The sequence below is a fragment of the Lysobacter silvisoli genome (genome assembly GCF_003382365.1).
Lineage (GTDB): Bacteria > Pseudomonadota > Gammaproteobacteria > Xanthomonadales > Xanthomonadaceae > Lysobacter > Lysobacter silvisoli.
Window position 1 is genome coordinate 2,379,396 of the sequence record NZ_QTSU01000001.1, and the last position, 115,015, is coordinate 2,494,410.

Below are 115,015 nucleotides of genomic sequence, written 5' to 3' on the forward strand. Positions count from 1 at the left end.
CAGGCGCGGGTGGTGCTGGGCCAATTGGAATCGCCGCCGGCCTCGGTCGCGGCCGCGTTCGCGCATGCGCGCGGCGCCGGCGCGCTGACCCTGCTCAATCCCGCACCCGCCGACGCGGTGGCCACGCCCGAACTGTGGGCCGCGGCCGATGCGATCACGCCCAACGAAACCGAGTTCTGCGCCCAACTCAAGCGCCACACCGGCGCGGTGATCGATCCGGACAAGCTGGCCGCCCTGGCCGACGACGAATTGCACGCCGACTGCCGCCGCTTGCTGCCGCATGGCAGTGTGGTGGTGACCTTGGGTGCGGCGGGCTGCTTCATCTCCCACGCCGACGGCCAGTGGCGCGGCGACGAACGCGGCTACTACCGCGTGGCCGCCTCGGCGGTACGCGCGGTCGACACCACCGGTGCGGGCGATGCCTTCAACGGCGCGCTGGCGGCGTCGCTGGCGCGCGAGCCGGCGCAGGCGTTCGCCGCGCATGTGGCCTACGCCAGCCGCTATGCCGGACTGTCCACCGAACGCGCGGGTGCCGCCTCGTCGATGCCGCGCGACAGCGAAGTGCGCGCACGCTTCGGCGCGGGCTGAACGCCAAGCCGCCTCGCGGCGGCCATCATCTCGTCACCCCGATAGCTTCCTGTAGGAGCTGCGCAAGCTGCGACCGCGAATCCGCAGCTGCATCGAAAGCTGCGGTTTCCCCTGTAGGAGCTGCGCAAGCTGCAACCGCGAACCCACAGCTGCGTCGAAAGCTGCGGTTCCCCCTGTAGGAGCTGCGTGAGCTGCGACCGCGAACCTGCATCTACGACGAAGGCTTTGGTTCTGTGGGATCTGTGCCTTCTGTGGGAGCGGCGTGAGCCGCGATCCGCTCCGAACTCGCGAAGGTGTTTGGGTGTGCTGGTTGAAGCAACAGCAACAGCTTCCGTCCGCGAGCGGCCGGGTTACTTTCTTTTGATAAGCGTCAAAAGAAAGTAACCAAAGAAAAACGCTTCACCAGAGCTCCCCTGCGAGAGCGATGCGTGCGCAGGGATTTTCCGATCGGGCATCCTGCCCGAGCGGAAAACGGCGCACGTCCTGTGCGCCGCCCTTTGGGTCTGCTGTTGGGACTGCGAGTTCGATGCTTGCGTTGAGGGGCAACAGCAACAGCAAATCCCCCCTTGCCCCCCTTTTTCAAAGGGGGGAACTTGTGGAGGACGGGATTGGGGGGCCGGCCGCGTTGGCGCTGCCGCCTGGATGCGCACTGTCAAATGAGAATAACTCGCATTATCATGGCGTCCCCCGCAGTTCCCGGACCCGGTAATGCCCCCTCGCCACCTGCTCGCCAGCGCCCTGCTGGCCGTCCTCGCCGCGCCCGCCGTCGCCCAGGCCGATGAAGACGCCACCGACCTCGATCGCGTCACCGTCTCCGCCAGCACCAGCCGCCTGCCCGACTCGGAGGCCGCGCTGCCCAACACGATCACGGTGATCGACCAGGCCCAGCTGCGCCAGCAGTTGGCGGTCACGCAGGACATCTCGCAGGTACTGGCCAACCTGATCCCCTCGTTCTCGCCCTCGCGGCAGAAGCTCACCAACGGCGGCGAGACCCTGCGCGGGCGCAAGCCGCTGTACCTGGTGGACGGCGTGCCGCAGTCCACGCCGCTGCGCGAAGGCGGCCGCGACGGCCACACCCTGGACCCGGCGATGATCGAACGCATCGAGGTCATCCACGGCGCCAACGCCATGCAGGGCCTGGGCGCGTCCGGCGGCATCATCAACATCATCACCAAGCGCGCCCCGCGCGAGGACGGCGCCAGCTTCCAGGAAGTGACCCTGGGCGCGAGCACCGCCTTGCCCAGCCAGAGCGACGGCAGCGGTTACCGCGCCTCCTACCTGTTCGGCACGCGCCAGGGCGCTTTCGACTTCGTCGGCGGCGCGTCCTACGCCAGCGAAGGCCTGTACTACGACGGCAACGGCGACGCGATCGCGGTCAACGACATCCAGGGCGACCTGATGGACGCGCGCAGCCACAACCTGTTCGCCAAGCTCGGCTGGGCGCTCGACGAGGAGCGCCGCCTGCAGCTGACCCTCAACCGCTACGAGTTGCAGGGCAACAACGATTACATCACCGTCAACGGCAACCCCGCCACCGGCCAGCTCGCCACCTCGGCACGCGGCAGCCGCGAGGGCGAAGGCGCGCGCAACCGTTCGACCTCGGCGGTGCTGGACTACACCGACAAATCGCTGGCCGGCGGCTACTTCCAGGCGCAGCTGTACTGGGTGGATTTCAACGGCCTGTACGGCGCCAGCGACTGGGGCGATTTCTGGCGCGACGGCCGCGACCTGAACTGGTGGGACCAGTCGCAGAACGTGTCGGAAAAGCTGGGGGGCAAGTTCAGCTGGTCGCGCGACAACCTGTTCGACCAGCGCCTGCGCGTCACCCTGGGCCTGGACTGGGCGCGCGACAAGACCTACCAGGAGCTGGTGGTGGCGCGCATGAACTGGGTGCCGGAAACCCAGTACGAATCCTGGTCGCCGTTCGTGCAGGCACAGTGGTGGATCAGCGACAAGTTCATGCTCACCGGCGGCCTGCGCTACGAGCGCGGCAAGCTCAGCGTGGACGACTTCACCACCATTCCGGCCAACGCCGGCGGCAGCCGCTTCGTCCAGGGCGGTTCGCCCAAGACCAGCGAGACCCTGCCGAACTTCGGCGCGGTCTATGAGCTCAGCGATGCGCTGAAGTTCTACGCCTCGTATTCGGAAGGCTATACGGTGGCCGACATCGGCCGCGTGCTGCGCGGCATCACCGCGCCGAACCAGCGCGTGGACAACCTGGTCGACCTGTCGCCGGTGGTGTCGGACAACCGCGAGATCGGCGTGGATTACGACGACGGCCGCTGGCTGCTGCACCTGGCCGCGTACTGGTCGGATTCCGACCTGGGTTCGCGCCTGGCCTTCGACACCGCGACCCAGAGCTACAACGTGGTGCGCGAGCGCACCGAGATCCGCGGCATCGAGGGCAACGTGGCCTTCCAGTTCAGCGACGCCACGCGCGTGGGCCTGGGCTACGCCGGCGCCAAGGGCCGCTACGACAGCAACGGCGACGACCGCGTCGACAGCGACCTGCCCGGCATCAACATCAGCCCCGATCGCGTCACCGCGTTCTGGGACCAGACCTGGAGCGAGCGCATCTCCACCCGCCTGCAGGGCAGCCGCTCGCTGGACCGCGACTTCGATCTGCGCGGCGCGCAGGTGGCCAGCGCCGACGGTTACACCACGGTGGACCTGCAGGCGCGTTTCGCCCTGCCGGTGGGCACGCTGAACCTGGGCATCGAGAACCTGCTGGACGAGCAGTATGTGACCTACTACTCGCAGAGCACGCCGCGCGCCGACACCTACGTGGCCGGCCGCGGGCGGGTGTTCAGCGCGAACTGGACGCACCGGTTCTAAGCGGCGTCCTTTGGGGGGCGTCATCCCCGCGAAAGCGGGGATCCAGGGCTCCACCGAAGCATGACTCTGAAGTCCGCCTTCGCGGGGATGACGAGCCTGAGGTTGTTCAGATCTTCCGCACCATCCAAACCCGCCAACAATGCCCAGCATGACGTCGCGCCAGGCTCCCCACCCGATCAAGCGCCGCCTGCGTGCGGCGCTGAAGTGGCTGCATCTGTGGCTGGGCCTGAGCGTGGGCCTGGTCTTCGCGATCGTGGCGCTGAGCGGCACGGTGCTGGCGTTCCAGCGCGAGATCCTGGCGTGGTCGCAGCCGCAGCTGACGGCCGCGCCGCTGCCCGCGCCGGCGCAGCGCGAAGCGGCTCTGGCGCGCATCGTCGCCGACTGGCAGGCGCTCGGACTGAGTTCGCTGGACCTGCCCACCGCGCAGCTACCGGTGTGGCAGGGCTACTTCCCCGACGGCGAGCGCCGTTACTTCGGCGGCGCCAGCGGCGAGCTGCTGCTGGTGCGCAACAAAGGCAACGACTGGGTGCTGTGGCTGCGCGATCTGCACACCCACCTGCTGGCGGGCAAGGCCGGCGAGCAGGTGCTGGGCGTGGTCGGTCTGATCGCCTTGTTCCTGCTGCTCAGCGGCCTGTACCTGTGGTGGCCGCGGCTGAGCGCGCTGGGCGCGAGCCTGCGCTGGTACCGCGGGCCGCCGACGCGGCGCTGGTTCAGCTGGCACCGCAGCGCCGGCGCGCTGCTGCTGCCGCTGACCCTGCTGGCCGTGCTCACCGGCGTGGGCATGGTCTACGACGGCGCCGCGCGCAGCCTGCTGCGCACCGCCCTGGGCGACGGCCCCGACGCACGCAAGCCGCCCAAGCTGGCCGCGCGCGACGCCACGATCGACTGGGCGGCCGTGCTGCGCGCCGCCGACGGCCGCCTGCCCGGCGCCCAGCTGCGCCGCATCGGCCTGCCCAAGGGCGACAGCGGCCTGGTCACCGTGCGCCTGCGCGCGGCCGGCGAGTGGCACCCGGTGGGCCGCAGCATGGTCTGGCTGGACCCCTACCGCGCGCAGGTGCTGGGCGTGCACGACGCCACCGCCCAGGACGCCGGCGCGCGCGCCAGCGAGGCGCTGTATCCGCTGCACGGCGGCTTCGTCGGCGGGCGCCTATGGCAATGGGGGGTGGCCTTCACCGGGCTGGTCCCGGCCTTCCTGCTGGTCACCGGTTTCCTGTTCTGGCGCCGCCGCACCGCGCCGCGCCGGCCCCTGCCCGCCACCTCCGGATAGACGCGTCACACGGCCTTGGCTACTGTGCCCGGAAGGGGCGCCCGCCCCCTCCAGGAGGACCAGCGATGGCCGGCAAGTTCGTGATCAGCAAGCGCTCCAACGGCGAATTCCAGTTCGTGCTCAAGGCCGGCAACGGCGAGCCCATCCTCAGCAGCGAGGGCTACTCGGCCAAGGCGTCGTGCAGCAACGGCATCGAGTCGGTGCGCAAGAACAGCCAGGACCCCAAGCGCTACGAACTCAAGACCGCCAGCAACGGCAAGTTCTATTTCAACCTGACCGCGAGCAACGGCCAGGTCATCGGCACCAGCCAGATGTACGCCGACGCCGGCGGCCGCGAAGGCGGCATCGCCTCGGTCACGGTCAACGCGCCCACCGCGACGGTGGACGGCACCACGGATTGAAGATATCCGGCCCGGCCGGCCTGCGCCGGTCGGGCGGCGATGCGCGCCTGCGCGTTCGATGCACCCTCAAACGCGGCGCAAGTGCGCGCCTATCGTTCCGGCGACGAAGTAGGCGTCGATCTCCGGCAGCAGCGCCACGGCTTCATCGACCGCGACGGTCGCATCGGGCGCATCCCCACCCCAGAGCGGACGCTGCGGCGCGAACCAGGTGCGTAGCAAGGGGCGCCGGTACAGCGTGCAGTAGGCCGGCAGGTAGTGCACCCACATGTCTTCGGCGGCCACCGGTCCGGCGGCGTGGACGATGCCATCCAGCGGAAACGAGGCGAAGTTGAGGCGGAAGCCGACGCCGTCGCGCTTGTCGATCTGGATTTCGATCTGGTCGTAACCCTGCGGGGTGCGCCGACGATGGCGGCCGAACGGAAACGCGGCGCGGATGCCCGGATCGCGGCGATCCTGCGCATCCAACGGCGCGGCCTCGAAGCCGCGCCGTTGCAGTTCCGGCAGCAGACGCTGCTCCAGCGCGGCCAGCACGCCGGCCGCGGCGGATTTACTGGCAGCCACACCCACCGCCGGGCCCCGCGGCGTTGCCCGCGCCGCCGCCTGCGGCACCGCCCGCCGCCGCGCCGGCGCGGCCGACGAAGTCGTAGCCCCAGCGTTCGACGTGATAAAGGTCGCCCATGCCGTTGGCGGCCGCGCGCTGGGCCTTGGTGAGTCCCGAAGTACCGAACTTGGATTCCACGTAGTAGGTCGTCCCCCGGATCGAGCGCCAGGTGCTGTCCACCACGGTACGGTAACCGGGAATGCTGCGGGTCTGGGTTTCGACCAGGCGGCTGCCCTTGGCCCAGTTGTTGACCAGCGACAGGGTTTCGCCGATCTGGCCCTTGGTGCCGTTGGACAGGCCCTTGGTGAAGTTGACCAGGCCGCGTCCGGCCAGGCCGCCGCCGACCGCGCCCAGGGCCGCCGACAAACCGGCCTGGCCCCAGTTGATGCAGTCGAAGTTACCGCCGTTCTGGATCAGCTGCAGCGCCACGTCCACGCCGAAGCCGATGCCGGCGCCGATCAGGAAGTTGATGAACTTACCGGTGGGATCGTTGTACGAAATCGGATCGCCGGCGACGTAGGCATAGGTGTTGACGTCGCCGCCGCCGAAGCCCAGCGGGTCTTCGCTGAGGAAGCGGCCCATGCCCGGGTGGTAGTAACGCGCGCGGTAGTGGTACAGGCCGCTGTCGTCGAGTTCGCGCCCGGTGTAGCGGTAGGGATTGTTGTGGCTGCCCAGGCTGGCCTGGGTCTGGCCGTAGGGCGTGTAGTCGTAACGCTGCACCAGGTTGCCGCTGCCGTCGGTGAGGCCACGGGTGCTGCCGATAGCGTCGGTCAGGAAGTAGGTGCGGCCGTTGACGTCGGTGCGGGCGAAACGCTCGTCGATGTCGGCGCCGGTGAGGATGCCGGCGACGTTGCTGCCGCGGGTCTCCTGCACCGGATCGGCGCCGTCGTACAGGTAGCCGGTGCTCTGCCCGTTCTCGGCCTTGCTGGTGCGCCGGCCCATGGCGTCGTACTGGAACGCGGCAATGGTCTGCCCGCCCTGCACGATCGCCACCAGCTGGTCGCGCGCATCCCATTGGTAGCTGCGCGTGCCGTCGCCGGTGAGGTTGCCGTTGGCGTCGTAGCTGAGCGTGGCGCCGTTGTACTGGGTCTGGCGATTGTTGTCGTCGAAGGCATTGCCGGTGCTGGCCGCCGGCAACAGATTGCTGGCCAGGCTGCCGGTCTGGGCGATGCGTTGGCCGGCGCGGTCGTAGGCGTAGCCCAGGTCTCCCAGCGGACTGCCGTCGGGCTTGAGGTAGGCGATGCCGGTGACCTGGCTGGACGCATCGTAGGCGTAGCCGGCCTTGACCCCGTTGGGCAGGGTCAGCTGGCTGCGGCGGCCCAACGCGTCATACTGGAATTCGACGGTTTCGCTGCCCTGCAGGATGCGGGTGAGCTGGTCGGCGGCGTTGTACTGGTATTCGACCTTGGCCTGGCTGCCGGCGGTCATGCCCACGCGGCGGCCGATCGCGTCGTACTCGTAGGCCACCGAACCGCCGGGGCTGGCTTCCTGCAGGATGCGGTCGTAGACGTCGTACTGCCAGCTCAACAGGCCCGACACGCTGTCGTCCACCTGCAGCAGGCGGTCGGCGGCGTCGTAGCTGAAGCCTTGGGTGCTGCCGTCGGCATAGGTGGTCAGATTCGGGCGGCCGAGCGCGTCGTAGGCGAAGCTGGTGGTCTGCTGCTTGCGGTCGGTGTAAGCGGTGACCCGGCCGATGGCGTCGTAGGCCCAGCTTTCGGCCTGGCTCAAGGCATCGGTGCGCGCGGTCATGCGATCGCGGTTGTCGTAGGCGTAGGTGATGCCGGTGCCGTGCGGCAGCAGCGCCGCGGTCAGGTTGCCGTTGTGGTCGTAGGCCAGGTCGGTGGCGTTGCCTTCGGCGTCGACGATCTTCTTGACCCGCCCGGCAACGTCGTACTCGCGGCGCAGGATGCGGCCCTGATCGTCGCGCACCACCACCAGCCGGCCCAGGCTGTCGTAGGCGAAGCCGGTCGCGCGGCCCAGCGGATCGACCACCGCGGTCAGCTCATTGCCGTCGTAGTGGTACAGGGTGGTGTTGCCGGCCGCGTCGGTCGCGGTCAGCGGCTGGCCGTTGCCGTTGCAGGTGATCTGGGTGACGCGGTTGAGCGGGTCGACCATGCGCGACAGGCAGCGGTTGACGTACTCGAAGCGGGTCGTGCGGTTGAACGGGTCGGTGATGCTGGCCAGGTCGCCCTCGGCCGTGTAGCTCATGCTCACGGTCTTGGCATCGGCCGTGCCGGCCAGGTACTTCACCTGCGTGGTCAGGCCCAGGCCGTTGTACTGGAACTCGGTACGACGGCCCAGCGCGTCGATGCGCGCGCTGATCCGCTCGGAGCCCGAGGCGTGCTCGAACTGCACGGTCTGCGCCTGCGGCGTGCCGTAACCGACGGTGTCGCTGACCGGATAGCGCTGCGGGCCGAACACCAGGCGGCGCTTGCGGCCGTCGGCCTGGGTCACCAGCACGCCGTTGCCGTTGCCGTCGTCGTGCAGGTAATCGATATCGATCTCGCTGCCGTCGGCCAGGGTCTGCTTGGTGACCTTGCCCAGGATGTCGGGCTGGCCCGGCACCAGGTTGCGGTAGGTGTTCAGGAACTCGCGATGGCCGCGGCGGTTGGTCAGCGACTTGAAGTTGTGCGCGATCACCTGCCCGGAGGTGGGCGTGCCGATGGCGCCGAACATCAGCTCGTAGCTGTAGCTCTCGAAGCTGCCGTCCGGGAAGTTGACCCGGGTCAGCATGCCGTCGGTGTACTGGTAACTCCAGGTGCGGCCGGTGTGGTCCTGGGCGCTGGCGATGCGGTTGCCGGTGTCGTAGCTCAGGGTGATGCTGCGGCCGCCCGGCGAGGTGATCTTCTTCAGCAGGCCGGCTTCGAACGACAGGTCGACGCGGTTGCCGTTGCGGTCTTCGATGCCGCGCAGCGGCGAGCGGCCGGCGTTGTAGTAGCCGGAGCCGAAGAACATGCGGTTGCCGTTGCGCAGACGCATCCAGTAGCCATGGCCCCAGGTGCTGTCGTTGGCGTGGTTGAGCACCGCGCCGCTGAAGCTCGTCGACGAGCCGGACTGGCGCCACTCGCCGGTGCCGCCCGAGCCCGAGATGCGGCCGAAGCGCACGAACGAACCGTTCGGCAGCACCATCCACATTTCGTTGTAGCCGCTGGGCGCGTGCAGCGTGTACTCGTAATTGGACGCGATGCCGATGCCGAACGCGCGCTTGCGCACATCGTGCTGGCGATAGCTGCGCGACAGCCCGATCGACATCAGATCGGGGATGGCGATGTCCGTCGCGCTGTGCAGGAACGAGCCGGTCGCCAGATCGATCGGATCGCCGGCCACCGCGCCGCCGCCCGAACCCGATGAACCGCAGCCCTCGTTGCAGTTGGGCTGGTCCGGTTCCGGCGGCGGATCGTCGCCGGGCACCGTGTAGCTGCCGCCCATGGTCTGCTGCAGCGCCACGCCCTGCTCCGGCACGAACTGTCTGCCGTCCTCGCCCACCCGGCCCTGGCCGTACACCCGCCAGCCTTCTTGCGGGTCGTAAATCCAGAAGTTCGACAGCGTGCCCGGCGCATGGCCGTCGTAGTTCGGGTACGACACCCGCACGCCCTTGGCCGCCTCCGGCGTCAGGCCCTGGATCACCGCGCCGCCCGGCTCCACGGTGAAGTACATCGGGTAGTTGTCCGCCACCGGGAACGGCGCGCGGTTCACCGGCGTGGGCACCAGCGCCAGCTCCGTCACCAGACGGCCCTTGCGGTCGCGGATCACCGCGCCGGCCGGGATCGTCACTTCCAGCCCCGGCATGTCCGGGTGGCTCAGCACCACGTCGCGGGTCAGCGGCGAGGGAATCTTGACCTTGTCGCGCGCGCTGATGCGCGGCAGGTGCATCAGGTAGGGCAGTTCGGTCAGGCGGCCGCGCTGCACGTCCACGCCGACCACGAACTGGCCGTACTCCACGCCGTCGCGATTGGCGGTGCTGCCGTCCACATACAGCTCCTGGCGGCCGGCCGGCACGTCGAACAGCAGGAAGCTGCCGTCGGCGCGCGTGCGCGTGCTTTGCCCGCCCGCGCTGACTTCCACGTCCGCCACCGGCGTCTGGTCCACCCGCAGCACCTGGCCGCGCAGCGCGGTCACCCGGTACAGCGCGGCGATGCGCGCCATGTCGCGGTGGGTTTGCGCTTCCGCGCCGGGGCCGTAGATGCGCCAGCGGCTGTCGGTGTTGTTCTGGCCCGGCGTCCACACGCCCTCGCGCAGTTGGTCGCTGCGGCGGCAGGGCTGATCGCTGGTGCAAGCCGACTGGCCGCCGGGGCCGGTGGTCAGGTGCAGGGCGCCGTCGCCCTTATCGCCTGGGTCGTGGCCCGCATCCGCGGCCAGCGCCGCGGTGTGGAAATCCACCGCCACCAGCGGCAGCGGCTTGCCTTCGGCCGAATAGCCGCCTTCCAGCATCAGGGTGTAGTCGGCGTCCGGGAACAGCGGCTGCTTGGGGGTCACGAACAGCAGGCGGCCCTGCTCCACCGGCACCACCGCGATCGCGGCGCGGCCGCCGGGGCCGAACAGGGTCGCGCTGCTGGCGTTGAGCGCGTCCACCCGCATCGCCCGGTCGAAGCGCAGGCTGAGCCGTGCATGGGGGTCCACGTCGCGCGCGCCGGCGCGCGGCAGCGAACCGGTCAGGGCCGGGGCGGCTTTCGGATCGGGGGCAAGCGCCGGTTCGGCGGCGACGAAGCGCGCCTGCTCGGCGTCGTAACGCAGTTCGCCCGCGTAGCCACGGCCTTGTCCGTCCACGCCGCCGCTCAGGCGCACGCTGCCGTCGGCCTGCAGCGTGGCGCGATGGCCCAGCCGCGGCGGCGACAGGTCGCCGGCGGTGCGGCGCGTGCCGCGCGCGCGTTCGTCCCACAGTTCGGCCTGGGCCACGCCGCCGCCGGCCGAGGACCAGCCGCCGCTGACCAGCACCCGACCGTCGCTGAGCACCGTGGCGCTGTGCGCGGCACGCGGCAGCAGGTCGACATCGGCCGGGGTCAGCGACTGGCGCAGCGGATCGAACCACAGGCCCTTGCCGTGCAGGCGACCGGCGCTGTCCACCCCGCCCCACACCAGCACCCGGCCGCTGGGCAGCAGGGTCAGGCTGGCCAGGCGCCGCGGCGCGGGCAGGGTCCAGCGTTGCAGCACGCGTTCGCCGGCCGGCTCGATCCGGCTCAGGCGCAGGCGGCTGCCGTCGCGCTCCAGGCTCAGCCAGCGCCCGTCGGGCAGTTGGGTGCGCGCTTCGGCCGCGTTCACCGTCAGCCGTTGCGACAGCGCCACCGGCAGCGGCTCCAGCGCCGCGCCTGCGTCGCCGATGCCCAGCGATGCGCCGCCGATCATGCCCACCAGCGCCAATGCCAGCACGCCGTAGCGCCACTGGGTCTGCAGTCCTTGTCCGATGTGTGCCATCGCTAGTCCTCCTTGCCTGCTCGCGTGCCCGATCCGATCCGTGGATGCGTCAGGGCGTTTCGACCAACGTCACTTGCGCCGTAACGGTTTCGCCCTGGCCCGGATCGATCCAGACCAGGTATTCGCCGCCGGCCGGCAGATTGAGATTCATCGTCAGCGCGTCGCGCACCCAGTTCGATTGCAGCGCCGTGCCGTCGGGTTTGTAGACCGTGTAATAGACATCGCGATTGACCGGCGATGTGACCTGCCCGGCGATGCGCAGCGACACTGCGCGCCCGGCGGTGCCGGCGAAGCTCAGCCGACCGTTGCGGCCGTGGCGCGACAGGTCCAGCGCGTAGTCGGTGTTGGCGGTCAGGCCGGCGGACAGGTCGCTGCTCAGGCTGGCCTGGAACGCGAGCGTGGCCTGGCCCGGCGCGACGATCACGCGGTGGGAGCCGCCCATCAGGTTGCCCAGATTGATATCGCAGCCGCCGTTGCTGACGTAGCAGGTTTCCGACGTCAGCGTGCTGCCGTCGGGCCGGTACACATAGACGCTGGCATACGTGGCACCGCTCATGCTCAGGCCGCTCACGCCCAGGCCCAGGTTCTGGCCCGGCGTGGCGACAAAATCGAACACCACGTTCTGGCCGACCGTTTGCGTGGCATAGCCCAGGCTGGCGCCGTCGACGTCCAACTGCGCGGCCGTGCCTGGCGTCAGGCTGATCTCGGCGGTGACGGTTTCGCCGAGCATGGGATCGACCCAGACGAAGTAGTCGCCGTCGACCGGCAGGGTCAGATTGAGCGTGGCCGCGCCGCGCACGTTGGACGACTGCAGCACCGTGCCGTCGGGCTTGTACACCGCATAGCTCACGTCGCGGTTGGCCGGCACGGTGACCTGGCTGGCGATGCGCAGCGCCACCGCCTGGCCGGCGCTGCCGCTGAAGCCCAGGCGAGCGTTGCGGCCGTTGCGCGACAGATCCAGCGCATGGACCGCGTTCGGCGCCAGCGTCGCGACCAGGTCGTTGGACAGCGCGGCCTGGAACGAGACCATGCCCGCGTCCGGCACCACCAGCACGCGGTGGCGTCCACCGGAGAGGTTCCACAGATTCAGATCGCAACCGCCGTTGCTGACGTAGCAGGTGTCGTAGGCGAGCTGGCTGCCGTCGGGGCGGTAGACGTAGACCGTGGCGTTGCTGCCGCCGCTGACCGCGAACTGCGACAGCCCCAGGCCGACGTTCTGGCCAACGCTGGCGTCGAACTCGAAGCCCACGTTCTGCGCCGCGGTCTGGGTGACGTAGCTGGCGACCGTGCCGTCCACCTGCTGCACGCCGCCCACGCCGGTGGACAGGATCACGCCGGCATTGGCGGTTTCGCCGTAGTTGGGATCGACCCACACGTAATAGTCGCCGCTGGCGGGCAGGGTCAGGTTCATGGTCAGCGCAGTGCGCACCGTCACCGTCTGCAACACCGTGCCGTCGGGCTTGTACACACCAACGCTCACGTCGCGGTTGGCCGGCACGGTGGTCTGCCCGGAGAAGCGCAGGGCCACGGTCTGGCCGGCGCTGCCGGCGAAGGACAGACGCGCGTTGCGACCCGGCTGGGCCAGCGCCAGGGCGTAGGCAGTGTCGGCCTGCAGCGTGGTCGCCAAGTCCAGCGTGGCGGTGGCGCGGAAGCTCATCGTGCCGTCGTTGGGCACCACCACCACGCGGTAGGTACCGGCGGACAGGTTGCTCAGGTTGGCATCGCAACCGCCGTTGCTGGGATAGCAGTTCTCGTAGCCGTGCTGGCTGCCGTCGGGCCGGTAGATGTAGACCGTGGCCGAGCTGCCGCCGGTTATGACCAGCTGATCCAGGCCGATGCCGACATTCTGACCGTTGCCGGCGACGAAGGTGAACGCCGCCTGCTGGCCCGGCACCTGGGTGGCATAGGTCTGTGGCGTGCCGTCCAGCGCCTGCGTGCCGATGGCGCCGGCCACCAGGGTCAGCTGCGCGGTCGCGGTCGCTCCGTAGTACGGATCGACGAACACCGTGTAGCTGCCGCTGGCCGGCAGGTTGTGCAGGTGGTAGGTGCCGTTGGCGTTGACCGCCGAACCCTGCAGCAGGGTCCCGTCGGGCTTGTAGATCGAGTAGTACACGTCGCGGCTGGCCGGCACGGTGACCTGGCCGCCGACGCGCAGGGCCAGGCTCTGCCCGGCCTGCGCATCGAAGCTCAGGCGCGCGTTCTGGCCGCGACGCGACAGGTCCAGCGCATAGGCCGTGCCCGGCAACAGCGTGGCGGTGGCCTCGGCGCTCAGCGAGGCCTTGAAGCTCATGGTGCCGTTGCCGTTGCTAGGCGCCGACACCACCACGGTGTGCTGGCCCGCGCTGAGGTTGTTGAGGTCGAGTTCGCAGCCGCCGCTGCTCTGGTAGCAGGTCTCGTACACCAGCTGGCTGCCGTCGGGGCGATACACGGTGACCGTGCCGTAGCCGTTGGTGATGCCGCCGACGGCGTAGTCGCTAATGCCCAGGCCCAGGTTCTGGCCCTGGCTGGCGTTGAAGCGCAGCGTGGCGGTCTGCCCGGCCACGCTGGTGGCCAGCACGCTGGGCGCGCCGCCCACCACCGGCGTGTTGACCACGCCCGCGCTCAGCAGCACCTGCATGGCGGTCTTCTCGCCGTTGAGCGGATCCAGCCACAACAGATAGTCGCCGCTGCTGGGCAGATTGAGGTTCAAGCTCACCGCGTCGCGCACGTTGCCCGATTGCAGCGCGCTGCCGTCGGGCTTGTACACCGCGTAGGCCACATCGCGGCTCGCCGGCGTGGTCGTGGTGCCCGACAGGCGCAGGGTCACGCTCTGGCCAGCGCTGCCGGCGAAGGACAGGCGCGCGTTGCGGCCGTACTGCGCCAGGTTCAGCGCGTAGGCGTTGTCCACCGTCAGCGCCGCGCCCAGATCGGTGCTCACCGCCGCCTGCAGGCTCATCGTGCCGCTGTTGGGCACCACCTGCACGCGGTAACGGCCGCCTTGCAACTTGGACAGGTTGACGTCGCAGCCGCCGTTGCTCTGGTAGCAGGTTTCGTTGGTGAGCTGGCTACCGTCGGGGCGGTAGACGTACACCGTGGCGTAAGTGCCGCCGCTCATCGTCAGCTGGCCAATGCCCAGGCCCAGGTTCTGGCCGGTGCTGGCGGTGAAGTCGAAAGCGATGCGCTGGCCCGCGGTCTGCGTGGCGTAAGCGCTGGCGGCGCCGTCGATGGGCTGCAGCGGATCGCTCGGGCCCGGCACGCTCGGATCGCCGGCGCCGCCGGTCTGGGTGAGCTGCGCGCTCACGCTGGCGCCGTAGTAAGGATCGACGAAGACCGCGTACGTACCGCTGGCCGCCAGGTTGCTCAGGGTCATGGTGCCGCTGGCGCCGTAGGCACCGCCTTGCAGCGTGGTGCCGTCGGGCTTGCTCACCGTGTAGTACACGCTGCGCCCGCTGGGCAGAGTGGTCTGCGCGGCGATCTGCAGCGAGACCGTCTGCCCGGCCGTGGCGTTGAAGCTCAGGCGTGCGTTCTGGCCGCGGCGCGGCAGATCCAGCGCATAGGCGCTGCCCGCCGCGAGCGTGCCGACGGTGTCCGGCGTCAGTGTGGTCTTGAAGCTCATGGTGCCGTTGCCGGCCGTCGGCGCCATCACCAGCACCGTGTACTGGCCCGCGCCCAGGCGCGGCAGGTCCAGATCGCAACCGCCGTAGGTCTGGTAGCAGGTTTCGCTGGTGAGCTGGGTGCCGTCCGGGCGATAGACGTAGACGCTGCTGGTGCCGTTGGTGACGCCGTTGACCACGTAGTCGCTGATGCCCAGGCCCAGGCTCTGGCCTTCGCTGGCGCTGAAGCCGAAGTAGGCGTGCTGGCCGGCGACCGAGGTCGCATAGCTGTCGGTGCCGCCGCCCACGGTGGACGAACCGGTCACGCCCGAGGACAGGGTCACGCTGACCGCCGCGGTCGCGCCGTAGTACGGATCGACGAAGACGGTGTAGCTGCCGCTGGCCGGCAGCTGGTTGAAGTTGTAGGTGCCGTTGGCGTTGACCGCGGCCGTGTGCAGCTGGCTGCCGTCGGGCTTGAACACGGTGTAGGTGACGTCGCGGCCCGCGGGCGTGGTGGTCTGCCCCGCGAAGCGCAGCGCCACGGTCTGGCCGGCCACGGCATCGAAGCTCAGGCGCGCGTTCTGGCCACGGCGCGCCAGATCCAGCGCATAGGCGGTGTCGGGCTGCAGCGCCGCCACGACTTCAGCCGACACGGTGGCCTTGAAGCTCATCATGCCGTTGCCGCCGCTGGGCGCGTTCACGGTCACGCTGTACTGACCGGCGGCCAGATTGATCAGGTCCAGATCGCAGCCGCCGTAGCTCTGGTAGCAGGTTTCGCTGGTGAGCTGGCTGCCGTCCGGTCGATAGACGTAAACGCTGCTGGTGCCGTTGCTGATGCCGCCGACGATGTAGTCGCTGATGCCCAGGCCCAGGTTCTGCCCGGCCGTGGCGGTGAAGTTGAAGTAGGCGTGCTGCCCGCTGGCGGTGGTGGCGAACGTGGTCGGATCGCCGTCCACCGGCGTGGCGCCGGCGCTGCCGGACACCAGGCTCAGCTGCGCGGTCGCGGTCACGCCGTAGTAGGGATCGACGAACACCGTGTAGTTGCCGCTCACCGGCAACACGGCGAAGTTGAAGGTGCCGTTGGCGTTGACCGCCGCGCCCTGCAGCAGGCTGCCGTCGGGCTTGCTCATGGTGTAGTACACGTCGCGGCCGGAGACCGGCGCGGTGGCCTGGCCGGACACGCGCAGGGCCAGTGCCTGACCGGCGGTGCCGGCGAAGCTCAGGCGCGCGTTCTGGCCGCGGCGCGGCAGGTCCAGCGCATAGGCGGTGTCGGCCTGCAGCGTGGCGGCGACTTCAGGCGATAGCGTGGCCTTGAAGCTCATGGTGCCGGTGCCCGCACTGGGCGCGCTGACGGTGACGTTGTAGGTGCCGCCGACCAGGTTGATCAGATCCAGCTCGCAACCGCCGTAGCTCTGGTAACAAGTCTCGGTCACCAGTTGGCTGCCATCCGGGCGGTACACGTACACGGTGCTGTTGCCGTTGGTCACGCCGCCGACCGCGTAATCGCTGATGCCCAGGCCCAGGTTCTGGCCCGGCGTCGCGGTGAAGCTGAAATACGCCTGCTGGCCGGCCACCGAGGTGGCGAACGAGCCCGCATCGCCGCCCACCGGCGGCGCGCCGGTCACGCCCGAGGCCAGGGTCAACTGCGCGGCCGCGGTGGCGCCGTAGTAGGGATCGACGAAGACGGTGTAGGTGCCGTCCGCCGGCAGGCGGGCGAAGTTGAAGATGCCGTTGGCGTTGACCGCCGCGCCCTGCAGCAAGCTGCCGTCGGGCTTGTAGACCGAGTAGTAGACGTCGCGGCTGGCCGGCACCGTGACCTGGCTGGCGATGCGCAGCGCCAAAGTCTGCCCGGCCGTGGCGGCGAAGCTGTAACGGCCGTTCTGGCCGCGGCGCGACAGGCCCAGTTCGTAAGGCGTATCGGCCTGTAGCGCGGCGGTGGCTTCCGCCGACACGCTGGCCTTGAAGCTCATGGTGCCGCTGCCCTGGCTGGGCGCGGCCACGGTCACGCTGTACTGCCCCGCGCCCAGGTTGAGCAGGTCGAGCTCGCAGCCGCCGTTGCTCTGGTAGCAGGTCTCGGTCGCCAGCTGGCTGCCGTCGGGGCGGTACACGTGGACGGTGCTGTAACCGTTGGTGACGCCGCCGACCGCGTAATCGCTGATGCCCAGGCCCAGGTTCTGGCCGGCCGTCGCGGTGAAACTCAGGTAGGCGTGCTGACCCGTCGTGGTGGTCGCCAGCGCGGTCGGATCGCCGCCCACGGTGGGCGTGCCGGTCACACCGGAAGACAGGGTCAGCTGCGCATCGGCGCTGGCGCCGTAATAGGGATCGACGAAGACCGTGTAACGGCCCGACGCCGGCAGCTTGGCCAGGTTGTAGGTGCCGTTGGCGTTGACCGCCGAGCCCTGCAACAGGGTGCCGTCGGGCTTGCTCAGGGTGTAGTAGATATCGCGGCTGGCCGGCACCGTGACCTGGCCGGCGATGCGCAGCGCCAGGGTCTGCCCGGCGCTGGCGTCGAAGCTCAGGCGCGCGTTCTGGCCGCGGCGCGGCAACGACAGCGCATACGCGCTATCGGCCAGCAAAGTGCCGGTGCTGTCGGCCGACAGCGTGGCCTTGAAGCTCATGGTGCCGTTGCCGCTGCTGGGCGCGGTCAGGGTCACGCTGTAGGTGCCCGCGGACAGGTTGGGCAGGTCCAGGTCGCAGCCGCCGTTGCTCTGGTAGCAGGTTTCGCTGAGCAGCTGGCTGCCGTCGGCGCGATAGACGTAAACGCTGCTATAGCCGTTGGTGACGCCGTTGACCACCAGGTCGCTGATGCCCAGGCCCAGGTTCTGGCCCTGGCTGGCGCTGAAGCGCAGATAGACGTTCTGGCCCGCGCTCGCGGTGGCGTAGCTGCCGGTGTCGCCGCCGACTTCCGGCGTGCCGGTCACGCCGGTGTGCAGGGTGACCTGGGCGTTGGCGGTCGCGCCGTAATAAGGATCGGCGAACACCGCGTAGGTGCCGCCCACGGGCAGGTTGGCGAGATTGAAGGTACCTGCGCCGTTGATCGCCGCGCCCTGCAGCAGGCTGCCGTCGGGCTTGTACACGCTGTAGTAGACCTGCTGGCTGGCCGGCAGCGTAGTCTGCGCAGCCACGCGCAGCGCCAGGGTCTGGCCCTGCGTGGCGACGAACGACAAGCGCCCGTTCTGGCCGCGGCGCGGCAGCGCCAGCGCGTACGCGGTGTCGGGCGCCAGCGTGGTCGTGACTTCGTCCGACAGCGTGGCCTTGAACGCCATGGTGGCGTTGCCGCTGCTGGGCGAGTTGACGGTGAGGGTGTAGCTGCCCGGCGCCAGGTTGATCAGATCCAACTCGCAGCCGTTATTGCTCTGGTAGCAGGTTTCGTAAGCGAGCTGGCTGCCATCGGGGCGATGCACGTAGGCGTAGCTGTAGCCGCTGGTGGTGCCGCCGATGGTCAGTTCGCTCAGGCCGATGCCCAGGTTCTGTCCCGAGCCCGCCACGAACACCATGCGCTTGCTTTGGTAGGCCGACGTGGTCGGCACCGTCAACGCACCGTCCTCGATGCGCAGCAGCTTGTTCTTCTCCAGCGCCACGCTCCACGATGCCGGCACCGCGCTGGGCTTCATCAGCAGCAGATAGGTCGATGCGTTCAACCGCGGCAGGTGCACCGTCGGGCTGGTCGCGCTCACGCTGCCGTTGGCCACCACCGCGTTGGTCGGGCCGTACAGCGTGTACGTCACCGTCGTGGCCAGACCGGTGAACTGCAGGCTGCTCATCAGCCCCGCTTCGCCGTCGATCAGCAGGCCCAGCTGCTGGTTCGCCGCGCTCGCCGACAGGCTCTGCGCCGGGCCGTCCACCAGCAACCGCCCGGCATTGACGAGGTCGCCCGCGTTCACGCCGTTGGGCGGCACCACCACGATCTCGTCGCTGACCGCGCGGCCGTACGGCGTCAGCACCGTCACCCGGCCGCTGCCCGTGCCCGGCGGCACCGGGAACGTCAGCTGGGTGTTGCCGATCGCGCTGGGCAGCGCGTAACGCCCGTTCAACAGCACCCGGGTCTGGTCCGGCATCGGGTACAGCCGCTGGCCGTCCACCGTCACCGACGCGCCCGCCGCCGCCACCAGCGGCGCTACCGCGGTGATCGCCGGCGGCAGCGCGTTCTCGTCCACCACGAAGTCGGCCGGGCCGGTCGCGGTCTGCGTGCCCACCGTCACCGTCAGCGGGCCGGTGGTCGCGCCCAGCGGCACCAGCGCCACCAGCTCGGTCGCGCTGGCCGACGTCACCGTGGCCGCGGTGCCGTTGAAGGCCACCGTGTTCTGCGCCGGCGTCGCGCTGAAACCCTGGCCTTGGATCGTGATCGGCAGGCCCACGCCGCCGCGCGCCGGCGCGAAGGCGAACACCGCCGTTTCGCTCGCCGCCAGGCGCTCGATGCGCAGCAGGTTGCCGATCTTGTCGTAGACGTAGCGCGCGCTCTGGCCGGCGTCGTTGGTGGTCACCACCAGCCGGCCGCTGCCGTCGTAAACGTACTTGGCCGCCACCGCCCAGGAGCCGGCGAGCAACGCCAGCAGCGCGATCAGGACGATGCCCAGCGTGCGTCGCGATGGCCGCAGCAGCGCCGCGGCGCCGCGTGCGACGAGATTACGGGTATGCAGGCGTAGCCCGATCCGACGACCCAGCTGGTCCATCACGCTCTCTCCCTAGAGCTCGGCGATTCCGCCGCTCCGTGTGCTGTCGCACTCGCCGCGCCATCCACGGCGCGTCCATGCCGTCATTTAGATCGATGATCCATTACAACGTCAAGCGTGCCAGACTGATTTGGTGAACCGTCTCAGCACATCGCAACTTGCGATTGCCGCCTGCCTGGCGTTGGCGACGATCGCCTGCGCGCCATCGGACACGCCGAAGTCCGTCGACAGCGCGACGCAGAACGCGCGAATCGCACTGGGAAAACGCCTGTTCTTCGACGCGCGGCTCAGCGCCACCGGCGAAGTGAGTTGCGCCAGCTGCCACAACCCTCGATTGGCATTCTCAGACGCGCGTGCGGCGTCGCAAGGCGTGCATGGCAAAGCAGGCACCCGCAACGCGCCATCGCTGCTGCAAACTGCGACGGAGCGCAATTTTTTCTGGGACGGACGCGAGCAACGACTCGAAGCGGCGGTGCTGCAGCCCTTCACCAATCCGGTCGAAATGGGCTTGGCCGACGGCGCGCTGATGCAGCGGGTGCGCGCGCAACCCGACTATCGCGCGGACCTGCAAGCCGCCTATCCCGAACGCGGCGACGCGATCGGCGAAGCCGAACTCGGCGCGGCGCTGGCCGCGTACCTGCGCTCGCTGCCGCGCGATCGCAGCGACTACGACCGCCACGCAGCCGGAGACCGCGACGCGCTCAGCGCCGAGCAACTGGCGGGTCTGGAAGTGTTCCGCGGCAAAGCGCAATGCGCGAGTTGCCACCTCAGCACCGGCGCGCCCGCGACGTTCACCGACGACGGCTTCCATCACCTGGGCGTGAACGACGCCGCTATAGCCGGACGCGTCGCCCAGCTGTTGCAGGAACTGCCGCCGCCGGGCCCGACCTTGGGCCGCACCGTACTCAGCCGCGCCGACATCGCCGGCCTGGGCCGTTTTGCGGTCACCCGCAAGCCCGCCGACCTGGCCGCGTTCCGCACGCCCTCGCTGCGCAACGTGGCCGCGACCGCGCCGTACATGCACGACGGATCGGTGGCCACGCTGGAGGCGGCGGTGGACCAGGAGATCTATTACCGCAGCCTCAAGCACGGCCGGCCGATCTCGCTGACCGTGGCGGAACGGCGGCAGTTGCTGGCGTTCCTGCAGGCGCTGACGGACCGCGACTACGTCGCATCGGCGCAACCGTGAAGCGATGATCCAGCGCGATGCGGCCGCGCGCAGGCGCGCGCGACCGCCGGGGCTTACTTGCCCTGCTCGCCCGGCGCCGACGGTGCGGGCTCCGCTGCGGCCGGCGGCGCGGCCTCGGCCGGCAGGCTGCCGCTCACTTCGATTTCCTGGCGCCCCGCCGGCTTGCCGTTGAGCGTGGCCTCGACCACGTAGCGGCCCAACGGCCAGGGGCCGTTCTTCGGGAATTCCAGGTTGGTCGTGGTCGCGCCGCTGGGGCTCACGCTGCGGTTGGCCTCGCTCACGCTCTGGCCGTTGGCCATCGCCACCAGCTTGACCGCCAGCGCCTGGTCCTTGGCCACGCCCTGGGTCTTGATCGAGGCGATCAGCTTGTCCTCGGGCGCGAACAAAGTCAGCGGCTGCACCGCTTGGTCGGTGCCCACGCTCTTGCCCACGTCAAGCGCCTGGAAGGTGAGCGCCTGCGGCGCCGCTGCAGCGGTGTCGGCCGATTCGGTGCCCGGCTTGCAGGCCGACACGGCGAGGGCAACGGCCAACACGGTCATGAGCTTCGCTTTCATCGAATTCCTTTCCTCGAATGCGCAGTAGTGATCGACGGAACCGGCTCCCGGCCCGATCGCCGCGCGACGGCGCGGCCGATGGCCGGATTATGGGCCAAGGACCGGCGAATTTCGCATCGCTCAGCGCGGGTCCCGCGCGGCCGGGTCACCGGTCCCGGCCCGCCTTCCGGCCCCACGCTACAATGCCGCCATGCGTATCGGCCCCTACCAGATCGCCCACCGGACGGTGCTCGCGCCCATGGCGGGCGTCACCGACAAACCGTTCCGGGTGCTGTGCAAGCGCCTGGGCGCGGGGCTGTGCGTGTCGGAGATGACCACCAGCGACGCACGTTTCTGGAACACGGCCAAGTCGCGCCACCGCATGGACCACGAGGGCGAGCCGGCGCCGATCAGCGTGCAGATCGCCGGCACCGTGCCGGAAATCATGGCCGAGGCCGCGCGCCACAACGTCGAACACGGCGCGCAGATCATCGACATCAACATGGGTTGCCCGGCGAAGAAGGTCTGCAACGCCTGGGCCGGTTCGGCGCTGATGCGCGACGAGGCGCTGGTGGGCCGGATCCTGGACGCGGTGGTGCGTGCGGTGGACGTACCGGTGACCTTGAAGATCCGCACCGGCTGGGACCACGACCAGCGCAACGCCCTGAGCATCGCGCGCATCGCCCAGGAAGCCGGCGTTCAGGCGCTGGCGGTGCACGGCCGCACCCGCGACCAGCAGTACACCGGCCGGGCCGAGTACGACACCATCGCCGCGGTCAAGGCCGAACTGCGCATCCCGGTGCTGGCCAACGGCGATATCGACTCGCCGCTCAAGGCCGCGCAGGTGTTGGCGTACACGGGCTGCGACGCGGTCATGGTCGGCCGCGCCGCGCAGGGGCGGCCGTGGATCTTCCGCGAAATCGCCCACTACCTGGCCCACGGCATCCTGCTGCCCGAGCCTTCGCTGCGCGAAGTCCGCGACCGGTTGATGGGCCACCTGGAACACCTGCACGCGTTCTACGGCGAGCCGTCGGGCGTGCGCATCGCGCGCAAGCACCTGGGCTGGTACGCCAAGGATCGTCCCGAGAACGCGGCCTTCCGCGCGGTGGTCAACCGCGCCGATACCGCCGAGGCGCAGCTGCGCCTGACCCGCGACTACTTCGATGCGCTGATCGCCGGAGTGCCGCCGGAGTTGCCGGCCGCGGCCTAAGCCGGCGGCAAGACTAGGGCGCCGCCGTGGCGCTTGCGGCTTCGCTCTTGCCGGCCGGCAGCGCCGGCTCGTGCCAGATCCGCGTCCACATCGCCGGCAGACGGTCGGCCGCTTTCCACGGCCACTGCAGTTGCTGCGCGGGCACTTCGCTCCAACCGCCGGCGCCGCCCCGGGCGACCACGAAGCGGAAGTTGTAATCGGGCTCCAAGCCCATGCGCAGGTCGCTGAGCACCAACTGGCCATCGCGCTGTTCGGCTTTCATGAAGCCGTGATTGAACCAGGCCAGCCGCGCCACGGACGGATAGCCGGCGACCTGGCGATAGGCGTCCACGTCGGAGTCGTAGGCGTGGAAGCGCATCGGTCCGCGGTCGGCGTACAGCGAGCGCTCGCCTTCGACGTAGCCGGTCGGCGTCATCGCCACCACGCGCCACAGCAGGATGTTGAACGGCATCGGCACCGAGAAGCGCGGTGCGTCGCCCAGGCCCATCGCCGCCAGCGCCGGCTGCGCGGCGCTTTCCACGCGTTGCTTGGCCCACAGCGAGCCGCCCAGGTACAGCGTGCTCAGCGCCAGCCCCAGCAGCAGCGCCGGTTGCGCGCTGCGGCGCTCGCGCGCGAACCAGGCCCAGACGCAGGCGACCAGCAGCCAGACGGTGTAGAGGGGGTCGATGATGAAGATGCTGGACCACATCGCCGGGCGCACCGTCAGCGGCCACAGCAACTGGGTGCCGTAAACGGTGAACGCGTCGAGCACGGGATGGGTGAGCAGCGCCGCCTGCATCGCCCAGAACCAGCGCACCGGCGATTGCGCGACGCGCCCGCCGCGGCTGCGGAACCAGGTCCACAAGGCCCAGGCGATGAGCGGCAGCACCAGCAGCGAATGGCTGAGGCTGCGGTGCCAGGTCATGCGCGACACCGGATCGTCGGTGAGCAGGTTCACCGGGATCACGTCCAGGTCCGGCAAGGTGCCCAGCGCGGCGCCGGCGAGCAGGGCGGCGCGGCGGTGGCCGGCGGGGGCGATGGCGGCGCTGAGCGCGGCGCCGAGCACGATCTGGGTCAGGGAATCCATGCGTGCATGCTAGCGCGCACGGCGCCGCGGCCGGTCGGGCCGCGGCGCCGCGGTTCAGCGCTGCGCCAGCCGCGGCAGGCTAGCGCTGGAACGGCCGGATCAGCCCGACCGGATTGCCTTCCGGATCCTGGATCATCGCGAAGCTGTAGCCGTCGGCATCGGCCGGCGCCATGTACTCGCGGCCGCCGGCCGCGACCGCCGCATCGATGGTCGCCTGCAGATCGTCCACCAACAGATAGAAGTTATGGCCGGGCTCGAAACCGGGCGCATGCGCATCGGCCTGGCCGATGCCACCCAGCAAGGGCTGCATGCGCACCGGAAAGTGCACATAGGCGAAACCGGCGTCGCCGGCCCGGTACTGCCAGCCGAACACCTGGCTGTAGAAGGCCTGCATCGCCGCCTGGTCGCGGGCGATGATCTCGAACATCGCCACGGGATGACGGTTGACCGCACCCGCATCGCTCATGGCATGCCTCCCTGGGTCTTCACGTATTCGAAGCTCGGGCCCACGGTCTGGCCGCTGTCCGGGTCGGCCACGGTCTGCATCATCGCTACCGCCAGCACGCGCAGGTCGTACATCAGGCCGATGGCGCGATCCAGCGTTTCGGGATGGCCGTTGAAGGTGATGTGCAACGCGTTGAGCAGGGCGCTGTAGTTGTAGGCGAACTGCTCGATGCGCGTGCGCGCCTGGCTGCCGACGGTGAAGTCGGCGATCTTGCAGTTCGGCCGCAGCGGCCAGACCCCGGACGGATCGAATTCGATCGGCGTGCCGGCATAGGCGTAACCGTCGGTGGTGACCACCAGTTCGCGGCCGGCGACGATGGAGCCGAAGGTGTAGAAATGCGCCGGCTCGCCCGGGGCCTGGAACGGATCGAGCGCCGTGCCCTCGCCTTCGAGCTTGATGATGTCGATGGCGTGGCAGGCCGAGTCCACGTCGACGATGGGGAACAGCTTGTCGGGCGTGAACCAGCGCGGCGCGACCACCTGCGGCGGCGCGGTCTTGTGGGTGAAAATCGACGGGCCCAGCGCGCGGATGCGTTCCTGGATGGCGTCGTAGAACTGGCCGATGGTGGCGTAGCCCTGTTCGGCGGCGCTGAGCTTGATCGGAATCTCCTGCTCCGGCTCCTCGATGGCCATGAACACGTTCTTGACCAGCGGAATCGAGAACGCCTCGATGCCCACGATCAGGCCGTTGCCGATGTCCATCGGCAGCGGACCCGGGTAGTCGGGCACGAAACCGCGCTTGTCGATCTGCGGATGGCCGCCGATGGCGATCAGGATGTTGCCGGCGATGCTCATGTGCAGCATCTCCTGCACGATGATGCTGCGGATCAGCGCGGCGATGCGCAGGTTGGTACCCGGGCGCAGCGACAGCATCGCGGTCAGATAGGGCGGAATGGTGCTGTGCTCCAGCTCCACCGCGCATTGCAGGTAGCGGTGCAGGTCGATCGGATCTTCGACCGCGCGGATGGCGCTGATGATCTCCGGACGCAGGCGGATCATGAGGACTCTCCCGGCTCTTGACCCGCGCGCTCGCGGCGCGCGAGGTATTGCAGGACGAAGGCGGTCTTGCCGGCGCTTTGCAGCGGTGCCAGCTCGACCTCGGGCGGCTCCGGCGCAGCGGAGGCCAAAGCTCGGGGCGCGGGTTCGGCCATCGGCGGATGGCCCAGCAGCGGCAGGCCGTCGGGGCCCGGCGAGTCCAGCCAGCGCAGGATGGTCGCGCGGTCGCCGGCGCTGAGGTCGCGCGTCACCGGCATGTGGTTGGGGTCGTGGATCGGCAGCGAAAACGCCAGGCGCAGGGCCTTGAGCCGGGTGCACACCGAGTTGTAGCTGCGCAGGTCGACCACGTAACGGCTCATGATCGGGTAGAGGTTGCCGTACTGGGTGAACAGCGGTTGGATGTGCTGGTACCAGGTCGGCTGCGACGGCGGCTCGACTTTGGTGTAGGCCAGCACGCTGATGTAGTTCAGCGGATTGGACACGTAGCCGGCCGGTTGCGTGGCCAACTGGTAGCCGATGCCGTAGAGCTGGCCGGCGATGTAGCCGCGCGGCCGCCCGGGTCCGTCGGGCGCGGCGCTGAGTTCCACGCGGGCGCGGCCGTTTCCGTCGGTAGTGGCGCTGGCCGCGTAGGCGACGCCGTCGGCGGGCGTGGCGATATCGGGGATGGCCGCATGCGGGCGCGTGGGCGGGGTCATCTTGTCGCCGCCGCCGGAACCGCCCATGAAGCCCTGGATGGCGCTGAGCGCGACCGTGGCGCCGGCGGTGGGCACACCGAAACGACTGGCGTAGAGCTCGATGTCGGCGCGCTCGCCCGGGTCCAGGCGGAACACGAAGTTATCGGCGCGCAGGTACTGGCCATCCAGCGATTCCTGCAGCAGCACCTTGTAGCTGCCGTCGGCCTGCGGCGACAGCAGCAGCAGGGGGCAGCCGGGCAGCAGCGACTGCGCCTGGGTATTGCCGCTGAGGTCGTAGCTCTGCACGCCGGCGGTCTGTGCGTACCAGTGCGGCTCTTGGTAAGGCACTTCGCCGATCACCGCCACCGCCGACGCAGGCACATCGGTCAGTTCGGTGCTCGGGTTGGTCGTGGCCACGCCGATCAGCAGCGGCCCCAGGTCTTCGAAACCGGCGTCGGCGCTCTTGATCGGCAGGGTATTGCCCAGGTCCAGGGTCAGCGCCGCGCCGTCGAACTTTCCCTGCGCGTCGTAGACGCCGTTGAGCGGCGCCAGCGGCGATTGCTTGCCCGGCACCGCCACCATCTGCCGGCCGAGCACGAAATGCTTGGGCTCGCCACGCAGGTAGGGGCCGATGCTGCCGACCACGTGGCCCAGGGTGTAGCGCGGAATCGTGGCGTCGCGGCCATAGCCGTAGACGTTGAAGGCGATCGACAGCAGGCCGTCCTGGGTCGCGTCGCGCAGTGCGCGCAGCAGCGGCGAGTCCAGCGCCGTATCCCAGTCGATGCCCTCAAGCACCGACTGGTAGTTGGCCGCCAGCTTCTGGTCCATGGCCACGCCGTTCTTCTGCCGCTGCCACAGGTTGCAGAACGGCGCCGGCTTGAATTCGCCGCTGAGCGCCTGCTTGCGCGCCGCGTCCAGCAGCCGCACCTGCATGCCCCAGATCTGCGACACCATCTGTTGCTGCGGGTCCAGGTCGACCAGCTTGCCCGGTGCGCGCTGGTCGGCGTTCTCCACCAGCATGCCGATCGCGGGGTCGTCGGCCGGCGTGCGCAAGGCGCGGCCGTCCAAGGCGCCGCCGGTCACCGCGCAGTCGAGGAAACGGAAGATGCCGGTGCCTTCGGGGTTCCAGCTGCCGTTCTGGTTGTACTGCTGGTATTCCGGCACGAAGGATTCGTTCTGGAAGGTGCGGACGTCGTTGTTGATGGTGGAGACGTCGGCCTGGAACCAGCCGCGGAAATGCAGGCGCGGCGCGTCTAGGTAACTCATGGTGGTGCTCCTGGCTATGCGGCCCCGCGCGCGGGGCCGGCTCCTTGCTGGGATCGGGCTGCGGTTACTTCTGCTTGGCGTCCTGGTCCGGACAGTCGCCCTCGAACAGGCAGCACCACTCCGGCTCCACCGGGCACATCTGCGCGACCTGATCCCAGGTGGCCGCCGGGTCCGGGCGTTCGTCGCGGAAGTTGCTGTAGTTCTGGCTCACGATCGGCGCGTTCGGCGGATCGGTGGGCGAGCCGGAGAAGTAGAACGACTGCGGATGGCGATAGGGCTCGGCGTTGGCGTCCATCGGCCGGTCGGAGGTGGGATCGCGCCAGAACGCGTAGCCGAACAGGATCTTCTGCGGCCCGACCTCGCGCGCATAGGCCTGGATGCTGCCGCCCAGGTGGGTGCTGCGCTGCGCGTCGTAAGGCAGGTGCTCGATGAAGTCGCGGCGCGGCGGATGGTTCTTGGGCGAGAACTTGCAGCACTGCGGCGTGCCCGGCGGCCGATCGGCGTAGCGCAGGAAATAGGCCTTGTTGCCCAACGACACGAAGGCGCAGGTGAAGTTGTTGGCCATCGGGAAGATCGGCAGGCATTGCTTGTCGTAGAACTCCATCATCGCGCCCTCGCCGTCCTTGTCGGCGGGCACGTAGGTGGAGTCGTAGTAGGTCGCGCCGTAGGACACCTGGTAGTCGTCCGGGGTCAGCCCGGTCGGCGGCGACGCGTACGGCGGCGGGTACTGCTCGTAGTCCTTGAACACCCGGTACATGGTCCAGCTGCTGACCCACCACTTCGGATACAGCGGATCGGTGGGTTCGCCGGCCTTGCGCGGATAGGTGCAACGCGAGGCGGGCACGCAGCCTTTGTCGTTGTGCACGCCGCCGGTGTAGTAGGTGTGGCGCTCGGCCGGCGTCTGCTTGCCCTTGACCGCCTCGGTGCGCGGGCCCGACGCCCAGGCCGTGCCGATCAGCAGCGCGGCCGCGGCCAGGCCGGCGGCCGCGGCGGCGCATGATGCGTAAACCTTCCTTGTCCTGCTCATGGCGCAGTTCCTCCATCGTGCTCACGGGGTACTACCGGACCCGCGCCGGCGGTCAGCCGGCGCAGGAAGAATCGATGCAGGCACCAGGCCGCGACCGGCAAGACCGCCATCGCCGCCAGCATCGCCAGCGGCTGCGCCTGGCGCAGTCCCAGCCAGGCGCTGGCGCCGTACAACGCGCCCAGCGCGCACGACGCCAGCGCCGCATGCGCGAACGCGGCCGTCGCCGGCAAGCCCCACGCGCCGGCCAGGAGCGCGCTGAGTTCGGCCAGCACCGGCAGCGGACGCGCGATCACGATCCACCACAGCGCGCGTTCGCGCGCCCGCGCGCTGGCGCGATCCCACAACGCCGCGCCGATCCAGCGCCGCAACCGCGCCTGCGGCAGCAGCCGGCCCAGCGCATAACCCAGGGCGAAACCGAGCAGGCTGCCGGCCGCGACCGCGGCGCCGCCCCACAGCGGTCCCAGGCTCCAGCACAGCAGCATCGCCACCACGCTGCTGGGCACCGGCAGCAGCACGTCGGCCACCAGCAAACCGATGCCCAATGCGGCCAGCCACAGCGGCGCCTGCTGCGCGGCCAGCCAGGCCGGCGCGGCGCGGTCCATGGCCTCGCCCCACAGCGCGAACGGCGCCAGCACCGCGACCAGCAACAGGCAGGCGAATGCGGCCAGGCGCCACCACGAAGCGCGAGCGACGGCGGCGGACGCGGCGCGGTTCATTGCAACGCCCATTGCAAGGCCAGACGCAGCCGCCGCCCGGGCAAGGGATTGCCCAGGGTTTCGGCTTCGCGCGCATTGCCCAGGTTGTCCACCGCCAGCAGCAGGCGCGCCGGGCCGAGTTGCTGCTGCAGGCTCAGGTCCAGCGTGGTCGCGGCATCCAGCCAGGCATCGCCGGTGGGAACCGAGGAATCGAAGCGGCGACCGAGGTGACGCAGCGCCAGGCCCAGCTCGCGCCGCTCGCCCAGCGGCAGGTCCAGCCGCGCGCTCCACTGCAGGCGCGGCCGATAACGCAGACGCGTGTCGCCGTCTGCGTCGCGCACGCGCATCCAGTTGCCGTCCAGGCTCAGCCGCCAGTCGTTGCGGTAAAGGCGGCTTGCGCTCCATTCCAGCCCCTCGGCTTCGATGCGCGCGCGGTTGACCAGTTGCGGCGGCGGCCCGGCGTCGAAATCGACCAGATCGCGGTAGCGCGCGCTGTAGACGGTGAAGCGCGCACGCCAGGGCGCCTCATCCGAGGTCGCGTAGTACAGCTCGCGCTGCAGCGCCCGCTCGGGCCGCAATGCGGGGTTGCCGACCAGCGGATGGCCCAGTGCGTAGAAGCTGGGCTGCTTGGACGAACGCGCCAGCGACAGCCCCCACTCGCCGCGGCCGGGCGCCAGCGCGCGCTGCAGCGACAGCATCGGCTGCCACTGGCCGTCGGCGCGGCTGGCGCGCTCGTAGCGCAGGCCGCCTTGCGCGGCCCAGGCCGCGCCTTGCCAGCGCGCCTCGGCATAGGCGCTGGCGGTGTCGCGTTGCAGGGCGAAGCGTGCGGGCAGGACGAAGAAACCGAAATCGATGAGGCTGTCGAGTTCGCCGCGCTCGCGCTGCGCCTGCGCGCCGACGCCGAACAGCCAGCGCTCGCCGGCCGGCGACTGCCAGGCCAGCGCGGCTTCGTCGCGACGGTAATCGCTGAGGCTGCGCGTGGGCGGCAGGCCGAAGGGATCGCGCAGGCCCGGCGCCACCCCCGGCGAATCCTCCTCGCCGTCGCGGGCCAGATGCGCCAGTTGCGCGCGCAGGGTGCCGCCGGCGCCGGTGCGGTAATCGCCGCGCAACGAGAACTGGCGGCTGCGGCTGCTGCGCCGGTCCAGCGCACGGATCGCGGCGTAATCGCGACCGCCGCTGTCGTCGGGATAGCCGCGGCCGACGCTGTCGGCGTAGCGCGCATTGGCGTGCAGCGCGAGCCGCTCGTCCCAGCCGTGCTGCCAGCCCACGTCCACCGCGCGGGTGCGCTGGAAACCGTCGGCGCCGTCGCCCTGTTCGTGCTGCGCGGCGCCTAGACGCAGCGCAGCACCCGACCAGGCCGCCTGTGCGCTGCGCAGCTCGTGCCCGCCGACGGCGAAGCCCACGCGCGCGCCCGGCTGCGCGCGGCGGGTGTGGATGTGGATCAGGCCCGCGATCGCATCGGCGTGGGCCACGCTGGCGTTGCCGCGCACGATCTCGATGCGCTCCACGTCCTGGCTGGACAAGGCATTGAGATCGACCGCACTGCCGCGCGAGGACAGCGGATCGTTCTGGCGTACGTGATCGACCAGCACCACCACGTGGCTGGGATCGGCGCCGCGCAGGTACAGCGCGCCGTAGCCGCCGCTGCCGGCACCGCGGTCGACGACCACGCCGGCCTGGCGCGAGAGGATCTCGGCCACGCTCAGGCCTTGCAGCGCATCCAAGTCGGCGCGCTCGAGCACGGTCACGTGCTGGCTGGCCACGGCGGCGCTGATCGGCAAGGTGCTGGCGCTGACCTGGGTGCGGTCGAGGTCGTGGATGCGCTCGGGCGCGGTTTGCGCGGCCGAAACCGGCATCTGCAGTAGCGCGCACAACGACGCCGCCAGCGCATAGCGCCGACGGCGGACAACGAAATCCGGATACGTTCGGACCATAGTGCCCCGTCCCTGGTCACTCGCCCCTTCGCCGGCCGCAGCGCTCAGTCGCGTCCACGACCAGCCAAGCCCCTGTGCAGCGGCCGTCGCGCTCCCCGTTCCCTGGCGCGCGCGGCCGCGACATGAGGTTGGCACAGAATGCCGGCAGCCGCCAATGCCGGGCATCGTCGCCCGTTCGCGGGATCGGAGCGTGCGTTTGCCGGAAACGGCACAAGCGCGGCCGGCCTGCGCCGCGCGCATCCGGATTCGGATGACGGCAGACGTGCCTGCGTTGCAGCCGTTCGTCGGTTATGCGCCGCGCATGACGTCAGTCACGGGCCGTTCCGGCACTCGTGCGCGTGCGCGCGCGAGCCAATGATGACAACGCCGGAGTACCCCACGCCGGCCTGCGCCGAGACCCTCGCAGCCCTGAGCCATGGAGGCTCCGTTCGGAGACCGTCATGAACGCAAGAACCGTCCTGTTCGCCGTCGCCATGGCCGCAGCGGCCCTGCCGGCGAGCGCCAACGAAGTGGTGTCTTCGCTGTCCGCCGAGACCGGCCTGAGCCAGCGCAAGGTGCAGATGATCCTGGGCAACCGCACCGCCTACGCCGAATACCCCTACACCTACCAGCGCTCGCTGGCGCAGTTCAAGCGCGCGCTCGGCGACGAGCGCTACCAGCGGCTGATGGCCGGGCACAGCATCCGTGTCGGCGACCGCGAGGTCGCGCTCAGCGGCGTCAGCGCGCGCGACGTGGCTGCTAAGTAAGCGCAGGTTCGGCGCCGGCGCCCTTCCCTCCCCCAGTTGAGGGCGCTGGGCTGGCGACTAAAAGCAAATCCCCCTCAATCCCCTTTTTCAAAGGGGGGAAGACTCACAGTGGCGTTATAAGCCCGCTTCGAAAACGGGCGTGGGCGGCCACGCAGCGGACGGCGGGGGATTTGCTTTTGCTTTTAAGCCGCGTGCGGCAGCCGCGTCGGCTGCTGCGGCTCGCGCGCCGGCAACATCGCCAGCGTATCGCCGTGATGCGACAGCAGGCGCAGCGTGCCGTCCGGGTCCTCGGCCAGCGCGGTCAGGCTTTCCACCCAGTCGCCGTCGTTGGCGTAGACGCAACCGTCGCGCTCGAACAAGCCGGCGCGGTGGATGTGGCCGCAGATCACGCCGTCCAGGCCGCGCCGGCGCGCGTCGTCCAGGCCCGCCTGCACGAAACGGGCGATGTAGCGCTCGGCCGCACCGCTCTGGCGCTTGAGGAATTCCGACAGCGACCAATAGCGCAAGCCGCAGCGGCGGCGCGCGCGGTTGAGCAGCTGGTTGCCGGTGAGGATGCGGTAATACAGCCAGTCGCCGAACTGCTCTTGCAGACCGCCGAAATGGGTGACGCCGTCGTAGTCGTCGCCGTGGGTGACCAGCAGGCGGCGGCCGTCGGCGGTGACGTGGATGCTGCGGCGGCGGATCGACATGCGCGGCAGCGCCAGGCCGCAGAAGCGGCGGATCGGGCGGTCGTGGTTGCCGGGCACGTAGATCAGCTCGGTGCCGGCGCGGCGCAGCGCGTGCAGGGCTTCGATCACCCGGTACTGGGCCGAACCCCAGGTCACGCGCTTCTGCGCCATCCACCACAGATCGACGATGTCGCCGACCAGATACAGCCGGTCGCAGCGCAGCCGGCCCAGGAACTCGGCCAGCTCGGCGGCATGGCAATGCTTGGAACCCAGGTGCACGTCCGACAGGAACACCGCGCGTCGGCGTGGCGGCAGTTGGGCGACGGTGGAGGTCATGCGCTGCTCGGGCTGGCCACGGAAACCTCGTCGCGCGGCGGCGCGGCCACGGCCGCAGGCTCGCCCACGCTCAGGTAGCGCTCGCGCTTCTTCGGACGCAGGCGCTCCAGGTCGACCTCGATCAGGCCGTCGACCGCATCGCTGAAGGCCGGGTCCACGCCGAAGGCGAGGAACCGCGCCCCGCCCGGCTCGCACAGATCGGTGTACTGCTTGTAGAGCATGGGCAGGGTCGCGCCCAGCGCGTCCAGATTGCCCTTGAGCACGCGGAAGGCGGTGCCGGCGTCGAGCTCGTCGAACTGCGGCGGCGCGGCGCGGTACGCGAAGGGCTGGCGCGATTCGGCCAGACCGGCGTCGCCGCCGTAGTAACGCGCGTAATAGGCCACGATCTGCTCGCGCGCGGCCGGCGGCAGCGCGGCGCTGATCGACACCGGGCCGTACAGGTAGCGCACGTTGCGGTGGCGGGCCAGGAAGGCGCCGATGCCCTGCCACAGGTAGTCGATGCTGCGGCTGCCCCAGTACTCCGGGGTCACGAAGCTGCGGCCCAGCTCCATGCCCTGGGCCAGGCGCGGCACGGTGTCGTCGGCGTAGCGGAACAGCGAAGCGGTGTAGAGCCCGGCCAGGCCGCGTTCGGCCAGCACCTGGGCGCCGCGGGCGATGCGATAGGCACCGGCGATCTTGGTGGCGCCCGCGTCCCACAGCACGATGTGCTCGTACCAGCTGTCGTACACGTCCACGTCCAGGCGCCGCCCGGTGCCCTCGCCCACCGCGCGGAAGGTCAGTTCGCGCAGGCGGCCGATCTCGCGCAGCAGCGGCGAGCCCGCGGGCAGGCGGCCGACCCGGATCTGCTTGCCGTCCAGGGTGCAGCCCAGCGAGATCAGCGCCTCGACCTCGGCGCGCACCAGCGCCGGCGCCACCGGTTCGATCAGCGGTTCCGGTCCCAGCGGCGCCGCGCGTTCGCGCACCGTGCCGATGGCGTGCAGCTCGCGCCGCACCTCGCGCAGCAGGCGGTGGGGGTCGCCGTCGGCCGGCAGTTGCAGCGGGCGGCCGATGCGCAGCGCGATCCGGCGCGCACGGCGGGCGAACATCTCGCGCGCCAGCAGCGCGGTGCCGGCCGGCTTGAACAGGGCCGAAGCGCCGTAAAAAAGTGCCGAATTGCGCGCTTCGATGCGCACCGGCAGCACCGGCGCGCCGGTCTTGCGGGCGAATCGCAGGAACCCGCGGCGCCAGCGCCCGTCGGTGACCCCGCGCAGGCCCAGCCGCGCGACTTCGCCGGCCGGGAACACGATCACGCACTGCTCGGCTTCCAGTGCGGCCTCGATCGCCGCCAGGCTGTCGGCACTGGGCCGGCCGCCGAGGATGCGCACCGGCAGGATCAGCCCGTCCAGGCCTTCCAGCGCCAGCAACAGGTCGTTGGCGACGATGCGCACGTCGCGCCGCACCCGGCCGACCACGTCCAGCAGGGCCAGGGCATCGATCGCGCCGGAGGGGTGGTTGGCGACCACCAGCAGGCGGCCGCTGGCCGGAATGCGCTGCTGCTCGGCCGCATCCACGCTGTAGCGCGCCTGCAGGAACTCCAGCGCCGCGGTGACGAAGGCGAAGCCGCGCAGGTGGCCGTTCTCGGCCAGGAAGGCGTCGACCATGTCGAAGCGCGACCAGCGCCCGAGGGTGCGCAGCAACGGCCGGGCCAGCCGTTCGCGCCGGCCACGGAACCAGTGGGGGTAGCGTTCTTGCAGGCGGCGTTCGAGTTGCAGCATGGCGCGTCGCGGTGGCGGCGGTTTGCCGCGCAGCCTGCGCCGGCGCGGCGACAGCCAGATGGCGGCCGCGCGTCAGCCGTGTGACAGCGCCGTAGCCGGCCGATTAACCCCCCGACAACGCCCGATAGGGGCACAATGCGCCGAACCCGCCCAGGCTGTATCATAGGCGGCCATCTTTTTATCCGAATCGAAGGATATTCGACCGATGTCCAGCTACCTGTTCACCTCCGAGTCCGTCTCCGAAGGCCACCCGGACAAGATCGCCGACCAGATTTCCGATGCGGTGCTGGACGCGATCCTGGCCCAGGACAAGCGCGCCCGCGTGGCCTGCGAAACCCTGGTCAAGACCGGTGCGGCCATCGTCGCCGGCGAGGTCACCACCACCGCGTGGGTGGACATCGAGTCGCTGGCGCGCAAGGTCATCAACGACATCGGCTACAACAATTCCAATGTCGGTTTCGACGGCCACACCTGCGCCATCATCAACATGCTCGGCAAGCAGTCGCCGGACATCGCCGCGGGCGTGGACCGCAAGAAGCCGGAAGAACAGGGCGCGGGCGACCAGGGCCTGATGTTCGGCTACGCCTGCAACGAGGCGCCGGAATTCATGCCGGCCCCGATCTATTACTCGCACCGTCTGGTCGAGCAGCAGGCCAAGGTCCGCAAGCAGAAGAACTCCAAGCTGCCGTGGCTGCGCCCGGACGCGAAGTCGCAGGTCACCCTGCGCTACGACGCCGACCACAAGGTCGCCGGCCTGGACGCGGTGGTGCTGTCGACCCAGCACGACCCGGGCATCAAGCAGAAGGACCTGGTCGAGGGCGTGTACGAGCACATCCTCAAGCCGGTGCTGCCCAAGGCGTGGCTGGACAAGCTGCCCAAGAACAAGGTGCACATCAACCCGACCGGCATCTTCGTGATCGGCGGCCCGGTGGGCGACTGCGGCCTGACCGGCCGCAAGATCATCGTCGACAGCTACGGCGGCATGGCCCGTCACGGCGGCGGCGCGTTCTCCGGTAAGGACCCGTCCAAGGTCGACCGTTCGGCTGCTTACGCCGCGCGCTACGTGGCCAAGAACATCGTCGCCGCCGGCCTGGCCGACAAGTGCGAAGTGCAGGTCTCCTACGCCATCGGCGTGGCCGAGCCGACCTCGATCTCGGTCACCACCTTCGGCACCGGCAAGATTCCGGACGAGAAGATCGAGAAGCTGATCCGCAAGCACTTCGATCTGCGCCCGTACGGCATCGTCAAGATGCTGGACCTGATCCACCCGGTCTACCAGCTCACCGCCGCCTACGGCCACTTCGGCCGCAAGCCCAAGGAAGTCAGCTACGTCGACGCCGCCGGCAAGAAGCACACCGCCACCGCGTTCTCGTGGGAAAAGACCGACAAGGCCGACGATCTGCGCAAGGACGCCGGCTTGAAGAAGTAAGCAGCGCAGCGGTATCGCGCGGCACGGAACGGAGCGCTACGGCGCTCCGTTTTCGTTTTGGGGTGGACCAAAAAGCCCCCCTCAATCCCCCTTTTCAAAGGGGGAAGACAAGCAGGCAACGGCGAATTCGACCGGCAGGCTGTTAGCCCCCTTTGACAAAGGGGGCGGGCGTCCGCGCAGCGGGCGACGGGGGATTTGCTTTTGCCGTGGCTCTTGAGCGCGCGCACCTCCACTTCACCCACGCCTCATCCTGCGCGCACGCCTGCGGAACAGCCTGTGCTCGTCGCTACGCAGGAGCCCGCGCGTGTCCAAGCCCCCAATCTACCCGCAACTTTCGGTCAGTCTGCTGTTCCTGGGCAGCGCCTGCTTCATCGCCTATGGCCTGATCGGCTCGCACCTGGACGCCGACGGCACGCTGCGCGAGCCTTTCGCCTTGCTGCCGATCGGCTGGGCCCTGATCGCGGCCGGTGCGCTGATCGCGCTGATCGGCTTCGCCCGCACGCGCCTGCGCGTGCGGTCGCGGCGTCGGTCTTGAGCGAGGCGCCCACATGTCGAATCCTTCCTTACGCATCCTGCTGCTGAACCCGCCGCACACCGCCATCGGCAGCCGCGTGCCGCGCGAACAGCTGCCGCCGCTGGGCCTGCTCAGCATCGGCGGGCCGCTGCTGGACGCCGGTTTCGCGGTGGAATTGCTGGACGCCGAATTCGGCCCGCTGTCCGTCGACGAGGTCGTGCGCCGGGTGCTGGCGCAGGCGCCGGACGTGCTGATGCTGGGCCATTCCGGCTCCACCTCCGCGCACCCGACCGTGGCCGAGATCTGCGCCCGGCTCAAGCGCGCGCGGCCGGCGCTGACCATCGTCTACGGCGGCGTGTTCCCGACCTATCACTGGCGCGACGTGCTGCTGCGCGAGCCGGCCATCGACGTGATCGTGCGTGGCGAAGGCGAACGCACCGCGCTGCGGCTGATGCAGGCACTGGCGCGCGGCGAGAACCTGGCCGGCGTGCCGGGGCTGGCCTACCGCCGCGACGGCACCGCGGTCGAAACCGGCCAGGCCGAGATGATCCTGGACCTGGACGAGTACCGGGTGGGCTGGGAGCTCATCGACCACGACCGCTATTCCTATTGGGGCGGCATGAAGGCGGTGGTGGTGCAGTTCTCGCGCGGCTGCCCCTACCTGTGCAGCTACTGCGGCCAGCGCGGCTTCTGGTCGCGCTGGCGCCACCGCGATCCGGTCAAGTTCGCGCGCGAACTGGCGCGCCTGCATCGCGAGCATGGCGTGCGCCTGATCAACTTCGCCGACGAGTTGCCCACCGGTTCGCGCAAGGCCTGGCAGGCCTTTCTGGAAGCGCTGATCGCCGAGAACGTGGACCTGACCCTGGTCGGCTCCACCCGTGCCGGCGACATCGTGCGCGACGCCGACATCCTGCACCTGTACAAGCGCGCGGGCGTGATCCGCTTCCTGCTCGGCATCGAGAGCTATTCCGAGGCCACGCTGCAGAAGATCCGCAAGGGCGCCAGCGTCAGCGAGGACCGCGAGGCGATCCGCCTGCTGCGCGCGCACGGCATCATTTCCATGGCCACCTACGTGGTCGGCTTCGACGAGGAAAGCGACCGCGATTACTGGCATTCGCTGCGCCACCTGCTGCGCTACGACCCGGACCAGATCCAGCTGCTCTACGTGACTCCGCACCGTTGGACGCCCTACTACGACAGCGTCGCCGACCGCCCGGTGATCCAGACCGACGCGCGCAAGTGGGACTACAAGCACCAGGTGCTGGCCACCAGCCGGCTGCGGCCGTGGCGGGTGCTGCTGTGGGTGAAGGCGATCGAGGCGATCGTGCAGCTGCGCCCGCGCGCGCTGTACCGCAGCCTGCTGCACCCGGACCGCGAGGTGCTCAAGGGCATGCGCTGGTACGTGCGCATGGGCCGGCGGGTATGGCTGCGCGAAGTGCTGGAGTTCTGCTTCCGCGGCGGCCGTACCCGGCAGGGGCCGACCGTGGCCGAGTTCTGGGGCGAGTCGCTGGCGCAGGAGGAGTACGCGCTGGCCAAGCCGGCGCGGCGGGGGATTGCGATTCGGACGTTGCAGGCAGGCGGTTGATGGCATCTCGCCGCAGCGCGCATATCGCGTCATCGTCATTCCGGCGAAAGCCGGAATGACGGAAACGAAACGAGCATCGGAAGCACAAAAAACGGGGCGCCGTAGCGCCCCGTTCCGTATCGCTGGACCGACGGCTTACTTCGCCGCCTTGGCCTTCCCCGCCTTGCCCTTGCCTTCGGCCGGCTTGGCGCCCTTGACGTAGGTCTCCAGCCAATCGTTGGACTCGGCCAGCATGTGCAGGATCGATTCGCGCGCGCGGTAGCCGTGCGATTCGTTGGGCAGCATCACCAGGCGCGCGTTGCCGCCCAGGCCCTTGATCGCGGCGTACATGCGTTCGCTCTGGATCGGGAAGGTGCCGGAGTTGTTGTCCTGCTCGCCGTGGATCAGCAGGATCGGATCCTTGATCTTGTCGGCGAAGTTGAACGGCGACATGGTTTCATAGGTGCTCTGCGCCTGCCAGTAGTTGCGCTCCTCGGCCTGGAAACCGAACGGCGTCAGGGTGCGGTTGTAGGCGCCGCTGCGGGCGATGCCGGCCTTGAACAAGCGCGTGTGCGCCAGCAGGTTGGCGGTCATGAACGCGCCGTAGGAATGGCCGCCGATGGCGATGCGTTCGCGGTCGGCCACGCCGCGGCGCACCACCTCGTCCACCGCCGCCTGGGCGCTGGCGGTGAGCTGCTGCAGGTAGGTGTCGTTGGGCTCCTTGTCGCCCTCGCCCACGATCGGCATCGAAGGATCGTCCAGCACCGCGTAGCCCATAGCGAGGAAGGCCTGCGGGCCCCAGTAGCTGATCGCGTTGAAGCGGTAGGGCGAGTCGGTGACCTGGCTGGCCGCGCTGGCGGATTTGAACTCCTGCGGGTAGGCCCACATCAGCAGCGGCAGCGGGCCGTCGCGCTTGGGCTCGTACTTCGGCGGCAGGTACAGGGTGCCGGTGAGCTCGACGCCGTCGGCGCGCTTGTAGCGGATCTGCTCCTTCTTCACGTCCTTGAGCTGCGGCGTGGGGTGCGGAAAGCGGGTCAGCGCGGTCGGTGCGGCGTCGGCCTTGCCCAGGTCGCGCAGGTAGTAGTTGCTGGGCTCGGTCGGCGATTCGCGCGTGGTGAGCAGGCGCGTGCCGCCCTCGTCCAGCAGCGCGCGCGGCGCTTCGTAGTACGGCGCTTGCGAATGGAACAAGCGGGTCTTGCTGCCGTCGGCCAGGTTGAGCTTGTCCAGGAACGGACGGTCGCCCTCGGGCGAGGCGCCGGCACCGATGAGGAACACGCTGTCGCCATCCATCCGCAGACGCTGATTGCCCGAGGCGTCGGGCTCGGTCACCGGGTCGCCGGGATCGGCGTAACGGTCCTCGTAGGAGCCTTCGAACACCAGCTGCGGCGCGCGGCCGACGTCGTCGGGCGCCACGCGCCAGCGCTTGGTCTGGCGCGTCTTCCACCACGACTCGCTGATCAGGGCCAGATCGCCGCGGCCCCACTGCAGGTCGGACACGCGCATGCCCAGCTGGGCCAGGGTGACCGGCGGCTTGTCGAAGGGCGCGGCCTGCATCAGCACCGCGTCGCGGATGGCGACCTGCTTGGCCGGGTCGCCGCCGTCCTGGGCTTCGGCCCAGACCAGGGTGGCCGGCGCGTCGGCGCGCCAGCCGATGTAGCGCACGCCGGTGGGCACGGCGTCGTTGCCGGTGGGCAGGCCGTCGACCAGCGGCAGCTTGGCCACTTCGTGCACCAGCTTGCCGTCGGCGGCCAGCACCTCGATGCGGCGCGGGAAGTACACGTAGGGCACCAGGTAGGAGAACGGCCGTTCCACGCGCTGGGCCAGCAGCAGCTTGCCGTCGGGCGACGGCGAGAGCGCGGTGTACAGGTCGGGCAGGCCGAGCTTGGCGACCTGGCCGCGCAGGTCCACCAATGCCGGTTGTGCCGTCAGGTAATGCGCGAACACGCGCGCATCGTTCTCATTCTTGAGCATGTCCTGGAAGGTGCGGATCTGGCGCACCGTGCCGCCGCCCTGGGTCTGCTGGGTGGCGGGACCCGTGGGAATGCCGTCGGACACCGGCGCCGCGCCCTGGTCTTCGGGGCGCAAACGCACCAGCAGGTGCAGGCCGTCGGGCATCCAATCGTAGCCGTTGCCGACCACGGTGTTGAGCGGTTGCTCGATCAGGCGGCGCGCGCTGCGCGTGCCCACGTCCACCAGCCACAGTTCGTTGGCGCCGGTCTTGGCGTCGACATGGTTGAACGCGATCCGGCTCTGGTCCGGCGACCACTCCAGACTGGCCAAGGCCAGCGGCTGCGGCAGGCCCTGCACGCGCATTTCCTTGCCGCTGGCCACGTCCAGCAGCCACAAGTCGGTGCCGAAGCTGAACCGGCTTTGCGAATAGCTGCGCGGGTTGATGCGCAGCCCGGCCAGCTTGAGCTCGGGCTGGGCGACCACGTCGATGCCCGGCAGGGCCGGCGTGCGCACCAGCGCGGCCAGGTCGCGATGCGGGCTGAGCATCAGCGCCGGCGGCCGCGGCGCGTCGACCAGGGCCTGCAGGGCCGGTGGCGGCAGTCGGTAACCGCTCTCGGCGGTGGCGGATTTGGCCGGCGCGGCCGCAAGGGCGGCGGCACCGGGCGCGAACAGCAAGGTGGCGATCAGTGCCAGGGAAACACAGCGAGGCCGTAAGGGCGTCTTCATGGGCGATCCGCGTGCTGGAAGGGCTGAAACGCAGCGCTGCCGCGGCTTGCGACCCCTGCCGGCGGGCGCTGCGTCGATGAACGGGTGCGGGCGCCTGGGCCCTCCCCCGGTCGAGAATAGCGGCTTCCGCGGCCGACTACCGGTACAATTCTGCCGGTTCGCCGAGGGGCGCTGCGACCGCGACGCAAGAGCGCGGCCAGGCTTGGCGAAATTCACCCGTAACAACGGCGCCCGATGTCCGCGGTCCACCGCCACCGGCCGGTTTCACCGGCCCCGCGCGGCGACCCAAATAATCGGAGCTCACAATGAACGCTGTAGCCAAGACCTTCTCCACCGACGGCGACTACAAGGTTGCCGACATCTCGCTGGCCGACTGGGGCCGCAAGGAAATCGACATCGCCGAGCACGAGATGCCGGGCCTGATGTCGATCCGCAAGAAGTACGCCGCCGCGCAGTCGCTCAAGGGCGTGCGCGTGACCGGCTCGCTGCACATGACCATCCAGACCGCGGTGCTGATCGAGACCCTGCGCGACCTGGGCGCCGACGTGCGCTGGGCCTCGTGCAACATCTTCTCGACCCAGGACCACGCCGCCGCGGCCATCGCCGCCAGCGGCACCCCGGTGTTCGCCTGGAAGGGCGAGAGCCTGGAAGAGTACTGGGACTGCACCCTGGCCGCGCTGACCTTCCCGGGCAACGGCACCGACAAGCACCTCGGCCCGGAGCTGGTGGTCGACGACGGCGGCGACGTGACCCTGCTGATCCACAAGGGCTATGAGCTCGAGAAGGGCGACACCTGGGTCAACACTCCCTCGGGCAACCACGAGGAGCAGGTGATCAAGAACCTGCTCAAGCGCGTCCACGCCGAGCGTCCGGGCTTCTGGCACGCCGTCGTGCGCGATTGGAAGGGCGTCTCGGAAGAGACCACCACCGGCGTGCACCGTCTGTACCAGCTGGCCGAAGCCGGCAAGCTGCTGGTGCCGGCCATCAACGTCAACGACTCGGTCACCAAGAGCAAGTTCGACAACCTGTACGGCTGCCGCGAGTCGCTGGCCGACGGCCTCAAGCGCGCGATGGACGTGATGCTGGCCGGCAAGGTGGCCGTGGTCTGCGGTTACGGCGACGTCGGCAAGGGCTCGGCCCACTCGCTGCGCGCTTACGGCGCCCGCGTGGTGGTCACCGAGATCGACCCGATCAATGCGCTGCAGGCGGCGATGGAAGGCTTCGAGGTCAACACCGTCGAAAGCACCCTGGGCCGCGGCGACATCTACGTCACCACCACCGGCAACAAGGACGTGCTCACGCTGGAGCACATGTCGAAGATGAAGGACCAGGCCATCGTCTGCAACATCGGCCACTTCGACAACGAAATCCAGGTCGACGCGCTGAACGCTTCGGGCGCCAAGCGCCTGAACATCAAGCCGCAGGTGGACAAATACACCTTCGCCGGCGGCAACTCGATCTTCCTGCTGGCCGAAGGCCGCCTGGTCAACCTGGGCTGCGCCACCGGACACCCGAGCTTCGTGATGTCCAACTCGTTCTCGAACCAGACCCTGGCGCAGATCGACCTGTGGGCGAACAAGGACAGCTACGAGCCCAAGGTCTACATCCTGCCGAAGAAGCTGGACGAGGAAGTCGCGCGCCTGCACCTGGAAAAGATCGGCGTGAAGCTGACCACCCTGACCGCCGACCAGGCCCAGTACCTGGGCGTGTCGGTGGACGGTCCGTACAAGCCGGATCACTACCGCTACTGATCGGCTCGCCTGCGGGCGATGCGCAAGAACGAAACGGGCGCCTTCGGGCGCCCGTTTTTTTGGGGCCTTCGCAATATCTGTCTACGGGTCTGGGCTGCGCGAGCTGCGACCACGAACCGCCACTACGGCGCCTCCGCCCATCGCCGCACCGCCGCCGCGATCCAACAGCTGCACCGCATCCCACCCAACAGGTCAGCCGGCCGCTGCTGCGCGCCGTAGCGACCAGAACGGAATATCGCGCCGCAGTTCGAAGCCGTTGCGCAGGTACAGCTCTACCGCGCGCGGGTTCTCGTGGCTCACGTGCAGGAACGGGACGCGGCCGCGGGCATGGTTATCGTTGGCCAGGAACGCCACCAGCCGGCGCGCGTGGCCGCGGCCGAGGAAATCCGGGTGCGTGCAGATCGCGCTGAGTTCGGTGTAGGCGTCCATGCCCATGCGCTCGCCGGCCATCGCCGCCAGGCGGCCGTCCTGGTAGAGGCCGTAATAGCGGCCCAGTTCCATCGTGCGCGGGCGGAAGTAGTGCGGATAAACCAGGGCGGTGAGTTCGAGCACATCGGCGCGGTGTGCGTCGCCGAGTTCGACGATGTCGGCTGCGCCCGCCTCGTCCGGTTCCTCGACGGGCGCGCGGCAGATCATCTGCGCCAGGTCGGCCAGATGGCGCAGCTCCCAGCCCTCGCCCACGGCCGGCGCGCGTCCCAGCACCAGGGCGGTGTCGCCGGCGGGCACCAGTTCGGCCAGCGCCGCATCCGCGTCCAGGCCGTGTTCGGGCAGGCCCAGGAACGGTGCCACCTGCGCCGGATAGCGCGCGACCGTGCCCGCGCCCAGCGCCAAGGCGCGGTGCCGGCTGATCAAGGATTCCCAGATCGGGTTGTCCAGCACCTGTTCGCTCATGCGGTCACCGTGGCGGTAGCGTCCTGCTCAGGTTTGGGCGCGGGCGGCCGCGATCAAGGCTGAACGAGGTTTGTTCATTTCATCGCGATGAAGAGATACCATGCCAGCATCCTCCGCCGCCCTGCCCCGCCCATGTCGCCGATCAGCTTCGAGTTCTACCCGCCCAAGACCGACGAGCAGCGCGCGCAGCTGGACAAGACCGCGGCCAAGCTCAAGGCGCGCAAGCCCAGCTATGTGTCCTGCACCTTCGGCGCCGGCGGTTCGACCCTGAGCTACACGCCCGACACCGTGCGCCACCTGCGCGCCGAGCACGGCTTCGACGCTGCGCCGCACCTTTCCTGCGTGGGCGGCACCCGCGACGAGATCCGCCAGCTGCTCGCGCAGTACCGCGAACTCGGCTGCCGCCGCCTGGTCACCCTGCGCGGCGACCTGCCCTCGGGCATGGCCCGCGCCGGCGACCTGCGCTACGCCAACGAGCTGGTCGAGTTCATCCGCGCCGAAACCGGCGACCACTTCCATATCGAAGTGGCGGCCTACCCGGAGATGCACCCGCAGGCGCGCGACGCCCACGCCGACCTGGAGAACTTCAAGCGCAAGGTCCGCGCCGGCGCCGACGGCGCGATCACCCAGTACTTCTACAACGCCGACGCCTACTTCCGCTTCGTCGACGACGTGCGCGCGGCCGGCCTCGACATTCCGATCGTGCCTGGCATCATGCCGATCGCCAACTTCAGCCAGCTGCGCCGTTTCTCCGAGCTGTGCGGCGCCGAGATTCCGCGCTGGATCGAGCAGCGCATGATGGCCTACGGCGACGACGTGGACAGCCTGCGCGAGTTCGGCGCCGACGTGGTCGCGCAGCTGTGCCGGCGCCTGGTCGAAGGCGGCGCGCCGGGCCTGCACTTCTACACCCTGAATCTGTCCAAGCCGACGCTGTCGGTGCTCTCGCGCCTGGCTTGAGCGCGCGCGCCGGGCATCGGCGCATGAACGGATTGCGACCCGCGCACTGTCGCCGGCCCCGGGCCGGCGCTACGCTTCGGCGATGCTCTGGTCCGCCCGCGTCTGCACCCTCGCCCTGCTGCTGAGCGCCGCCTGGGCCTGGCCGCGGCCGGTCGAGGCGCAGATCCGCCGCTGCGTGCTGCCCAACGGCGACACCGTGTACACCGACCGCGGCTGCGACACCGTAGGCGGCGTCGACCGCCTCGCGCGCGCGCCGGCAGCGGCTTCGGCCGCCAACAACGCCAAGGGCGGCTACCGCGGCGGCTGTTCGCGCAACGTGCAGGACCTGGTGTTCCAGATCACCGCCGCCATCGACGCCCACGACGGCAACCGCCTGGCCGGCGTCTACCACTGGGCCGGCATGTCCGGCAGCACCGGCTATTCGGTGCTGGAACGGCTGGACCGGATCGCCCAGCGGCCGCTGGTCGACATCGTGCCGGTGATGGCGGCTGCGCCCGCGCCGGAACCCGTGGCGGCGCCGTCGGAGCCGCTGGCGGCCGCGGCGGACGCGAGCGCCGAGCCGCGCACCAGCGGCGACGCCTCCGCGCCGCCGGACCCCAACTACTACCCGCAGACCAGCATCCGCCGCACCCCGGTGGCGCTGCGCGTGGAGCAGACCCTGGCCAACGGCAGCACGCCCAGCCACACCGTGTTCGGCCTGGTCCGCCACTTCGGCTGCTGGTGGATCAAGGGCTAGGCACGCGCCGCGTGCCGGACCGTGCGGATGGGTTCGGCCGCCGCGACAGGGCACAATAGCGGTTTCCCCACCCACGGAAGCCGGCGATGCAATACCCCGAATGGATCTGGCACAACGGCGCGATCAAGCGCTGGGCCGAAGCCACCACCCACGTCATGTCGCACGCCCTGCATTACGGCTCGTCGGTGTTCGAGGGCATCCGCAGCTACGACACCCCGCAGGGCCCGGCGATCTTCCGCCTGACCGAACACAACCGCCGTCTGTTCGCCTCGGCCAAGATCTACGACATGCCGATGCCGTACACGCTGGACCAGGTCAACCAGGCCTGCCGCGATGTGCTCAAGGCCAACGGCTACACCACCGACTACCTGCGCCCGGTCGCCTACCGCGGCCTCGGCGGTTTCGGCCTGTCGGCCGACACGCCCACCGACATGGCGGTGGCCACATGGAAAATGGGCCAGTACCTGGGCGCCAGCGTGCTGGAACAGGGCATCGACGCCTGCGTGTCGAGCTGGCAGCGCTTCGCACCCAACACCATTCCGGCCGGCGCCAAGGCCGGCGGCAATTATTTGTCCGGCCAGCTGGTCGCGCGCGAGGCACGCCGCCTGGGCTTCGGCGAAGGCATCGCCCTGGCCTCCACCGGCCTGCTGTCGGAAGGCGCGGGCGAGAACCTGTTCCTGGTCTTCGACGGCGCCCTGCACACCACGCCGGTCAGCGCCGCGCTGCTCAACGGCATCACCCGCAACACCATCATCACCCTGGCCCGCGACAACGGCATCGAAGTGATCGAACGCGACCTGCCGCGCGAGTACCTGTACCTGTGCGACGAACTGTTCATGTGCGGCACCGCCGCCGAACTGACCCCGATCCGCTCGGTCGACGGCCGCCAGGTCGGCGCCGGCAAGCCCGGCCCGGTCACGCAGCGCCTGCAGGAGCTGTTCTTCGGCTTGTTCAACGGCAAGACCGCCGATAAGTACGGCTGGCTGGAGCGGGTGGAGTAAGGCGCGCCTGCGCCTGCCCTCGCCCCACCCCCTCTCCCGTGAACGGGAGAGGGGCTAAGAGCAGCGGCGTCGAATCAGTCCCCTCTCCCGCTTGCGGGAGAGGGCTAGGGTGAGGGGATGAGCGCAGCGAATGCTCTTGATCCCAAACGCCGTTACCGCGCCGTACGGCGTCGAAATAAGTCTGCCCTTCTCCCCCTCAATCTCCCTTTTCCAAAAAGGGGAAGACAAGCAAAGGGCGAAGCAGAAAACAGGGCCTACGGCGTAGTTGCGGATTCGCGGTCGCAGCTTACGCAGCTCCTACCCCCGGATCGCGGAACTCTCGTCGTAGTTTCGGGGCTCGCGGTCGCAGCTTGCGCAGCTCCTACACAGGGCGGCCCGTCATCGTCGATGTGTGCGGCGTCTCAGATCCCGGTCACCTGCACCCGCGCGAACGTCAGCGTCGCCACCACACCGCGTTCCTCGCCCGGCTTCACCCGCACGTCCCAACCGTACAATTCGCACAGCCGGCGCACGATCGACAGACCGATGCCGCCGCCCTGCGAATGGCCCGCATGCGTGCCGCGGTATCCGCGTTCGAACAGCTTGGCCGCATCCTCCGCGCTCAAGCCCGGGCCGGAGTCGATGACCTCGACCGAATCCGGATGCAACCGCACCACCACCTCGCCCTGGGTGGTGTACTTGACTGCGTTGCCGATCAGGTTGCCCAGCGCCACCGCCACCGCGGCCTCCGGCGCGTCCACCACCAACCCGCGTTCGCCTTCCACGCGCAGCTCCAGCGGCTTACCCGCCAGCTGCGCGCGGTGCGCGTCCAGCAACTGCTCGGACAAACGCGCGATATCGGTGGCGCCGTGACCGCGCTCGTTGCGCGAGAGCAACAGCAGCGCGCTGATCAGATCGGTGCACTGCTGCTCGGCGCGCTGGATGCGGGCCAGGCGGGTGCGGGTCTTCTCGTCCAGGTCCGAGCGCGTGAGCAGCAGCTCCACCGCGCCCTTGATCACCGCCAGCGGCGTGCGCAGCTCGTGGCTGACGTCGGCGTTGAACTCGCGGTCGCGCTGCACCACTTCGGTCAGGCGTTCGGAGTAGTCGTCCAGCGCCTTGGCCAGCTCGCCCACTTCGTCGTCGGGGAAATGCGTGGCCAGGGCCTCGGGCTGCGAGCTACGGCCGGACAGGCGCAAACGCCGCGCCAGCTCCGACACCGGACTCATCACGCGCGAGGCCGCCCACCAGCCCACCAACAGCGACAGCAGGGTGAACACCGCCACCGAAGCGTAGATGGCGCGGTTGAACTGGGCCTCGCCGCGCGTGGCCTGGGTCATGTCGTAGGCCAGGAAGAACCATTCCGTCGGCGTCTTGCGCACCCCCAGCTTGTACGAGAACGGGCTGCCGTCGGCGTTCTTGCCCTGGATGCTGTGGATGCCGTCGGACAACTCGTACCAGTCCGGCTGCTCCTGGCGCAGGTCCTCGAAGCGGTCGTTCTTCACCACCCGGCCCAGCATCTGCTGCACGCCGAATTCGGGTTTGCTGCCGGGCTTGGCGTAGTACTGGCGCGCGTACTCGTCGATGTTGCGGTTCATCACGTCTTCGACGATCTGGTTCTCCACGCGGGTGCGGGTCCAGTTGGTCGCGAACGCGAACAGCGCCGTCAGGCCGAAGCCCAGCAGCACGAACGCCAAGATGATGCGGCTGCGCAAGCGCCGCCGGTAGCGCACCCGCTTGCGGCGCCGTGCGGGCGCCTGCGCGTCTCCCCCTGCGGTCACGCGATCAACCGTTGTCCGGTGCCGCGATGCGGTAGCCGATGCCATGGCGGGTCTGGATCAGCGGCGTGTCGAAGGGCTTGTCGACCACCGCGCGCAGGCCGTGGATGTGCACGCGCAGGCTGTCGGAGTCGGGCAGTTCCTCGCCCCAGACCCGGGTTTCCAGCTCCTGCCGGGTCACCACCGCCGGCGAGGCTTCCATCAGCGCCTGCAGGATCTTCAGCGCGGTCGGGTTGAGCTGCAGCAGCTTGCCCTGACGGCGCACTTCCAGGGTGTCGAGGTTGTATTCCAGATCGGCGGCGGTGAGCACGCGGGTCTGCACGCCGCGGCCGCGGCGCGACAGCGCGTTCAGGCGCACTTCCACTTCCTGCAGCGCGAAGGGCTTGATCAGGTAGTCGTCGGCGCCGGAGTCGAAGCCGGCCAGCTTGTTGTCCAGGCTGTCGCGCGCGGTGAGCATCAGCACCGGGGTCTGCTTGCGCGCCTCGTTGCGCAGCTTGCGGCAGACCTCCAGGCCGTCCAGCCCGGGCAGGTTCAGATCGAGCACGATCGCGTCGAAGTCGTGCACCACCGCCAGGTGCAATCCGGTGATGCCGTCGGCGGCGAAGTCCACGGTGTGGCCGCGGTCTTCGAGAAAGTCGCCGAGGTTGGCGGCGATGTCTTGGTTGTCTTCGATTACGAGGATGCGCATTGGACCTTCCTGTTTATGCCTTGGACCCGGCAGCCGCGGCCAGGTTCCTGAATTCTGCGGAAGCCGCGTGCATCCGGCGTGCACGCGCCGGCGCGGTCCTTCGATTCTGCCAGAGCGTCGGCGATGCACGCTGCGGCTGCACCACGATGGAGAACCGGGCAAACAAAGGCCCAAGCGCGGGGCCACCGCGCCTGGGCCAAAAGGGTATTGCCCCGATTACCGTAACCTGCTTCGACCAGATCGCTGACTTGGAAGAGCGGCAGAGCTGCGGTTCGGACAAGCTACGCGGAAATCGATTAAACGACTGTTAAAAGCGATGTTATTTATTTGTTAAGCGCAACTCGAACGTGCTTCCACGCAAGTTCCACGCAGCCGCGGCTTGGCCCGGCCATGACCTTAGGCCCGGGGCGTTGGCCGACAAATAAGGGCTTAGGCGGACGTTCGCGGCAGATCGCGCCAAATCGCCAAAGCGTGACGGCCGTCGCTATCGGCCCGACGCCGCCCGTCGGGCCGTACGCCGCTTCAGCCGGCTGGCGACGTAGTTGATGATCTCACCGGCCACGTCCACCCCGCTGGCCTCCTCGATGCCCTCCAGGCCGGGCGAAGCGTTGACCTCCAGCACCAGCGGGCCGCGGTCGGAGCGGATCAGATCGACGCCGGCCACACCCAGGCCGAGCACGCGCGCGGCGCGGATCGCCACGTCCTGCTCGGCCGCGCTGGCCTTCACGCCCTTGGCGGTGCCGCCGCGGTGCAGGTTGGAGCGGAAATCGCCTTTGGGCGCCTGCCGCTTCATCGCCGCCACCACCTTGCCGCCGACCACGAAGCAGCGCAGGTCCGCGCCCTTGGCCTCGGCGATGAACTCCTGCACCAGGAAGTTGGCGTACAGCCCGCGCAGCGCCTCGATCACCCCGCGCGAGGCCGACAGCTTCTCGGTCAGCATCACCCCGGCGCCCTGGGTGCCTTCATTGAGTTTGATCACGTGCGGCGGCGGGCCCAGCATCGACAGCAGGTCGGCGGTGTCATCGGGGTTGTCGCCGAACACCGTGGCCGGCAGGCCGATGCCCTCGGCGGCCAGCAGCTGGTGGCTGCGCAGCTTGTCGCGCGCGCGCAGGATCGCGTCGGAGGTGTTGGGGGTGTAGCTGTCCATCAACTCGAACTGGCGCAGCACCGCCGAGCCGTAGCGGGTGATCGAGGCGCCCACGCGCGGGATCACCGCGTGGTAGCCGGAGATCTCGCGCCCCTTGTAGTGCATCTCGAAGCCGTCCGAGGCGATGCGCATGTAGCAGCGCAGCGGGTCCAGCACGCGCACGCTGTGGCCCTGCTGGCGCGCGGCCTCGACCAGGCGCCGGGTCGAATAGAGTTTGGTGTTGCGCGACAGGATCGCGAGCTTCATGGCGGGGACGGGTCCGAATGGGGGGCGGCTAGGCCGGGCGCGGCTTTGCCATGCAGGAACGAGCGTGCGGGATCGACCGTGAACACCCGTGCCATGGCGGTGCGTCCCAGCAGCATCGGGAAACGCATGCCGCGACGATCCGCGAGGTTTATTTCAATTTCGCGTTCGACCCCGGCCAGGCGCAGCCGCGCCCGCACGAACACGCGCTGGGTGCGGTGGCCGCCGGAGTCGGTGACCTCGCGCTCGTCGTGCACCGGGGCACAGCCCTCGATGCTGCCGGCGCCGATCGCGCCGGGACTGAGCCGGAAGCCCACCCAGGGCGCGCCGCCCTCGACATAGCGCCACTGCGCGTCCACGTGCAGGGCCGAACTGCGCGCGCCCGTGTCGATCTTGGCGCGCAGGCCGACGATGCCCAGACCGGGCATCGACACCCACTCCCGCCAACCGAGCACGATCCGGTTCGCCATCGCGTCTCCGCTGCGTCGAGGTTGACCTCAAGAAAAAACAGCGGCCGCCCGACCGGGCCTGCCGCCGTCGCTATCGGCGCCGGTGGCCGCTCGCGGGGATGCCGCGGGCCGCCGGGGCCGGGTGGGAACGGACCATGACTAGGGGCCGGTCCCGACGGCGTGAATTTTGGCACAAATCCAGCGGGGCACCGCGACGGGCCGGCTTGGCCAATGCGGGCCGCACAGGCGCGCGCCGTTCGGTCGCTCGCCTATTCCTGCGCCTGTTCCTCGTCCCTGTCGGGCTGCGCAAGCACGTGGCGTGCTGCCCAAGCGTTATCGACCAGATTGGGGTAGCGCCGTCCGGCCGCTTCAGCGCGCGCCTTCGCCGCCTCCAGCTGATTGGGCGCCAGCGGCTTGGACGGTTTGGTCTTCCCAGGTTTCGGCCGCTTCCAGAACGCCGTGGTCTTTTTGTTCATCGCCGCGCTCCGTCATGACCCAACCATCCGTGGAACCACGTAATGGGCCCAGGGGTTTCTATATCATGGGCCTAAGGCACCGACCCGCGCTGGAGCCGCCTGGAACCTGTATGACTGGACCCTCGCTTGCATGAAAATCGATATCGAGAAGCTGAGCCTGCCGGAAATCGAGGCGCTACTGGTCGCCGCAGAACGACGGCAGCGACAGCTATCCAGCCGCCGCCCTCTTGCTTTAGTGCGCCGTAAAGCGATCGCGCTCGCCGCACAGCACGGCTACACGATCGATGAGCTCTATGGTCACCAACCGGTAGCGGAGATCGCCGTCAAGAAGCGCGGCCTGCGGCGAAAGACTACGAAGGTCGCCGCCAAGTACCGCGACCCGGACAACAAGCGCAATACCTGGTCGGGCCGCGGGCGCATGCCGGTGTGGCTGGCCCAGAAGACTAAGCATGGTCGGAGCGTTACGGATTTTCTGATTCCCGGTTTGGCTAAGCCCACTGCACGCAAGAGCAGTGCGATAGGCCAGCGAAAACTGGTTAAACAGGGCTAACGAAATCCTTGCGCGACGCGCAGGCGCAGGCGTAGGGGCGGGGACAGCCAACGTCTTAGCTTGGCAACCTTCATCCCTGTCCTGGCGTGCAAAACTGAGTAGCACAAAAGTCGCTCCTCACCCCACAATTGAAGTACGAGGTTCTAGTTGCGTCGGACGCAGTAAAGACCTGCCCACTTGCCAGCAACAAGCACTTTGAGGGAAAAAGAGGACAGGTTCACTTTTACGTAAAGCGAATCCGACTCCGTTTTTGTAGACGTCTTTTCATCGGGTGGCGCGTTCACCCAATCTCCGCTACGGCCTTAGTCACCTTCGTCAGCCACGGACCCAATCCCGAACCAGTTTTGCATGCGGTCCGCGGCCAAGGGGGATCTCGTAGCGATCAGCTCGCATGCCTCCGTCATCTTTTGTGATGCACGCATCCAGTTGGCATCACCGGGATTGCCCCCTAGCTGCAACACCTTTCTTATCGTCTTTGTGAGATCTTCGGACACAGTCGCATCCAATACCGCCACCAGTTCCGAAACCGGCGAATCCGCGATCGCCGCTATAGCTAACGGCGGATAACCATCTTTTGAACCGAAGAGATCAAATGCTTCCCTGACACCGAGCTTGCGTTGGACAAGAGCCTGAGCCTTTTCGATGATCTGAAGAATTTCTGGATCATCAATCCTCCGAAACCAATGCAATTGATCGTGATCCAGCTCGTTAATGCGCTTACCGCTACGATGCCCAACCCAATTCTTGATGAATTGAGTTGCCAATTCATCGCGCCCTAGCAAACGCATTAGACGAACGGCAGACTGTAAATTTGCGGGGTGTTCAACTTCAGAAACACCGGGCCAGGTCTGTTCAAATGCGTCCGCTATCTCTGCTCCGTTCTCGGCGACCGTGTCGTGGTAAAGATGCCATGCATTACTCCATGCCAATTTTCGCGACTGGAGCTCGGAATCTCCGTCCAACTCTTGTATAGCCGCGCTCATGACAAGCTTGTCCGGAAATCCAGACTGCACCATGTTGACGAGCGCTTGGTCCGTCGCCGTATACAAGTACAAGCCATAGTCACTTACCACCTGATCCCAATTCCTTTCCTGCTCGGTTCTCGCGTCCTCGCCGTTACCTGAAGCCGCACCCAAATTCAGCCGAGTGCGATCTTGAATTCGCTGCAAAGGGGGGCCGCCCACACCTCGTCCGTGGATAGAGTAAACAAGCATCGCAACCGTCCTGGATATGCTCTCTACTGTCTCGGGCCGAAGCGGCCTATTCTCAACCGTATCCATGGCAAGATTCATGAACTTGGCAGTTCGACGCACAAGTCGAATGTTCGATATTTGAAGCTCCTCAAGAGCTTCACGTACAGGTACATACCACTGTGTCGATGAGTCCTCTTGGAGACCCAGCTCAATCGTCTGGGTTAAAGAAGGCGCATAAGTTAGCTCTCCTTGGAAGACCTTCTCTCGATGATCATCCCAAACCGCTTGGTCCGATCCCAGCTGGCCATCATTAAGAATGACAACAACCCTGCAGGATCGTTGCTCGGCCAAGTAGGAGACCAAACCAAGAAAGTCTTTCAGATCCAGTAGCTTTCCATGTCGTTCCACATCGTCGAAGCAAACGATTCGGTCGCGCACAACGTAGAAACCGATTCGATCAAAGAGCTTAGATAGCGCTGTACCTGATCTTGGCGTCAAAGCCAGTAGATCGGACGCCCAGCGCCACGCTCTCCAAAACCACCGAAAAGCGGAGCCCTTTAGCCGCTTTTGTTTGCGCGCATCACGGTCGAACTCTTCCGTCGCGATAGCAACGGCCGTCTTTAGCTCTGCTAGCGAGTTAACGCCAAACAACGAAACGTAGGAATAGCGCTTCTTCCAAGGCTTTTCGAGGAGCTTTGTGACAATCCGATGCTGCCACAGATAAGTTTTGCCTACTCCCCAGGGACCGCGCAGAACAATAGCCCCCGGTTCCTTAGATGAAACGAAGTCTCCAAGCACGGTCTCAACGGCCATCGAAGAACTCACTCAGATTGAATTGGGTGTCGCTTTATCGAACTTGCGCGTTGGGTGAATGTATCAGTGAGGCGCACCTCATCGCCGCGCTGCTCTTTGCGCGATCGAAAGATGAAACATAAGCGCACCACCCCAAGGCCCCGGTGCACGTGCAAGCGGACTCAAGGCCCGGAGGACCGGTACAAAACAGTGATATCTGTGCGCGCCGCAATAACCAAAACTGCTGTCAGCGCGGTGCGTCAGAGCATCATGCGACCTGGAAAAATCGCCTCTGATCAGCGAGTTAGATCGGCTCGAATCAGAAAATCGAGCGGGTGATGGGAATCGAACCCACGCTAGCAGCTTGGGAAGCTGCAGTTCTACCATTGAACTACACCCGCATGCGGCGAAGTCTATGCGCGGCTGTGCGGGTTGGCAAACCGCGGCGCGCGGGCGCTGTGGCGGCCGCGCGGGCGGTCCGGGCCGGCGTTGCGCCGGCCCGGGGTGGATCAGAAGCCGGCGCCGATGGTGGCGAAGACGGTGGCGTGGTTGCCGCCGCTCTGGCCCACGGTGAGGCTGGTGCCCAGGTTGGCGTCCAGGCCGAACAGGGTGGTGCGCGCGCCCATCAGCAAGGTGCCGTAGCTCTGGTCGAAGTCGTGGCCGGGCACGGCGTAGGGTGCGGTGCCGGGCATGGACTGCAGGCTGGCGAAGACTTCCTTGTCGGCGTCTTCGAACTCGCGGTCGTAGGTCAGGCGGGCGTAGGGCTTGAGGTGGTCGTTGAGGGTGTAGTCGAACTGCCAGCCGACGCTGCCGATCAGCGAGTCGAAGCTCTGGTCGCCGTAGGCCAGCGAGGTGGCCAGGGCGGAGTCGCTTTCGCGGAAGCCGTCGATGTCGATGCGCTGGGCGACCAGGCCGATCACCGGGCCGTGACGCAGCGCGCCTTCGCCGAAGTTCCAGCCGGCGTTGATCGCGGCGGTCAGGTTCTCACCGTCGGTGGAGCCGCGGTGCACGCGGGTGGCCGGGCCGAGCACGACCTTGCGGTCGGTGTCGTAGTCGACCTGGGTCCAGCTGAGCTGGCCGTTGGCCCAGGCGCGCTCGCCGTACCACGCGGCGAAACCGCCCAGGGTGAGGTCGCTGTGCTCGAATTCGCCGCCGTTGCGGCCCCAGTCCAGGGTCTGCTTGCCGTAGCCGGCGAAGCCGCCGAACACCACATTGCCACGGGTCCAGTCCACGCCGCCGGTCAGGCTGGGGCCGGCGCCGTCGTAGGTGTCGCCCTTGCCGTAGCGCTGGAAGTCGCCGCGCAGGTCCGCCCACCAGCGGGTGCCGTCGCTGTCGGGCTTGCCGCCCAGGTGGTTGGACACGCGATCGGCGCGCGAGCGGCCGACCATGGCTTCGGAATTGCTCAGCAGCGCGATCTGGCGCGGCGCTTCCAGGATCGACACGGCGTAATCGCCGAGGATCTTGTGCGCGCGCGAGGACGGGTGCACGCCGTCGGCGAAGGCGTAGGTGTCCGGCGCATTCGGGGTGGCGTAGTTGAGCGGGCTGCAGGTCAGCGACGAGGCGGTGATCTGCGGATTGCAGGCGGTGCCGGTGACGTTGGTGATGCCGTACGGCGCCGGGTTGGCGACGATTTCGCGCAGCAGGTTGAAGGTATCCAGCGGGATCACCCGGTAGCCGGCCGTGGCCAGGCCGCCGAACAGCGCGGTGTTGTAGGTGGTCGACAGTTGGGTGCCCGCGGCCTGCTGGGCGGCGCCGCCGGCGCGGAACTGGGGGGTCAGGCCCAGGTCGGGAATGGTCGGCACCAGGATGTACTTGGCGCCGGCGTTGGTGAGCGTGCCGACCAGGCCGATCTGGCCGGCCACGGCCGCGCCGATGGTGGTCTGCGCGGGCGCGCCGCCGGCCACGGCGAACAGGTCGTTGGCGCCGCCCCACACGGTGTACAGCGCGCGCGAATCGGCGCGGCCGCCGTTGGCGGTGAGGTAATTGGTGACCTGGGTGCTCAGCGACGGGATCGGACCCAGCGCGCCGCTGGTGTTGGTGGCCACGCGCGCGCCGCCGACGGCGTAGTTGGTGCCGCCCTGGTTGGCTGCGGTGGCGTTGGTGCCGTAGAAGTCGGCCAGGTATTCGGACCAGACCAGACCGGGGTTGGTGGTGAAGCGGCCGATCTGGGCACCGTTCGGGCCTACGGCCTGGATCAGCGCGGGGCGGAAGTGGCCGGAGTCGGTGAGGCTGTCGCCGAAGAAGATCGTCTGCGAATAGGTCTGGGCGAAAGCCGGAGCGGCCGCCAGCGCCAAGGCGACGGCGAGCGCGTTGCGAACGGGGTTGATCATCGGGGTTCCCTGCGTCGGGGTGAGTGCGAAGGTGCGTCGGTCCGGTCGGCGCTTGCCGCAGTGCGGCAGTACGGGCGCGGATGGCCGGCATCGAAGCATGCGGCGGTGCGGCATAGCAAGCGGCGGTGCGGCAAAACCCCTTATCCGGCCGCCCGCTTCGGCACAGCCCGCCGCCCGGCTGGCCCTGCCGCGGACGGCGCGGGACAATGCGCGCATGGACATACTGCTCAATGGCGAGCCGCGCGCTATCGCGGCCGCGACCACGGTCGCGCAACTGCTGCTGGACGAAGGCCTGGGCGAACGCCGGGTCGCGGTCGAGGTCAACGGCGAAATCGTGCCGCGCGGGGCGCATGCGGGGCATGCGCTGGGGGCGGGGGATAAGGTCGAGATCGTGCATGCGTTGGGAGGGGGGTGAGCCCCGACGCGCTTTGCGCGGCACTGCCGCGCAGTCGGGGCGAAAGCACGGCCATGAATGGCCGGGGCGGACGATCCGAAGCCGGCGTTGTGTCGCCATGAATGGCAACGACCAAACCACCCGAAGCGACGCGTAGTCCTTAGCGACGCAGCAAACCCAGCCACACCGCTCTGCGCAGCTCCGATCGCGGCTCGTGCTGGTCCCACAAGTAACTCAAGCCCACGCCGCACGCCGAATTCGCGGTCGCGGCTCACGCCGCTCCCACAGAAAGCCGAAGCTCTCACCGCATACCCGGGGTCGCGATCGCAGTTCGCGCCGCTCCCACAGACAGCCGGAGCTCGCGCCGCACGCCAGTTTTCGCGGTCGCGGCTTGCGCCGCTCCTACAGGAGGCGCGGGGCGCGCCGCGCCTCGGATGTCGCGGTCGCGGCTTACGCCGCTCCTACCCCAAAGCGGGCATCGCTAAACCTCAAACAAAAGCGGGCCCCGGTTCGCACCGGGGCCCGCTGCCTTGCTTAGCGCTTACTCAGTCGGCTCTGGCATCACTGCCCCTGCGCCACCGTCACCGGCGACACCGAGCAATGACCTGGGCCGATTCCGCCTTCGTTGTACTCGGCCAGCAGGCTCGCCATGTCCAGGGCGAAGTCGCGGGCCGCGCCCTTCGGCGCTGCGCTGCTGCGGCCGGTGAACCATGCCGTGGACTGGGCGATGGCGCTGGCCACTTGCGGGGTGGTGCTGGCGCCGGCCGCCACGTTCAGGCGGGCCGCCATGTATTGATGCGCCAGCTGGTAGTAGGCGTTGCCGCCCTTCGGCGGGGTCTTGAACACCATGTACCAGGTCTGGCCGGAGCTGAAGAACAGCGTGTCTTCGCCGATCTTGGCCCAGGTGGCGTCGTAAGGCGCCGGCCCGTACTTGGAGTGGGTCTTCCAGTAACCCTGGGTGTAGGTGCAGCCGCCGGCGTTCTCGCACAGCCGCGGCACGTTCACCGTCAGCACCGCCTCGTCCGACTTGTTGGCGCCGTTGTCGCTGGACAGCAACAACACGTTGGGCACCATGAACTCGCAGCTCTTGCCCGCGCCGACCTGGCTGGGCAGGATCCATGCCGCGAGCACGTCCAGGCTCTGGACGATGTTCGGATCGGGGTTGATGTCGCCGGTCACGTAACGGCTGAAGTCGTCGCAGACCTGCGCGGCCACCGTCCAGCCGAAGCCGGCACCGAGGTTGAGGCCGGCGGTGCTGTTGAACAGGTCGCTGGCCAGCACGCAACGGTCGGTTTCCACGTTGGGCTCGCTGTAGTTCAACGCCGCCTGGTTGGAGGTGTAGGCGCGGGTGCCGCAATCGGTCGCCACGCCCTGCGCGTCGTAGCACTTACGCACGCGGTTGATCACCGCTTCGTTGTAGCCCTCCATCCGCCCGCTCAGCGCCGCGTGGTAGGTGCACGACAGCGATGTCGCACCCTGCGCGCCGCAGGTCGGGGACACGGCCTGGGTGGTGTTGTCGTCGAAGTGCAGCGTATCCACCGGCTGCGCCGGATCGAACTGCGGCGTGACGCCGGCCGGCCAGCTCACCTGGATGTTGCCGTCGACCGCGAAGCCGGTCTCGGACTCGATGCTGCGCACCGCCGACAGGTAGTACACGGTCTGGTAGTTGCCGCCCGGATTGAGCATCAGCTCCAGGTCGTCGCACAGGTAACTGCCGTCGTACGGACCGCCCACGATCGGATCGGCTGCGCAGCCGGGCTTGCCTTGCCCGTCGGCCGCCGTGGCCACGATCTTCTTGTCGGGCGCCCAGGCGTAATCGCGGTTGTAGCTGGTTTCCGCGGTCTTGGAGATCGAGACCGTACGGCAGGCCACCGTCACCGTGGCCGAGTCGTACGCCGTGCCACTGGTGTTGGCGCCGGTGCTCCAGCTGCCGGCCACGTTGTTGGTGTGCTGGCCTTCGTCGGCGTTGCAGGTGAACGGCTGCGGACGCGGGTACTTCCACACGTACGGACCGTTGCCCAGGCTGAAGCTGTGGTCTACCGCATTGGGCAGCATGGAGTCGTCCAGCGACAGCGTATCGCCGTAGCTCTGCGACGGGCTACCCGGGATGGCGAACTGCGCCAGCGCGGTCATGGTGTGGGTCAGGGGGCTACCCGCGCTCTCGCCGTCGCTGCCGTCGTCGCCGCAGCCGCAGCTGCTGCCGGCCTGCGCGGTCACGCCCACGGCATTGACGCCGCCGGTGGCGGTGAGCAGGAACGGGTAGCTGATGCTGCTGAGGTTGAAGCTGTAGTCGCAGCTCAGAATGATGTGCTGCGCGTTCGCCGCCGGCTTCACGCAGGTCAGCGTGTCCACGTCGCCGCCTTGCGCGGTCCACGTCAGCGGGAACTGCAGGGCGTTGTTGTTGAACTGCAGCTTGTCGACCACCGCGGTGGCCTGCCAGCCGAAGTCGAACGGGTCCTTGACCGTGATGGTGCCGGACACCTGATAGCTGGCGTTGCTGGTCGGCACCGCGCTGACCGTGTATTCGACCTGGTGGCTGTCGCCGTCGAACAGGGTGATGTTCTGCGGCGTCACACTCTTGTCCAACTGCCAGTCCGTATAGCGCTGCCACTGCGCCGTCGCGGTCTTGGAGGCGGTGGGCTTGGGCAGGAAGCAGTAGGCCACGTGGCTCACGCCGGCCGGCTCGCCGCTGCCGTTGTTGGGCGAGTACAGCTCGATGTCGGCGTTCACCGCCGGGTCGTAATGGAACACGTTGTAGCTGCTGCCGCCTTTCACCACGATGTAGTCCATGGGGATGGTGGCGCTGAAGCCGATGTACTGGCTCTGCCCGCCCGGGGTGTAGTTGAAGGTGATGGTCTGGCCGTTGCCCAGGTTGTAGACCTGACCCTCGGTGGGCGCGCTGCCGCTGCTGGCGCCCGAGCCTTTCCAGGTGCCGACCCCGGGCAGGTCGTCGCAGCCGGTGAAGTTGCCGGTGTAGGTTTGCGGTTGTACCGAGGCGGCATAAGCGCCCCCGGTAACCACCAATAGTGCCAAGGCGAGCGCCGGGCGCCAACGTCGTGCGAGTTTCATGGCGAGCTCCGCGAGTGTGGCGGTCCGTCGCCGGTGGGTGCTCTCGGCAGCTCGGCCATGCACGACCGCGTGGGCGGTCGGGTATCCGTCGCTTTGCGACACCGGCTCGCGCCGGCTGTGCCCCTATCGAGAATCGATGGACGCCGCCGGCCGTGGTGGCAGCGCTCAATCTCCAGTACGCGGGCCGAGGCGGCCCTCGGCCAGCCTTGCGGACCCGGACGACGAACGGTCGGCGGCTGCGGCCGGCCGGCCCGGGCGCCGGCCCCCCGTACGCCACCGCCGGTTCAGCGCGCAGTCGCATTAGCCGCTGATTTCGCCGGGCAAGCCGGGCGGCGATCGGCCATAATTCCAAAATGACCGAAAACGCCCCCTCCGACCCGCTGGTCATCGCCGGCCAGCCCTACCGTTCGCGCCTGCTCACCGGCACCGGCAAGTTCAAGGACCTGACCGAAACCCGCCTGGCCACCGAGGCCGCCGGCGCGCAGATCGTGACCGTGGCGATCCGCCGCACCAACATCGGCCAGAGCCCGAACGAGCCGAACCTGCTCGACGTGCTGCCGCCGGACCGCTACACCCTCCTGCCCAACACCGCCGGCTGCTACAGCGCCGACGACGCGGTGCGCACCTGCCGCCTGGCGCGCGAGCTGCTGGACGGGCACAAGCTGGTCAAGCTGGAAGTGCTGGGCGACCAGCGCACGCTGTTCCCGGACGTGGTCCAGACCCTGGCCGCGGCCGAGACCCTGGTCAAGGACGGCTTCGACGTCATGGTCTACACCTCCGACGACCCGATCCTGGCCAAGCGCCTGGAGGAGATCGGCTGCGTGGCGGTCATGCCGCTGGCCGCGCCGATCGGCTCGGGCCTGGGCGTGCAGAACAAGTACAACCTGCTGGAGATCGTCGAGAACGCCAAGGTGCCGATCATCGTCGACGCCGGCGTGGGCACGGCCTCCGACGCGGCCATCGCCATGGAACTGGGCTGCGACGGCGTGCTGATGAACACCGCCATCGCCGGCGCCCGCGACCCGATCCTGATGGCGCACGCGATGAAGCTGGCGGTGGAAGCCGGCCGCGCCGCGTTCAAGGCCGGCCGCATCCCGCGCAAGCGCTATGCCAGCGCGTCCAGCCCGGTGGACGGGCTGATCGGCTGATGACCGATCCGTTCTCCAGCGACGGCCACAAAGCCCCGCCCAAGCCGTTCACGGTCGAGGAAGGCCGCCGCCAGGTGCGCAGCTTCGTGCTGCGCCAGGGCCGCTTCACCCCGGCCCAGCAGCGCGCCTTCGACGAGCTGTGGCCGCGCTTCGGCATCGACTACCAGGGCGCGCCGCGCGACTACGACGCGATCTTCGGCCGCCAGGCCAAGCGCGTGCTCGAGATCGGCTTCGGCAACGGCGATGCCCTGCGCTACGCCGCCCAGCACGACCGCGAACGCGACCTGATCGGCATCGAAGTCCACGCCCCGGGCGTGGGCCGCCTGCTCAACGCGCTCGCGGCCGACGCCAGCGACCACGTGCGCCTGTACCACCACGACGCGGTCGAAGTGCTCAACAACGAAGTCGCCGACGGCGCGCTGGACGAGGTCCGGATCTACTTCCCGGACCCCTGGCACAAGAAGCGCCACAACAAGCGCCGCCTGGTGCAGCCGGAGTTCGCGCAGTTGCTGGTGCGCAAGCTCGCCGGCGACGGCCGCTTGCACCTGGCCACCGATTGGCAGGACTATGCCGAGCAGATGTGGGACGTCCTCGATGCCACGCCGGGGCTGGTCAACCGCGCCGGAGCGCGCGGTACCGTGCCGCGGCCCGATTGGCGCCCGCAGACGCATTTCGAAACCCGCGGCCAGAAGCTGGGACACGGCGTCTGGGACCTGCTCTACGACCGCACCTGACGAGCCGCTGACCGATCCGGCATGGACACCGCGCTGACGCTCACCACCGACATGAAGCTCGTCCTCGGGCTGGTGGGCTTCACGATGGCGATGTTCCTGTTCGAGCGCATCCGCGCCGACGTGGTCGCCCTGGTGGTGCTGGTGCTGCTGGGCCTGTCCGGCCTGGTCGAGCCCGATGAGCTGTTCAACGGCTTCTCCGGCAACGCGGTCATCAGCATCATCGCCACCATGATCCTGGGCGCCGGCCTGGACCGCACCGGCGCGCTCAACCGCCTGGCCGGATGGCTGCTGCGGCGCGCGCACGGTGTGGAGCAACGGCTGCTGCTGCTGACCACGGCGGTGGCGGGATTGAATTCGTCGATCATGCAGAACCCGTCGGTGATGGCACTGTACATGCCCGTCGCCTCGCGCCTGTCCTCACGCACCGGCCTGTCGCTGCCGCGGCTGCTGCTGCCGATCGCCGCGGCCATCGTCATGGGCGGCGCACTGACCATGGTCGGCAACTCGCCGCTGATCCTGCTCAACGACTTGCTGCTCAACGCCAACAGCAACCTGCCCTCGGGCGCGGCGACCATCGAACCCTTGAAGATGTTCGCGCCGCTGCCGATCGGCCTGGCCCTGCTGGCCGCGTCGCTGGCCTATTTCCATTTCTTCGGCGACAAGCTGCTCAAGGACGACAGCGACAAGGGCGCCACGCCCGCGCGCACCCAGAGCTACTTCGCCAAGGCCTACGGCATCGAGGGCGACGTTTACGAGCTCACCGTCACCGCCGACAGCCCGCTGGTGGGCATGTCGCTGGGCGAGGCCGAGGCGCTGCGCGACGCGCCGCTGCTGCTGGCGCTCAAGAGCGACAACGAGTCGCGGCTGTCGCCGCCGGCCGACGCGCGCATCTGGGTGGGCAGCGTGCTGGGCGCGATGGGGCCCAAGCAGCAGGTGGCCGACTTCGCCCAGAACCATTTCCTGCGCCTGTCCTCGCGCCTGCGTACCTTCGGCGACCTGTTCAACCCCAGCCGCGCCGGCATTTCCGAGGCGGTGGTGCCGCCCACCTCCAGCTACATCGGCAAGACCGCCGGCGACCTGCACCTGCGCAAGCAGGCCGGCCTGAGCCTGCTGGCGGTGAACCGCGACAAGCAGGTGCTGCGCGAAAACGTGCGCAACGTGCCGCTGCGCTCCGGCGACATGCTGGTGCTGCACAGCATCTGGACCGACCTGGGCGACGTGGCCGCGAGCAAGGACCTGGTGGTGGTCACCGACTACCCCAAGGGCGAGCAGCGCCCGCACAAGCTCAAGATCGCGCTGTCGATCTTCGCCGTGGCCATGCTGCTGGCGCTGTCCTCGCGCCTGCCGGTGTCGATCGCGCTGATGACCGGCGTGGCCGGCATGCTGATCGCCGGCGTGATCAACATCGACGAGGCCTACTCGGCGATCAACTGGAAGACCGTGTTCCTGATGGCCTGCCTGATTCCGCTGGGCTGGGCCATGGACTCCAGCGGCGCGGCGGCGTGGATCGCCGGCCACACCATCGAGCGCCTGCCCACGGGCACGCCGGTGTGGCTGCTGGAAATACTGATCGGCCTGCTGACCACCTTGTTCTCATTGGTGATCAGCCATGTCGGCGCCACCATCGTGGTGGTGCCGCTGGCGGTGAACCTGGCCCTGGCCGCGGGCGGCAACCCGACCGCGTTCGCGCTGATCGTGGCGCTGTCGGCATCGAACAACTTCATGACCGCGTCCAATCCGGTGATCTCGATGATCACCGGGCCGGCGGGCTACACCGGCAAGGAGCTGTGGCGCATCGGCGGGCCGTTGTCGCTGATCTATACGGTGGTGATCGTGGTGATGGTGAATCTGCTGTTCTGGGGGAAGTGAGGGCAAGAGCAAATCCCCCTAGCCCCCTCAAGCCAACCAAACCGCCCCATCGCGCACCACCACCGCCACCGCGCGCAGCGCTTCGCCGCGGCACGGCCCGGCCACGCAGCTGCCGCCGCCCAGCTCGAAGCTGGCGCCGTGCGCCGCGCACACCAGCAGCCCGTCCTTGCTCTTGAGGAACTGACCCGGTGCCCAGTCCAGGCGCCGGCCCGCGTGCGGGCAGATGTTGAGCCAGGCGCGCACGCCGGCCTCGTCCCGGTACAGCAGCAGCGACTCGGCGTCGCCGTCGATGCTGGCCTCGGTCTCGGCGAAGCCGCCCAGGGGCAGCCGCTCCAGCGCCAGCAACGGCGACCCAACGGAAGCGCCACCTTCGGCATGGTTTAACGAAGTTCTCACACCCTCGCTCATCGCTGGTCCGATACTCGGTTGCCCGGCCACTGTGGCCGCATTGTGTCACGACGCAAGAAATGTTCGCCCATAGCTTCCGCTTCGACCACCACCAGTTCCAGCAGCGCATGCGCAACGCCTTCGAGCCGCGCAAGCCGCGCCACCGGCTGCTGCGCTTCGCCGTGGGCCTGATCGGCCTGGGCTTGCTGGCGCTGCTGGTGATGTTCAGCGTGGTGATCGGCGCGGCCATGATCGCCGCCGGCATCGTCTACAAATTGTGGAAGCGCCGCGGCAAGCCCGTCGCCGCGCGCGATCCGCGCATCGTCGAAGGCGAATTCCGCGTCGTCGACGCGGCGCGCCTGGAGCGCCGCGACACCACCCGTCCCCTGTAAGGCCCGCAATGACCGATGTGATCGCGGCGCCGCCGCAGCCCCGTATTCCGGTCCGCGGCGGCGGACAGTTCCCGGTCCGCCGCATCTACTGCGTCGGTCGCAACTTCGCCGAGCATGCGCGCGAAATGGGCGCCGCCGTGCCCACCTCGGCCGCCGACCGCGGCCGCCCGGTGTTCTTCCTCAAGCCCGCCGACGCGATCGTGCTGGACCAGGCCGTGCCCTACCCGCGCGGCACCCAGGACCTGCACCACGAGGTCGAGCTGGTGGTGGCCCTGGGCCGCGACGCGCCGGCAGGCGAACTGGCCGCGGCCGACGCCGCGGCGCTGGTGTTCGGCTACGCCGTGGGCCTGGACCTGACCCGGCGCGACCTGCAGACCGCGGCCAAGGCCAAGGGCCTGCCCTGGGACACCGGCAAGGCCTTCGACCATTCCGCGCCGGTCAGCCCGATCGTGCCGGTGGCCGAGGTCGGCGAGCTGGGGGCGCGTGCGCTGACCCTGGAAGTCAACGGCCAGCTGCGCCAGCAGGGCCGCCTGGACGACCTGGTCTGGAACGTGCCGGAAATCCTGCACGAGCTGTCGCGCCTGTACGCGTTGAAGGCTGGAGATTTGGTGTTCATGGGCACACCGGCCGGCGTGGCCGCGCTGCAGCCCGGCGACCGCTACCGCGCCGTGCTCGAAGGCGTGGCCGAACTCGACGGACGGATCAGCGAAGCGACGGTATAGTCGGGCCCTAGGCACCCCCGTGCCGGCCATACAGGGAGACGCGACATGGGCATGATCGGCGAGTTCAAGGAATTCATTTCGCGCGGCAACGTGGTCGACCTCGCCGTGGGCGTGGTGATCGGCGCGGCCTTCGGCAAGATCGTCACCGCCCTGGTCGACGGCATCGTGATGCCTGCGATCGGCTACGTGACCGGCGGCGTCAGCGTCAGCGACTGGAAGTACGTGCTCAAGCCTTCGCAGCTGGACGCGGCGGGCAAGGAAGTCGCGGCCGAAGTGGCGATCAAGTACGGCCAGTTCCTGCAGACGGCGATCGATTTCCTGCTGATCGCGTTCGTGATCTTCCTGGTGCTCAAGGCCTACAACCGCGTGCGCAAGCCCGCCGAGGCACCGGCCACGCCTGAAGACATCGTGCTGCTGCGCGAGATCCGCGATTCGCTGAAGAAGTAAGCGCGCTGCGCGCCGCACTAGCGACGGCCGCTCAACGCGGCCGTCGCTTTTTTGCCTTGGGGTAGGAGCGGCGCGAGCCGCGACCGCGCCATAAGGCAGCCGGCGCCAGTGCGTCGCGTTCGGTGATCTGTGGGGGCCCGCGGCTTGCCCTGGCGGCTGCGAGTTCGCGGTCGCGGCTTACGCCGCTCCTACCCCAAAGCAGCCCCGGCGCCGGCGATGCGAAAGCGCAAGGTCGGCAAACTTTCGCCCAGCCTCAAGCCTGGCGATAGCCAGACCCGCAAAACGTTCAAGTCCACTGTGACTTGAGGCATGCAAGCCCGCGCGCGCGGGTTGCTAAGCTCGACGCTTCGTCTTCGTGAGCAGGGGTTAGGGAATGCGCGCACCGTTGTGGGCGGCGATGGCCGTCGTCTTGTCCGTCTCCACCCTGGCCGGGCCGCTGCGCGCGGCCGAACGCGAAACCCGCATCCCCGACGCCGCCCTGGCCCAGGCCGCGCAGTTGCGCGAAAAGGCGCTGGCCAGCGACCTGGGTTACCGCATCACCGAATCGCTGACCACCGAGGTCGGCCCGCGCCTGGCCGGCAGCGAGGCCGACGCGCGCGCGGTGGCCTGGGCCGAAGCCAAGTTCCGCGAGCTGGGCTACGACAAGGTCTGGCTGGAACCGGTCACCTTCCCCAAGTGGGAGCGCCGCAGCGAGCGCGCCGAGGTGGTCGGCAAGCACCGCCAGCCGCTGGCGCTGACCGCGCTGGGCGGCAGCCCGGCCGGCACGGTCGAGGCCGAAGTCGTGCGCTTCGCCGACCTGGCCGCGCTGGAAGCTGCGCCCGCCGGTTCGCTGGCCGGCAAGATCGCCTTCGTCGACTACCGCATGCAGCGCGCGCGCGACGGCGCCGGCTACGGCCCGGGCTCGCGCGTGCGCAGCCGCGCGCCGTCGGCGGCGATCCGCGCCGGCGCGGCCGCGTTCCTGATGCGCTCGGCCGGCACCGACTCGCACCGCAACCCGCACACCGGCATCACCCGTTACGACGACGGCCTGACCCCGATCCCGTCGGCCGCGCTGGCCGTGCCCGACGCCGACCAGCTCGCGCGCCTGCTCGCCAAGGGCCCGGTGCGCGTGCGCGTGGCGCTGGACTGCGGCTGGGACGGCACCGCCACCTCGCACAACGTGATCGGCGAGATCCGCGGCAGCAAGAAGCCGGACGAAGTGGTGATCATCGGCGGCCACCTGGATTCCTGGGACTTGGGCACCGGCGCCATCGACGACGCCGCCGGCGTGGGCCTGACCATGGCCGCCGCCAAGCTGATCGGCGAGATCAAGCCGCGCCCGGCGCGCACCATCCGCGTCATCGCCTACGCCAACGAGGAACAGGGCCTGCACGGCGGCAAGGCCTACGCGGCCGCGCACGCGAACGCGGTGGCCAAGCACCAGATCGGCGCCGAGAGCGACTTCGGCGCCGGCCGCATCTATGCCTATTCCAGCTCGGCGCCCGCGCATGCGCAGGCCGCCGACAAGCAGATCGCTGCAGCGCTGGCGCCGCTGGGCATCGAACACACGCCCGGCACCGGCGGCCCCGGCCCCGACATCGGCCCGATCGCCGAAAAGGGCATGGCCTGGGCGCGCCTGGCCCAGGACGGCAGCGACTACTTCGATTACCACCACACGCCCGACGACACCTTCGACAAGATCGACCCGCAGGCGCTGGCGCAGAACGTCGCCGCCTACGCGGTGTTCGCCTACCTGGCCGCGTCGGCCGAGGGCGACTTCGGCAGCCAGCTCAAGGCGGTCACGCCGCCGGCGGAATAAGCGCAGGCGTTGCTTGCGCTGCCGGCGACCGTTCGTCGCCGGCGTTCAAGCCGGCGGTCGCGGCGGTTCACGGCCGGCCCCTGGCGTCGTTGCGCGGCCTTTAGACTGGCCTCGCAAGGAACGCCCATCCACCGACCAGGAACACGCCATGTCCTTCCCGACCGCCGTCAACGATCAGATCACCGACTCCATCACCCAATCCAACGTCAAAGTCATCGGCGAAGCGCCGGCCATTGCGATGGGTTCGATCTACCAGAGCTTCGCCCACTCCACCGGCATCCTGTTCGAGAACGCGGTCGCTGCGCAGCAGCAACAGAACTCGCTGATGCAGGCCGCGGCCAACCAGGGCGTGATGCAGATCTATTCGCTGGACACCACCGCCGATGTGGCGGCCAGCGCTGGGGAACCGCTGGTCGCGGCAACGCAGGAAGGCGTGGCCAACCTGAAAGCCGCGGCTACGGTCGGCGGCGTCAACAGCCAGATCGTCGATGCCTTGAAGTTGAATCTGCACAGCACGCTCGACCACGCCGGCGATTTCGCCTACGCCGCGCGCAGCGTGGCCGATGCGATGCAGGCGACGCTGCACGGCATCAACGAATCGGCCTACCACGAAGCCTTGCAGTCGCTGCAGTTGGCCGCGACGGCGGTGTGCCTGCGCGCGATGATCGCCCACCCCGAGCAGGGGGAGGCGTATGCGGGCGTGTTGGATGCGATTCGGCGGTTGGGGTGAGTTGCGGCGAGAGCAAAGCAACAGCAAATCCCCCTCAATCCCCCTTTTTCAAAGGGGGAAGACAAACAAAGGCGACGCATGTAGTCCCCCCCTTTGAAAAAGGGGGGCTAGGGGGGATTTGCTCTTAACTCCCCCGCGACGCCCAAGCCGCCAAAAACACCGCCGTCGCCGAAGCCACGTTCAAGCTCTCCACCGCCCCGCTGCCCGGTATCGACAAGCGCAGATCGCAAGCCGCCGCCAATTCGCGATCCATGCCCTCGCCTTCCGCGCCGACCACGTAGATCAGCCGCTCGGGCAGCTGGGCCGCGAACACATCGTCGCCGCCGCGCACCAGCGTGGCCGCCAACGCGAAGCCGGCGCTGCGCAGCTGCGCCAGCGCGTTGTCGTCGCGGCCCAGGCGCACCATCGGCACGGCCTCGGCGCCGCCTTCGGCCACGCGCGCGGCCGCGCCGGACAGGGCCAGCGACGAATGCTTGGGCAGCAGCACCGCCGACACGCCGAAGTGCGCGGCCGAGCGCAGGATCGCGCCCAGGTTGTGCGGGTTGCCCACGCCGTCCAGCCACAGCGCCGCCTGCGGACCGGCGGGCAGGTCGCGCAGCCAGGCCGACAGCGAGGCCGGCTCCTCGCGCAGCACTTCGGCCAGCACGCCTTCGTGGTGCTGGCTGGCGGCCAGCTTGTCCAGATCGGCCTCTTCCACCACGCGGTAGCCGACGCGGTTAGCCACGCACCAGGCCAACAACGGCTGCAGCGCGGGAATGCGCGACTCGGTCAGATACAGCTTGCGGATCGCCTGCGGGCGCCGCGCGTACACCGCGCGCACGGCGTTGAGGCCGTACACGCGCAGCTCCAGATCGCGCGGACGCCGCGCCGGGCGCTCACCCCGCAGCTGCGCCTCGTCCAGGCGTTCGCCGACCTGGAATCCGCGGCCGCCTTCCTGCGGCGCGCGCGCGGGGCGCTCGCGGCGCGGGCCGGCGTCGCCTGCGTGCGGCGGCCGCGAACGCGGCGGCGATGCGGCGCCGCTGTCGTCGCGGCGGCCGCGCCAGGGACCGTCGCCGCGCGGCTCGCGCGGGCCGCGTTCGTTGCCGTCGTGCGCGCCGTCGCGGCGCCACGGGCCGCCGCCGGGACGGCGCGGACCTCCGGGTGGGTCATGGCGCATCGTCCAGGCTCCTTCTCGTTCTGGCGAACACGCGCAGATCGCGCAGCTCGCCGCGTTTGACCACGGCGCAGCGTTGCGCGCCCTCTTCGATAAAACCGTTCTTCAGCAGCACCCGCGCCGAAGCCGGGTTGCTGTCCAGCACCGTCGCATACAGCCGGTGCAGGGCGAGTTCGCGCATAGCCCAGGGTGCGAAGGCCGCGACCACGCGCGTCATCAGGCCGCCGTTCCACAGCGCGCGCCCCAGCCAGTAGCCGAACTCGGCCGTGTGCCGGCGCTCGCCCTGCCCCGGGCGCGCACCGATGCCGCCGCAGGCGCGGCCCTGGACTTCGATCGCGAACACCGGATCGTGCAGGTCGATCACCTGCCCGCTCAGGAAGCGCTCGCCGTCCTGGCGCGTGTACGGGTACGGGAAGCGGTCGCTGACGCCGCGCGAGACCTGTTCGTCGTCGGCGTGGGCCAGCAGGCTGTCCAGGTCGTCGGCGCGCCAGGGGCGCAGCACGAAGCCCGCACCCGCCGGCGGCGGGGCGTGGATGGGAACGGCATTCATGCGCGATAGCCTAACTCAAGCGGGCTCGGGGCTGCGTCCGGTGCAGGCTGCGGCTGAAGATCAAAATGGGTTCCGGCGTTCGCCGGAATGACGGGGGCTGGAGGATCGCCCTCTGACCGTCACTCCGGCGCAAACTGGAACGCGCTCAACCCGTCATCCCGGCGCAAGCCGGAACCCACCGATGCTGCTTCCAACAGACCCATGGCGCGGAGTTCACCGCGCCGTCAACGCAGCCTCAAGCGTGCCCGCCTGCCTGCGGCGTCTCCTGCTCCAGCTTTTCCAGCTCGTGCGCCACCGCTTCGGGCGACTTGGTGTACTTGGCCAGCAGCACGTAGAACGCGGGCACGATGAACAGCGACAGCAGGGTCGAGAACGACACGCCGAAGATCACCACCACGCCGATGGTGGCGCGGCTGGCCGAACCGGGGCCGCCGGCCAGCACCAGCGGCAGCGCGCCGACCACGGTGGCGATCGAGGTCATCAGGATCGGACGCAGGCGCACCGCCGAGGATTCGACGATGGCCTCGTGGATGCTGCGGCCCTCGTCGCGCAACTGGTTGGCGAACTCCACGATCAGGATGCCGTTCTTCGCCGCCAGACCCACCAGCATCACGATGCCGATCTGACTGAACAGATTGAGCGTGCCGCCGGTCAGGGCCAGGCCGATCAGCGCGCCGAGCACGCCCAAGGGCACGGTCAGCATGATCACGAACGGGTGGATGAAGCTCTCGAACTGCGCGGCCAGCACCAGGTACACCACCAGCAGCGCCAGGGCGAAGGTCAGCAGCACCGCGCCGCCGGCAGCCTGGTACTCGCGCGACTCGCCCTTCCAGTCGATCTGCGCCTGATCCGGCAGTTCCTCGCTCACCACCTGGTTGAGCCAGGCGATGGCGTCGCCCATGCGGTAGCCCGGGGTCAGGCCGGCGCTGATGGTGATCGAACGCAGGCGGTTGAAGCGGTTGAGGCTGCCGGGCTCCGCCAGCTCCTGCAGGGTCACCAGGTTGGACAGCGGCACCAGCCCGCCGTCGCGCGCGCGCACCTGGATCGCTTCCAGGTCCGCCGGCGAGGCGCGCAGGGCGCGGTCGGACTGCACGATCACGTCGTACTCCTCGCCGTTCTGGACGAAGGTGGTGACGCGGCGCGAGCCCATCATGGTTTCCAGCGCATGGCCGATGTCGGTCACGCTCACGCCCAGGTCGGCCGCGCGCTGGCGGTCGATCTCCACGCGCATCTGCGGCCGGGTTTCCTTGTAGTCCGAGTCGGCGGAGAAGAAGCCCGGGTTCTGCTCCATGCGCGCGAGCAGCTTGTCGCGCCACTGCGCGAGCTGGGCGTACTCGGGGCCGCCGAGCACGATCTGGATCGGCTGACCGCGCGTGCGCACCAGGCCGCCGCTGACCTGCGGCAACGCGCGCACGCCGGTGAGCTGGCTGAGTTCGCCGCGCAGGCTGTCGGCCACGTCGGCGGTGCTCACGTCGCGCTTGTCCCAGTCCTGCAGGAACACCGCGATGCGGCCGGTGTGCATTTCCTCGCTGGCGCCGAAACCGCCGGGCACGCGCGGGTTGTAGCGCTGGATGGTCTTGTCCGGGCCCACGTGCGCGGCCACGATCTTCTCGACCTGCTGCACCTGCTTGACCGTGTAGTCGAAGCCGGCGCCTTCCGGGCCCAGGATCGAAATCTGGAACGAGCCGCGGTCTTCCGGCGGCGCCAGTTCCGAAGGCACGAAGCGGAACAGGCCGTAGCTCAGTCCGATCGCGGCCAGCATCAGCAAGCCGAAGAGCCAGGGCCGCTCGACGCTGCGGTCCAGCCAGCGGCGGTAGCGACGGCTGACGCCGTCCAGGCGCGCATTGACCCAACGGTTGATCGGGTTGGACTTCTCGTCCTTGTGCGGGCGCACCAGCTTGGAGGACATCATCGGCGTCAGGGTCAGCGCGACGAAGGCCGATATCGCCACCGCGCCGGCCAAGGCCACCGATAGCTCGCGGAACAGGCGACCTGTGTTGCCCTCCATGAAGCCCACCGGCAGGAACACCGCCACCAGCACCGCGGTGGTGGCGATGACCGCGAACGCGACCTGCTTGGTGCCGCGCGCGGCGGCCACCAGCTTGGGCTCGCCCAGGTCGGCGCGGCGCTGGATGTTCTCCAGCACCACGATGGCGTCGTCCACCACCAGGCCGATACACAGCACCAGCGCCAGCAGGGTCAGCAGGTTGATCGAGAAGTCGAACAGGTACAGCGGGATGAAGGCGGCGATCAGGCACACCGGCACCGTCACCGCCGGGATCAAGGCGGCGCGGAAGCTGCCCAGGAACAGCCAGATCACGATCAGCACCAGCACGATGGCCTCGGCCAGGGTGTGGTACACGCGCTCCACCGCCGATTCGATGAACACCGTGGTGTCGAAGGCGACGAAAATATCGGTGCCCTGCGGCAGCGACGGTCGGATGGTATCGGCGGCCTTGCGCACCGCCAACGCCACGTCGAGGCTGTTGGCGGTGGAGGTCTTGACGATGCCCAGGCCGATGTTGGGCTCGCCGTTGCTGCGGTAATAGGCGCGGCGCTCGGCCGAGTCGAGCTGGATCTTGGCCACGTCGCCCAGGCGCACCACGTAGCCGTCGGCGCCCTTCTTCAGCGGAATCTGGGCGAAGTCCTCGGGCTTTTGGTAGCTGCGCGCCACGCGCAAGGTGAAGTCGCGCGCCTGCGATTCGATGCGGCCGGCCGGCAGTTCGACGTTCTCGGCGCGCAGCGCGGCCTCGACCTCGTTGACGGTGATGTCGCGCGCGGCCAGCGCGTCGCGGTCCAGCCAGATGCGCATCGCGTAGCGCTGTTGGCCGCCGATGCGGACCTGGGCCACGCCGTCCACCGAGGACAGGCGGTCGACTACGTAGCGCTCCGCATAGTCGGACAGCTGCAGCGTGTCCATCTGCTTGGAGCTCATGTTGAGCCAGATGATCGGGTCGGCGTCGCTTTCGACCTTCTCGATCTGCGGCGGATCGGCCTCCTCGGGCAAACGGTTGGTGACCCGGCTGACCGCGTCGCGCACGTCGTTGGCGGCGGCCTCGATCTCGCGCTGCAGGGTGAACTCGATGCTGATCGAGGCGCGGCCGTTGACGCTGCGCGACTCGATGGTCTCGATGCCCTCAATGCCGGCCAGCGCGTCCTCCAGCACCTGGGTGATGCGGGTTTCGACCACCGCCGCCGATGCGCCCGGATAAGTCACGTCGACCGAGACGATGGGCGGATCGATCGCCGGCAGCTCGCGCAGGGTCAGGCGCGAAAAGGCCATCACGCCCAGGGTGATCAGCAGCAGGCTCATCACGGTGGCGAACACCGGACGGCGAATCGACAGATCGGAAATATTCATCGTCGCTCAGCTCCGCGGCGCGCTGACGGGGCACGGCATGCGCAGGCGCTCAACCATTGCCGCCGCCCTTGGCGGCCGGCGCCGGCTTGGCGCCGCCCTCGACCACCTTGCTGCCCGGACGCAGCTTGCCGGTACCGTCGACCACGACGCGCTCGCCGGCCTTCAGTCCCTCGACGATCTCGGCCAGGCCTTCGCGACGGGTGCCGATCTTGACGTCGGCGCGCTCTACCGTGCCGTCGGGCTTGACCCGGAACACATAGGAATCGTTGCCGACCTGCACCACCGAGATTTCCGGAATCAGCAGCGCCTCGCGCTGCGGGCGGTCGAGCGTGATCTGCACCAGCATGCCCGGCCGCAGCGCGCGGTCGGCATTGGCGAAATCGCCGCGCACGGTGATCGCGCGCGTGGCCGGATCGACGCGCGCATCGACGGTGCTGACCTGGCCTTCGAACGAGCGGCCGGGGTAGGCCGCGCTGGTGCCGGCCAGATGCTGACCGGCGCCGATGTTGGCCAGCAGCGTTTCCGGCACCGGGAAATCGACGTAGACGCGCGCGGTGTCGTCCAAGGTGGCGATCGCGGTGCCCGGGGTGACCAGCGAGCCGGGGCTGACCTGGCGCAGGCCGAGCACGCCGGAGAACGGCGCGCGGATCACCCGGTTGTCGAGGTCGGCGGCCATCTGCGCCACGCGCGCGCGTGCGGCGTCGCGGGTGGCGCGCTGGGTGTCCAGCGCCGATCGCGCGATCAGCTGCTGTCCGGCCAGTTCGGTCTGGCGCTGATACAGGGTCTCGGCTTCCTTGGCGGTGGCCCGCGCCTGATCCAGCGCGGCCTGTTGTGCCTGCCCGGTCAGGGTCACCAGCGGTGCGCCCGCGGCGACCACGTCGCCGCTTTCGAAATGCACGCGCTGCACGGTCTCGCTGACCTTGGCCGTCACCGTCACCGACTCGCGCGCCTTGACGTTGCCCAGCGCCTGCACGGTGTCGTTCCACGGCCGCAGCGCGGCGGCCTGGAGGGTCACCGGCACCGGCCGGTCGCCACCGCCACCGCCGCCGCCCGGTTGGCGCTCGCCGCCTTTGCTGCACGCCGCCATGGCCAGGACTAGGGCGATGGCGCAGCCGGCGCTGTAACGGGCAACGGGGGAACGGGGACTCAAGCGCATGCGGTTCTCTGAACGGGGACGTCATGGGGAGGCACGGGCGGCGGCGCGAGCGGGCGCGCAGCATCGATCCGGCCGATTCTAGCGGCCCGTTGTGAACGGTCGCGTGGGCCATTGGTTGACAGCGGTGGCCGGTCCTAGACCCCGCCTGCGTGTAAGGTTTGCCGAATCTGGCGGCAGCTGCCCTACGCCCCCGTCCGCTCGCCGGCCGAGGTGGCCGGACGCACCGCCGCCGCACTAGTTTCGCCTTTCGTCCAGGTCGTCCCCCCACCTAGGAGCCACGCCCATGATCCACGACAGCATTCTCGACACCATCGGCCGCACGCCCATCGTGCGCCTGCAACGCATCGCCCCGCCGCAGGTGACCCTGTACGCCAAGGTCGAATCCTTCAATCCCGGCGGCTCGGTCAAGGACCGCCTGGCCATCGCCATCATCCTCGACGCCGAAGCGCGCGGCCTGCTCAAGCCCGGCGACACCGTGGTCGAAGCCACCTCGGGCAACACCGGCGTGGCCCTGGCCATGGTCTGCGCGGCGCGCGGCTACAAGTTCGTGGCGACCATGTCGGAAACCTTCTCGGTGGAACGGCGCAAGCTGATGCGCGCCTACGGCGCCAAGGTGATCCTGACGCCCGCCGCCGAACGCGGCAGCGGCATGGTGCGCCGCGCCGAAGAACTGGCGAAAAAGCACGGCTGGTTCCTGGCCCGCCAGTTCCAGAATCCGGCCAATCCGGCCTACCACCGCCAGACCACCGCCGCGGAAATCCTGCAGGACTTCGCCGGCCGCCGGCTCGACCATTTCGTCACCGGCTGGGGCACCGGCGGCACCCTCACCGGCGTGGGCGAGATGCTCAAGCTGGCGCGGCCGGAAGTGCGCGTGACCGTGTCCGAACCCGCCGGCGCCGCCCTGCTCAGCGGCAAGGAATGGCAGCCGCACAAGATCCAGGGCTGGACCCCGGACTTCGTGCCCGAAGTGCTCAACCCGCAGGCCGCCGACGCGATCCTGCCGGTGGACGACCTGCTCGCGCGCGACACCGCGCGGCGCCTGGCCGCCGAGGAAGGCGTGTTCGTCGGCATCTCCGCCGGCGCCACCGCGGCCGCCGCGCTGGAAGTGGCCAAGACCGCCGCACCCGGCTCGGTGATCCTGGCCATGCTGCCCGACACCGGCGAGCGCTACCTCAGCACGATCCTGTTCGAAGGCGTCAACGAAGGCTCCGACGAAGACTGGCTGGCGAGCCTGGGCTGAGGCGCGCGCGATCCAGGCACGCATGAGCCCGTCGGCGCGCAACCTGCTGCTGTCCAACGCCGCGACCCTGGTCGCGGCCTTGGTGTTGGATTGGAACGTGGGCTGGCTGCTGTGGGCCTACTGGATCCAGAGCGTGATCGTGGGCTACTACGCGCGCAAGCGCATGCTGTCGCTGCGCGAGTTCAGCACGCAGGGTTTCACCTCGGGCGATCAGCCCGTACCGGAGAACGAGGAAGGCAAACGATCCACCGCCCGCTTCTTCGTCCTGCACTACGGCTTCTTCCACCTGGCCTATCTGGCCTTCCTGTTCGCCGAGCACCGCGTGTCGGCCGCGTTCGACTGGCTGGTGCTGGTGGCCTGCGGCGTGTCGTTCGCACTGTCGCAGCGGCGCACCTATGAGGACCAGCACGCGGCCGACCTGCGCGGCCGGCCCAACCTGGGCGCGCTGATGTTCACGCCCTACCTGCGCGTGTTGCCCATGCACCTGACCATTATCTTCGGCGCCGGCGGCCACGGCACCGCGGCGCTGTTGCTGTTCACCGCGCTCAAGACCGCCTCGGACCTGGGCCTGGATGCGATCGACCGGCGCATGGCACAGAACGCGGCGCGCAAACGGCCGACGCTAGGTGCCGGCGACACCGCCGGCGACGGCGAGCCCTAAAGGTTCAAAGCCAGCCCGCGTCCCAGACGTAGGCGAACACCGCGATCGCCACCGCGATCAGGGCGGCCGCCACCACCCGGTGGTCGTTGCGCTCTTCCTGCACGGTCGGCGGGCGCTGCGTCACCGGCATCGAGGCGCGCGTTTCGCGCTTGACCGGGTGCGTCTGCAGGTGCGCGTCGATGCGCTGCTTGGCGCTGCGCAGGTCCAGCCCGCTTTCGTGCAGCAGCTTGATCGCTTCCAGGGTCTTGCCCTGCGACAGCGCCAACAGCACCTTGGCCGGCAGGCCGCCGGCGCTTGCGGACGAAGCCTTGGCGGCCTTGTCGGGCAGCGGCCGGCTGTCGCGCCAGGCCTCCACCGCTTCCTTGGCCGAACGCAGGTCGACGCGGTTGGCTTCGCGCACCAGCTTGATCGCCACGATCAGATCGCCGCGCGCGACCGCGGCCGCGGCTTCGGGCGAAATGCCGATCTTGCGCTGATCCACCATGGTCGCCTCCTGCGCGGGATGGCGCCCAGCTTACCCGTCGCCGCGGCCGGCGGCACCTGCGCCGGCGCGCCGGCGCCCGTATGCTGGCCCTCCCCACACGGACACCCCGCCCATGCGCGAGCTATACCCCGAGATCGAGCCCTACCGCAGCCAACGCCTGGCCGTGGACGGCCTGCACGAACTGCACCTGGAAGAATGCGGCAACCCCGACGGCCTGCCGGTGATCTTCCTGCACGGCGGCCCCGGCGCCGGCGTCTCGCCCTACCACCGCCGCTTCTTCGATCCGGCGCGCTACCGCATCGTGCTGTTCGACCAGCGCGGCGCCGGCAAGTCCACCCCGCACGCCGAGCTGCGCGACAACACCACCGCGCACCTGGTCGCCGACATCGAGCGCATCCGCGAGCACCTGGGCATCGAACGCTGGGTGGTGTTCGGCGGCTCCTGGGGCTCGACCCTGGCCCTGGCCTACGCGCAGGCGCACCCCGAGCGCGCGCTGGGCCTGGTGCTGCGCGGCATCTTCCTGGGCCGCCCCGGCGAACTGCGCTGGTTCAACGAACTCGACGGCGGCGCGCGCTGGATCTTCCCCGAACGCTGGGAGCGTTACGTCGGCCATATTCCCGAGGACGAACGCGACAACCTCACCGAGGCCTACTGGCGCCGCCTGGACAGCGCCGACCCGGCCGTGCGCCTGGCCGCGGCGCAGGCCTGGGGCTATTGGGAAGGCGGCAGCACCACCTTGATCCACGACCCGGACGAGGCCGGCAACTTCGAAGAACCGCAGGCGGCGATCAGCCTGGCGCGCGCCGAAGCGCACTACTTCCGCCACGACGTTTTCCTGCAGCCCGACCAGCTGCTGCGCGACGTCGACCGCATCCGCCACATCCCCGCCACCATCGTCCACGGCCGCTACGACATCATCTGCCCGATGAAGAGCGCCTACGACCTGCACCTGGCCTGGCCCGAAGCCGATTTCCAGGTGGTGCTGGCCGGCCACAGCGCGGCCGACCCGGCCATCGTCGACGTGCTGGTGCGCGCGACCGACGCCCTGGCCGATCGCTACGCCTGAGCGCGGCAGCGCAGCGACGCGCGGATCGCGCGTCGCTGTGTCGCGCTCACTTCTTCGCCGGAGCGAACTTTACGGTGTCGTACAACTGGGCCATGCCGGCGCTGGCGGCGCTTTCGTTCGCGGCCACGGTCTGGGTGTAGAGCAGGCAGGTCCAGCCGGCGCCACAGGCCTTGATCGCGTACAGGTCCACGCGCTTGGCATAGGCCGAATCGGCGCCGAACGCGGTGTGGGTGTAGCGCGCGACCAGGGCCGGGAAACGGCCGCCGAGCTTGTAGTCGGCGTGCTTGGCTTCGGTGTAGCTGTCGGAACCTTCGGTCTGCTGCTGGACCAGGAATTCGGCCGCGCCCTGCAGCGAAGGCGCGATGTCGTCGGGGTAGACCTGCACGGTGATGTCCAGGCCCAGGGTTTCGAAGTCGGGCTTGTCGGCCTCGATGCCCAGCGCGCGTCCGCCGCCCTGTTCCATGGCGGTGTTCTCGATCACCTTCCAGTTGCCCGGCAGCGACAGGCTGATGCCGTCCTGGGCGTACTTCTTGGCATGGGCGACATCGGGCGCGGCGATGGCCGGCGTGGCGACGGTTTCGGCGTGCAGTGGGGCGGCGGCGAGTGCGAGCAGCAGCAGGCTGAGCGAACGGGCGTGCATGGGATTCCTTTCGTTGGGGGAGAGCGCCGCGAGGCGCAGGCCACGATAGACGCTGCTGCGGTCGGCGACAATCGCGCCACGCGCCACCACGTCATGACCATCGACCGTACCGGGGCGGCCCCCGCCTCCGGCACAATCGCCCTTCCCTTCGCGCCGCAGCCGCATGACCGACATCGCATTGCCCGTGCTCGGCCTGGCCGTGGTCGACAGCATCAACCCGTCCGCGCTGGCGGTGGCGCTGTGGTGGATGGCGCGCCCCGGCGCGGCGCCGCGCCTGCTGGCCTATATCGCCGGCATCGCGGTGGCTTACCTCACGCTGGGCATCGCCCTGATGCTGGGCCTGGGCGCCGCGGTGCAGCGTTTCGGCGCGGCCTTCGATCATCCGCTGGTGCTGGCGCTGCAGTTCGCCCTGGGCCTGGCCATGCTGGGCTACGGCATCTTCGCGCCCAAGCAGCCCAAGCAGGCGCCGCAGCCGCGCCAGCCGCGCGTCGGCGGCCTGCTCGGCATGATGCTGCTGGGCATGACCGTGACCGCGGTGGAACTGGTCACCGCGCTGCCCTACTTCGCCGCGATCGCGGTCATGACCTCGGCGCAACTGGCCTGGTGGCAGTGGCTGCCGCTGCTGCTGGTCTACAACGCGATCTTCGTCGCCCCGCCGCTGCTGCTGTTGGGCCTGTACGTATTCGCCCGGGAGCGCCTGCAGGATCGTTTCGAACGCTGGCGCGAATCGCTGCAACGCGGCGCGCGCGAGACGCTGCTGTGGATCGTGGCGATCGTCGGCATCGCTCTGGCCGGCGATGCGGTGGGACGCTATTTGAACCTGCGCGACGGCACGCCGGCGAGAGCGGACGCACCCGCCTGGTGGGAGGACTGAGGCATGGGTTCGCTCTGGGGAACGATGTGCCTGTGCCGCCGCTGCGACTTCAGCTTCAGCAGCGACCACCAGCACGGCAGCTACCGCAGCGACCCGCCCATGGGCGGCTACTGCTATGCGCTGTGCGTGCAATGCCTGAGCGAATTCATGCTGCCCACGGCCGGCCCGCGCGGGCCGCACGACGGCGAACGCATGGAGTTGTGCCGGGTCGAACTCGATCGGGAGCGCGTGACCCTGCAGGGCACCGGCGTCCACCTGGAGTTCTACGAGGTCGCCACCGGTGCCTGGTCGGATCGTTTCACTTTGGCCACCACCGCCTGCCCCGAATGCCGCTCGCAAGGAACGCTGAAGGTGGAATTCGCACCCGGTGACCCCTGCCCGCGTTGCAAGCAGGCCAAGCTGATATAAAGCCCCATCGCGGCCAGGCCGCCACGCGCTCGCTCACGGAGGACGCCATGCGCACACCGCTCGCCAAGCTCATCGCCCTGGACGAAGACGCGCTGTTCGACGCGCTGATCTGGATCGACTGGCGCTCGTTCGAATCCGAAGTGGTCGAGTCCTTCTCCGCCGAATTGGCCGCCGAAGATGCGCTGACCATGAGCGACGAGGAAGACCCGCGCGAAATCGTATACCGCGGCGTGAGCTATGCCATTCCTCTGACCGTCAGCGGCCGCGACCGCTACGTGATGATCGCCTCGCTGGCGGAGATACTCAAAGACCGCTATCGGGTCTATGTGCATAGCGATTCCTACGGCGGCTCGGATACGCATGGCTTCCTGCTGCTCACCACGGCCGAGGCCGAGGACGCGGAGCACCAGCATCGCAAGTGGCTGCACGACACCTTCGAGCCGCTGGATCAGGAGATCGACGGCTTCAGCGGCGAGGCGATTCCGTACTACGGGCATGAGTTGCCGGAATCGGCGGCCAAGCCGACGACGGAGAAGAAGCCGTTCTGGAAGTTCTGGTAGGAAACCCTCTCTCTTAAGTCCTTCCCTGCTTTAGCTTCCCTGTTTAAAAAAGAGGGATTGAGGGGGATTTGCTCTTCGCGGGGAGCAACGGCAACAGCAAATCCCCCTAGCCCCCCTTTTCAAAGGGAGGAACAAAGGCAGGCGACGATGCAGGCCGGAGGAAAGTGGTGGGTCGTGACGGATTCGAACCATCGACCAGCGGATGTGAGCCCGAATGCGAGGCCGACTGTCCGGCGAAAGTGGTGGGTCGTGATGGATTCGAACCATCGACCAGCGGATGTGAGCCCGAATGCGAGGCCGACTGTCCGGGGGAAAGTGGTGGGTCGTGATGGATTCGAACCATCGACCAGCGGATTAAAAGTCCGATGCTCTACCGACTGAGCTAACGACCCGATGCCCGGCGCGGGGCCGGTGTGCAGCGCCCGGCGCGGCCGGGGCGTGCATTCTAGCGCAGGGCGCGCGGCGGATGCAGCCCGCGGGCGCGGCGGCGTTCAGACGTAGCGCGTGGGATCGGCCACGCCGGCGGCGGCGAAGCCTTCGGCGCGCAGGCGGCAGGCGTCGCAGTGGCCGCAGGCGCGGCCCTCGTCGTCGGCCTGGTAGCAGGACACGGTCTGGCTGAAATCCACGCCCAGGCGCAGGCCCTCACGGACGATGTCGGCCTTGCTCAGGTACTGCAGCGGCGCGCGCACGCGCAGGCCGGCACCCTCGACGCCGGCCTTGGTCGCCAGGTTGGCCAGGCGCTCGAAGGCCTCGACGAACTCGGGGCGGCAGTCGGGGTAGCCGGAGTAATCCACCGCGTTGACGCCGCAATAGATGTCGTTGGCGCCCAGCACCTCGGCCCAGCCCAGCGCCACCGACAGCATGATGGTGTTGCGCGCGGGCACGTAGGTGACCGGGATGTCGTCCTTGGGCGCGTCCAGGCCCACCGGATGGGCGTCGGTGTCCAGCGGCACCTCGATGGTTTCGTCGGTCAGCGCCGAGCCGCCGATGCTGCGCAGGTCGACGTTGACGGTCTTGTGCGCGACCGCGCCCAGGGCTTGGGCGACGCGCGCGGCGGCGTCGAGTTCGGAGGTGTGGCGCTGGCCGTAGCGCACGCTCAGCGCGTGCACGGCATAGCCCTGCTCGCGCGCGATGGCGATGACGACGGCGGAGTCCATGCCTCCGGAGACGAGGACGACGGCTTTTTTCATGGGGTTCGTGATTCGCAGTGAGGGCGGAGCGAGGCGGATCGTTACATCGCGCTGAAGCTACTGGATTCCCGCTTTCGCGGGAATGACGGGGTGGGGGCTGGCGTCAGCGCCCCGGCTCGTCGTTCCACAGCAATTTGTGCAACTGCAGTTGGAAGCGCACCGGCAGGCGGTCGGCGACGATCCAGTCGGCCAGGTCGCTGGGCTTGATCTGGGTGAAGCTGGGCGAGAACAGCACGTCGCAGACGTCGGTCAGCCGATGCTGCGCGACCACGTCCTTGGCCCAGTCGTAATCCTCGCGGCTGCAGATCACCAGCTTGACCTGGTCGTGCGCGGTCAGCAGCGGCAGGTTGCTCCACAGGTTGCGATGGGCTTCCTTGGAATCCGGGGTCTTGATGTCCAGTACCCGCGACACCCGCGGGTCGACCTCGGCGATGTCGATCGCGCCCGAGGTCTCCAGCGACACCTCGTAGCCGGCGTCGCAAAGCCGGCTCAGCAGGGCGATGCAGCGCTTCTGCGCCAGCGGCTCGCCGCCGGTCACGCAGACGTGGCGCGCGCCATGCCGGGCCACCTCGGCCAGGATCGCGTCGAAGTCCCACCACTGGCCGCCGTGGAAGGCGTAGGCGGTGTCGCAGTACTGGCAGCGCAGCGGGCAGCCGGTCAGGCGCACGAACACGGTGGGCCAGCCGATGCTGCGGGCCTCGCCTTGCAGGGACAGGAAGATTTCGGTCAGCCGCAGGCGCTCGGGCGACGCCAGGGCCGCGTCGGTCGAAACGGCGTTCATGCGCATAGTTTAGCGGAGGCGGCCGGCCGGGGCCGGCGCCAGGATGGAACGGTGCGGCTTGGGCGGGTCGCGGCGGGCGGCCCGGCCCTGGAGCTCAGCGCAGGCGGCCGAGCTGCAGGGCGTTGAGGCGGTCGGAGGCGGCGCGCGCGGCGTCGCTGCCGGGGTAGCGCGCGACCACTTCGCCCAGGGTGCGCTCGGCGGCGTCGAGCTGGCGCAGGCCCTGCTGGGACAGGCCCAGCTTGAGCAGGGCGCCGGGCGCCTTGTCGTGGGTGGGGTAGCGGTCGTACAGCGCCTGGAACTGCGTCATCGCCAGTTGGTAGTTCTGGGTGACGTAATAGCTCTCGCCCAGCCAGTACAGGGCGTTGGGCGTGTAGGTGCCGTTCGGGTAGGCCTCGATGAAGGCCTGGAACATGCGCGCCGAGTCGGCGTACAGGCCGGCCTTGAGCGCGTTGAAGGCCACGTCGTAAGCGCCGCGCTCGTCCTCGCTCTGGGCGATGGTGCCGGCGTCGCCATAGACCGCCGGCGGGCGGTCCTGGGCGGCGGCGTGCGGCGCGGGCGCGGGCGCCGCGGGCACGGCGGCCGGCTTGGGCGCGGCGGCGGACGGAGCCGCCGACGGCGCGGGAGCCGGCGCGGCCGGAGCGGCACCGCCTTCGAGCTGGTTCAAGCGGCCGTCCAGGTCCAGGTACTGGTTCTTGCTGGACTGCTGCTGTTGCTGCATCTGCTGCTGAAGTTCCTCGACCTGCGAGCGCAGGGCCTGGACTTCGGACTTGAGCTGGGTGACCTGGTTGAGCAGGTCGACGTTGCCCTGGGTGTCGTTGGCACGCTGCTCGAGCAGGGCCACGCGGTCGGCCAGGCTGGCGCGCTGGGCGGACGCGGGGGCGGCGGCCACGAGGGCCGCCGCTCCGCAAACGATCGAAGCCGCCAGGGTCTGTGCGAACGTGCGCATCGATCGTGGGCCTTATTACTTGGCGGTGTACACGATCTCGACGCGGCGGTTCTTGGCCCAGCAGTCCTCGTTGGACTCGGTGCAGACCGGGCGCTCTTCGCCGTAGGAGGTCACGGTGATCTGGCTGCCGGAGCCGCCGTTGGCCTGGATGGCCGACGACACGGCATTGCCGCGGCGCTCGCCCAGACCCAGGTTGTACTCGCGGCTGCCGCGCTCGTCGGCGTTGCCTTCCAGGGTCATGCGCGAGGACGGACGGTCGCGCAGGTACTTGGCATGGCAGCCGACGATGTTCTGGAATTCCGGCTTCAGGCTGTCCTGATCCAGATCGAAGTAGACCACGCGCTGGCGCAGGCAGGCGTCGGTATCCAGGTCGTTCGGGCCGTAGGCGCCGGACGCGACCGGGCCACCGCCGTCGGACGGCTGGGTGGTGCCGGTGTTGCTGCCGGTGTCGGTCGGCGGCACTTCCTTGACCTTCTTCGAGCAGGCGACGGCGGCGGTGCACAGCACGGCGGCCAGCAGGAGCTTGCCGACGTTGGCGGTAGCGAGCTTGTTCATGGTTTTCCTCGTCTGGATGAGCACTACTTTGGAGCAGGGGGAGGCAGGACTAAGGGGTCAGCCGATGCCGGGGGATTAAACGGTAGCGGGGTCGCGCTGCGGTCAGCGCGGCGAGCGGTACGGGCCCCAGGCCGGTTCGCGCACGTCGCCGTCGTCCAGCACCACGCGCTCGCGCACGCGGGCGTCGGCGGAGACCGAATACAGCACGCCCCTGCGGCCTTCGCGCGCAGCATAAATGATCATGGCGCCGTTCGGAGCGAAGGTCGGGGACTCGTCCAGCGAGCCCGGCGACAGCGTGCTCCAGCGCGGCGTGCCCAAGGTCGAATCCATCATGGCGATGCGGTAGGTGTTGCCTGCGCCCTGCGCCACGGCGATCTTCTTGCCGTCGAAGGACACGCTGGGCGTGGCGTTGTAGCTGCCCTGGAAGGTCACGCGGGTGGCGCCGCCGCCGCTGGAGGCGACCTGGTAGATCTGCGGCTTGCCGCCGCGGTCGGAGGTGAAATAGATCTTGCTGCCGTCCGCGCTCCAGGTCGGCTCGGTGTCGATGCCGAAGTGGTTGGTCAGCTGGGTCAGCGCCTTGCTGCCCAGGTCCATCACGTAGATCTCGGGGTTGCCGCTGCGCGACAGGGTCAGGGCCAGGCGGCGGCCGTCGGGCGAGAACGCCGGCGCGCCGTTGATGCCGCGGAACTTGGCGATCAGCTCGCGGCTGCCGGAGCTGATGTTCTGGATGTAGATCGAGGAATTGCCGCCCTCGAAGCTGACATAGGCCAGGCGGTTGCCGTCCGGGCTCCAGGCCGGCGACAGCAGCGGCTCGGGCGAGCGCACCACCGGCTGCGGGTTGAAGCCGTCGGAGTCGGCGATCTTCAGCACGTAGTCGGCGCCGCGGCCGGTGCCGTTGGCGGTGACGTAGGCGATGCGGGTGAAGAACGCGCCGCGCACGCCCAGGATCTTTTCGTAGATGGCGTCGGCGATCTGGTGGGCGGCGTCGCGCACGGCGTTGGCGCGCGCGGTGTAGGCGAAGCCGGCCAGGCGCTGCTGCTTGGCCACGTCGAACAGTTCGTATTCGATGCGGTAGCTGCCGGCACCGCCGTCGACGACGCGCCCGACCACGATGTAGTCCTGGTTGATCGCGCGCCACTCGGGGTAGTTGATCTGGCTGCCCTGGCTGGGCTGGCTGCCCATGCGCTCCACGGGCAGGCCGCGGAACTGGCCGGAGCGGTTGAGGTCGTCGCGGATCACCTTGGCGATGTCGGTCTGCGGTGCGGTGGCCGAGCCCTGGTAGGGCATGGGCACGACCACGATGGGCAGGGCAGCGGCTTTGCCGCCGACGATGTCGACATCCAGCCCCTGGGCCGCGGCGGTGAACGGAAGCAGCAGCGCCAGCAGCGCGGCCAGCCAGGTCAGGGGTCGATTCATCGGCACTCCATGGTTCGGACGCAGGGGACTTGTTCAGCTTGGGATTCTTAACAGTTTGGAGGTGAACGCCACCTCAAAGCTGAACGAATTCAGGCCGAACGGCGCCCAGGCTAGTCCTGGGCGGTAAAAGTGAAGTTGAGCTGGCGGTTGAACACCTTCTCGAAGCCCGCGTAGGGCAAGGGCTGGGCCTTGAGCACCGCGGCCTCGATCGAGCGCTGCGCCTGTTCATCGTAGGAGCAGGGCGAAGACACTTTCACGTCAATGACTTCGCCGCCCTGCAGCTGGCGGATGACCAGGCGGCACTTGGCCCCCAGCGGCACGCTGTCGGGGCGGGTCCATTTGGACTTGATCGCCGCCTGCAGGGCCGCGATGTAGGCCGCCTGCAGGCCCGGGTCGCCGGCCCCGCCGGGGCCGGCCTGGGCGCTGGCGGCGGCGTCGGACTGGGCGGCCTGGGTCGAGGCGCGGCTGGCGCTGGCGTCGGCCAACTGCTCCAGGCGCTGCTGCTCCATCCGGGTCGCGCGCGCGGCCAGGTCGCGCTTGCGCCGGATCTCGTCGATCTTCTTCTGCCGCTCGATCTCTTCCTGCTCGGCCAGGCGCTGCTTCTCCTGGGCCTCGAGCTGGCGCTGCTGCTCGGTCAGGTCGACCTGCTCCTGGCGCTGCTTGGCCTCCTGCAGCTCGCGCTCGGTGGCGGGGTTCGGGGTCGGGGTGTCGACCACCTGCTCCTGACTGACGTCGTCGGGCAGCGGGATGAAGTCCTGCGCGCTCTGCTGCGCCGGGGTGGTGGCGTCCTGCGGGCGCGGCTCGGGTTCGGGCTGCGGCAGCGGCTCGTCGGGTTCGGGCACCGGCTCCTTGACCGGATCGACCTTGCTGCGCAGGGTGCGCTGCATGGCCGCCGACAGTTCGCTGGCGTCGACCAGTTCGGTCTGCATGAGCGAACCGCCGCCGCCGGCCGAGCCGCTCCAGTTGAACAAGGCGCTGAGCACGATCGCCAGGATCAGCAGGCCGTGCAGCAGCACGGCCAGGCCGACCGCCTGCGCGGTGTCGGCGCGGGTTTCCCTCATTGCGCCGCGCCCTTCTCGGGCTGGCTCATCAGGCCCACCTTCTCCACGCCCGCGTCCTTGAGCGTGTCGATGGCGTCCATGATGATCTGGTACTTCACGTTGCCGTCGCCGCCCACGTAGACCTGCAGCTTGCCCTTCTCGTTCTCGGCCACCAGGGCGCGCACGCGGGTCAGCAGAGTCTGGCGGCTCACACCCTCCTTCTTCCCGGCCTTCACGGTCAGGAAGTAGTTGCCATCCTTGTCGACCTGGACCACCACCGGGTCGTTCTTGGTCTCGATGGACTTGGCGTTGGAATTGGGCAGATCGACGTCGATGCCCAGGGTCAGCAAGGGCGCGGTGACCATGAAGATGATCAACAGCACCAGCATCACGTCGATGTAGGGCACGACGTTGATTTCGGACTTGAGCTTGCGCTTGCGATGGCGGCGTGCGGCTAGGCCGGACATGGCGTTCCTCTCGTGTTCGTGGGTCTTAACGGCCGAAGCGGTCGCTTCGGGTTAGGCCTCGTCGAGGTGCGCCTGCCGCTGCAGGATCGAGGAGAACTCTTCGGAGAACGCGTCGTAGCGCACCGACAGGCGCTCCACGCCGGTGGCGAAGCGGTTGTAGGCCCACACCGCCGGGATCGCCACGAACAGGCCCATCGCGGTGGCCAGCAGCGCCTCGGAAATGCCCGGGGCGACGTCGGCGATGCCGACCTGCTTGGTGGTCGAGATCAGCGAATGCATGGTGACCATGATGCCGAACACGGTGCCGACCAGGCCGATGTAGGGCGAGGTGGAGCCGATGTTGGCCAGCAGTTCCAGGTTGTGCTCCAGGCCGTCGAGCTCGCGCGAGCCGGTGGCGCGCATGGCGCGCTGGGCGCCTTCGAGCTGGGCGCGGGCGTCGACGCCGCGGCGCTGGCGGATGCGGTTGAACTCGCGGAAACCGGCCTCGAAGATCGCCTCCAGGCCGCCGATGCCGCGGTTGCGCTCGGTGGTGCCGGCGTAGAGCTTGCTCAGCTCGGCGCCCGACCAGAAGCGCTCCTCGAAATGGTCGGCCTCGTTCTTGGCCCGGCGGATCACCTTCCACTTGCGGAAGATGATGATCCAGGAGGTGATCGAGGCCAGCACCAGCAGGGCCATGATGAACTGCACCGGGATGCTGGCCTTGAGCACCAGGTCGAGCAGGCTGAACTCGCCCGTCGCCGCGGCGGCAGCGGCCTGCGTCGCCACGCTGGCGGCCTCTTCCGGCAGGGCTTCCACGGTCGTGGCCAGCAGCGCGATCAACGATGAGGTCATGCTTGGTTCTCCGTAGCCCGCTGCACGGGCCTGATGGTGGCTTACGGTGTTCGGGTTGTTCGGTCTTACTTGGGGCGGTCTTACTTGGGGCGGTCTTACTTGAGCTGGTCTTGCACCGGGGTTTCCAGCGCCTTCAGCGGTTCGTACAGCGACGGCGGGATCGGCGTGGGGCGGAACCCTTCGGCATCCAATGCCGCCACGCGCACGGTCGCGGTCAACAGCCGCTCGCCGTCGCGGTGGATGGCCTGGGCGAACACCAGGCTGGCGCGGCGGCAGTCGCGCAGCTCGGCCGTCACCTGCAAGGCGTCGTCCAGGCGCGCGGGCTTGAGGAAGTCGATCTGCATGGCGCGTACCGCGAACACCAGGCCGAATTCCCGCCGCAACCGATCCTGGCCGTAGCCCTGCGCGCGCACCCATTCGCTGCGCGCGCGTTCCAGGAACGCCAGGTATTGCGCGTGGTAGACCACGCCACCGGCGTCGGTATCTTCCCAATAGACGCGTGTCGGCCAACTGAACGCCGGAGCAATCACCGCATCAACCTCCGTCGAATAGCCCGCCGTTGTTGGGTTTGGGCTTCAGGCCCAGGTGCCGGTAGGCCTTGGGCGTGGCCATGCGCCCGCGTGCGGTGCGGATCAGGTAGCCCTGCTGGATCAGATAGGGCTCGATCACGTCTTCCAGGGTGCCGCGCTCCTCGCTCAGCGCCGCGGCCAGGGATTCCACCCCGACCGGGCCGCCGTCGAAGGAGTCGACGATGGTATTCAGCAGGCGCCGGTCGAGTTCGTCGAAACCTTCCGGGTCGACCTTGAGCATGGCCATGGCGGCGTCGGCCACCTCGCGGTCGATATGGCCGGCCGCGCGCACCTGGGCGTAGTCGCGCACGCGCCGGAGCAGGCGGTTGGCGATGCGCGGGGTGCCGCGCGAGCGCTTGGCGATCTCGGCCGCGCCCTCGGGCTCGCAGGCGATGCCCAGGATCTGCGCCGAGCGGCGCACGATCCGGGTCAGTTCCTCGGCGCTGTAGAACTCCAGGCGCTGGACGATGCCGAAACGGTCGCGCAGCGGCGCGGTCAGCAGGCCGGCGCGGGTGGTCGCGCCGATCAGGGTGAACGGCGGCAGGTCGAGCTTGATCGAACGCGCGGCCGGGCCCTCGCCGATCATGATGTCGATCTGGTAGTCCTCCATCGCCGGGTACAGCACTTCCTCGACCACGGGCGAGAGGCGGTGGATTTCGTCCACGAACAACACGTCGTGCGGCTGCAGGTTGGTCAGCAGCGCGGCCAGGTCGCCGGCCTTCTCGATCACCGGGCCCGAGGTCTGGCGCAGGTTCACGCCCAGCTCGTTGGCGATCACGTGGCTCAGGGTGGTCTTGCCCAGGCCCGGCGGGCCGAAGATCAGCACGTGGTCCAGCGCCTCCTGGCGTTGGCGGGCGGCCTCGATGTAGATCTTCAGCTGCTCGCGGACCGGCTGCTGGCCCAGGTATTCGTCCAGGCGCTTGGGCCGGATCGAGGCCTCCAGGGCCTCGTCTTCGCGGGTGGCGCCGGGGGCGATGATGCGCTGCTCGTTCATGCGGCTATGTTCGCATGCGCGGGGACGGTTCTGGGGCGACGGCGGTGGCGGTTGGCGGTGGCCAGGGCGGCGGGTGCGGCGAATGGGGGGTGATATCGCTCCCTTCTCCCGCTTGCGGGAGAAGGTGCCCGGAGGGCGGATGAGGGCGTGCGGAGTGGGGCTGGCGGCGCGAGGTGGTTGGTTCGCGTGCCCTCACCCCAACCCCTCTCCCGCGCAGCGGGAGAGGGGCTCAAGCGCGCGAGAGCCTAGATCTCGACCTGCGCGCCCAGCTCGACCAGGCGGTTGCCGGGAATGCGGAAGAAGCCCGTCGCAGGCGCCGCGTTGCGGTGCATGAAGGCGAACAGGCGGTCGCGCCAGATCGGCATGCCGCGGTGGCGGCTGGCGACCACGGTTTCGCGGCTGGCGAAATAGGTGGTGTCCATGGGATCGAAGTAGATGCCGCCGGCGTCGCAGGAGCGCATCAGCGCCAGCGGCACGTCGGGCACTTCCATGAAGCCGAAGCGGATCAGCACGCGGTAGAAGTCGTCGCCGATGGCCTCGATCTTCAGCCGCTTCTCGCGCGGCGCGTGCGGCACGTTCAGCGTTTCCACGGTCAGGAACACGTTGCGCTCGTGCAGCACCTTGTTGTGCTTGAGGTTGTGCAGCAGCGCATGCGGCACCACGCCCTTGTCGGCGGTCATGAACACCGCGGTGCCGGGCACGCGCACCGGCGGGGCCAGCATCAGGCCGGGCAGGAAGCTGTCGAGCTGGATGCCTTCCTTGCGCACTTCCTCGTGCAGCAGCTCGCGGCCGCGGCGCCAGGTGCGCATGACGGTGAACACGGTCAGGCCCAGCACCACCGGGAACCAGGCGCCCTCGAAGAACTTGGCGCCGTTGGCGATGACGAAGCCCACGTCGACGATGAAGAACACCACGCACAGCGGCAGCACCCAGGTGCGCCAGCGCGGCCACAGCGCGCGCGCGACCAGGGCCAGCAGCAGGGTGTCGATCAGCATGGTGGCCGAGACCGAGATGCCGTAGGCGGTGGCCAGCGCGGTGGAGCTGCGGAAGGCCAGGACCACGCCGATCACCGTGATCGCCAGCACCCAGTTGATGTAGGGCACGTAGATCTGGCCGATGGTGTCGTGCGAGGTGTGCTTGATCTGCATGCGCGGGATGTAGCCCAACTGCATGGCCTGGCGCGCCACCGAGAAGGCGCCGGTGATGACCGCCTGCGAGGCGATCACCGCGGCCATGGTGGCCAGCACGATCATCGGGTACAGCGCCCAGGCCGGCACCGCCTCGAAGAACGGGTTGCGCACCGCGTCGGGGTGGTCGAGCACGAACGCGCCCTGGCCCAGGTAGTTCAGCATCAGGCAGGGCAGCACCAGGATGTACCAGGCGTAGCGGATCGGGCGCGCGCCGAAGTGGCCCATGTCGGCGTACAGCGCTTCGCCGCCGGTCACCGCCAGCACCACCACGCCCAGGATCAGCACCGAATGCGCGCCGTGGTCGAGGAAGAAGCGCACGCCCCAGATCGGGTTCAGCGCCTTGAGCACTTCCGGCGCGTCGATGATGTTGTGGATGCCGATCGCGGCCAGGGCCAGGAACCAGACCGTGGTGATGGGGCCGAAGATGCGGCCGACCTTCTCGGTGCCGAAGCGCTGGGCCAGGAACACGATCACCAGGATCACCACGGTGATCGGCACGATGAAGCGGTGCAGGCCGGGCGCGGCCACTTCCAGGCCCTCGACCGCGCCGAGCACGGTGATGGCCGGAGTGATCACGCTGTCGCCGAAGAACAGCGAGGCGCCGAAGATGCCCAGAATGCCGACCACGTAGGCCGAGCGCCCGCCCTTGGCCAGGGTGCGCTGGGCCAGGGTCATCAGCGCCATCACGCCGCCCTCGCCCTCGTTGTCGGCGCGCATGATGATGGTCACGTACTTGAGCGTGACCACGATCATCAGCGCCCAGAACACCAGCGACAGGATGCCCAGCACGGTGTCGTGGAATTCCACCGGGCCCACGCCGGGGCCGACCAGGCCGAAGTGCGGCGAGAACGCCTCCTTCAGCGTGTACAGCGGGCTGGTGCCGATGTCGCCGAAGACCACGCCGATCGCGCCGACGACCAGGCCGGCCAGGCCTTTGTTGCCGTGGCCATGGCTATGGCCAGCGGCGTCGTGGCCGGGCTTGCGTTTCGGCGCGGGGGTGGAGGGGACGGTGGAAGCCATGGTTGCTAGGTGCTCCGGGGCGGCGGGAACGCCGCCTTGGGCTCAGCGCAGCGCGGACTTTAGCGCCTTGCGGATGATGGCGGCGGCATCGTCGCCGGCGGCGGTGGCCTCGCGCGCCATGCGCGCGGCCTCGGCGGGCTTGTAGCCCAACTGCTGCAGGGCCACGACGGCCTCGCTCTGCGGATCGGCGGGCACGCCGGCGCTGCCGATGGTCGCGCCGGCGCCGGCGAAGTCCGCGGCGCGGTCGCGCAGCTCCACCACCATGCGCTCGGCGGTCTTCTTGCCGATGCCGGGAATGCGGGTCAGCGCGGTCACGTCGCCGGCCTGGACCAGGCGCGCGAACTCCTCCACCGGCACGCCCGACAGCACGGCCAGGGCGATCTTGGCGCCGATGCCGCTGACCTTCTGCACGTCGCGGAACAGGCGCCGCTCGGTTTCGCGCAGGAAGCCGTACAGCGACACGCTGTCTTCCTTCTGCGCGTAATGGGTAAACAACGCGACTTCGCGGCCCAACTCGGGCAGGTCGTAGAAGGTGCTCATCGGCGCTTCCAGCTCGTAGCCCACGCCGTTGACGTCGACCACGATCCAGGGCGGCGCCTTATGCACCAAGATGCCTTTGAGACGACCGATCACGGACAGGCTCCCATGCGACGGATTCCCCGGGTTCTGGCGCGGCGGCTCATGCGCCGCGCCTGCGCAGCTGCGCGGTGCTCAGGCCGGTGCGCGCCGCCGTAGCGCTCATATGCGCATGGGTCAGCGCCACCGCAAGGGCGTCGGCGGCGTCGGCCTGCAGCTTCATTTCCGGCAGGTTCAGCAGCAGCCGCACCATGTGCTGGATCTGCTGCTTGTCGGCCGCGCCGCGGCCCACCAGTGATTGTTTGATGACCCGCGGCGGGTACTCGCTGATCGGCAAGCGCCGGCGCACCACGGTGGCCAGCGCGGCGCCGCGGGCATGGCCCAGCTTCAGCGCCGAGGTCGCCGATTTGTCCATGAACACCGTTTCGATCGCGACCTGCTGCGGCTGCCATTCCTCCAGCGCCGCCTCCAGGCCCTCGCACAGCAGCCCCAGCCGCGACGGGAAGTCGTCGGCGTCGAGCAGCTTCAGCGCCTGCGCGTGCACGTAGGTGCAACGGCCGTCGGCCGCCACGTCGATGACGCCCAGGCCGGTCCGCTGCGAACCGGGGTCGATGCCGAGGATGCGGATCACGTCGGCGGCTTAGGCGTAGGCGTCGGCGCCGAGTTCGGCGTTGGAATACACGTTCTGCACGTCGTCCAGGTCTTCCAGCCAGCCCAGCAGCTTGACCACCTGCTGCGCGGTCTCGCCGCTCACGGCGATGTCGTTCTCGGCGCGGTAGGTGACCTCGGCCTGCTCGGGCCTGAGCCCGGCGGCTTCCATCGCGGCCTTGACCTCGGCGAAGGCCTCCGGCGCGGTCAGCACGTCGATGGAGCCGTCGTCGGGGTAGACCACCACGTCGTCGGCGCCGGCCTCGATTGCGGCCTCGGTCACCCGGTCCTCGTCCGAACCGGCCGGGAACCAGAGCACGCCGCGCTTGGCGAACAGGAACGCGACCGAGCCGTCGGTGCCCAGGTTGCCGCCGAACTTGCCGAAGGCGTGGCGCACATCGGCCACGGTGCGCACGCGATTGTCGGTCAGGCAGTCCACGATCACCGCCACGCCGCCGGGCGCGTAGCCCTCGTAGCGCACTTCTTCGTATTCCACGCCTTCCAGCGTACCGGTGGCCTTCTTGACCGCACGCTCGATCACGTCCTTGGACATGTTCGCCGACAGCGCCTTGTCGATGGCGCTGCGCAGGCTGGGATTGCCGCCCGGATCGCCGCCGCCGCGGCGCGCGGCGACGCTGATCTCGCGGATGATCTTGGTGAAGATCTTGCCGCGGCGCGCGTCCTCGGCGTTCTTGCGCGCTTCGATCGACGGACCTCTACCCATGGCGTTACCGGCTCAATCTGTGAACAAGCCGGCGATTTTACTCGATAGCGGGTAATTACCGGGCGGCGGCGCCCGCCGGCGCCGGCCGCAGGCGGCCGTGGCGGAAGAAGGCCGCCGCCATCGCCGCGGCCTCGGGCGAGAACAGCAGGCCGGTATGGCTGGCCGGGATCACCGCATGGTCGGCCAGCCCGTCCAGGCGGGTCTCGGCCACGGACACCGTGCCGTCGTTGTCGCCATCGAAGCCGGCGAACAGGCGGCCCAGGCCGTGCGGGCTGCTGCCGGCGATCACCGCCACCTCGGCGCGGCCGCGCCAGGGTGGGCAGCCGCGCTGCAGCAGCTGGGCGCTGCGGCCCAGCGCGGCCAGGGTCCAGGGGCGCCGGGCCAGCCCGCCGGCGGCGGCGCTGCCGCACAGCGGCGAGCCCAGGCAGACCACCCGACGCACCGGCAGCTGCGGGTGCGCGGTCAGCGCGCTCAGGGTCATCAGGCCGCCCAGGCTGTGCGCCAGCACGTGGCAGGGCTCGGCCGACAATCGCCGCACCAGCGGCGGCAGCGCCGCATCCGGGCCGCCGCCGGCGCCGGGGTAGGCGTAGATCTCCGGCACGTAGCCGGCCGCGGCCAGGCGCTGGGCCATCCAGCGCATCGACAGGCCCGGCATCCAGATGCCGTGCAACAGCACCACCCGTTGCGTCTGCGCTGCCGTCATCGCGTCGATCCCTGTCCGGTCCGGCTAACGATATCGGGGCCGCCCCGATGCCAGGCAAGTCGCGCGGCTCGCGCCGCGCCTGGACGCAGCGTGACCGCGCTAGCGGAACGGTTGTCCCACCGGCGGGCCGGCGCGGATTGTGATGCCGCGCCTAGGCGGCCGCGCCGCGCGGCGGCCAGCATCGCCGCTCCCCACCCCCACGGAGTCCACATGGACCTGCGATCCGTATTGCCCGCAGCGCTCGCCCTGGCCCTGGCCGCCCTGCCCGCCCGCGCCGGCGAGCTGCTGCCCGCGCAGAGCAACGACGACCTCAACAACCCGCACCGCGGCTTCCTGCTGTGGGGCACCACGGTCGGCGCCGACGGCGGCCTGCCGGACAACCACTACGGCGCCTCGATCTACCAGATCTACCTGCCCTGGCGCGAAGTGGAGACCGCCGATGAACAGTACGACTGGGACGGCTTCGAGCGGCGCCACCTGGCGCCGATCCTGGCCGAAGACCCCAACGCCACCTTCGTGCTGCGGCCGGTGGCCGACTACCCCGACAGCGTGGGCAACAACATCCACCACTACTACGACGCCGAGCAGCCCGAGCGCGATTACCCCAAGTTCCTGGGCCTGCCGCCGCTGAACGTCGCCGGCCGCAGCTACAGCAACTGCGGCGGCGACGGCCCCGGCGTGGCGCCGGACTACAACAGCCCGGCCATGCGCGAGCAGCTGCAGCAGTTCGTGCGCGCCTTCGCCGCGCGCTACGACGGCGACCCGCGCATCACCGCCGTGCACGTGGGCCTGCTCGGCTTCTGGGGCGAATGGCACACCTCCGGCTGCGCCAGCTACGAGCCCGACGCGACCACGCGCGCGCTGGTGCGCGAGGCCTACGTCGCCGCGTTCCGGCAGACCCCGCTGCACACGCGCTACGCCCGCGCCAGCGACGTGGGCGGCGCCGGCTTCGGTTTCAGCGAGGACTTCTTCCCCTCGTTCACCGCGCGCTGCAACGCCTACACGCCCAAGCTGCCGCGCTGCGACGACACCGGCTGGTGGAACCTGGAATGGGGCTATCAGAACGAGGTGCCGGCGGCACGCGAGAACTGGCGCCAGAACCCTATCGGCGGGGAAAGCCCGTATGCCGATCAGAAGCGCAGCTGGACCGACCGCACCGCCGACATCGTCAAGCTGGTGCGCGACTACCACCTGACCTGGCTGGGCCCGGCCGGGCAGCACGAGAACACCGGCACCGCCGCGTTCCGCGCCAAGCTGGTCGGCATCAAGCGCGCGCTGGGCTACGAGTTCACCGTGCGCCGCGTGGCCTGGGCCGACACCACGACGGCCGGCGCCGCCCTGCCGGTCACGCTGAGCATCCAGAACACCGGCGTGGCGCCGCTGTATCAGGTCTACCAGGCCGAGCTGCATTGGCTGGATGCGGCCGGCACGGTGCGGGCCAAGTCGGTGCTGGACTATCCGCTGACCGGGTTGCTGCCCGGCGCCGCGCACAGCGCCGAGCTGCAGGCTACCGTGCCCGCGTCGCTGGCGCCGGGGCGCTACACGCTGAAGCTGGCGCTGGCCGACAGCTGGCCGGGGCGCCGCGCGATCGCGCCGCAGAACGTCGGGCGCGACAGTGCGCGGCGGTTGACGCTGGGAGCGGTGGACGTAACGGCGGCGCGTTGAGCGTTGCCCGTGGGAGCGGCGAATGCCGCTCCCGCAATCGCCGCGCGCCGCTTGCTGCCTTGGGGTAGGAGCGACGTGAGTCGCGACCACGCCGTAGCCCAAGCACGCGGTCGCGGCTCACGCCGCTCCTACCCCGGAGCAACAAAACATGTGCCGGCAGCGACCAAAGTTCCTGTAGGAGCGGCGCGAGCCGCGACCACGACAAAGCGAACGGCGGCGCAAGCGGCGAGGCCGGTGGAATCGCTATTACGCAGCAGCCGAAACATGGCGGTCGCGGCTTGCGCCGCTCCTACCCCGCAACAGGGCTGCCAGCCGGGCGCCGCAGGATGTATTCGTGATCGCGGGTGTCGCCGACCACGAATTCGTAATCGCCCACGTGGACGAAACCGTGGCGGGCGTAGAAGCGCTGGGCGCCGTGGTTTTCCGACCACACGCCGATCCACAGCGTGCGCGGGCCGTCGCGCAGCAGCCAGTCCAGCGCCGTCTGGAACAAGCGCCCGCCCCAGCCGCCGTTCTGCGCCTCGCGCAGCACGTACAGGCGCTTGAGTTCGCCGTCGCCGGGCGCGACCTCGGCGTGCGGCAGGCCGCAGGGACCGGCCAGGGCATGGCCCACGGCGATGCCGTCGCGCTCCAGCAGCCACACCGCGCACTGCGGATCGGCCAGGGGGCGCGCCTGCGCCTGCAGCGAGTAGCTGTCGTCGAGGAAGCGCTGCAGATGCTCCGGCGGGTACAGATGGCCGAAGGTTTCGCTGAAAGTGCGCGACGCCAGGTCGGACAACAACGTCGCGTCGGCGGGGCCGGCGCGGCGAATGGCGTAGACGGGCGTGGCGTTCATCGTAGGACCGCGCAGGAACGAACGCCGTCCGGACCCGGCTTAGGCCGGATCCTTCGGCCGCACCATCACATGCACTTCGGCCAGCTGCGCGTCCGGGATCGGCGACGGCGCGCCGGTCATCAGGCACTGCGCGGTGGTGGTCTTGGGGAAGGCGATCACGTCGCGGATCGACTCGGTGCCGGCCATCAGCGCGGCGATGCGGTCGATGCCGAAGGCGATGCCGCCGTGCGGCGGCGCGCCGTACTTGAGCGCGTCGAGCAGGAAGCCGAACTTGGCCTCGGCTTCTTCCGCGCCGATGCCGAGCAGGTCGAACACCGCCGACTGCATCTGCGGGCGGTGGATGCGGATCGAACCGCCGCCGATCTCGTTGCCGTTGAGCACCATGTCGTAACCGCGCGACACGGCGGTCTTGGCGTTGGCGCGCAGGTCGGCGATGTCGTCCACGGCCGGCGCGGTGAAGGGGTGGTGCAGGGCCACGTAGCGCTGCGCCTCTTCGTCCCACTCGAACATCGGGAAGTCGGTGACCCACAGCGGCTTCCAGCCCTCGCCGACCAGGCCCAGGTCCTTGCCCAGCTTCAGGCGCAGCGCGCCCATGAAGTCGCTGGCGGTCTTGGCGTCGGCGGCGCCGAAGAAGATCATGTCGCCGGTTTGCGCGCCGGCGGCCGCGACGATCGCGGCCAGGGTGGCGTCGTCGAAGAACTTGGCGATCGGCGAGTTGATGCCCTCGCGGCCCTTGCCGGCGTCCTCGATCTTCATCCAGGCCAGGCCCTTGGCGCCGTGCTTGGCCGCATGCGCGCCGGCCTCGTCGATCTGCTTGCGCGACCAGCCCGCGGCGCCCGGCGCGCGCAGCGCGATCACCCGGCCGTCGGCGTGGTTGGCCCAGTCGGTGAAGACCTTGAACTCGCAGTTCTTGACCAGCTCGGCGATGTCGGCGAATTCCAGGTCGATGCGCAGGTCGGGCTTGTCCGAACCGTAGCGGCGCATGGCCTCGGCATAGGTCATGCGCGGGAACTGCGCGTCCAGCTCCACGCCGATGGTGTCCTTGAACACCACGCGGATCATGTCCTCCACGGTGTCCTGCACGTCGCGCTCGGACACCCAGGCGAATTCCATGTCCAGCTGGGTGAATTCCAGCTGGCGATCGGCGCGCAGGGCTTCGTCGCGGAAGCAGCGCGCGATCTGGTAATAGCGGTCGAAGCCGGCCACCATCAGGATCTGCTTGAACAGCTGCGGCGACTGCGGCAGCGCGTAGAACTCGCCCGGATGCATGCGCGCCGGCACCAGGAAGTCGCGTGCGCCCTCGGGCGTGGCCTTGGTCAGGATCGGGGTCTCGATGTCCTGAAAGCCGCGCTCGTCCAGCCAGCGGCGCAGCGACTGCACCAGGCGGATGCGCGTGCGCATCATCTTCTGCATCTCCGGACGGCGCAGGTCCAGGTAGCGGTAGGTCAGGCGGGTTTCCTCGCCGGCATTCTCGTGGGCGTGGAACGGCAGCGGCTCGGCCTTGTTCAGCACTTCGATCCGCGACGGCAGCACTTCGACCTTGCCGCTGCGGATCTTCTCGTTGGCCGCGCCGCGCGCGCGCACGGTGCCGGTCACGCGGACGCAGCTCTCCACGCTCAGATCGCTGGCGGCCTTGAACAGCTCGCCCATGTCCGAGTCGACCACGATCTGGACCACGCCTTCGTGATCGCGCAGATCGGTGAACACCACGTGGCTCTGGACGCGGTTGGTGTTGACCCAGCCGCACAGGGTGACGGTCTGGCCGATCAGCGCCTCGTCGACGAGGCCGCAGAAGTGGGTACGCATGAAAACTCCGGGATCGAAACGGCGGCCGGCGGCGGGGCCGGCACGGTGGGGGGCGCCAGGCGGGGCCGGCGCGTCCCGGCCGGGGCCGGGAACACGCTATCTTAACGGCTCCGGCCGGTTACTTGTCCGGCCCCGCGCCTTCGGGCTGCATTCCCTACGTATCCGTTCCGCCCTCGTTCCGTCTGCACGACCGGCCGCGGCCCGGACCGCCGCGCGCATCATCCGGCTGGGGGAAAGGCCATGCTGAAACTGCTCAAACCGCTGTCGCTGGCGCTGTGCCTGGCCGCCCTGGCCACGCCCGCGCTGGTCCAGGCCCAGGTGCAAACCCGCGCCTACGCGCCCGAGAACCTGCGCACCCTGTCGCACAACGACCAGGTGCGGGTGATCAGCCTGGAATATTCCGAACAGTCCGGCGGCCGCCGCATCCCGGACGATCAGTTGCGCTTCTACCTGGACCAGGTCAACCGTTCCAACTGGACCTTCAGCCGGATCAAGTCCGACATCGCCACATCCTTGGGCGGCGGCGGAGTCGGCCCGGGCCCGCAGCCCGGCGGCAGCATCCGCTGCGAAAGCACCGACGGCCGCCCGCGCACCTGCCGCGCGCCTTGGAACGGCTATTCGCGGCTGCTGCGGCAGCTGTCCAAGACGCCCTGCACCGAGGGCCAGACCTGGCAGTCGCGCGACGGCAACATCTATGTCAGCGGCGGCTGCCGCGGCGAGTTCGGGCCCGGCCTGAGCCCGCCGGTGCCGCCGGTGGGCCAGACCGTGCGCTGCGAGAGCAACGACGGCCGCCCGCGCACCTGCCAGGTGCCGTGGAACGGGCGCACCCGGCTGTCGCGGCAGTTGTCCAGCTCGGCCTGCGTCGAAGGCCGCAGCTGGCAGCAGCAGAACGGCAGCGTCTGGGTCAGCCAGGGCTGCCGCGCCGAGTTCGTGGCCGACTACCAGGTGCAGCCGCCGGTGGGCGGGCGCCGGGTCAGCTGCTCCAGCAACGACAACCGCACCACCACCTGCGCCTGGCCGCCGGGTTACGGCGTGCCCCGCCTGATCCAGCAGGTTTCCCGCCAGCCCTGCATCCAGGGCCAGACCTGGGGCATCAGCTCGGCCACCGCGATCTGGGTCAGCCGCGGCTGCCGCGGCGTGTTCGGCAACTGAGTGAGCGCCGGCGCGGCGGGCGCCGGGCCGGCGTCCGCTGCGTTCAGTCGGCCGAGGCGGCGGGCTTGGCCGCCGGCTTGGTCTCGGTCTTGGCCGGCTCGCTCTTGGCCGGTTCGGGCTTGCTCTCGGCCGGTTTGGCCGCGGCGGTGCCGCCGTCGACCAGGTTGCGCTTCTTGTCCCCGTCCTTCTTGAAGTCGGTTTCGTACCAGCCGCCGCCGGCCAGGCGGAACTGCGGCGCGGTCAGCTGCCGGCCCACGGCCTCGGCGCCGCAGGACGGGCAGGCGCTGGGGTCGGCGTCGGACAGCTTCTGCAGGCGGTCGAAGCTATGGCCGCAGGCATTGCACTGGAAGGCGTAGATGGGCATCGCGATTCGGGTCTTTCGGGGACGGACGACGGGGACAGTGGGGGCGAACCTGGCCGATTCAACCATAACCAGGCTGGCCGGCAGGCCCGGGGCCGAGGGCGTCCGGCAGGCGCCGTCGGTGCAGCGGTAGTAATTGGGCCGCACCCCGGTACTCACCGCCTGATAGGGACCGGTATAGCCGGCCGGCTTCTGCTCGAACTGCAGGTGCAGGTCCTCGATCCCGTACCAGCCGTCGCCGACCCGCTTGAGCGGCTGGAAGTAGCGCACCCGCGAGGGCGCGCAGGTCAGCGCCCCGGCCGCGAAGGCGCTGGCGCAGTCGCGAACGCTGCGCTGGCCTTCGCGGCGGTCGAAAACGGCGCTGCTGTAGGTCTGATAGATCCGGCCGTCCACCGTCTCCCAGCGCAGGGGCGCGCCGCGGGGACCGCTGCCATACCCGTTCTCGCGCTGTTGGCCGTCGCCACCGGCATCGTGCTGGAATTCCAGCGTGTGGTGCGGGTTCGGGTACATGGTCGCCGCGATCTGCGCCGAGGCCGGGATCCAGGTGCCTACGGCCTGCCCGGCCTGGAACGGCACGTCGCCGATCGCCAGGGACCCGCTCACGCCCGTCCAAACCTGCCCGGCGGTGGCGCCGGAATTGCCGGTGGCCAGATAGACCACGGTGTCGACGGTCTCGTCGTCGCCGTCGATGCTCCAGTAGCGCAGCGTCGCCAGCGGCGTGCGCACCAACAATTGATTGCGCTCGACGGACCAGTCGAAGGCGACGCCGCCGCCCGCAGCCTGCGGCCGCATGTAAGCGTCGATCTTGGGGCCATGGTCCTCGGTAGCGCCGCTGCCGCCCGGATCGAAGCGGTGCTGGGCGAAGTCGCAGGTTTCCAGGCGTTGACCGCTGGCGAACAGCACGTTGCTCCTGACACAGGGCCAGGGCAAGGCACGCCGGCTGGGCGCCGAGGTCCAGGCGCCGGTGCGCGCGACCTGCTGCAGGTCGGACCCCGACCACAGACGGATCTCGATATACGGGTCCAGCGTCGTCCCCGGCCGGTCGACGGAGGTTCGGTTCCACTGCTCGCGCGCCACCCACAATCCGTGACGGTCGCCGTCGAACAGGCGCCGCAGCACGACGCGATCCAGGCTCAATCGCACGCGCTCGACCGCCTCGTAGCGCTCGTACACGCGCGGAGCGAGCGGCGACAGCCGCACGTCCCCCGAGGCGTTCAGTTCCGTGCGATAGCGCACCGGCGCTTCCTCGGTCTGGCCCGTGTACCAGCCGTAGCTGCCGTCGGTATTGCCCAGCAGCAGCTGCGGCTCGTTGGCGAACACCGGGTAGTTGTCGCGCTGGACCGTGGCCATCAGCAGCAGCTGCAGCGGCAGCTCGGACAAGGACGACAGCGGCGCGTGGCCGATTTGCTGGAACATCGCCTCGGCGCTGGGAGAGCGCCCGTTCTGACTATCGATCCATTGGCTGTAGGCGGCTTCGTTCTCCAGCAGTTGCTGACCGTCGGCATAGCCCGGGGGCAGCGCGACCGCGCCGGAGGCGACGCCGTCGAGCAGGGCACGCGCCTCGAATACGTCTTCGCCGAACAGGCTGCGGCTGGCGCGCTCGAACTCCTGGTCGCTGACCGCATCGCGGCCCTCGAGCGCGTAACGCACCAGGAAGGCCAGCGCGCTGCTCAAGGGCGACACGCGCAGCGTCTGCAGCTCGCTGGCCTCGACCCGGCGATCGCCGCCCGAACGCGCGACCAGCTTGGCGAAGCTGCCGACGATGCTGCGATAGCGCACGCGCTGCGAACGCACCTCCACGCTGACCATGTCGGCGCGGTCCAGCGCGTCGATCGTGGCCAGGTAGCCGCTGCCGTGGATCTGGCCGTTGAAGCTGCGGCTGCCGACTCGGACCAGGATGGCTTCCGGCGCAGCGCCGGGCGCCAGGCCCAGGATTTCGCCCGAGATCGTCAGCGCGATCGGCGGCAGCTTGGGCTGCGAGCCGTGCGCCTCGATCGGCTCGGCGGACTCGCCGGGCAGCGCCTGCGCGATCGTACCGGCACGCGCGAGCGCGAGCTGGAAAGCCTTGTGAAACACCGGCGACGCGAACGCGGCCACGACTACGGCCACAGCGATCGCCGCGAGCCACTTCTTGTTCCAGCGCATTCGCATCCCCAATGCAAACCGCACGGGACCATCCCCGAGCGCGCGCGGCAATCTAACCCATGGCGCGCGTGGGGGGGACGCTACGCGGCGCCGGTTACGCCGACTTTGCCGCCAGCGGGGGTTTTTTGCGCCGAACCGGTCGTATCGGCACGCGCCCTGGGCGCAGCTTAGAATTCCGGCTCGCTCCCGGCCGGCCGCACGCGGCCGCCGTCACTAGGAACCGCATGTCCCGAAACCTCTGGCTGGGGCTGGCGATCGGCCTCACTGCCGCCGCATTGGCCGCTACCTTCGTCTTCGAACCCACCGCTCTGCGCCGCAAGCCCGCCGTGCCCGAGCGCACGCCGCTGGGCTGGGCCGGACAGCTGCAATTGCGCGCCGGCGACGGCGTATCGGGCTGGCGCGACGGCGCCGCCGCGCAGGCGCGTTTCGCCGACCCTTACGGTCTGGCGCTGGGCCGCGACGGCACCGTCTATGTCGCCGATGCCGGCGACAACAACCGCATCCGCGCGATCCGCGCCGACGGCAGCGTGGTCACGCTGGCCGGTGCCGACGAAGGCTTCCGCGACGGCGTCGGCGCAGCGGCGGCATTCGACACGCCCTCGGGCATCGCCCTGGACGCGGCCGGCAATCTCTACATCGCCGACACCGGCAACCACGCCATCCGCAAGCTCGATCCGCAGGGCCGGGTCAGCACCCTGGCCGGCGACGGCACGGCCGGTTACCGCGACGGCCCGGGCGCGCAGGCGCGCTTCAACGGCCCGGTCGGCGTGGCCTTGGACAAGCAAGGCAACGTCTATGTGGCCGACACCTACAACGACCGCATCCGGGTGATCCGGCGCGACGGTCAGGTGCTCACCCTGGCCGGCGGCGACCAGCCCGGTTACCAGGACGGTCCCGGCCCGCTCGCGCGCTTCGACACGCCCACCGGCCTGGCGCTGGACCGGCACGGCCGCGTCTACGTCGCCGACACCCGCAACAATGCGATCCGCCGCATCGGCCTGGACGGCGCGGTGGACACGGTGCTGCGCACGCAAGCCGAAGACCCGTCAACCGCGCTGCGGCGCCCGCTGAGCCTGGCGCTCACCCACGACAGCGTGCTCTACATCGGCGAAATGGCGCGCGGCCGCGTGCTGCAGCTGGGCCTGGACCGGCAGATGCACGTGGTCAGCGGCGCCACCCAGGCCCAGCGCCTGGCGCGTCCGTCGGCCTTGGCCCTGGCGCCCGACGGCAGCCTGGTGGTGGCCGATGCGCAGAGCTACCGCGTGCACCGCTTGGCGCCCGCGCCGACGGCGGATGCGCCGCCGGTGGTCGGCGCGGCCGGCCCTTCGCCGCAGAACCCGCTACCGCGCAGCGAAGGCCGCTGGCCGCTGGCGCCGCAGTACGCCTGGCACGAAGTGGTGGGCACGCTGGGCGAGGTACGTGGCGACGGCGGCAGCGAAGCGCGCCATCACTTGCACGGCGGCCTGGATATCGCCGGCGATGTCGGCCAGCCGGTGCTGGCCATCGCCGACGGCAAGGTCAGCAACCCCAACAGCTCCTGGGGCCTGGGCGAGCTCGGCGAAGGCATGGCCCTGGACGCGCTGTCCTACATCCACATGCGCGTGGGCCGCAAAGCCAACGGCGATCCGATCGATCCGGCGCGCTTCCAGGCGCTGCTGGATGAGGAAGGCAAGCTGCGGCGCATGCGCGTGCAGCGCGGCACCCGCTTCCGCGTGGGCGATACCCTGGGCACGATCAACCCGATGGCGCACGTGCACCTGGTGCTGGGCGCCAGCGGCTACGAGCGCAATGCGATGGTCTTGGATTTCGCCGGCTTCAGCGACCGCTACGCGCCGCAGATCGAACGCATCGCCCTGCTCGACGCGCTCGCGCAACCGCTGCAGGAGCGCGAGGACGGCCGCCTGCTGGTGGCGCGCGACGGCGGCGGCCTGCAGATCGTGGTCGACGCCTGGGACCAGGTGGACCGCAATCTGCCGCGCCGCCGGCTTGGGCTGTACGCGCTGGGCTACCAGTGGCTGGACGCCGCGGGCCAGCCGTTGCCCGGCTACGAAGCGCCGGTGGTCAATCTGCGCTTCGAGCGCATGCCGGCCGAGGACGAAGCCACCCAGATCGTCTACGCCGACGGCAGCGGCGTGACCGTACACGGCAGCGCGATCACCCGCTTCCGCTACGTGCTTACCAACACCGCCCGCGACGGGCGGTTGGCGGTGGGAGCGTGGCAGCCGGAAACCTTGCCGCCGGGCGACTACATCTTGCGCATCACCGCGCAGGACTACAGCGGCAACGCGGCGCAGTCGCGGCGGGATTTGGAAGTGCGCGTGCGTTGAGATCGCAGCGCCGGACCGTGGATGACGGCGCAAGATCGCAGCTTCGCGTGCCCTCACCCCAACCCCTCTCCCGCAAGCGGGAGAGGGGCTAAAGCACAAGCGGCGTCGGATGCATCCCCTCTCCCGCTTGCGGGAGAGGGCTAGGGTGAGGGGGTGAGCGCGCAGCGCGAATGCTCTTGATCGGGCATCGAACTCTCCACCCCAATAGAAGACCCGAAGAGCCTGCCCCCGCGAAGGCGGGGGGCGGCGCACAGGACGTGCGCCGTTTTCCGCTCGGGCAGGAGGCCCGATCGGAAAATCCCGGCGCGCGCTTCGATCTCGCAGGGGAGCTCTGTCCAAGGACAGCGTTTTTCTTTGGTTACTTTCTTTTGACGCTTATCAAAAGAAAGTGACCCGTCCGCTTGCGGACGGAAGCTGTTGCTGTTGCTTAAACCAGCACACCCAGACACCTTCGCGAGCTCGGAGCGGATCGCGGCTCACGCCGCTCCTACCCCAAGGCGCCAGGGCAGACCCCCAGCCGACCGAAAGCTTCGGCGTAGCTGCGGATTCGCGGTCGCAGCTTGCGCAGCTCCTACAGGGGGCTCGTGGGATTCGTCGTAGTTGGGATTCGCGGTCGCGGCTTAGGCCGCGTCATACAGGAGCAACAGGTCGGCTTCGGCCTGCGCCAACTCCTCCGCCATCGCCTCGCGCTTGCGCGCCAGCTCGGCGGCGTTGTCGCCGCCGCCGGCATAGCGCGTGGGATCGGCCAGGTCCATGTCCAGCGTGTGCAGCTTGGACTCCAGCTCCGCCACCCTGGCCTCGGCCTGCGCCAGCTTGTGCGCATTGACCTTGCGGCCCTTGCCGGCCGGCGCCGCGGGCGGCGGCGGTGCCGCGGCCGGAGCGGCCGCGCGCGGCGCCTTGCCGTCGCCGCTGCTGTCGCGCGTGCGCAGCCAGCTGGCGTAGGCGTCCAGATCGCCGTCGAAGTACTGGGCCACGCCGTCGGCCACGCGCACGAAGGTTTCGCAGACCAGGCCGATCAAGTGGCGGTCGTGCGAGACCAGCACGATCGCGCCGTCGAAATCGGCCAGCGCCTCGGCCAGCGCCTCGCGCATGTCCAGATCGAGGTGGTTGGTGGGTTCGTCCAGCAGCAGCAGGTTGGGCTTGCGCCAGGCGATCAGCGCCAGCGCCAGGCGCGCGCGCTCGCCGCCTGAGAAACCGTCCACCGACTCGAACGCGCGGTCGCCGGGGAAGTTCCACTTGCCCAGGAAATCGCGCAGCTGCTGGGTGGCCACGCCCGGCGCGATGTCGCCGAGCAGGTCGATCGGGCTGGCGCCTTCGCGCAGCGATTCCACCGTGTGCTGGGCGAAGTAGCCGATGCGCAGGTCCGGGTGGCCGCCGCGCTCGCCGCCCAGCAGCGGCAGTTCGCCGACCAGCGACTTGACCAGGGTCGACTTGCCGGCGCCGTTGGGGCCGAGCAGGGCGACGCGGTCGCCGGCTTCGAGGATGAAACCGACGTTATGCAGCACCGTGTGCGAGCCGTAGCCGCAGTCCGCATCGGCGATGCGCAGCAACGCATGCGGCAACTTCACCGGCGCCGGCAGCTCGATGCGCAGCGAGCGCTCGGCGCGCACCGCCTCGGTGCCGGCCAGCTTGGCCAGGCGCTTCATCCGGCTCTGCGCCTGCTTGGCCTTGCTGGCCTTGGCCTTGAAGCGGTCGATGAAGCTCTGCAGGTGGGCGCGCTCGGCCTGTTCCTTCTCGAACGCGATCTGCTGCTGGCGCAACTGCTCGGCGCGCTGGCGCTCGAAGGCGGTGTAGTCGCCGGTGTAGAGCTTGGCCTTGCCCTCGTGCAGGTGCAGGGTGTGGGTGCTGACGCCGTCGAGGAACTCGCGGTCGTGCGAGATCAGCAGCAGCGTGCCCGGGTACTTGAGCAGCCATTGTTCCAGCCACAGCACCGCGTCCAGATCGAGGTGGTTGGTGGGCTCGTCGAGCAGCAGCAGGTCCGACGGCGTCATCAGCGCGCGCGCCAGGTTCAGGCGCACGCGCCAGCCGCCGGAGAATTCCTTGACCGCGCGGCTGTGGGTGTCGGCGGAGAAGCCCAGGCCGTGCAGCAGCTTGCCGGCGCGCGCGCTGGCGTCGTAGCCGCCCAGCTCCTCGAGCCGGTGATGGGCCTCGGCCACCGCTTCCCAGTCCTCGCGCTCCACCGCCGCGCGTTCGGCCAGGATCGCCTGGTAGACGCGGTCGTCGCCGGAGAGCACGAAATCCAGCGCCTCGTCGTCCAGGGCCGGGGTTTCCTGGGCCACGCTGGCGATGCGCACGCGCGCGGGCACGTCGATGTCGCCGCGGTCGGCCTCGACTTCGCCCTGGATCGCGGCGAACAGCGAGGACTTGCCGGTGCCGTTGCGGCCGATCACGCCCACACGCCAGCCGGCGTGCAGGGCAAGGTCTACGTTGGACAGCAGCAGGCGTTCGCCGCGCCGCAGGGCGAAATCACGGAAGGCAATCATGGCGCGCATTGTAGCCGGGGCCGCGCTCCGGCGCCCGTCCCGCGCCCTGCCCCGCCGGCCCTGCATGGCCCGCTGCAGCGCGTCCGGCGGCCGTTTTCGCGCGCTTTTCGGGTCCGCAGCGCTAGGCTGCGGCTTGCATCGGCGCCCCCCGGCCCACATGCTTGCAGACCGACACGACAGGAGATCCGATGCATCACACCTCCCTGATCGCGATCCTCGTCGCCGGCTTCGTGCTGGCGTTCGCCTTCGGCGCGCTGGCCCAGCGCCTGCGCCTCTCGCCGCTGGTGGGCTATCTGATCGCAGGCATCGTCGCCGGCCCCTTCACCCCGGGCTTCGTCGGCGACCAGACCCTGGCCCCGCAGTTGGCCGAAATCGGCGTGATCCTGCTGATGTTCGGCGTGGGCCTGCATTTCTCCATGCGCGACCTGCTGGCGGTGAAGGCCATCGCCCTGCCCGGCGCGGTGGTGCAGATCGGCGCCGCGGCGGTCATGGGCTGGGGCCTGGCGCGGTTCCTGGGCTGGTCGCATGGCGCCGGCCTGGTGTTCGGCCTGGCGCTGTCGGTGGCCAGTACCGTGGTGCTGCTGCGCGCGCTGGAGGAACGGCGCCTGGTGGAAACCGCCAAGGGCCGGATCGCGGTGGGCTGGCTGATCGTCGAGGACCTGGCGATGGTGTTGGCGCTGGTGCTGCTGCCGGCACTGGCCGGACTGCTCAAGGGCGAGGCCGGCGACGCCAGCGAGGTGTGGAGCGCGCTGTTCAAGACCTTCGCCAAGGTCGGCGCCTTCGTCGCGGTCATGCTGATCGTCGGTCGCCGGGTGATCCCGTGGATCCTCGAGCGCGTGGCCGGCACCGGCTCGCGCGAACTGTTCACCCTGTGCGTGCTGGCGATCGCGCTGGGCGTGGCCTTCGGCTCGGCCGAACTGTTCGGCGTGTCCTTCGCCCTGGGCGCGTTCTTCGCCGGCATGCTGCTCAACGAATCCGAATTCAGCCACCAGGCCGCCAACGAGACCCTGCCGCTGCGCGACGCGTTCGCGGTGCTGTTCTTCGTCTCGGTGGGCATGCTGTTCAATCCGATGATCCTGGTCGAAAAGCCGCTGGAGGTGCTGGCCACCTTCGCCATCATCGTGCTGGGCAAGTCCATCGCCGCCTACGCGATCGTGCGCGCGTTCGGCAAACCCAACTCCACCGCGCTGATGATCTCGGCCAGCCTGGCCCAGATCGGCGAGTTCTCCTTCATCCTGGCCGGCCTGGGCCTGCAGCTGGAAATCCTGCCGCCGGAGGGTCAGGACCTGATCCTGGCCGGCGCGCTGCTGTCGATCGTGGTCAACCCGCTGCTGTTCGCCTGGCTGGACCGCAAGCAGGCGCGCGAAGCCGCGGCGCTGCAGGAGGCCAGGACCGACCCCGTGCAGCCGGCCGTGCCGGCCGACATCGACAACCACGTGATCCTGATCGGCTACGGCCGCGTCGGCAGCGAACTGGCGCGCCTGCTCACCGAGCACCGGGTGCCGCTGGTGGTCATCGACGGCGAGGAAAGCCTGATCGCCAAGGCGCGCGCGGCCGGCCTGCCGGCGATTCTGGGCAACGCCGCCAACGAGCGGGTGCTGCGCGAGGCGGTGCCCGAACGCGCGACCACGGTGATGCTGGCCATTCCGCAGGCGCTGGAGGCCGGCGAGATCATCGCCAAGCTGCGCGAGATCAAGCCCGAGCTGAGCATCGTCGCCCGCGCCCACAGCGACAACGAAGTGCGCCACCTGATCGAGCACGGCGCCGACGGTGCGGTGATGGCCGAGCGCGAGCTCGCCCACAGCCTGGCCGAAATGGTCCTGGCCGCGCCGGTCTACCGCGGCGAGCGCCAGCTGCCGCCGTCCACCACCCTGGTTTGATTCCCTGCCGATGACCACCGAACACGACACGCCCGCCACCGACTCCGACACCCCCGCACCGCAGCTCAGCGCGGTGGAGGCCCGCATCATCGGCTGCCTGATCGAAAAGGAAGCCACCACCCCCGACGTCTATCCGCTGACGCTCAACGCGGTGCAGGTGGCCTGCAACCAGAAGACCGCGCGCGAGCCGACCATGCAGTTGGAACCGGGCGAGATCGCCAACGCGCTGCGCAGGCTGGAGCCGCGCGGCTGGGTCAAGTCGCAGCACACCGCACGCGCCGAGCGTTACGCGCACCGCGCCGCGCAGAGGCTGGACCTGACCCGCCCGCAGACTGCGCTGCTGGCGCTGCTGATGCTGCGCGGCCCGCAGACGCTGAACGAGTTGTTCGGGCGCAGCGAGCGCCTGGCCAAGTTCGAATCCAGCAGCGACGTGCAGTACGCGCTGGAACGCCTGGCCCAGCACAGTCCGCCGCTGGTGCGTCTGTTGGGCCGGCAGAGCGGGCAGCGCGAGGACCGTTGGGGGCACTTGCTCAGCGGCGAACCGGTGTGGACCGGGACCGTGGGTGGCGACGAGGCGGAGGCGGGCGCGCCGGGCTTGGCCGATCGCGTGGCGGCGTTGGAAGCCCGCATCGCGGAGTTGGAAGCGCGCTTGGACGCAGCGGGCGCCTGAGCCCCTGCCCCCTGTAGGAGCTGCGCCAGCTGCGACCGCGAATCCGCAGCTACGCCGCAACCTCGTTCCCCTCGCTTCCCCCTTTGCTTGTCTTCCCCCTTTGAAAAAGGGTGAGAGCGTGCGCTTGCGAACCGCAGGTTCGCGCAGACTCGAACGCCAGCAAGCTGTGCTTTCTGGCCGGAGGATTGAGGGGGATTTGCTCTTAGGAGCAACAACAACAGCTTCCGTCCGCAAGCGGCCGGGTCACTTTCTTTTGATAAGCGTCAAATGAAAGTGACCAAAGAAAAACGCTTCGCCGGAGCTTCCGTACGAGAGCGTTGCGTGCGCGGGGATTTTTCGATGGCACATCCCTGTGCCAGCGAAAAACGGCGCACCTCCTGTGCGCCGCCCTCCGGGTCTTCTGTTGGGGCTGCGAGTTCGGCGCCCGAGCGAGGATCAAGAGCATTCGCGCTTCGCGCTCACCCCCTCACCCTAACCCTCTCCCGTAAACGGGAGAGGGGATGCATCCGACGCCGCTTGCTGCTTTAGCCCCTCTCCCGCATGCGGGAGAGGGGTTGGGGTGAGGGCACGCGTGGCGGCAGATCGCGGCGCGCGTTCGCCGCAAAGCGCCGCAGTCACCGCAACGGCAGATACACATCCGTTCGCAGCACCGCCTCCGGGGTTTCATCCGGATCGTCCAGATACTCGTGGTGCAACGGTGCCTCGCGCGGCGTTTCGCCGCTGTCGGGCAGCCACTGCGCCAGCAAGGCGTCGGTCAGCGCTTCCAAGCCCTGGTACGAACCGACATGACGCACGCGGGCGTAACGGCCGCCGCCCAGCTCCGCGCGGCGCAAGCCGCGGCCGGGACTGAACCGCGCGGACAAGCCGATCATGCAATCGAAGGCGCAGCGCGACGGCGCCACGTCGCGGCGGTCGTCGTGCGGCACACCGTACAGGCCGGTCAGCGACTCGATCAGTCCCTGCTCGGTCGCCCATTCGAACAGACGCAGATAGCCACCGTGGTGTTGCTCGTAGCCGCCACGCACTTGCAGCGCCAACACTGGGAATGGCTCCAGATTCACCACTTCCACCCGCAGCGGCGCATCCGTCGCACCGCCGGGCGGCAGCGACAGACGCTCGATCTCGCGCGCCAGCCGCTCGGGCTCCGCGCGCAGGTCGCTCGGGCTGGCGCCGGTGCGCTGGCGCAGCGCGCGGGCGAAGGCCTGCGGGGTTTGATAGCCCACGGCCAGCGCGGTGTCGGTGACGCTGCGCGCGGCCAACAAGCGCAAGCTCTGCAGCAGCCGCAGGCGCGCCACGGTCTGGCCGCTGGTCTCGCCGGTCATGGCGCGGTAGATGCGGTGGAAATGGAAGGGCGAGAACGCCGCGGCCGCGGCCAGGCGTTCGAGTTCGGGCGGTTCCTCGCCGGCGGCGACGGCTCGTTCGATCAGCGCTACCGCGCACTGGATGCGGTGCCGGTACGAATCCTGGGTGCCGGCCTTGGCGGGCGTGCGGGTCGGAGTCATGGGACGGTCTCATGCGCTGGGGACGGTGCCAGGATGGCGCTGGTCCGTGCCGGCTGCGGTCCCAATCTTGCGCTTTTGGCGGTCGGCCGATCCACCGTTGGCGTGCGTGGAAGCAAGATCAAAGCTGGATTCCGGCTTTCGCCGGAATGACGGATAACGGAGTTCGCGGGCTTATGCCGCGGCGGATTCGGCGATCGCCAGCGCGACCAGCACCGCGGTTTCGACCAGCTCGGCCAGCGCGCCGCAGGTGTCGCCGGTCATGCCCTGCAGGCGGCGCAGGCAGGCGCGGCGCCACAGCGCGAACACGATCAGCGCGACCGCCAAGGCCAGCGCGCCGGTCCACATCACGGTCGCGCACAAGGCCACGGTCAGCGACAAGGCGATCGCGCAGCCCACACGCGGTGCGCCGACCAGAGCTTGGCCCAGGCCGCCGCTGCGCGCATAGGGCGTGGTCAGGAAGGCCAGGGTCAGCGCCGCGCGCGCGAGCACCGGCGCCAGCACCAGCGCGGTCCACGCCGGCGTGCCCAGGCTGGCCAGGGCGGCGAACTTGAGCAGCAACAGCAACACCAGCGCGACCACCGCGGCGGGGCCGCTGCGCGGGTCCTTCATGATCGTCAGCGTGCGCTCGCGGCGCTCGGCTTCGCTCAGGCCCATGCCGCCGACCCAGGCATCGGCGCTGTCGGCCAGGCCGTCCAGATGCAGCGCGCCGGTCAGCAGCACCCAGGCGAGCAGCAGCAAGGCCGCGCCCAGCGGGGGCGGCGTGTCCTGCAGCACAAACGCCAGCGCGCTCAGCGGCACCGCGACGACCAGGCCCACCGCCGGATACCAGGCCAGCGAGCGCGAGGCGGCGGCGCCATCGCCCAAGGCCGAGGCCGGCACCGGCACGCGGGTGAGGAAGCCGATGGCCGCGAGCAGGCCGCGCATCAGTGCGCCTCGCCGGCGTCGCCGCACCAGTCCAGCGCGTGCAGCGAGGCATGCGGCACGTCGATGCCGGCCATGTCGCCGAAGCCGCGCCGCTCGTGCACGCAGCGCAGCAGGCGGATCGCGCCGCCGTGGGTCACCGCCAGCACGCGCCGTTGCGGCCAGCGCCGCGCGGCCGCGTCCAGCGCAGTGGTCAGGCGCGCGCGGAACGCAGCAAAGCTTTCGCCACCCGGCGGCGGGTGCGCGACCGGGTCGGCCCAGAAGCGGCCCAGAGCCTCGCCCTGCGACTCGGCCAGCGTCTCGATCGGCACGCCCTGCCACTGGCCGAAGTGATATTCGGCCAAGCCCGCGTCCAGATGCAGCGGCAAGCCACGCGCCTGCGCCAGCTCGGCGGCGAACTCGGCGCAACGGCGCAACGGCGACGACACGATGGCGTCCCACTCGCGTCCGATCACGGCAGCGTGCAGCTGCGTCCAGCCGATCTCCAGCAAGGGATCGTCGAGCTGGCCGCGATAGCTGCGCTCACCGGTATCGCCATGGCGCAGCAGGTCGATGACGGTCGCGTTCATACCTGTTCCGATACGCCGGCCTGATCGAAGGTGGCCATGCCCGCGTGCAGCGCGCAGGCCAGGCGCAGGGTCGGCACCGCCACCGCCGCGCCGCTGCCCTCGCCCAGGCGCATGTCCAGTGCCAGCAAGGGCTGCGCGCCCAGGGCGTCGAGCAAGGCGGCGTGGCCGCGTTCGTGCGAGCGGTGCGCGTACAGCAGCCAGTCGCGCACGCCGGGGTTCAATCGCGTCGCGGCCAAGGCGGCGGCTGTGGCGATGAATCCGTCCACCAGCACGGGCAGCGCGGCCTGCGCGGCGGCGATGTACGCGCCGGCCAGCGCGGCGATCTCGAAGCCGCCCAGGCAGCGCAGGCGTTCGCGCGCATCGCGCGCGTCGGCATGCCGGGCCAGCGCGCGTTCGATCACCGCCGCCTTGTGAGCGATGCCGGCCGCGTCCAGGCCGGTGCCGGCGCCGGCCAACTGCGCTGGCGCCAGGTCCAGCAAGGCGCAGGACAGGGCGGTGGCGGCGGTGGTGTTGGCGATGCCCATTTCGCCGCCGATGTAGAGCTGCGCATTGGCGGCCAGGGCCAGGCGCACGCTGTCGGCGCCGGCCTGCAACGCCGCGCGCAGTTGCGGCTCGCTCATCGCCGGCTCGACGCAGACGTTGCCACTGCAGGGTGCGAGGACGACGCGACGCACGCCGGGAATGTCGCCCGGGTCGTTGACCGTGCCCAGGTTGACCACGTCCAGGCGCGCGCCCAATTCGCGCGCCAGCACGCTGATCGCGGCGCCGCCGCTGGCGAAGTTGCGCACCATCTCGCCGGTGACCGCCTGCGGGAACGCCGACACGCCTTCGGCGGCCACGCCGTGGTCGGCGGCGAACACACTGATCCACACCCGTTGCAGCGATGGCTGCTCGGTACGCTGCAGCGCCGCCAGCCGGACCGCCGCCGCTTCCAGCGCACCCAGCGAACCCGGCGGCTTGGTCAGGCGGTCCTGGCGCGCCAACGCCTGGGCCCTGCAATCGCGGTCGGGCTCGGCGCAGTCGTGCAGGATCCAGTCGGGGTCGGCCGCGGCGGTGGCGGTGAGGTTCAAGGCAGGTCTCCTTTGAGCGCCAGCGGCAGGCCGGCGGCGACGAACAGCACGCGCTCGCAGCGCGTGGCCAGGGATTGATGCAGGCGTCCGGCCTCGTCGACGTAGCGCCGGGTCAGCTCGCCCAGCGGCACCACCCCCAGACCGACTTCGTTGCTGACCAGCACGATGTCGCCGGGCAGTTGCGGCAGCAGGTCCAATAAGGCCTCGCGCTCATGCGCGTAACGCGCTTCGTCGGTATCGCCGAGCAGATTGCTCAGCCACAGCGTCAGGCAATCGACCAGCACGCAGCGCCCGTCGCGCGCCTGCGCATGCAAGGCATCGGCCAACGCCAGCGGTTCTTCCACCGTGAGCCACTGCGACGGCCGGCGCTGGCGGTGGTGGACGATGCGTTCGTCCATTTCGCCGTCGCGCGCCTGCGCGGTGGCGATGTAGACCACCTCCAAGCTGCGCGCGGCCAGGGCCTCGGCCAAGGCGCTCTTGCCGGAACGCGCGCCGCCCAGGATCAGGGTACGCATGCTTGCGCTCCCGCAGGCAGGCCCAGCCACTGCGCCAGCAGCCCGGTATCCAGATGCTGCTCGACCGCATCGGCCAGGCGGTCGATGCCGCCTTCGCGCAAGGCGTGCATGTCAATGGACTCGACTTCTTCCAGGCCCGCCCAGCGCAACAACGCAGCCAGCGCTTCGGGCCGGTCGAACAGGCCGTGCAGATAGGTGGCCAGGATCTGCCCGTCCGCCGAGCGCGCGCCATCGCTGCGTCCGTCGTCCAGATGCAGCGCCGGTGCCGACAAGGCCGGACCGCTGCTCACACCGCAATGGATTTCGTAGCCGGTTACCGGCGCGCCTTCCAGGGTCAAGCCGCCGGCGACATTGCGCAGATGCTTGTGCGGCTCCAGCGTGGTGTCCAGATCCAGCCAGCCCAAGCCGTCGCTGGAACCGGGCACGCCTTCGATCCCCAACGGATCGTGCACGGCGCGGCCCAGCATCTGCAGCCCGCCGCAGATGCCGATCAGCTTGCCGCCGTAGCGCAGATGGCGGGCGATCGCGGTGTCCCAGCCGTGCGTGCGCAGCCAGGCCAGATCGGCGCGGGTGGACTTGGTGCCCGGCAGCACGATCAGGTCGCAGGGCGGCGGCGTTTCGCCGGGGCCGACAAAGCGCAGGTCCACCTGCGGATGCGCGCGCAAGGCGTCGAAGTCGTTGTGGTTGCTGATTCGCGGCAAGGCCGGCACGGCCACGCGCAAGGCGGCGCCGGCTTTGATCGCGGCTGCGCGCGGCAAGGCGTCTTCGGCCTCCAGGTGCAGGCCGTGCAGGTAGGGAAGCACGCCGAGCACCGGCTTGCCGGTTTCGCGCTCCAGCCAATCCAGACCCGGTTGCAGCAACGCCAGATCGCCGCGGAAGCGGTTGATGACGAAACCGCAGACGCGCTCGCGCTCGCTGGGCGACAGCAAGGCCAGGGTGCCGACCAGGTGCGCGAACACCCCGCCGCGATCGATGTCGGCGATCAGCAGCACCGGGCAGTCCACCGCCTCGGCGTAGCCCATGTTGGCGATATCGCCCTGGCGCAGGTTGATCTCGGCCGGGCTGCCCGCGCCTTCCACGATCACCGCATCGAACTCGCCGACCAGCCGCGCGTGCGAGGCCAGCACCGCCTCGCGCGCTACGCGCTTGTAGTCGTGGTAGGCGCGCGCGTCCATGTTGGCGACTGCCCGGCCGTGCAGGATCACTTGCGCGCCCGTGTCGCTGTTGGGCTTGAGCAGCACCGGGTTGAAGTCGGTGCGCGCGGCCACGCCGGCGGCCTGGGCCTGCACCGCCTGGGCGCGGCCGATCTCGCCGCCGTCGGCGGTGACGGCCGAGTTCAAGGCCATGTTCTGCGGCTTGAACGGCGCCACGCGCACGCCGCGCCGGTGCAGCCAGCGACACAGTGCCGCCACCATCGCACTCTTGCCGGCATCGGAGGTGCAACCCTGCACCATCAGCACCCGCGCGCTCATGCCACGCTCCGTTCGGCCGCGACTTCGGCCAAGGCGGCGTCCAGGCGTTGCCATTGGTCTTCGCTGCCGGGCAGGCCGAAGCGCAGGCTGGCCGGCGCCTCGAATAGGCGGGTCAGGATGCCGCGGCGCGCCAGCGCCTCGTGCCAAGCCGATGCGTCGGCGTCACGCCGCCATTGGAAGAAGGCGCAGCCGCCGCTGGGCGCCAGGCCGCGCGCCTGCAGCAAGGCGTACAGGCGCTGGCCCTGCGCGAGCAACAGCGCACGCATTGCCTCCTGCCACTCACGGTCGGCCAGCGCTTGACGCAGCACATGGCGCGTGGGTCCGCTCAAGGTCCACGGCCCCAGCCGTTCGCGCAACGCTTCCAGCAAAGCGGGCGAGGCGCAGACGAAGCCGGCGCGCGCGCCGGCCAGGCCGAAGAACTTGCCGGCCGACCGCAGTACCACCAAGCCCTCGCGCGCGCTGTGTGCGCACAGGCTGCGCTCGGGCGTGGCGTCCATGAAGGCCTCGTCGATGACCAACCAGCCGCCGCGCGCAGCCAACCGTGCATGCAGTTCCAGCAGCGCCTGCGGCGCATAGGACTCGCCGCCGGGATTGTTGGGATGGATCAGCAGCACCACGTCGTAGTTGTCCGCGCGCGCGAGCAACTCGTCCGATGCCAGCGTGTCCACCGCATGCCCGCAACGGCGCCAGGCGTGCGCGTGCTCGGCGTAGCCGGGCGCGAGCACGCCCACGCGCGCGGGCGTGCGCAGCTCGGGCAAAGCCTGGATCGCGGCCTGCGAACCGGCCACCGGCAGCAAAAACGGCGCGCCGTAGTAATCGCGAGCAGCGTCGACCAGGCCGTCGTCGTCCTCGGGCAATCGATGCCAGGCGCGCGCGGGTATCTGCGGCACCGGCCAGGCCACCGGATTGATGCCCGTGGACAGGTCCAGCCAGTCCGCGGGCGCGATGCCGTACCGGCGCGCTGCGCGCAGCAATCGGCCGCCGTGCTCAAGCATGGGCGCCCTCCTTACGGGCCAGGGGAGCGGCAGCGTTCAATGCCCCGCTCCGAAACAGAACCAAGC

Annotated in this window: 91 protein-coding genes, 2 tRNA genes, 2 pseudogenes and 2 riboswitches (2 of these 97 only partly in view); of the genes and pseudogenes, 35 read left to right on the forward strand and 60 right to left on the reverse strand. The window is 69.4% G+C overall.

Features of this window, described 5'->3' with window-relative positions; genetic code table 11:
* From DX914_RS10545 to DX914_RS10560, 4 genes are all read left to right on the forward strand, one after another.
* Positions 1-588: the 3' portion of a ribokinase gene (locus tag DX914_RS10545; protein ID WP_115858927.1), read on the forward strand. It extends 381 nt beyond the left edge of the window; the window shows 588 of its 969 coding nt (coding positions 382-969); its start codon lies beyond the left edge, outside the window; the stop codon is at positions 586-588.
* 708 nt (positions 589-1,296) lie between these two features.
* Positions 1,297-3,423: a TonB-dependent receptor gene (locus DX914_RS10550; RefSeq protein WP_115858928.1), complete on the forward strand. Its 2,127-nt coding sequence runs from the start codon at positions 1,297-1,299 to the stop codon at positions 3,421-3,423.
* 148 nt (positions 3,424-3,571) lie between these two features.
* Positions 3,572-4,690: a PepSY-associated TM helix domain-containing protein gene (locus tag DX914_RS10555; RefSeq protein ID WP_231118194.1), complete on the forward strand. Its 1,119-nt coding sequence runs from the start codon at positions 3,572-3,574 to the stop codon at positions 4,688-4,690.
* A gap of 65 nt (positions 4,691-4,755) precedes the next feature.
* On the forward strand, positions 4,756-5,091 hold the full coding sequence (locus DX914_RS10560; RefSeq protein ID WP_115858930.1) for a YegP family protein: 336 nt from the start codon (positions 4,756-4,758) through the stop codon (positions 5,089-5,091).
* 66 nt (positions 5,092-5,157) lie between these two features.
* Here DX914_RS10560 and DX914_RS20230 read toward each other — a convergent pair whose 3' ends face one another.
* The 4 genes from DX914_RS20230 to DX914_RS20580 form a co-directional block, all read right to left on the reverse strand.
* Positions 5,158-5,652 carry a hypothetical protein gene (locus DX914_RS20230; protein ID WP_158549237.1) on the reverse strand — a complete coding sequence of 165 codons (495 nt, stop codon included), beginning with the start codon at positions 5,650-5,652 and terminating at the stop codon, positions 5,158-5,160.
* Positions 5,639-11,104: an RHS repeat-associated core domain-containing protein gene (locus tag DX914_RS10570; RefSeq protein WP_115858932.1), complete on the reverse strand. Its 5,466-nt coding sequence runs from the start codon at positions 11,102-11,104 to the stop codon at positions 5,639-5,641. Before DX914_RS10570 ends, DX914_RS20230 begins: the two co-directional genes overlap by 14 nt.
* A gap of 49 nt (positions 11,105-11,153) precedes the next feature.
* Positions 11,154-19,349 carry an IPT/TIG domain-containing protein gene (locus DX914_RS10575; protein ID WP_115858933.1) on the reverse strand — a complete coding sequence of 2,732 codons (8,196 nt, stop codon included), beginning with the start codon at positions 19,347-19,349 and terminating at the stop codon, positions 11,154-11,156.
* A gap of 111 nt (positions 19,350-19,460) precedes the next feature.
* Complete coding sequence (locus tag DX914_RS20580) at positions 19,461-19,676, reverse strand: hypothetical protein (RefSeq protein WP_231118247.1); 216 nt, start codon at positions 19,674-19,676, stop codon at positions 19,461-19,463.
* Here DX914_RS20580 and DX914_RS10580 point away from each other — a divergent pair.
* Positions 19,654-20,538, forward strand: coding sequence for a cytochrome-c peroxidase (locus DX914_RS10580; RefSeq protein WP_231118242.1), 885 nt, complete (start codon positions 19,654-19,656; stop codon positions 20,536-20,538). The genes DX914_RS20580 and DX914_RS10580 overlap by 23 nt on opposite strands.
* A 53-nt stretch (positions 20,539-20,591) precedes the next feature.
* Here DX914_RS10580 and DX914_RS10585 read toward each other — a convergent pair whose 3' ends face one another.
* The gene (locus tag DX914_RS10585; RefSeq protein WP_115858935.1) at positions 20,592-21,092 is read right to left on the reverse strand and encodes a hypothetical protein; all 501 of its coding nucleotides are present in this window, start codon (positions 21,090-21,092) and stop codon (positions 20,592-20,594) included.
* A gap of 190 nt (positions 21,093-21,282) precedes the next feature.
* Between DX914_RS10585 and dusB the strand changes: the two genes are divergently transcribed.
* Entirely contained in the window at positions 21,283-22,281 is a 999-nt protein-coding gene (dusB, locus tag DX914_RS10590; RefSeq protein WP_115858936.1) for a tRNA dihydrouridine synthase DusB, read from the forward strand.
* A gap of 13 nt (positions 22,282-22,294) precedes the next feature.
* Here the strand turns inward: dusB and DX914_RS10595 are convergent, their stop codons facing one another.
* The 7 genes from DX914_RS10595 to DX914_RS10625 form a co-directional block, all read right to left on the reverse strand.
* The gene (locus DX914_RS10595) at positions 22,295-23,347 is read right to left on the reverse strand and encodes a metal-dependent hydrolase (protein WP_115858937.1); all 1,053 of its coding nucleotides are present in this window, start codon (positions 23,345-23,347) and stop codon (positions 22,295-22,297) included.
* A 79-nt stretch (positions 23,348-23,426) separates the two neighbouring features.
* Complete coding sequence (locus DX914_RS10600; protein WP_115858938.1) at positions 23,427-23,813, reverse strand: VOC family protein; 387 nt, start codon at positions 23,811-23,813, stop codon at positions 23,427-23,429.
* The gene (locus tag DX914_RS10605; RefSeq protein WP_115858939.1) at positions 23,810-24,850 is read right to left on the reverse strand and encodes a ferritin-like domain-containing protein; all 1,041 of its coding nucleotides are present in this window, start codon (positions 24,848-24,850) and stop codon (positions 23,810-23,812) included. Before DX914_RS10605 ends, DX914_RS10600 begins: the two co-directional genes overlap by 4 nt.
* Positions 24,847-26,787, reverse strand: coding sequence for a hypothetical protein (locus DX914_RS10610; RefSeq protein WP_115858940.1), 1,941 nt, complete (start codon positions 26,785-26,787; stop codon positions 24,847-24,849). Before DX914_RS10610 ends, DX914_RS10605 begins: the two co-directional genes overlap by 4 nt.
* Positions 26,788-26,851: 64 nt before the next feature.
* Complete coding sequence (locus DX914_RS10615) at positions 26,852-27,814, reverse strand: hypothetical protein (protein ID WP_115858941.1); 963 nt, start codon at positions 27,812-27,814, stop codon at positions 26,852-26,854.
* Positions 27,811-28,530, reverse strand: a complete 720-nt coding sequence (locus DX914_RS10620; protein ID WP_158549239.1) for a VTT domain-containing protein — start codon at positions 28,528-28,530, stop codon at positions 27,811-27,813. The genes DX914_RS10615 and DX914_RS10620 overlap by 4 nt, the downstream gene beginning before the upstream one ends.
* Positions 28,527-30,365 carry a TonB-dependent receptor plug domain-containing protein gene (locus DX914_RS10625; protein ID WP_158549240.1) on the reverse strand — a complete coding sequence of 613 codons (1,839 nt, stop codon included), beginning with the start codon at positions 30,363-30,365 and terminating at the stop codon, positions 28,527-28,529. The genes DX914_RS10620 and DX914_RS10625 overlap by 4 nt, the downstream gene beginning before the upstream one ends.
* A gap of 518 nt (positions 30,366-30,883) precedes the next feature.
* On the opposite strand from DX914_RS10625, the gene DX914_RS10630 reads away from it, so the two are divergent.
* The gene (locus DX914_RS10630; protein WP_115858944.1) at positions 30,884-31,189 is read left to right on the forward strand and encodes a hypothetical protein; all 306 of its coding nucleotides are present in this window, start codon (positions 30,884-30,886) and stop codon (positions 31,187-31,189) included.
* Positions 31,190-31,371: 182 nt separating this feature from the next.
* Here the strand turns inward: DX914_RS10630 and DX914_RS10635 are convergent, their stop codons facing one another.
* Together DX914_RS10635 and olsF are read right to left on the reverse strand one after the other, a co-directional pair.
* On the reverse strand, positions 31,372-32,193 hold the full coding sequence (locus DX914_RS10635) for a UDP-2,3-diacylglucosamine diphosphatase (RefSeq protein WP_115858945.1): 822 nt from the start codon (positions 32,191-32,193) through the stop codon (positions 31,372-31,374).
* Entirely contained in the window at positions 32,190-33,947 is a 1,758-nt protein-coding gene (gene olsF / locus DX914_RS10640; protein WP_196778862.1) for a bifunctional ornithine lipid synthase OlsF, read from the reverse strand. The genes DX914_RS10635 and olsF overlap by 4 nt, the downstream gene beginning before the upstream one ends.
* Before the next feature lie 205 nt (positions 33,948-34,152).
* On the opposite strand from olsF, the gene metK reads away from it, so the two are divergent.
* From metK to bchE, 3 genes are all read left to right on the forward strand, one after another.
* Positions 34,153-35,376: a methionine adenosyltransferase gene (metK, locus tag DX914_RS10645; RefSeq protein ID WP_115858946.1), complete on the forward strand. Its 1,224-nt coding sequence runs from the start codon at positions 34,153-34,155 to the stop codon at positions 35,374-35,376.
* A 304-nt stretch (positions 35,377-35,680) separates the two neighbouring features.
* Complete coding sequence (locus DX914_RS10650; RefSeq protein ID WP_196778863.1) at positions 35,681-35,911, forward strand: DUF3955 domain-containing protein; 231 nt, start codon at positions 35,681-35,683, stop codon at positions 35,909-35,911.
* A gap of 13 nt (positions 35,912-35,924) precedes the next feature.
* Positions 35,925-37,475 carry a magnesium-protoporphyrin IX monomethyl ester anaerobic oxidative cyclase gene (gene bchE, locus DX914_RS10655; RefSeq protein ID WP_115858947.1) on the forward strand — a complete coding sequence of 517 codons (1,551 nt, stop codon included), beginning with the start codon at positions 35,925-35,927 and terminating at the stop codon, positions 37,473-37,475.
* A gap of 135 nt (positions 37,476-37,610) precedes the next feature.
* Here the strand turns inward: bchE and DX914_RS10660 are convergent, their stop codons facing one another.
* On the reverse strand, positions 37,611-40,130 hold the full coding sequence (locus DX914_RS10660; RefSeq protein ID WP_115858948.1) for a S9 family peptidase: 2,520 nt from the start codon (positions 40,128-40,130) through the stop codon (positions 37,611-37,613).
* Between the two features lie 157 nt (positions 40,131-40,287).
* A riboswitch (S-adenosyl-L-homocysteine riboswitch) is annotated at positions 40,288-40,370 on the forward strand.
* Positions 40,371-40,435: 65 nt separating this feature from the next.
* Here DX914_RS10660 and ahcY point away from each other — a divergent pair.
* Positions 40,436-41,881 carry an adenosylhomocysteinase gene (gene ahcY, locus DX914_RS10665; RefSeq protein WP_115858949.1) on the forward strand — a complete coding sequence of 482 codons (1,446 nt, stop codon included), beginning with the start codon at positions 40,436-40,438 and terminating at the stop codon, positions 41,879-41,881.
* A 192-nt stretch (positions 41,882-42,073) separates the two neighbouring features.
* On the opposite strand, the gene DX914_RS10670 is transcribed toward ahcY, so the two are convergent.
* Entirely contained in the window at positions 42,074-42,772 is a 699-nt protein-coding gene (locus DX914_RS10670) for a GNAT family N-acetyltransferase (RefSeq protein WP_115858950.1), read from the reverse strand.
* Positions 42,773-42,904: 132 nt separating this feature from the next.
* Between DX914_RS10670 and metF the strand changes: the two genes are divergently transcribed.
* The 3 genes from metF (at position 42,905) to DX914_RS10685 (ending at position 45,466) form a co-directional block, all read left to right on the forward strand.
* Positions 42,905-43,729 carry a methylenetetrahydrofolate reductase [NAD(P)H] gene (gene metF / locus DX914_RS10675; protein ID WP_115858951.1) on the forward strand — a complete coding sequence of 275 codons (825 nt, stop codon included), beginning with the start codon at positions 42,905-42,907 and terminating at the stop codon, positions 43,727-43,729.
* Positions 43,730-43,811: 82 nt separating this feature from the next.
* Entirely contained in the window at positions 43,812-44,465 is a 654-nt protein-coding gene (locus DX914_RS10680) for a hypothetical protein (protein WP_115858952.1), read from the forward strand.
* A gap of 86 nt (positions 44,466-44,551) precedes the next feature.
* A complete protein-coding gene (locus DX914_RS10685; RefSeq protein ID WP_115858953.1) occupies positions 44,552-45,466 on the forward strand; it encodes a branched-chain amino acid transaminase in 915 nt (304 codons plus the stop codon).
* Between the two features lie 401 nt (positions 45,467-45,867).
* On the opposite strand, the gene DX914_RS10695 is transcribed toward DX914_RS10685, so the two are convergent.
* The 5 genes from DX914_RS10695 to DX914_RS10715 all read right to left on the reverse strand — a co-directional run bounded on the left by DX914_RS10695 (position 45,868) and on the right by DX914_RS10715 (position 50,223).
* On the reverse strand, positions 45,868-47,268 hold the full coding sequence (locus DX914_RS10695) for a sensor histidine kinase (RefSeq protein ID WP_115858954.1): 1,401 nt from the start codon (positions 47,266-47,268) through the stop codon (positions 45,868-45,870).
* Positions 47,228-47,908, reverse strand: a complete 681-nt coding sequence (locus tag DX914_RS10700) for a response regulator transcription factor (protein ID WP_115858955.1) — start codon at positions 47,906-47,908, stop codon at positions 47,228-47,230. The genes DX914_RS10695 and DX914_RS10700 overlap by 41 nt, the downstream gene beginning before the upstream one ends.
* A gap of 484 nt (positions 47,909-48,392) precedes the next feature.
* On the reverse strand, positions 48,393-49,301 hold the full coding sequence (gene rimK / locus DX914_RS10705; RefSeq protein ID WP_115858956.1) for a 30S ribosomal protein S6--L-glutamate ligase: 909 nt from the start codon (positions 49,299-49,301) through the stop codon (positions 48,393-48,395).
* Positions 49,298-49,768, reverse strand: a complete 471-nt coding sequence (locus DX914_RS10710) for an ATP-dependent zinc protease family protein (protein ID WP_115858957.1) — start codon at positions 49,766-49,768, stop codon at positions 49,298-49,300. The genes rimK and DX914_RS10710 overlap by 4 nt, the downstream gene beginning before the upstream one ends.
* Before the next feature lie 248 nt (positions 49,769-50,016).
* The gene (locus tag DX914_RS10715; protein ID WP_115858958.1) at positions 50,017-50,223 is read right to left on the reverse strand and encodes a hypothetical protein; all 207 of its coding nucleotides are present in this window, start codon (positions 50,221-50,223) and stop codon (positions 50,017-50,019) included.
* Positions 50,224-50,353: 130 nt separating this feature from the next.
* Here DX914_RS10715 and DX914_RS10720 point away from each other — a divergent pair, with 130 nt between their 5' ends.
* A complete protein-coding gene (locus DX914_RS10720) occupies positions 50,354-50,773 on the forward strand; it encodes an H-NS histone family protein (protein ID WP_115858959.1) in 420 nt (139 codons plus the stop codon).
* A 302-nt stretch (positions 50,774-51,075) separates the two neighbouring features.
* Here the strand turns inward: DX914_RS10720 and DX914_RS20030 are convergent, their stop codons facing one another.
* The 3 genes from DX914_RS20030 to DX914_RS10730 form a co-directional block, all read right to left on the reverse strand.
* Positions 51,076-52,779: a P-loop NTPase family protein gene (locus DX914_RS20030; RefSeq protein ID WP_147300649.1), complete on the reverse strand. Its 1,704-nt coding sequence runs from the start codon at positions 52,777-52,779 to the stop codon at positions 51,076-51,078.
* Positions 52,780-53,088: 309 nt separating this feature from the next.
* Positions 53,089-53,159, reverse strand: a tRNA-Gly gene (locus DX914_RS10725).
* A gap of 108 nt (positions 53,160-53,267) precedes the next feature.
* Positions 53,268-55,088: an autotransporter domain-containing protein gene (locus tag DX914_RS10730; protein WP_115858960.1), complete on the reverse strand. Its 1,821-nt coding sequence runs from the start codon at positions 55,086-55,088 to the stop codon at positions 53,268-53,270.
* Positions 55,089-55,302: 214 nt separating this feature from the next.
* On the opposite strand from DX914_RS10730, the gene thiS reads away from it, so the two are divergent.
* Complete coding sequence (gene thiS / locus DX914_RS10735; protein ID WP_115858961.1) at positions 55,303-55,503, forward strand: sulfur carrier protein ThiS; 201 nt, start codon at positions 55,303-55,305, stop codon at positions 55,501-55,503.
* Positions 55,504-56,043: 540 nt separating this feature from the next.
* On the opposite strand, the gene DX914_RS10740 is transcribed toward thiS, so the two are convergent.
* Complete coding sequence (locus DX914_RS10740; RefSeq protein ID WP_147300650.1) at positions 56,044-58,551, reverse strand: hypothetical protein; 2,508 nt, start codon at positions 58,549-58,551, stop codon at positions 56,044-56,046.
* Positions 58,552-58,593: 42 nt separating this feature from the next.
* Positions 58,594-58,683, reverse strand: a riboswitch (cyclic di-GMP riboswitch).
* A gap of 221 nt (positions 58,684-58,904) precedes the next feature.
* On the opposite strand from DX914_RS10740, the gene DX914_RS10745 reads away from it, so the two are divergent.
* From DX914_RS10745 to DX914_RS10755, 3 genes are read left to right on the forward strand one after another with little or no spacing between them, the layout of a single operon-like run.
* The gene (locus tag DX914_RS10745) at positions 58,905-59,699 is read left to right on the forward strand and encodes a thiazole synthase (RefSeq protein WP_115858963.1); all 795 of its coding nucleotides are present in this window, start codon (positions 58,905-58,907) and stop codon (positions 59,697-59,699) included.
* Entirely contained in the window at positions 59,699-60,433 is a 735-nt protein-coding gene (gene trmB, locus DX914_RS10750) for a tRNA (guanosine(46)-N7)-methyltransferase TrmB (RefSeq protein ID WP_115858964.1), read from the forward strand. The genes DX914_RS10745 and trmB overlap by 1 nt, the downstream gene beginning before the upstream one ends.
* 21 nt (positions 60,434-60,454) lie before the next feature.
* A complete protein-coding gene (locus tag DX914_RS10755) occupies positions 60,455-62,302 on the forward strand; it encodes an SLC13 family permease (RefSeq protein ID WP_115858965.1) in 1,848 nt (615 codons plus the stop codon).
* Between the two features lie 27 nt (positions 62,303-62,329).
* On the opposite strand, the gene DX914_RS10760 is transcribed toward DX914_RS10755, so the two are convergent.
* On the reverse strand, positions 62,330-62,647 hold the full coding sequence (locus DX914_RS10760; protein ID WP_425480679.1) for a Rieske (2Fe-2S) protein: 318 nt from the start codon (positions 62,645-62,647) through the stop codon (positions 62,330-62,332).
* A 122-nt stretch (positions 62,648-62,769) separates the two neighbouring features.
* Between DX914_RS10760 and DX914_RS10765 the strand changes: the two genes are divergently transcribed.
* The 5 genes and pseudogenes from DX914_RS10765 to DX914_RS20585 all read left to right on the forward strand — a co-directional run.
* Entirely contained in the window at positions 62,770-63,081 is a 312-nt protein-coding gene (locus tag DX914_RS10765; RefSeq protein ID WP_115858967.1) for a hypothetical protein, read from the forward strand.
* A gap of 8 nt (positions 63,082-63,089) precedes the next feature.
* Entirely contained in the window at positions 63,090-63,803 is a 714-nt protein-coding gene (locus DX914_RS10770; protein WP_115858968.1) for a fumarylacetoacetate hydrolase family protein, read from the forward strand.
* 45 nt (positions 63,804-63,848) lie between these two features.
* Complete coding sequence (gene mscL / locus DX914_RS10775; RefSeq protein ID WP_115858969.1) at positions 63,849-64,250, forward strand: large-conductance mechanosensitive channel protein MscL; 402 nt, start codon at positions 63,849-63,851, stop codon at positions 64,248-64,250.
* 397 nt (positions 64,251-64,647) lie between these two features.
* Complete coding sequence (locus DX914_RS10780) at positions 64,648-66,048, forward strand: M28 family peptidase (protein WP_231118243.1); 1,401 nt, start codon at positions 64,648-64,650, stop codon at positions 66,046-66,048.
* A 148-nt stretch (positions 66,049-66,196) separates the two neighbouring features.
* Positions 66,197-66,439: pseudogene (locus tag DX914_RS20585) on the forward strand (RebB family R body protein); the annotation flags it as partial.
* A gap of 463 nt (positions 66,440-66,902) precedes the next feature.
* Here the strand turns inward: DX914_RS20585 and DX914_RS10790 are convergent.
* The 4 genes from DX914_RS10790 to DX914_RS10805 all read right to left on the reverse strand — a co-directional run bounded on the left by DX914_RS10790 (position 66,903) and on the right by DX914_RS10805 (position 72,929).
* Complete coding sequence (locus tag DX914_RS10790) at positions 66,903-67,934, reverse strand: TrmH family RNA methyltransferase (RefSeq protein ID WP_115858971.1); 1,032 nt, start codon at positions 67,932-67,934, stop codon at positions 66,903-66,905.
* A complete protein-coding gene (locus DX914_RS10795; RefSeq protein ID WP_115858972.1) occupies positions 67,924-68,481 on the reverse strand; it encodes a GNAT family N-acetyltransferase in 558 nt (185 codons plus the stop codon). Before DX914_RS10795 ends, DX914_RS10790 begins: the two co-directional genes overlap by 11 nt.
* 235 nt (positions 68,482-68,716) lie before the next feature.
* A complete protein-coding gene (locus DX914_RS10800; protein WP_115858973.1) occupies positions 68,717-71,842 on the reverse strand; it encodes an efflux RND transporter permease subunit in 3,126 nt (1,041 codons plus the stop codon).
* Positions 71,843-71,891: 49 nt separating this feature from the next.
* Entirely contained in the window at positions 71,892-72,929 is a 1,038-nt protein-coding gene (locus tag DX914_RS10805; protein WP_115858974.1) for an efflux RND transporter periplasmic adaptor subunit, read from the reverse strand.
* A 352-nt stretch (positions 72,930-73,281) separates the two neighbouring features.
* Here DX914_RS10805 and cysK point away from each other — a divergent pair, with 352 nt between their 5' ends.
* Together cysK and DX914_RS10815 are read left to right on the forward strand one after the other, a co-directional pair.
* Complete coding sequence (cysK, locus tag DX914_RS10810) at positions 73,282-74,238, forward strand: cysteine synthase A (protein WP_115858975.1); 957 nt, start codon at positions 73,282-73,284, stop codon at positions 74,236-74,238.
* A gap of 22 nt (positions 74,239-74,260) precedes the next feature.
* On the forward strand, positions 74,261-74,899 hold the full coding sequence (locus DX914_RS10815; protein ID WP_115858976.1) for a DUF6498-containing protein: 639 nt from the start codon (positions 74,261-74,263) through the stop codon (positions 74,897-74,899).
* 4 nt (positions 74,900-74,903) lie between these two features.
* Here DX914_RS10815 and DX914_RS10820 read toward each other — a convergent pair whose 3' ends face one another.
* On the reverse strand, positions 74,904-75,383 hold the full coding sequence (locus tag DX914_RS10820) for a hypothetical protein (protein ID WP_115858977.1): 480 nt from the start codon (positions 75,381-75,383) through the stop codon (positions 74,904-74,906).
* A gap of 112 nt (positions 75,384-75,495) precedes the next feature.
* Between DX914_RS10820 and pip the strand changes: the two genes are divergently transcribed.
* Positions 75,496-76,449, forward strand: a complete 954-nt coding sequence (gene pip, locus DX914_RS10825) for a prolyl aminopeptidase (RefSeq protein ID WP_115858978.1) — start codon at positions 75,496-75,498, stop codon at positions 76,447-76,449.
* 46 nt (positions 76,450-76,495) lie between these two features.
* Here the strand turns inward: pip and DX914_RS10830 are convergent, their stop codons facing one another.
* A complete protein-coding gene (locus DX914_RS10830; protein WP_115858979.1) occupies positions 76,496-77,089 on the reverse strand; it encodes a hypothetical protein in 594 nt (197 codons plus the stop codon).
* A gap of 163 nt (positions 77,090-77,252) precedes the next feature.
* Here DX914_RS10830 and DX914_RS10835 point away from each other — a divergent pair, with 163 nt between their 5' ends.
* Genes DX914_RS10835 through DX914_RS10845 form a run of 3 tightly spaced genes read left to right on the forward strand, consistent with a single transcriptional unit; the run spans position 77,253 to position 78,931 of the window.
* Positions 77,253-77,963, forward strand: a complete 711-nt coding sequence (locus DX914_RS10835; RefSeq protein ID WP_115858980.1) for a GAP family protein — start codon at positions 77,253-77,255, stop codon at positions 77,961-77,963.
* Positions 77,964-77,966: 3 nt separating this feature from the next.
* Positions 77,967-78,371, forward strand: a complete 405-nt coding sequence (locus tag DX914_RS10840) for a hypothetical protein (protein ID WP_147300651.1) — start codon at positions 77,967-77,969, stop codon at positions 78,369-78,371.
* A gap of 47 nt (positions 78,372-78,418) precedes the next feature.
* Positions 78,419-78,931, forward strand: coding sequence for a hypothetical protein (locus tag DX914_RS10845; protein WP_115858982.1), 513 nt, complete (start codon positions 78,419-78,421; stop codon positions 78,929-78,931).
* A 316-nt stretch (positions 78,932-79,247) separates the two neighbouring features.
* On the opposite strand, the gene DX914_RS10850 is transcribed toward DX914_RS10845, so the two are convergent.
* The 16 genes and pseudogenes from DX914_RS10850 to DX914_RS10925 all read right to left on the reverse strand — a co-directional run bounded on the left by DX914_RS10850 (position 79,248) and on the right by DX914_RS10925 (position 92,615).
* A tRNA-Lys gene (locus DX914_RS10850) sits at positions 79,248-79,323 on the reverse strand.
* 99 nt (positions 79,324-79,422) lie between these two features.
* Positions 79,423-80,121, reverse strand: a complete 699-nt coding sequence (gene queC, locus DX914_RS10855; RefSeq protein WP_115858983.1) for a 7-cyano-7-deazaguanine synthase QueC — start codon at positions 80,119-80,121, stop codon at positions 79,423-79,425.
* Positions 80,122-80,224: 103 nt separating this feature from the next.
* A complete protein-coding gene (gene queE, locus DX914_RS10860; protein ID WP_115858984.1) occupies positions 80,225-80,902 on the reverse strand; it encodes a 7-carboxy-7-deazaguanine synthase QueE in 678 nt (225 codons plus the stop codon).
* Positions 80,903-80,996: 94 nt separating this feature from the next.
* Entirely contained in the window at positions 80,997-81,848 is an 852-nt protein-coding gene (ybgF, locus tag DX914_RS10865; RefSeq protein WP_115858985.1) for a tol-pal system protein YbgF, read from the reverse strand.
* A 15-nt stretch (positions 81,849-81,863) separates the two neighbouring features.
* Positions 81,864-82,403: a peptidoglycan-associated lipoprotein Pal gene (gene pal, locus DX914_RS10870; protein ID WP_115858986.1), complete on the reverse strand. Its 540-nt coding sequence runs from the start codon at positions 82,401-82,403 to the stop codon at positions 81,864-81,866.
* Positions 82,404-82,505: 102 nt separating this feature from the next.
* The gene (gene tolB / locus DX914_RS10875; RefSeq protein ID WP_115858987.1) at positions 82,506-83,819 is read right to left on the reverse strand and encodes a Tol-Pal system beta propeller repeat protein TolB; all 1,314 of its coding nucleotides are present in this window, start codon (positions 83,817-83,819) and stop codon (positions 82,506-82,508) included.
* 110 nt (positions 83,820-83,929) lie between these two features.
* Complete coding sequence (gene tolA / locus DX914_RS10880) at positions 83,930-84,880, reverse strand: cell envelope integrity protein TolA (protein WP_115858988.1); 951 nt, start codon at positions 84,878-84,880, stop codon at positions 83,930-83,932.
* Complete coding sequence (tolR, locus tag DX914_RS10885; protein ID WP_115858989.1) at positions 84,877-85,326, reverse strand: protein TolR; 450 nt, start codon at positions 85,324-85,326, stop codon at positions 84,877-84,879. The genes tolA and tolR overlap by 4 nt, the downstream gene beginning before the upstream one ends.
* Positions 85,327-85,377: 51 nt before the next feature.
* Positions 85,378-86,157 carry a protein TolQ gene (gene tolQ, locus DX914_RS10890; protein ID WP_115858990.1) on the reverse strand — a complete coding sequence of 260 codons (780 nt, stop codon included), beginning with the start codon at positions 86,155-86,157 and terminating at the stop codon, positions 85,378-85,380.
* Positions 86,158-86,252: 95 nt separating this feature from the next.
* Positions 86,253-86,687 carry a tol-pal system-associated acyl-CoA thioesterase gene (ybgC, locus tag DX914_RS10895; protein WP_115858991.1) on the reverse strand — a complete coding sequence of 145 codons (435 nt, stop codon included), beginning with the start codon at positions 86,685-86,687 and terminating at the stop codon, positions 86,253-86,255.
* A gap of 4 nt (positions 86,688-86,691) precedes the next feature.
* The gene (ruvB, locus tag DX914_RS10900) at positions 86,692-87,720 is read right to left on the reverse strand and encodes a Holliday junction branch migration DNA helicase RuvB (protein WP_115858992.1); all 1,029 of its coding nucleotides are present in this window, start codon (positions 87,718-87,720) and stop codon (positions 86,692-86,694) included.
* A gap of 245 nt (positions 87,721-87,965) precedes the next feature.
* Positions 87,966-89,930, reverse strand: coding sequence for a potassium transporter Kup (locus DX914_RS10905; RefSeq protein WP_115858993.1), 1,965 nt, complete (start codon positions 89,928-89,930; stop codon positions 87,966-87,968).
* A 42-nt stretch (positions 89,931-89,972) separates the two neighbouring features.
* Complete coding sequence (ruvA, locus tag DX914_RS10910; RefSeq protein WP_115858994.1) at positions 89,973-90,563, reverse strand: Holliday junction branch migration protein RuvA; 591 nt, start codon at positions 90,561-90,563, stop codon at positions 89,973-89,975.
* Positions 90,564-90,609: 46 nt separating this feature from the next.
* Entirely contained in the window at positions 90,610-91,137 is a 528-nt protein-coding gene (gene ruvC / locus DX914_RS10915; protein ID WP_115858995.1) for a crossover junction endodeoxyribonuclease RuvC, read from the reverse strand.
* 9 nt (positions 91,138-91,146) lie between these two features.
* Positions 91,147-91,878, reverse strand: coding sequence for a YebC/PmpR family DNA-binding transcriptional regulator (locus DX914_RS10920; protein WP_115858996.1), 732 nt, complete (start codon positions 91,876-91,878; stop codon positions 91,147-91,149).
* Positions 91,879-91,933: 55 nt separating this feature from the next.
* Positions 91,934-92,615: pseudogene (locus DX914_RS10925) on the reverse strand (esterase/lipase family protein).
* Between the two features lie 176 nt (positions 92,616-92,791).
* On the opposite strand from DX914_RS10925, the gene DX914_RS10930 reads away from it, so the two are divergent.
* Entirely contained in the window at positions 92,792-94,246 is a 1,455-nt protein-coding gene (locus tag DX914_RS10930; protein ID WP_115858997.1) for a DUF4832 domain-containing protein, read from the forward strand.
* Positions 94,247-94,535: 289 nt separating this feature from the next.
* Here the strand turns inward: DX914_RS10930 and DX914_RS10935 are convergent, their stop codons facing one another.
* Positions 94,536-95,081 carry a GNAT family N-acetyltransferase gene (locus tag DX914_RS10935; protein ID WP_115858998.1) on the reverse strand — a complete coding sequence of 182 codons (546 nt, stop codon included), beginning with the start codon at positions 95,079-95,081 and terminating at the stop codon, positions 94,536-94,538.
* A 39-nt stretch (positions 95,082-95,120) separates the two neighbouring features.
* Positions 95,121-96,887, reverse strand: coding sequence for an aspartate--tRNA ligase (gene aspS, locus DX914_RS10940; RefSeq protein ID WP_115858999.1), 1,767 nt, complete (start codon positions 96,885-96,887; stop codon positions 95,121-95,123).
* 240 nt (positions 96,888-97,127) lie between these two features.
* On the opposite strand from aspS, the gene DX914_RS10945 reads away from it, so the two are divergent.
* A complete protein-coding gene (locus tag DX914_RS10945; RefSeq protein ID WP_231118198.1) occupies positions 97,128-98,039 on the forward strand; it encodes a DUF3011 domain-containing protein in 912 nt (303 codons plus the stop codon).
* 43 nt (positions 98,040-98,082) lie between these two features.
* Here the strand turns inward: DX914_RS10945 and DX914_RS10950 are convergent, their stop codons facing one another.
* On the reverse strand, positions 98,083-98,403 hold the full coding sequence (locus tag DX914_RS10950) for an FmdB family zinc ribbon protein (RefSeq protein WP_115859229.1): 321 nt from the start codon (positions 98,401-98,403) through the stop codon (positions 98,083-98,085).
* A gap of 2,366 nt (positions 98,404-100,769) precedes the next feature.
* Here DX914_RS10950 and DX914_RS10955 point away from each other — a divergent pair.
* The gene (locus DX914_RS10955; protein ID WP_115859000.1) at positions 100,770-102,872 is read left to right on the forward strand and encodes a gluconolaconase; all 2,103 of its coding nucleotides are present in this window, start codon (positions 100,770-100,772) and stop codon (positions 102,870-102,872) included.
* A 620-nt stretch (positions 102,873-103,492) separates the two neighbouring features.
* Here the strand turns inward: DX914_RS10955 and DX914_RS10960 are convergent.
* Positions 103,493-105,355 (reverse strand): ABC-F family ATP-binding cassette domain-containing protein, encoded by a 1,863-nt coding sequence (locus tag DX914_RS10960; protein WP_115859230.1) that lies wholly within the window; start codon positions 105,353-105,355, stop codon positions 103,493-103,495.
* 188 nt (positions 105,356-105,543) lie between these two features.
* On the opposite strand from DX914_RS10960, the gene ybaL reads away from it, so the two are divergent.
* Positions 105,544-107,235, forward strand: a complete 1,692-nt coding sequence (gene ybaL, locus DX914_RS10965; RefSeq protein ID WP_115859001.1) for a YbaL family putative K(+) efflux transporter — start codon at positions 105,544-105,546, stop codon at positions 107,233-107,235.
* Positions 107,236-107,245: 10 nt separating this feature from the next.
* Positions 107,246-107,905 (forward strand): YceH family protein, encoded by a 660-nt coding sequence (locus DX914_RS10970; protein WP_115859002.1) that lies wholly within the window; start codon positions 107,246-107,248, stop codon positions 107,903-107,905.
* Between the two features lie 614 nt (positions 107,906-108,519).
* Here DX914_RS10970 and DX914_RS10975 read toward each other — a convergent pair.
* The 8 genes from DX914_RS10975 to cbiB all read right to left on the reverse strand — a co-directional run.
* Positions 108,520-109,407 (reverse strand): AraC family transcriptional regulator, encoded by an 888-nt coding sequence (locus tag DX914_RS10975; RefSeq protein WP_115859003.1) that lies wholly within the window; start codon positions 109,405-109,407, stop codon positions 108,520-108,522.
* A 171-nt stretch (positions 109,408-109,578) separates the two neighbouring features.
* Entirely contained in the window at positions 109,579-110,334 is a 756-nt protein-coding gene (locus DX914_RS10980; protein ID WP_115859231.1) for an adenosylcobinamide-GDP ribazoletransferase, read from the reverse strand.
* Positions 110,331-110,897, reverse strand: a complete 567-nt coding sequence (locus DX914_RS10985) for a histidine phosphatase family protein (protein WP_115859004.1) — start codon at positions 110,895-110,897, stop codon at positions 110,331-110,333. The genes DX914_RS10980 and DX914_RS10985 overlap by 4 nt, the downstream gene beginning before the upstream one ends.
* A complete protein-coding gene (cobT, locus tag DX914_RS10990) occupies positions 110,894-111,967 on the reverse strand; it encodes a nicotinate-nucleotide--dimethylbenzimidazole phosphoribosyltransferase (RefSeq protein WP_115859005.1) in 1,074 nt (357 codons plus the stop codon). The genes DX914_RS10985 and cobT overlap by 4 nt, the downstream gene beginning before the upstream one ends.
* The gene (cobU, locus tag DX914_RS10995) at positions 111,964-112,482 is read right to left on the reverse strand and encodes a bifunctional adenosylcobinamide kinase/adenosylcobinamide-phosphate guanylyltransferase (RefSeq protein WP_115859006.1); all 519 of its coding nucleotides are present in this window, start codon (positions 112,480-112,482) and stop codon (positions 111,964-111,966) included. The genes cobT and cobU overlap by 4 nt, the downstream gene beginning before the upstream one ends.
* Positions 112,470-113,954, reverse strand: coding sequence for a cobyric acid synthase (locus DX914_RS11000; RefSeq protein ID WP_115859007.1), 1,485 nt, complete (start codon positions 113,952-113,954; stop codon positions 112,470-112,472). Before DX914_RS11000 ends, cobU begins: the two co-directional genes overlap by 13 nt.
* Entirely contained in the window at positions 113,951-114,949 is a 999-nt protein-coding gene (gene cobD, locus DX914_RS11005; protein WP_115859008.1) for a threonine-phosphate decarboxylase CobD, read from the reverse strand. The genes DX914_RS11000 and cobD overlap by 4 nt, the downstream gene beginning before the upstream one ends.
* A 36-nt stretch (positions 114,950-114,985) precedes the next feature.
* On the reverse strand, positions 114,986-115,015 hold the 3' portion of the coding sequence (cbiB, locus tag DX914_RS11010; RefSeq protein WP_115859009.1) for an adenosylcobinamide-phosphate synthase CbiB. It continues 909 nt past the right edge of the window; 30 of the gene's 939 nt are visible here — the last part of the coding sequence; its start codon lies beyond the right edge, outside the window; it ends in the stop codon at positions 114,986-114,988.

Excerpts from the sequence above, each read along its gene's own strand:
- DX914_RS10550 (WP_115858928.1), top strand. The coding sequence starts at position 1,297 with ATGCCCCCTCGCCACCTGCTCGCCAGCGCCCTGCTGGCCGTCCTCGCC.
- DX914_RS10555 (WP_231118194.1), top strand. The coding sequence starts at position 3,572 with ATGACGTCGCGCCAGGCTCCCCACCCGATCAAGCGCCGCCTGCGTGCG.
- DX914_RS10560 (WP_115858930.1), top strand. The coding sequence starts at position 4,756 with ATGGCCGGCAAGTTCGTGATCAGCAAGCGCTCCAACGGCGAATTCCAG.
- DX914_RS10570 (WP_115858932.1), bottom strand. The coding sequence starts at position 11,104 with ATGGCACACATCGGACAAGGACTGCAGACCCAGTGGCGCTACGGCGTG.
- DX914_RS10575 (WP_115858933.1), bottom strand. The coding sequence starts at position 19,349 with ATGGACCAGCTGGGTCGTCGGATCGGGCTACGCCTGCATACCCGTAAT.
- DX914_RS10585 (WP_115858935.1), bottom strand. The coding sequence starts at position 21,092 with ATGAAAGCGAAGCTCATGACCGTGTTGGCCGTTGCCCTCGCCGTGTCG.
- dusB (WP_115858936.1), top strand. The coding sequence starts at position 21,283 with ATGCGTATCGGCCCCTACCAGATCGCCCACCGGACGGTGCTCGCGCCC.
- DX914_RS10595 (WP_115858937.1), bottom strand. The coding sequence starts at position 23,347 with ATGGATTCCCTGACCCAGATCGTGCTCGGCGCCGCGCTCAGCGCCGCC.
- DX914_RS10600 (WP_115858938.1), bottom strand. The coding sequence starts at position 23,813 with ATGAGCGATGCGGGTGCGGTCAACCGTCATCCCGTGGCGATGTTCGAG.
- DX914_RS10605 (WP_115858939.1), bottom strand. The coding sequence starts at position 24,850 with ATGATCCGCCTGCGTCCGGAGATCATCAGCGCCATCCGCGCGGTCGAA.
- DX914_RS10610 (WP_115858940.1), bottom strand. The coding sequence starts at position 26,787 with ATGAGTTACCTAGACGCGCCGCGCCTGCATTTCCGCGGCTGGTTCCAG.
- DX914_RS10615 (WP_115858941.1), bottom strand. The coding sequence starts at position 27,814 with ATGAGCAGGACAAGGAAGGTTTACGCATCATGCGCCGCCGCGGCCGCC.
- DX914_RS10620 (WP_158549239.1), bottom strand. The coding sequence starts at position 28,530 with ATGAACCGCGCCGCGTCCGCCGCCGTCGCTCGCGCTTCGTGGTGGCGC.
- DX914_RS10625 (WP_158549240.1), bottom strand. The coding sequence starts at position 30,365 with ATGCCGGTTTCGGCCGCGCAAACCGCGCCCGAGCGCATCCACGACCTC.
- DX914_RS10630 (WP_115858944.1), top strand. The coding sequence starts at position 30,884 with ATGAACGCAAGAACCGTCCTGTTCGCCGTCGCCATGGCCGCAGCGGCC.
- DX914_RS10635 (WP_115858945.1), bottom strand. The coding sequence starts at position 32,193 with ATGACCTCCACCGTCGCCCAACTGCCGCCACGCCGACGCGCGGTGTTC.
- olsF (WP_196778862.1), bottom strand. The coding sequence starts at position 33,947 with ATGCTGCAACTCGAACGCCGCCTGCAAGAACGCTACCCCCACTGGTTC.
- metK (WP_115858946.1), top strand. The coding sequence starts at position 34,153 with ATGTCCAGCTACCTGTTCACCTCCGAGTCCGTCTCCGAAGGCCACCCG.
- bchE (WP_115858947.1), top strand. The coding sequence starts at position 35,925 with ATGTCGAATCCTTCCTTACGCATCCTGCTGCTGAACCCGCCGCACACC.
- DX914_RS10660 (WP_115858948.1), bottom strand. The coding sequence starts at position 40,130 with ATGAAGACGCCCTTACGGCCTCGCTGTGTTTCCCTGGCACTGATCGCC.
- ahcY (WP_115858949.1), top strand. The coding sequence starts at position 40,436 with ATGAACGCTGTAGCCAAGACCTTCTCCACCGACGGCGACTACAAGGTT.
- DX914_RS10670 (WP_115858950.1), bottom strand. The coding sequence starts at position 42,772 with ATGAGCGAACAGGTGCTGGACAACCCGATCTGGGAATCCTTGATCAGC.
- metF (WP_115858951.1), top strand. The coding sequence starts at position 42,905 with ATGTCGCCGATCAGCTTCGAGTTCTACCCGCCCAAGACCGACGAGCAG.
- DX914_RS10680 (WP_115858952.1), top strand. The coding sequence starts at position 43,812 with ATGCTCTGGTCCGCCCGCGTCTGCACCCTCGCCCTGCTGCTGAGCGCC.
- DX914_RS10685 (WP_115858953.1), top strand. The coding sequence starts at position 44,552 with ATGCAATACCCCGAATGGATCTGGCACAACGGCGCGATCAAGCGCTGG.
- DX914_RS10695 (WP_115858954.1), bottom strand. The coding sequence starts at position 47,268 with ATGGCATCGGCTACCGCATCGCGGCACCGGACAACGGTTGATCGCGTG.
- DX914_RS10700 (WP_115858955.1), bottom strand. The coding sequence starts at position 47,908 with ATGCGCATCCTCGTAATCGAAGACAACCAAGACATCGCCGCCAACCTC.
- rimK (WP_115858956.1), bottom strand. The coding sequence starts at position 49,301 with ATGAAGCTCGCGATCCTGTCGCGCAACACCAAACTCTATTCGACCCGG.
- DX914_RS10710 (WP_115858957.1), bottom strand. The coding sequence starts at position 49,768 with ATGGCGAACCGGATCGTGCTCGGTTGGCGGGAGTGGGTGTCGATGCCC.
- DX914_RS10715 (WP_115858958.1), bottom strand. The coding sequence starts at position 50,223 with ATGAACAAAAAGACCACGGCGTTCTGGAAGCGGCCGAAACCTGGGAAG.
- DX914_RS10720 (WP_115858959.1), top strand. The coding sequence starts at position 50,354 with ATGAAAATCGATATCGAGAAGCTGAGCCTGCCGGAAATCGAGGCGCTA.
- DX914_RS20030 (WP_147300649.1), bottom strand. The coding sequence starts at position 52,779 with ATGGCCGTTGAGACCGTGCTTGGAGACTTCGTTTCATCTAAGGAACCG.
- DX914_RS10730 (WP_115858960.1), bottom strand. The coding sequence starts at position 55,088 with ATGATCAACCCCGTTCGCAACGCGCTCGCCGTCGCCTTGGCGCTGGCG.
- thiS (WP_115858961.1), top strand. The coding sequence starts at position 55,303 with ATGGACATACTGCTCAATGGCGAGCCGCGCGCTATCGCGGCCGCGACC.
- DX914_RS10740 (WP_147300650.1), bottom strand. The coding sequence starts at position 58,551 with ATGAAACTCGCACGACGTTGGCGCCCGGCGCTCGCCTTGGCACTATTG.
- DX914_RS10745 (WP_115858963.1), top strand. The coding sequence starts at position 58,905 with ATGACCGAAAACGCCCCCTCCGACCCGCTGGTCATCGCCGGCCAGCCC.
- trmB (WP_115858964.1), top strand. The coding sequence starts at position 59,699 with ATGACCGATCCGTTCTCCAGCGACGGCCACAAAGCCCCGCCCAAGCCG.
- DX914_RS10755 (WP_115858965.1), top strand. The coding sequence starts at position 60,455 with ATGGACACCGCGCTGACGCTCACCACCGACATGAAGCTCGTCCTCGGG.
- DX914_RS10765 (WP_115858967.1), top strand. The coding sequence starts at position 62,770 with ATGTTCGCCCATAGCTTCCGCTTCGACCACCACCAGTTCCAGCAGCGC.
- DX914_RS10770 (WP_115858968.1), top strand. The coding sequence starts at position 63,090 with ATGACCGATGTGATCGCGGCGCCGCCGCAGCCCCGTATTCCGGTCCGC.
- mscL (WP_115858969.1), top strand. The coding sequence starts at position 63,849 with ATGGGCATGATCGGCGAGTTCAAGGAATTCATTTCGCGCGGCAACGTG.
- DX914_RS10780 (WP_231118243.1), top strand. The coding sequence starts at position 64,648 with ATGGCCGTCGTCTTGTCCGTCTCCACCCTGGCCGGGCCGCTGCGCGCG.
- DX914_RS10790 (WP_115858971.1), bottom strand. The coding sequence starts at position 67,934 with ATGCGCCATGACCCACCCGGAGGTCCGCGCCGTCCCGGCGGCGGCCCG.
- DX914_RS10795 (WP_115858972.1), bottom strand. The coding sequence starts at position 68,481 with ATGAATGCCGTTCCCATCCACGCCCCGCCGCCGGCGGGTGCGGGCTTC.
- DX914_RS10800 (WP_115858973.1), bottom strand. The coding sequence starts at position 71,842 with ATGAATATTTCCGATCTGTCGATTCGCCGTCCGGTGTTCGCCACCGTG.
- DX914_RS10805 (WP_115858974.1), bottom strand. The coding sequence starts at position 72,929 with ATGGCGGCGTGCAGCAAAGGCGGCGAGCGCCAACCGGGCGGCGGCGGT.
- cysK (WP_115858975.1), top strand. The coding sequence starts at position 73,282 with ATGATCCACGACAGCATTCTCGACACCATCGGCCGCACGCCCATCGTG.
- DX914_RS10815 (WP_115858976.1), top strand. The coding sequence starts at position 74,261 with ATGAGCCCGTCGGCGCGCAACCTGCTGCTGTCCAACGCCGCGACCCTG.
- DX914_RS10820 (WP_115858977.1), bottom strand. The coding sequence starts at position 75,383 with ATGGTGGATCAGCGCAAGATCGGCATTTCGCCCGAAGCCGCGGCCGCG.
- pip (WP_115858978.1), top strand. The coding sequence starts at position 75,496 with ATGCGCGAGCTATACCCCGAGATCGAGCCCTACCGCAGCCAACGCCTG.
- DX914_RS10830 (WP_115858979.1), bottom strand. The coding sequence starts at position 77,089 with ATGCACGCCCGTTCGCTCAGCCTGCTGCTGCTCGCACTCGCCGCCGCC.
- DX914_RS10835 (WP_115858980.1), top strand. The coding sequence starts at position 77,253 with ATGACCGACATCGCATTGCCCGTGCTCGGCCTGGCCGTGGTCGACAGC.
- DX914_RS10840 (WP_147300651.1), top strand. The coding sequence starts at position 77,967 with ATGGGTTCGCTCTGGGGAACGATGTGCCTGTGCCGCCGCTGCGACTTC.
- DX914_RS10845 (WP_115858982.1), top strand. The coding sequence starts at position 78,419 with ATGCGCACACCGCTCGCCAAGCTCATCGCCCTGGACGAAGACGCGCTG.
- queC (WP_115858983.1), bottom strand. The coding sequence starts at position 80,121 with ATGAAAAAAGCCGTCGTCCTCGTCTCCGGAGGCATGGACTCCGCCGTC.
- queE (WP_115858984.1), bottom strand. The coding sequence starts at position 80,902 with ATGAACGCCGTTTCGACCGACGCGGCCCTGGCGTCGCCCGAGCGCCTG.
- ybgF (WP_115858985.1), bottom strand. The coding sequence starts at position 81,848 with ATGCGCACGTTCGCACAGACCCTGGCGGCTTCGATCGTTTGCGGAGCG.
- pal (WP_115858986.1), bottom strand. The coding sequence starts at position 82,403 with ATGAACAAGCTCGCTACCGCCAACGTCGGCAAGCTCCTGCTGGCCGCC.
- tolB (WP_115858987.1), bottom strand. The coding sequence starts at position 83,819 with ATGAATCGACCCCTGACCTGGCTGGCCGCGCTGCTGGCGCTGCTGCTT.
- tolA (WP_115858988.1), bottom strand. The coding sequence starts at position 84,880 with ATGAGGGAAACCCGCGCCGACACCGCGCAGGCGGTCGGCCTGGCCGTG.
- tolR (WP_115858989.1), bottom strand. The coding sequence starts at position 85,326 with ATGTCCGGCCTAGCCGCACGCCGCCATCGCAAGCGCAAGCTCAAGTCC.
- tolQ (WP_115858990.1), bottom strand. The coding sequence starts at position 86,157 with ATGACCTCATCGTTGATCGCGCTGCTGGCCACGACCGTGGAAGCCCTG.
- ruvB (WP_115858992.1), bottom strand. The coding sequence starts at position 87,720 with ATGAACGAGCAGCGCATCATCGCCCCCGGCGCCACCCGCGAAGACGAG.
- DX914_RS10905 (WP_115858993.1), bottom strand. The coding sequence starts at position 89,930 with ATGGCTTCCACCGTCCCCTCCACCCCCGCGCCGAAACGCAAGCCCGGC.
- DX914_RS10920 (WP_115858996.1), bottom strand. The coding sequence starts at position 91,878 with ATGGGTAGAGGTCCGTCGATCGAAGCGCGCAAGAACGCCGAGGACGCG.
- DX914_RS10930 (WP_115858997.1), top strand. The coding sequence starts at position 92,792 with ATGGACCTGCGATCCGTATTGCCCGCAGCGCTCGCCCTGGCCCTGGCC.
- DX914_RS10935 (WP_115858998.1), bottom strand. The coding sequence starts at position 95,081 with ATGAACGCCACGCCCGTCTACGCCATTCGCCGCGCCGGCCCCGCCGAC.
- aspS (WP_115858999.1), bottom strand. The coding sequence starts at position 96,887 with ATGCGTACCCACTTCTGCGGCCTCGTCGACGAGGCGCTGATCGGCCAG.
- DX914_RS10945 (WP_231118198.1), top strand. The coding sequence starts at position 97,128 with ATGCTGAAACTGCTCAAACCGCTGTCGCTGGCGCTGTGCCTGGCCGCC.
- DX914_RS10950 (WP_115859229.1), bottom strand. The coding sequence starts at position 98,403 with ATGCCCATCTACGCCTTCCAGTGCAATGCCTGCGGCCATAGCTTCGAC.
- DX914_RS10955 (WP_115859000.1), top strand. The coding sequence starts at position 100,770 with ATGTCCCGAAACCTCTGGCTGGGGCTGGCGATCGGCCTCACTGCCGCC.
- DX914_RS10960 (WP_115859230.1), bottom strand. The coding sequence starts at position 105,355 with ATGATTGCCTTCCGTGATTTCGCCCTGCGGCGCGGCGAACGCCTGCTG.
- ybaL (WP_115859001.1), top strand. The coding sequence starts at position 105,544 with ATGCATCACACCTCCCTGATCGCGATCCTCGTCGCCGGCTTCGTGCTG.
- DX914_RS10970 (WP_115859002.1), top strand. The coding sequence starts at position 107,246 with ATGACCACCGAACACGACACGCCCGCCACCGACTCCGACACCCCCGCA.
- DX914_RS10975 (WP_115859003.1), bottom strand. The coding sequence starts at position 109,407 with ATGACTCCGACCCGCACGCCCGCCAAGGCCGGCACCCAGGATTCGTAC.
- DX914_RS10985 (WP_115859004.1), bottom strand. The coding sequence starts at position 110,897 with ATGAACGCGACCGTCATCGACCTGCTGCGCCATGGCGATACCGGTGAG.
- cobU (WP_115859006.1), bottom strand. The coding sequence starts at position 112,482 with ATGCGTACCCTGATCCTGGGCGGCGCGCGTTCCGGCAAGAGCGCCTTG.
- DX914_RS11000 (WP_115859007.1), bottom strand. The coding sequence starts at position 113,954 with ATGAGCGCGCGGGTGCTGATGGTGCAGGGTTGCACCTCCGATGCCGGC.
- cobD (WP_115859008.1), bottom strand. The coding sequence starts at position 114,949 with ATGCTTGAGCACGGCGGCCGATTGCTGCGCGCAGCGCGCCGGTACGGC.